The sequence below is a fragment of the Clostridium sp. ATCC 25772 genome (genome assembly GCF_001573875.1).
GTDB classification, from domain to species: Bacteria; Bacillota; Clostridia; order Clostridiales; family Clostridiaceae; genus Clostridium_J; species Clostridium_J senegalense.
Window position 1 is genome coordinate 1 of sequence record NZ_LFRG01000009.1, and the last position, 100,622, is coordinate 100,622.

90 protein-coding genes are annotated in these 100,622 nt (G+C 25.9%); 5 read left to right on the forward strand and 85 right to left on the reverse strand.

Features of this window, described 5'->3' with window-relative positions; all coding sequences use genetic code 11:
* Window positions 1-111: 111 nt before the first annotated feature.
* From proC to AZI32_RS04310, 18 genes are all read right to left on the reverse strand, one after another.
* The gene (gene proC / locus AZI32_RS04230; protein ID WP_061994654.1) at window positions 112-921 is read right to left on the reverse strand and encodes a pyrroline-5-carboxylate reductase; all 810 of its coding nucleotides are present in this window, start codon (window positions 919-921) and stop codon (window positions 112-114) included.
* 338 nt (window positions 922-1,259) lie between these two features.
* Window positions 1,260-1,826 carry a cupin domain-containing protein gene (locus tag AZI32_RS04235; RefSeq protein ID WP_061994655.1) on the reverse strand — a complete coding sequence of 189 codons (567 nt, stop codon included), beginning with the start codon at window positions 1,824-1,826 and terminating at the stop codon, window positions 1,260-1,262.
* 609 nt (window positions 1,827-2,435) lie between these two features.
* Complete coding sequence (locus AZI32_RS04240; RefSeq protein WP_061994656.1) at window positions 2,436-2,909, reverse strand: aromatic acid exporter family protein; 474 nt, start codon at window positions 2,907-2,909, stop codon at window positions 2,436-2,438.
* 251 nt (window positions 2,910-3,160) lie between these two features.
* On the reverse strand, window positions 3,161-3,313 hold the full coding sequence (locus AZI32_RS18290) for a hypothetical protein (protein ID WP_010293208.1): 153 nt from the start codon (window positions 3,311-3,313) through the stop codon (window positions 3,161-3,163).
* Between the two features lie 218 nt (window positions 3,314-3,531).
* Window positions 3,532-4,098, reverse strand: a complete 567-nt coding sequence (locus AZI32_RS04245; protein WP_061994657.1) for a TetR/AcrR family transcriptional regulator — start codon at window positions 4,096-4,098, stop codon at window positions 3,532-3,534.
* Window positions 4,099-4,845: 747 nt separating this feature from the next.
* Window positions 4,846-5,259: a MarR family transcriptional regulator gene (locus AZI32_RS04250; RefSeq protein WP_061994658.1), complete on the reverse strand. Its 414-nt coding sequence runs from the start codon at window positions 5,257-5,259 to the stop codon at window positions 4,846-4,848.
* Between the two features lie 470 nt (window positions 5,260-5,729).
* The gene (locus AZI32_RS04255; RefSeq protein ID WP_061994659.1) at window positions 5,730-6,470 is read right to left on the reverse strand and encodes a Bax inhibitor-1/YccA family protein; all 741 of its coding nucleotides are present in this window, start codon (window positions 6,468-6,470) and stop codon (window positions 5,730-5,732) included.
* A 213-nt stretch (window positions 6,471-6,683) separates the two neighbouring features.
* The gene (locus tag AZI32_RS04260; RefSeq protein WP_061994660.1) at window positions 6,684-8,060 is read right to left on the reverse strand and encodes a hypothetical protein; all 1,377 of its coding nucleotides are present in this window, start codon (window positions 8,058-8,060) and stop codon (window positions 6,684-6,686) included.
* 180 nt (window positions 8,061-8,240) lie between these two features.
* Window positions 8,241-9,458 (reverse strand): ABC transporter permease subunit, encoded by a 1,218-nt coding sequence (locus AZI32_RS04265; RefSeq protein ID WP_061994661.1) that lies wholly within the window; start codon window positions 9,456-9,458, stop codon window positions 8,241-8,243.
* A 13-nt stretch (window positions 9,459-9,471) separates the two neighbouring features.
* The gene (locus tag AZI32_RS04270; RefSeq protein ID WP_061994662.1) at window positions 9,472-10,665 is read right to left on the reverse strand and encodes an ABC transporter permease subunit; all 1,194 of its coding nucleotides are present in this window, start codon (window positions 10,663-10,665) and stop codon (window positions 9,472-9,474) included.
* A 1-nt stretch (window position 10,666) separates the two neighbouring features.
* Window positions 10,667-11,581 (reverse strand): ABC transporter ATP-binding protein, encoded by a 915-nt coding sequence (locus tag AZI32_RS04275; protein ID WP_061994663.1) that lies wholly within the window; start codon window positions 11,579-11,581, stop codon window positions 10,667-10,669.
* A 644-nt stretch (window positions 11,582-12,225) separates the two neighbouring features.
* The gene (locus AZI32_RS04280) at window positions 12,226-12,405 is read right to left on the reverse strand and encodes a hypothetical protein (protein ID WP_061994664.1); all 180 of its coding nucleotides are present in this window, start codon (window positions 12,403-12,405) and stop codon (window positions 12,226-12,228) included.
* Between the two features lie 65 nt (window positions 12,406-12,470).
* Entirely contained in the window at window positions 12,471-12,761 is a 291-nt protein-coding gene (locus tag AZI32_RS04285; RefSeq protein ID WP_061994665.1) for a CXXX repeat peptide modification system protein, read from the reverse strand.
* Entirely contained in the window at window positions 12,754-14,904 is a 2,151-nt protein-coding gene (locus AZI32_RS04290) for a radical SAM peptide maturase, CXXX-repeat target family (protein ID WP_061994666.1), read from the reverse strand. Before AZI32_RS04290 ends, AZI32_RS04285 begins: the two co-directional genes overlap by 8 nt.
* 50 nt (window positions 14,905-14,954) lie before the next feature.
* Entirely contained in the window at window positions 14,955-15,665 is a 711-nt protein-coding gene (locus tag AZI32_RS04295; protein ID WP_061994667.1) for a S8 family serine peptidase, read from the reverse strand.
* Window positions 15,666-15,676: 11 nt separating this feature from the next.
* Window positions 15,677-17,440 (reverse strand): ABC transporter ATP-binding protein, encoded by a 1,764-nt coding sequence (locus tag AZI32_RS04300; RefSeq protein ID WP_061994668.1) that lies wholly within the window; start codon window positions 17,438-17,440, stop codon window positions 15,677-15,679.
* A 185-nt stretch (window positions 17,441-17,625) separates the two neighbouring features.
* Entirely contained in the window at window positions 17,626-18,999 is a 1,374-nt protein-coding gene (locus AZI32_RS04305) for an MATE family efflux transporter (RefSeq protein ID WP_061994669.1), read from the reverse strand.
* 769 nt (window positions 19,000-19,768) lie between these two features.
* Entirely contained in the window at window positions 19,769-20,656 is an 888-nt protein-coding gene (locus AZI32_RS04310; protein WP_061994670.1) for a LysR family transcriptional regulator, read from the reverse strand.
* Between the two features lie 125 nt (window positions 20,657-20,781).
* Here AZI32_RS04310 and AZI32_RS04315 point away from each other — a divergent pair, with 125 nt between their 5' ends.
* Complete coding sequence (locus AZI32_RS04315; RefSeq protein ID WP_061994671.1) at window positions 20,782-21,972, forward strand: coenzyme F420-0:L-glutamate ligase; 1,191 nt, start codon at window positions 20,782-20,784, stop codon at window positions 21,970-21,972.
* A 25-nt stretch (window positions 21,973-21,997) separates the two neighbouring features.
* On the opposite strand, the gene AZI32_RS04320 is transcribed toward AZI32_RS04315, so the two are convergent.
* From AZI32_RS04320 to gcvT, 27 genes are all read right to left on the reverse strand, one after another.
* A complete protein-coding gene (locus AZI32_RS04320) occupies window positions 21,998-24,760 on the reverse strand; it encodes a FixH family protein (RefSeq protein WP_061994672.1) in 2,763 nt (920 codons plus the stop codon).
* A gap of 39 nt (window positions 24,761-24,799) precedes the next feature.
* Window positions 24,800-26,614, reverse strand: coding sequence for a BatA and WFA domain-containing protein (locus tag AZI32_RS04325; protein ID WP_061994673.1), 1,815 nt, complete (start codon window positions 26,612-26,614; stop codon window positions 24,800-24,802).
* Window positions 26,611-27,480, reverse strand: coding sequence for a DUF58 domain-containing protein (locus tag AZI32_RS04330; protein ID WP_061994674.1), 870 nt, complete (start codon window positions 27,478-27,480; stop codon window positions 26,611-26,613). Before AZI32_RS04330 ends, AZI32_RS04325 begins: the two co-directional genes overlap by 4 nt.
* Window positions 27,481-27,496: 16 nt before the next feature.
* Window positions 27,497-28,495 carry a MoxR family ATPase gene (locus AZI32_RS04335; protein ID WP_206406625.1) on the reverse strand — a complete coding sequence of 333 codons (999 nt, stop codon included), beginning with the start codon at window positions 28,493-28,495 and terminating at the stop codon, window positions 27,497-27,499.
* Between the two features lie 37 nt (window positions 28,496-28,532).
* Entirely contained in the window at window positions 28,533-28,655 is a 123-nt protein-coding gene (locus tag AZI32_RS19015; RefSeq protein ID WP_268869837.1) for a hypothetical protein, read from the reverse strand.
* 212 nt (window positions 28,656-28,867) lie between these two features.
* Window positions 28,868-29,002, reverse strand: a complete 135-nt coding sequence (locus AZI32_RS19020) for a hypothetical protein (RefSeq protein ID WP_275934972.1) — start codon at window positions 29,000-29,002, stop codon at window positions 28,868-28,870.
* Window positions 28,989-30,059 carry a hypothetical protein gene (locus tag AZI32_RS04340; RefSeq protein WP_061994675.1) on the reverse strand — a complete coding sequence of 357 codons (1,071 nt, stop codon included), beginning with the start codon at window positions 30,057-30,059 and terminating at the stop codon, window positions 28,989-28,991. The genes AZI32_RS19020 and AZI32_RS04340 overlap by 14 nt, the downstream gene beginning before the upstream one ends.
* A gap of 287 nt (window positions 30,060-30,346) precedes the next feature.
* Window positions 30,347-30,958 (reverse strand): VanZ family protein, encoded by a 612-nt coding sequence (locus tag AZI32_RS04345; RefSeq protein ID WP_061994676.1) that lies wholly within the window; start codon window positions 30,956-30,958, stop codon window positions 30,347-30,349.
* A gap of 108 nt (window positions 30,959-31,066) precedes the next feature.
* Window positions 31,067-31,954 (reverse strand): ABC transporter permease subunit, encoded by an 888-nt coding sequence (locus tag AZI32_RS04350; protein ID WP_061994677.1) that lies wholly within the window; start codon window positions 31,952-31,954, stop codon window positions 31,067-31,069.
* Window positions 31,944-32,879: an ABC transporter ATP-binding protein gene (locus AZI32_RS04355; RefSeq protein WP_061994678.1), complete on the reverse strand. Its 936-nt coding sequence runs from the start codon at window positions 32,877-32,879 to the stop codon at window positions 31,944-31,946. Before AZI32_RS04355 ends, AZI32_RS04350 begins: the two co-directional genes overlap by 11 nt.
* Entirely contained in the window at window positions 32,879-35,266 is a 2,388-nt protein-coding gene (locus AZI32_RS04360) for a hypothetical protein (RefSeq protein WP_061994679.1), read from the reverse strand. The genes AZI32_RS04355 and AZI32_RS04360 overlap by 1 nt, the downstream gene beginning before the upstream one ends.
* Before the next feature lie 139 nt (window positions 35,267-35,405).
* Window positions 35,406-35,762, reverse strand: a complete 357-nt coding sequence (locus AZI32_RS04365; protein ID WP_061994680.1) for a GntR family transcriptional regulator — start codon at window positions 35,760-35,762, stop codon at window positions 35,406-35,408.
* Window positions 35,763-35,876: 114 nt separating this feature from the next.
* Window positions 35,877-36,356 carry a 23S rRNA (pseudouridine(1915)-N(3))-methyltransferase RlmH gene (gene rlmH, locus AZI32_RS04370; RefSeq protein ID WP_061994681.1) on the reverse strand — a complete coding sequence of 160 codons (480 nt, stop codon included), beginning with the start codon at window positions 36,354-36,356 and terminating at the stop codon, window positions 35,877-35,879.
* Window positions 36,357-36,372: 16 nt separating this feature from the next.
* The gene (locus tag AZI32_RS04375; protein ID WP_061994682.1) at window positions 36,373-37,560 is read right to left on the reverse strand and encodes a hypothetical protein; all 1,188 of its coding nucleotides are present in this window, start codon (window positions 37,558-37,560) and stop codon (window positions 36,373-36,375) included.
* A 25-nt stretch (window positions 37,561-37,585) separates the two neighbouring features.
* Window positions 37,586-38,419, reverse strand: a complete 834-nt coding sequence (locus AZI32_RS04380) for an ABC transporter permease (protein ID WP_061994683.1) — start codon at window positions 38,417-38,419, stop codon at window positions 37,586-37,588.
* Window positions 38,403-39,104: an ABC transporter ATP-binding protein gene (locus AZI32_RS04385; protein ID WP_061994684.1), complete on the reverse strand. Its 702-nt coding sequence runs from the start codon at window positions 39,102-39,104 to the stop codon at window positions 38,403-38,405. Before AZI32_RS04385 ends, AZI32_RS04380 begins: the two co-directional genes overlap by 17 nt.
* Before the next feature lie 31 nt (window positions 39,105-39,135).
* Entirely contained in the window at window positions 39,136-39,702 is a 567-nt protein-coding gene (locus AZI32_RS04390; RefSeq protein WP_061994685.1) for a VanZ family protein, read from the reverse strand.
* 271 nt (window positions 39,703-39,973) lie between these two features.
* Window positions 39,974-40,825, reverse strand: a complete 852-nt coding sequence (locus AZI32_RS04395; protein ID WP_061994686.1) for a DegV family protein — start codon at window positions 40,823-40,825, stop codon at window positions 39,974-39,976.
* Window positions 40,826-41,120: 295 nt separating this feature from the next.
* The gene (locus AZI32_RS04400) at window positions 41,121-41,447 is read right to left on the reverse strand and encodes a DUF1904 family protein (protein WP_061994687.1); all 327 of its coding nucleotides are present in this window, start codon (window positions 41,445-41,447) and stop codon (window positions 41,121-41,123) included.
* 77 nt (window positions 41,448-41,524) lie between these two features.
* The gene (locus AZI32_RS04405) at window positions 41,525-41,941 is read right to left on the reverse strand and encodes a DUF3785 family protein (RefSeq protein WP_061994688.1); all 417 of its coding nucleotides are present in this window, start codon (window positions 41,939-41,941) and stop codon (window positions 41,525-41,527) included.
* Window positions 41,942-42,318: 377 nt separating this feature from the next.
* Window positions 42,319-42,822 (reverse strand): GNAT family N-acetyltransferase, encoded by a 504-nt coding sequence (locus AZI32_RS04410; RefSeq protein ID WP_061994689.1) that lies wholly within the window; start codon window positions 42,820-42,822, stop codon window positions 42,319-42,321.
* 346 nt (window positions 42,823-43,168) lie between these two features.
* A complete protein-coding gene (locus tag AZI32_RS04415; RefSeq protein ID WP_061994690.1) occupies window positions 43,169-44,146 on the reverse strand; it encodes a lipoate--protein ligase in 978 nt (325 codons plus the stop codon).
* A 36-nt stretch (window positions 44,147-44,182) separates the two neighbouring features.
* Entirely contained in the window at window positions 44,183-45,571 is a 1,389-nt protein-coding gene (gene lpdA / locus AZI32_RS04420) for a dihydrolipoyl dehydrogenase (protein ID WP_061994691.1), read from the reverse strand.
* A gap of 111 nt (window positions 45,572-45,682) precedes the next feature.
* The gene (gene gcvPB, locus AZI32_RS04425) at window positions 45,683-47,137 is read right to left on the reverse strand and encodes an aminomethyl-transferring glycine dehydrogenase subunit GcvPB (protein WP_061994692.1); all 1,455 of its coding nucleotides are present in this window, start codon (window positions 47,135-47,137) and stop codon (window positions 45,683-45,685) included.
* Window positions 47,137-48,477, reverse strand: coding sequence for an aminomethyl-transferring glycine dehydrogenase subunit GcvPA (gcvPA, locus tag AZI32_RS04430; RefSeq protein WP_061994693.1), 1,341 nt, complete (start codon window positions 48,475-48,477; stop codon window positions 47,137-47,139). Before gcvPA ends, gcvPB begins: the two co-directional genes overlap by 1 nt.
* 2 nt (window positions 48,478-48,479) lie before the next feature.
* Window positions 48,480-48,872, reverse strand: coding sequence for a glycine cleavage system protein GcvH (gene gcvH, locus AZI32_RS04435; protein ID WP_061994694.1), 393 nt, complete (start codon window positions 48,870-48,872; stop codon window positions 48,480-48,482).
* Between the two features lie 50 nt (window positions 48,873-48,922).
* Complete coding sequence (gcvT, locus tag AZI32_RS04440) at window positions 48,923-50,035, reverse strand: glycine cleavage system aminomethyltransferase GcvT (protein ID WP_061994695.1); 1,113 nt, start codon at window positions 50,033-50,035, stop codon at window positions 48,923-48,925.
* An 851-nt stretch (window positions 50,036-50,886) separates the two neighbouring features.
* On the opposite strand from gcvT, the gene AZI32_RS04445 reads away from it, so the two are divergent.
* Window positions 50,887-53,547, forward strand: a complete 2,661-nt coding sequence (locus AZI32_RS04445) for a cation-translocating P-type ATPase (RefSeq protein WP_061994696.1) — start codon at window positions 50,887-50,889, stop codon at window positions 53,545-53,547.
* Between the two features lie 32 nt (window positions 53,548-53,579).
* Here AZI32_RS04445 and AZI32_RS04450 read toward each other — a convergent pair whose 3' ends face one another.
* The 34 genes from AZI32_RS04450 to AZI32_RS04615 form a co-directional block, all read right to left on the reverse strand.
* A complete protein-coding gene (locus AZI32_RS04450) occupies window positions 53,580-53,924 on the reverse strand; it encodes a hypothetical protein (RefSeq protein WP_061994697.1) in 345 nt (114 codons plus the stop codon).
* Between the two features lie 157 nt (window positions 53,925-54,081).
* Window positions 54,082-54,408 carry a PqqD family protein gene (locus AZI32_RS04455; RefSeq protein WP_061994698.1) on the reverse strand — a complete coding sequence of 109 codons (327 nt, stop codon included), beginning with the start codon at window positions 54,406-54,408 and terminating at the stop codon, window positions 54,082-54,084.
* 151 nt (window positions 54,409-54,559) lie between these two features.
* Window positions 54,560-56,482: an oligopeptide transporter, OPT family gene (locus AZI32_RS04460; protein WP_061994699.1), complete on the reverse strand. Its 1,923-nt coding sequence runs from the start codon at window positions 56,480-56,482 to the stop codon at window positions 54,560-54,562.
* Between the two features lie 275 nt (window positions 56,483-56,757).
* Window positions 56,758-58,767 carry a hypothetical protein gene (locus AZI32_RS04465; RefSeq protein ID WP_157450839.1) on the reverse strand — a complete coding sequence of 670 codons (2,010 nt, stop codon included), beginning with the start codon at window positions 58,765-58,767 and terminating at the stop codon, window positions 56,758-56,760.
* A gap of 259 nt (window positions 58,768-59,026) precedes the next feature.
* Window positions 59,027-59,728: a purine-nucleoside phosphorylase gene (gene deoD, locus AZI32_RS04470; RefSeq protein ID WP_061994701.1), complete on the reverse strand. Its 702-nt coding sequence runs from the start codon at window positions 59,726-59,728 to the stop codon at window positions 59,027-59,029.
* A 210-nt stretch (window positions 59,729-59,938) separates the two neighbouring features.
* Window positions 59,939-60,634, reverse strand: a complete 696-nt coding sequence (locus tag AZI32_RS04475; RefSeq protein ID WP_061994702.1) for a hypothetical protein — start codon at window positions 60,632-60,634, stop codon at window positions 59,939-59,941.
* A 4-nt stretch (window positions 60,635-60,638) separates the two neighbouring features.
* Window positions 60,639-61,583: an ATP-binding cassette domain-containing protein gene (locus AZI32_RS04480; RefSeq protein ID WP_061994703.1), complete on the reverse strand. Its 945-nt coding sequence runs from the start codon at window positions 61,581-61,583 to the stop codon at window positions 60,639-60,641.
* A 210-nt stretch (window positions 61,584-61,793) separates the two neighbouring features.
* The gene (locus AZI32_RS04485; protein ID WP_061994704.1) at window positions 61,794-62,474 is read right to left on the reverse strand and encodes a TraX family protein; all 681 of its coding nucleotides are present in this window, start codon (window positions 62,472-62,474) and stop codon (window positions 61,794-61,796) included.
* 149 nt (window positions 62,475-62,623) lie between these two features.
* Window positions 62,624-64,471, reverse strand: coding sequence for an ABC transporter permease (locus AZI32_RS04490; RefSeq protein ID WP_061994705.1), 1,848 nt, complete (start codon window positions 64,469-64,471; stop codon window positions 62,624-62,626).
* Window positions 64,461-65,210, reverse strand: coding sequence for an ABC transporter ATP-binding protein (locus AZI32_RS04495; RefSeq protein ID WP_061994706.1), 750 nt, complete (start codon window positions 65,208-65,210; stop codon window positions 64,461-64,463). The genes AZI32_RS04490 and AZI32_RS04495 overlap by 11 nt, the downstream gene beginning before the upstream one ends.
* 17 nt (window positions 65,211-65,227) lie before the next feature.
* Window positions 65,228-66,205, reverse strand: a complete 978-nt coding sequence (locus AZI32_RS04500) for a sensor histidine kinase (protein ID WP_242865259.1) — start codon at window positions 66,203-66,205, stop codon at window positions 65,228-65,230.
* Window positions 66,183-66,905 carry a response regulator transcription factor gene (locus AZI32_RS04505; protein ID WP_061994707.1) on the reverse strand — a complete coding sequence of 241 codons (723 nt, stop codon included), beginning with the start codon at window positions 66,903-66,905 and terminating at the stop codon, window positions 66,183-66,185. Before AZI32_RS04505 ends, AZI32_RS04500 begins: the two co-directional genes overlap by 23 nt.
* Window positions 66,906-67,064: 159 nt before the next feature.
* Window positions 67,065-68,990: an FtsX-like permease family protein gene (locus AZI32_RS04510; RefSeq protein ID WP_061994708.1), complete on the reverse strand. Its 1,926-nt coding sequence runs from the start codon at window positions 68,988-68,990 to the stop codon at window positions 67,065-67,067.
* The gene (locus tag AZI32_RS04515) at window positions 68,980-69,744 is read right to left on the reverse strand and encodes an ABC transporter ATP-binding protein (protein ID WP_010293295.1); all 765 of its coding nucleotides are present in this window, start codon (window positions 69,742-69,744) and stop codon (window positions 68,980-68,982) included. Before AZI32_RS04515 ends, AZI32_RS04510 begins: the two co-directional genes overlap by 11 nt.
* 19 nt (window positions 69,745-69,763) lie before the next feature.
* Window positions 69,764-70,261, reverse strand: a complete 498-nt coding sequence (locus AZI32_RS04520; RefSeq protein ID WP_061994709.1) for a transglycosylase SLT domain-containing protein — start codon at window positions 70,259-70,261, stop codon at window positions 69,764-69,766.
* Between the two features lie 225 nt (window positions 70,262-70,486).
* Window positions 70,487-70,834 carry a hypothetical protein gene (locus AZI32_RS04525; protein WP_061994710.1) on the reverse strand — a complete coding sequence of 116 codons (348 nt, stop codon included), beginning with the start codon at window positions 70,832-70,834 and terminating at the stop codon, window positions 70,487-70,489.
* 104 nt (window positions 70,835-70,938) lie between these two features.
* Window positions 70,939-72,252, reverse strand: a complete 1,314-nt coding sequence (locus AZI32_RS04530; RefSeq protein ID WP_061994711.1) for a HAMP domain-containing sensor histidine kinase — start codon at window positions 72,250-72,252, stop codon at window positions 70,939-70,941.
* Window positions 72,233-72,907, reverse strand: coding sequence for a response regulator transcription factor (locus AZI32_RS04535; protein ID WP_061994712.1), 675 nt, complete (start codon window positions 72,905-72,907; stop codon window positions 72,233-72,235). Before AZI32_RS04535 ends, AZI32_RS04530 begins: the two co-directional genes overlap by 20 nt.
* A gap of 159 nt (window positions 72,908-73,066) precedes the next feature.
* Window positions 73,067-74,239: a MalY/PatB family protein gene (locus tag AZI32_RS04540; protein WP_061994713.1), complete on the reverse strand. Its 1,173-nt coding sequence runs from the start codon at window positions 74,237-74,239 to the stop codon at window positions 73,067-73,069.
* A 164-nt stretch (window positions 74,240-74,403) separates the two neighbouring features.
* On the reverse strand, window positions 74,404-75,429 hold the full coding sequence (locus tag AZI32_RS04545) for an ABC transporter substrate-binding protein (RefSeq protein WP_061994736.1): 1,026 nt from the start codon (window positions 75,427-75,429) through the stop codon (window positions 74,404-74,406).
* Between the two features lie 47 nt (window positions 75,430-75,476).
* Window positions 75,477-76,295 (reverse strand): ABC transporter permease, encoded by an 819-nt coding sequence (locus tag AZI32_RS04550; RefSeq protein ID WP_061994737.1) that lies wholly within the window; start codon window positions 76,293-76,295, stop codon window positions 75,477-75,479.
* On the reverse strand, window positions 76,285-77,034 hold the full coding sequence (locus tag AZI32_RS04555) for an ABC transporter ATP-binding protein (RefSeq protein ID WP_061994714.1): 750 nt from the start codon (window positions 77,032-77,034) through the stop codon (window positions 76,285-76,287). Before AZI32_RS04555 ends, AZI32_RS04550 begins: the two co-directional genes overlap by 11 nt.
* Before the next feature lie 148 nt (window positions 77,035-77,182).
* The gene (locus AZI32_RS04560; RefSeq protein ID WP_061994715.1) at window positions 77,183-77,812 is read right to left on the reverse strand and encodes a hypothetical protein; all 630 of its coding nucleotides are present in this window, start codon (window positions 77,810-77,812) and stop codon (window positions 77,183-77,185) included.
* Window positions 77,813-78,852: 1,040 nt separating this feature from the next.
* Window positions 78,853-80,142 (reverse strand): MFS transporter, encoded by a 1,290-nt coding sequence (locus AZI32_RS04565; RefSeq protein WP_061994716.1) that lies wholly within the window; start codon window positions 80,140-80,142, stop codon window positions 78,853-78,855.
* 52 nt (window positions 80,143-80,194) lie between these two features.
* On the reverse strand, window positions 80,195-81,487 hold the full coding sequence (locus AZI32_RS04570) for an MFS transporter (RefSeq protein WP_061994717.1): 1,293 nt from the start codon (window positions 81,485-81,487) through the stop codon (window positions 80,195-80,197).
* A 32-nt stretch (window positions 81,488-81,519) separates the two neighbouring features.
* Window positions 81,520-82,338, reverse strand: coding sequence for an ABC transporter permease (locus AZI32_RS04575; protein WP_061994718.1), 819 nt, complete (start codon window positions 82,336-82,338; stop codon window positions 81,520-81,522).
* A gap of 10 nt (window positions 82,339-82,348) precedes the next feature.
* On the reverse strand, window positions 82,349-83,173 hold the full coding sequence (locus tag AZI32_RS04580; RefSeq protein ID WP_061994719.1) for an ABC transporter permease: 825 nt from the start codon (window positions 83,171-83,173) through the stop codon (window positions 82,349-82,351).
* A gap of 10 nt (window positions 83,174-83,183) precedes the next feature.
* Entirely contained in the window at window positions 83,184-84,182 is a 999-nt protein-coding gene (locus tag AZI32_RS04585; RefSeq protein WP_061994720.1) for an ATP-binding cassette domain-containing protein, read from the reverse strand.
* A 93-nt stretch (window positions 84,183-84,275) separates the two neighbouring features.
* Window positions 84,276-84,557, reverse strand: a complete 282-nt coding sequence (locus AZI32_RS04590; protein ID WP_061994721.1) for a hypothetical protein — start codon at window positions 84,555-84,557, stop codon at window positions 84,276-84,278.
* Window positions 84,558-84,605: 48 nt separating this feature from the next.
* Window positions 84,606-85,067: a hypothetical protein gene (locus tag AZI32_RS04595; RefSeq protein ID WP_061994722.1), complete on the reverse strand. Its 462-nt coding sequence runs from the start codon at window positions 85,065-85,067 to the stop codon at window positions 84,606-84,608.
* A 73-nt stretch (window positions 85,068-85,140) separates the two neighbouring features.
* Window positions 85,141-85,509: a DUF2089 domain-containing protein gene (locus tag AZI32_RS04600; RefSeq protein ID WP_061994723.1), complete on the reverse strand. Its 369-nt coding sequence runs from the start codon at window positions 85,507-85,509 to the stop codon at window positions 85,141-85,143.
* A gap of 145 nt (window positions 85,510-85,654) precedes the next feature.
* The gene (locus tag AZI32_RS04605) at window positions 85,655-86,284 is read right to left on the reverse strand and encodes a DUF4004 family protein (RefSeq protein WP_061994724.1); all 630 of its coding nucleotides are present in this window, start codon (window positions 86,282-86,284) and stop codon (window positions 85,655-85,657) included.
* 260 nt (window positions 86,285-86,544) lie between these two features.
* Window positions 86,545-88,569 carry a methyl-accepting chemotaxis protein gene (locus AZI32_RS04610; RefSeq protein WP_061994725.1) on the reverse strand — a complete coding sequence of 675 codons (2,025 nt, stop codon included), beginning with the start codon at window positions 88,567-88,569 and terminating at the stop codon, window positions 86,545-86,547.
* Window positions 88,570-88,909: 340 nt separating this feature from the next.
* Complete coding sequence (locus AZI32_RS04615) at window positions 88,910-89,722, reverse strand: MerR family transcriptional regulator (RefSeq protein ID WP_061994726.1); 813 nt, start codon at window positions 89,720-89,722, stop codon at window positions 88,910-88,912.
* A 284-nt stretch (window positions 89,723-90,006) separates the two neighbouring features.
* On the opposite strand from AZI32_RS04615, the gene AZI32_RS04620 reads away from it, so the two are divergent.
* Window positions 90,007-91,383 carry an MATE family efflux transporter gene (locus tag AZI32_RS04620; RefSeq protein WP_061994727.1) on the forward strand — a complete coding sequence of 459 codons (1,377 nt, stop codon included), beginning with the start codon at window positions 90,007-90,009 and terminating at the stop codon, window positions 91,381-91,383.
* A 331-nt stretch (window positions 91,384-91,714) separates the two neighbouring features.
* On the opposite strand, the gene AZI32_RS04625 is transcribed toward AZI32_RS04620, so the two are convergent.
* The 6 genes from AZI32_RS04625 to AZI32_RS04650 all read right to left on the reverse strand — a co-directional run bounded on the left by AZI32_RS04625 (window position 91,715) and on the right by AZI32_RS04650 (window position 98,660).
* The gene (locus tag AZI32_RS04625; RefSeq protein WP_061994728.1) at window positions 91,715-92,440 is read right to left on the reverse strand and encodes a LytTR family DNA-binding domain-containing protein; all 726 of its coding nucleotides are present in this window, start codon (window positions 92,438-92,440) and stop codon (window positions 91,715-91,717) included.
* A 478-nt stretch (window positions 92,441-92,918) separates the two neighbouring features.
* The gene (locus tag AZI32_RS04630; protein ID WP_242865260.1) at window positions 92,919-93,248 is read right to left on the reverse strand and encodes a thioredoxin family protein; all 330 of its coding nucleotides are present in this window, start codon (window positions 93,246-93,248) and stop codon (window positions 92,919-92,921) included.
* 268 nt (window positions 93,249-93,516) lie between these two features.
* Window positions 93,517-94,443: an EamA family transporter gene (locus AZI32_RS04635; protein ID WP_061994738.1), complete on the reverse strand. Its 927-nt coding sequence runs from the start codon at window positions 94,441-94,443 to the stop codon at window positions 93,517-93,519.
* A 544-nt stretch (window positions 94,444-94,987) separates the two neighbouring features.
* Window positions 94,988-96,649, reverse strand: a complete 1,662-nt coding sequence (locus tag AZI32_RS04640) for a hypothetical protein (RefSeq protein ID WP_061994730.1) — start codon at window positions 96,647-96,649, stop codon at window positions 94,988-94,990.
* A gap of 2 nt (window positions 96,650-96,651) precedes the next feature.
* Window positions 96,652-97,455, reverse strand: coding sequence for an ABC transporter ATP-binding protein (locus AZI32_RS04645; protein WP_061994731.1), 804 nt, complete (start codon window positions 97,453-97,455; stop codon window positions 96,652-96,654).
* 383 nt (window positions 97,456-97,838) lie between these two features.
* Window positions 97,839-98,660, reverse strand: a complete 822-nt coding sequence (locus AZI32_RS04650) for a hypothetical protein (RefSeq protein WP_082761138.1) — start codon at window positions 98,658-98,660, stop codon at window positions 97,839-97,841.
* A gap of 408 nt (window positions 98,661-99,068) precedes the next feature.
* On the opposite strand from AZI32_RS04650, the gene AZI32_RS04655 reads away from it, so the two are divergent.
* Both AZI32_RS04655 and AZI32_RS04660 read left to right on the forward strand, forming a co-directional pair.
* On the forward strand, window positions 99,069-99,536 hold the full coding sequence (locus tag AZI32_RS04655) for a C-GCAxxG-C-C family (seleno)protein (protein ID WP_061994732.1): 468 nt from the start codon (window positions 99,069-99,071) through the stop codon (window positions 99,534-99,536).
* A 9-nt stretch (window positions 99,537-99,545) separates the two neighbouring features.
* Window positions 99,546-100,493 (forward strand): TDT family transporter, encoded by a 948-nt coding sequence (locus tag AZI32_RS04660; protein ID WP_061994733.1) that lies wholly within the window; start codon window positions 99,546-99,548, stop codon window positions 100,491-100,493.
* Window positions 100,494-100,622: the final 129 nt, after the last annotated feature.

Sequence of the window (100,622 nt, forward strand, 5' to 3'; positions counted from 1 at the left end):
AAAAATAGTGAGGAAATGCTTTTCGATTATGCACTTCCCCCTACTTTGGAATAAATTAGCTTAGCTTTACGCACATGCTTGGAACCCTATAATACAGTTTTAATTACATAATTATTTTTTAGTCATTTCTTCTGATTTTTTCATACAATCAACTACTGCTTCTATAACTGAAGCTCTAAAACCGCTTTTTTCTAAACTTCTAACAGCTTCAATAGTGGTTCCTCCTGGTGAACAAACCATATCCTTTAATGCTCCTGGGTGCATTCCTGTTTCTAATACCATTTTTGCAGAACCTAAAACCGCTTGCGCTGCAAACTTATATGCCTTATCCCTTGGCATTCCACCTATTACTGCACCATCTGCCAATGCTTCTATAAACATGAACACATAAGCTGGAGATGATCCACTAATCCCTATTACAGAATCTATTAAGTATTCAGAAACAACCTCAGCTTTTCCAAAACTTTCAAATATATCTTTTATATTATTTAATTCTTCTTCTGATACATTCTTATTCTTGCAAAGTGCTGACATTCCTTCATTTACTAACGCTGGAGTATTAGGCATTGTTCTTACTATTTTTGTATCTTCCCCTAATACATTTTCAATATCCTGTATAGTTTTTCCAGCTGCTATAGTTACTATAACTTTATCCTGAGATAAATCTTTTTTAATCTCTTTCATAACTATATCATAAACATTAGGTTTAATAGCTAAAAATAATATATCTGCTTTCTTTGCTACTTCATTAGAATTTGTTGTAGTAAGTACATCAAATTCTCTCTTTATCTCCTCTAACTTACTTTCATTTAAATCAGAAATAATAACTTGATTTGGTTTAACTAGATTAGATTTTATTATTCCACCAATCATAGCTTTGCCCATATTTCCTGAACCAATAAATCCAATTATTTTATTCATTTATCTTACCATCCTTTTATATTCCTATTTAAAGTTGTTGTTGTGTTTTTTCAATTATATCATCTTAAATAGTTTGGGTTTGATTTCTTTTAATTTTGTTAAATCTATTATACACAATTGATTCTAGTATTTTAAGTAAATTTAAATATAAAACTTCAAAATATTTTTTAGTTTTGTAAGCATACTTTATACAAATATCTACACACTTACCATACATTTTGAAATTTTCCAAATTTACTAAAAATTTTTTCTCTTCTCTCACTAAAAAATTGCTTGGACAACTTTTTTAATATCACATATAATATATTTTCCAAAATCATAAACATTTTTTCAAAATATTATTCTTTATCTTTAAAAGGATTTGGTGTAAGAACCTCTAAAATTTTAACTATTTTACTTGTGTGATTAGCAAAGTTATGCATTATTTGTGAACTATAATGAGCAGTGTCTCCAGGATATAACTCGTACTGTTCATTATCTACATATAATGTCAAAACACCCTCTAATACATATATAAATTCTTCACCTTCATGTTTATATTGAGTTAAATTTTCTTCTATGTTATTAGGTAATATTTCTATTAATCTTGGCAATAAAGCCTTATCATTAGGATTAGTAGTCAAGTTATAATTTATAAACATAGAACTATCTATTTTAGCCACTTCTTTTTCATAATTCTTTAAAACTACTCTATGCTTTCTCTTTGGATTAGTAAAAAAATAATTTAAATCCACATCTAAAGCTTCAGCTATTCTCATAAGTGAATCTGTAGCTATACTAGTAAGGCCTCTTTCTAACTGTGACAAAAAACCTATTGAAAGTCCTGTAGCTTCACTTAATTCTCTTAATGTCATTTTTTTATCTGACCTTAGTTCTTTTATTTTATTTCCAATATCTTTTTTCAAAATTTACACCTCTTCATCAACATAGAAATTATCTATTTTTTAACATTTTTCTTAATATTAATAATACTCGAAACTAGTATTATTGTCTATAATTTCCGTTAAATTTTAATTAAATATTTTCATTATAGTGAAAATTTGGTATATTTTCTAAACCCTTAAATAAAATATCAACTTTTCAGTTTATAGTAAAATAATTTTGCACCACACTATTGAGTTTCACATTAAATTTTAAACTTATTCATTTATTAAATGAGAAAATTTTAAATTAATATTTCATTCCTAGTTAACGCTTATTTTAGTTAAGAGTTAATAGTGAATAGTTGTGTTGATTATTACTCACTATTTAACTGACTATATTTTTTATCAATTGATAACAAAAATTTTTATATATAACCTTAAGTTTATATATGGTTCCAAGTTGACTTTTAAAATTATCCATTCCAAAACTTGGATACCCAAAATAGTGAGACATGCTCCGAATCACTTAGAATTCAACACTATATCTTGTGTAAAAATATTTTAAGATTGTTGAATAAATTTAAATTGGAGCTTGTTTCCCTATATCTCTATAAAAAATAAAGAACAAATCACATAATAATGATTTGTTCTTTATTTATCTCTCTTCTCTTTTTTACGCTTATAATACGGACAAATATATTTATTAACTAATACAGCAATAACTATTCCTAACGCTGTTTCTAAAAATCTATTTACCCCATATTCAAATGGAGACTTATCTTTTAAATTAGTCATAATAGCTACAAAAACTATACACGATATAGTTGTTGACTTGTTTTTATGAATTACATCACATAAATATATAAGCAAACTAATACCCAATGCTGTAAGAATTACACTATTAGGCATTATATAAGAAAATACTACTCCTAATATAGCACCAAAGGTGGTCCCTATAAGTCTGTTTTTTCCTACCTCAAAGGAAGTTTCTACAGTAGATTGCATACATATAACCGCTGCTATACAAGCATAAAAAGGTGAAGAAAATTTAAAAATTCTACTTATTACTATACAAATAAAAACAGATACTGCTGTTTTTATATTTCTCATGCCTACTTTCTTCATAAATGTACTCCTTTAAATGACCTATAAAATTTAAATAAAAATCAATATATATAATTTTTTATAGTATATATAATAACTTAATTATATATACTTTTCAAAATCCCTTTTTTATTTATAGCCTATTAAATATAATTTAATGCACTTGTTATTCCTTTACATTTAGTTTTTCTATAAATTTCTACGGAATTTAATACTCTAAATTTTGGCAAAATAAAAAACTGCCTTAATTAAAAAGCAGTTCTTCCTTTATATTATTTTCTCATTTTTTGTTGTTCTCTTTGAATATCTTGTTGTGATAATCCTGTAGCCTCCATTACTTCTGTAATCCCCATATCTTGTTCTAAAAGATTTCTAGCTTTCTTTAGCAGTTTTTGTTGTTCTCCTTTATGCATTTTTTTACCCATAAATTACAAACTCCCTTCTAAATATGTTTAATTGCCTATTATATATATAAATTTTAGACAAATCTAAAATCATTAAGAACTAATTTAGATTGTGAATCTAATAGCCTACCAATTAACACTATATTTTTATTATGTCCTATAGACATTAAACTTATTCATAAAAACAATATCTTCTATTTACAAAAAGAAGTTTGCAATTTAATTAAATTGCTATTCCATTATACTACTAATGATAATATTAAAGATTTTATAAATTTAAGATTTTCACATTTTTTTTCTGGATACATAGCCAGACATTTAGTAATTTGAAGTATTAATGTATACCCTAATCTTTCATTTACATCTTCAATTGCATTAAAACAAGATTTTTTGCTTAAGGGCTCAAATATTTGTTTAATATTGCAAACAATGACATCATTTAGATTAGTCATTTCTGTTGCTTTATTACTATTAAATATATATTTTTGTTGTATATAAAAACCTAACCCTTTTCTATTTTCAATATCATCATATAATATTTCAATTTGTACTTCTAATCTTTCTCTAACCGTTAAATTTTCCATTTTACTTTCTTCTATTTTCTTAAAAGTTTCTTTCCATGACTTATCTAATATATCCATAAACAATTCCATTTTACTACTATAATAATTATAAAATGTTCCTACTGCCATACCACATTCCTTTGCAATAAGTTTTATATCGACTCCATCATATCCTTTTTCTGAAAATAGTTTAAAAGTCTTTTTTCGTATAGTTTCATCTAAATTTTTAATAATTTTTGGCATAGTATCTCCTCTTTTACTTTAAAATACGCTTTTAAAAATAATATGTATTTGGACAACTAATTAAAACTTTAACAGTTGAATTTTAAACTTATTAATTTATCAAATGAGAAAATTCAAATTAATATTTTATTACTAGTTAACAGATTATTTTAGTTAAGAGTTAAGAGTTGTGGTGATTATCACTCACTATGTTCCTAATAATACTAAACGTATTTTTTATTTTAAGAAACTGATTTTCAGTTTCATCCATTACTTTTAACTAACCATAGTTGTACTTGTTTTTTCTCAGCCGATAATAAAAGTTTGATAAATTGATTTAAATTCAAGATTATTTCCCTATATAGGGTTCCAAGTTGACTCTTAAAGTTATCCATTCCAAAATTTAGATACCTAAAATAGTGAGACATTCTCCGAATCACTTAGAATTCAACACTGCATCTTGTATAAAAATATTTTAAGGTTATTGAATAAATTTAAATTGGAGCTTATTTCCCTATAGTTGTCCATAAGATTATATAGTAGCAAATGAATTTTGATTATTTAAATGAATATAACTTCACCATTTTCACTACAAGTATATTGCTTACATACATAATAGTCAACTTAAAAAAAACAATAATTATTGCCTTTAAAAGTTATATGTGAATATGTACTTAAAATATTGTTATATATTAAATATTTACTTAAATTTCAATAAAAAAATGCATCAAAATAAAACTAAATTTTATTCTAATACATTACAGATTACTAACTTAAGTTTTTAACTATTTTAAATAATACTGATTGAAATATTTCTTTTTCATCTTGTTTTATATTTGAAAAACATTGCTTATCGAATTCCTCAAATAAATTAAAAATTTCATTTTTTATAGAATGAGCTTTTTCCGTAAGAAATATTCTACTAACTCTTAAATCTTCACTATCTATTTTTTTAACTATAAAACCTGACTTTTCCATTCTATTTACCATTTTGGTCATTGTTGCTGGAGTAACTGAAAGCTTCTCACATAACTCTTTTTGTCTTACTCCTTCATTTTTATATAAAACCATTATAAGAGACGGTTGTCCTCTATATAAACCTAATTTAATTAATTCTTCATCTAATTTCTTAAAAGTTTTATTAGCAACTCTTAGATACTCCGATATCAAATTTTCTTCCATAATTTTATTCCTCCACTTTAATTAGTCAACTAAATTGTACTTTAGATAACTTATAAATTTAATACAACTTTCATATATTGAAACAGATTCTAATCTGGTTCCATTCTTTAGGAATTAAAATTTTTTGCCTATAAAATAAAAAAACAATTTTATATTCCTATATTATATGATATCTTTTAACAAACAAATATTCAAATATATTTTTTGTAAACTTTTTTTATTAATATTAAATTTAATTTAAATATTTTAAACTTTTTTTAATTTTTTCTTTACCATACTTTAATCTAATATAATTTTAACCAAAATATTTTTATTATCTTAATTTATAATTTAAAATATAATATAAAGTTTTAAATTGACTTTTAAAATTATTTACTCCAAACCTTAGATATTTTAAAAGTAATATATGCTCATAAATCTTTTAGAATTGTGTATAAATTTAAATTCAAACTTCCTTCTATCTGTGTATTTTAATCTCTAGAACCTTGAAGTAATTTTGCAATTAACTGAACTATTTCTACATATAACCATATAAGTGTTACAAGTAATCCAAAAGCAGAATACCATTCCATATACTTAGGTGCACCATATTGAACATTTTTTAATATAAAATCATAATCTAATATTAAACTAAAAGATGCCAGTGCCACTACTAGTACACTAAATCCTATTCCTATAGTTCCACCTCCATATATAGGTAAATAAATTCCAAATATAGATAATATAAATGACAGTATATATAATAAAAAAACTGATGTTATACCTATAGTTACCCCTTTTCTAATCTTTCCAGCTAATGTTGGTGTTCTCCTATATATAAGCAATGTAGCTATTGCCACTGCAAAAGTTAAGCAAGTAGCAGAAAATACTATCCCTGGATAACTGGATTCCATAACCATAGAAAAACTTGATAATAACACTCCTTCAAACATAGCATATAAAATTGATGTTACATTTGCAATTTTAGGTATAAAACTAGTTAATATAGATAATATAAACGCTGCTATAGATGATATAATAAGCAAACTGTTAAAATCTGAAGTGCCATCTTTTAATACAGACCAAGTAGTTCCAAAAGAAGTTACTGTTATACCTATTAAAATTAATGATTTAATTATAGTTGAATAAACACTCATAGTTTTATTGTTATACCCTGTTTTCGATTTTTCAAATCCACTAGTTATAAAAGGATTAGAGTTTACTCTTTTCATACAATCACTCCTTACTACGATTAATCAAATTGACTTGTGATAATCATTATATAACCATATCCACTTTTTTTATTTTTATTCTTTTAACTTTTAGATTTAAACCATATATTGTAAATTTTGTATTTGTTTTAAATCTTTAAATCTTTCAACAAATAACACCATAATAATTAATTACGATGTTATTTGCAAAATTTTCTTTATAATGAACTTATACTATTCATCAACTTCTAATAATATTTTATTTAATATCATTTGTTCATATACATCTTTTTCTTTTTCCCATTTTTCAAAACTAATTATATTTTTACATAGCATAAATACCATTTCTTCTATTACATTATTTATTTTACATATATTTTTTTCATATATAAAACTTATAGATGTAGCCTTGCCAAAAGCATTTGCTATTATATTTAACATCTCACATTTTATGTATTCACTTTCTTCTTTAGTAAAATTATCATTTAGTTGACAGAATCCTTCATTATTATAAAATCTATACTCCATATATTGTATAAATCTTTCAAAATCTTCTGCATTACTTCCTAACTCTATTTCAAAAAGAATTTTAAAAAATATATTCCAATGAAAATCAATATTTATAACATTTAATAACTTATTTCCGAATTTCTCACAAAACTTACTTTCAAAATTTATATCTCTATCAAATTCTAACTCTCTACCAAAATCAATATTATTCTTACTTATTTCATTTACTCTAGATAACATATTAATAAGGGTTTGATTATAATCCTGAAAATCTTTTGCATTGCTGCTTCTAAATATATAATTTACAATCACATCAGAAGATGTTTTAAAGTCAACTATAAATCCTATACTATTTTTCATCTGATTAGAGAAAGAATCATATATAATTTTAGATAACATAGTTTCTATTTGTTTTTTTCTTACATCTAAATCTGCAGTATTAGATTTAGCTGAATGATTATATACTACTGCTAATTGATTATCAATCATGCATAAATGTTTTTTTATAGATGTTAATATATTTTTTAGAAACTCATCACCTAACATATAATTTTTATTTTTATATATTACTTTATGTTCAATTTCACCCCAGAACATATTTACAAGAGATTTAATTTGAAGTTCAAATTTATATTTAGCTTTATCATTTTCATATATTCCATCTATTTTATATATTTCAAAACCATTTTTTTGTTTTTGAGGTTGCTCTCCAGCTAAATAAAGTCGTATATTTTTATTTAGTGAATTATAATAATATCCGTCTATATCTCTTTCATTAAATACCTCTCTTAGTTTTTCATATATTTTCACTTCATCTTCTATAAATCTACACTCTACCCGTATACCAATTAAATCTTGTAAATTATGTAGTAGATCCTCTGCACATTTATATTTTTTATAATAATTATTTCTTATTATTTTTTCCTCTAAACTAGATTTAGATTTTATTCTCGTTACTAAGTTTATATCTCCATCATTCATAGATTCTAAATGTTTTTTTAAATAATCCTCTATTTCTTCAGAAACATCATTAATCTCTGGTTTAGCTTCTTCTAAAAGCTTTATAGTCTCATCTATGAAATTAAATATTTTAAGCTCCACAACATTTCCTCCATCTTTTTCATAAAAACTTTGTATAAGCATATTTTTATTTTAAATAACTTTTATGTCTTTTGTGTTACTTTTTATTTTCATTTCTAAGACAATATTTTTAACTATAATAAAAATTAAAGGTTACCTCAAAATTAATTATATTTTAAGATAACCTTCCATAATTTAATATTAAATTATATCTTTTTTTACAAAATTAAAGTGAGAAATTAAGTAACACACTATAATCCATGCTGTTAATATAAATAAAGAAAATTTATATGTTATAAGTGGACATATTAATTCGCCTGCCCAATTACCTCTTATAACTGATGTAATATCAAAGTACGATGTAAATATAAATGGTAACACTCTATTTAATATATTAGGTAATCCTTGTTCTGATAAAAGTGTAATTTTAACAGTTATGCATAATAATATCAACATAGATATAAAGCTAACTCCTGTTGATACTGAACTATTTTTAATAAGTGTAGACATCAAAAAACAAAAGGAAACTGTAGCTGTAATTAAAAATATTTGTAATATTAATGCCTTTATAGTAAATTCCCAAGTAGTAACTAAATAACTACTTCCAATTACTGCTGAAATTGATTGTCCTGTATTTTCTACAAGCGCCATATCCATTTTATACTTTGTTCCTACAGCTATAGGTGCTGATGGATCTCCAAAACCCAATATTAATCCTAAAAAAATGAATGCCATAAATTCTAAAATTAAGACTATACCATTAGACATAAATACCACTGTTAAAAACTTTGAAATTAATACTTTACCTCTTGAAACTGGCTTTGTTAAAAGCATCTTTATAGTAGCAGGATCATTTTCTCCTGAAATAATATCTGATGCTAAAATTCCTATTATTACTATTATAAATAATCTATCTATAGTTTTTAAAAGACTTGGTAATGCAATAAATGCTGTACCATCACTATTATAATCATATTCTAAATCATTGTCTAAATAGTATTGCTTTTCAGAAATTTCATCATTTAACTTTTGAATTTCTGTATCTAAACTAGGTGTAGCCCCCTCCCCTTTTCTTTTATTCAAAAACTCTATCTCTTTTTTCAGCCTATCTTTACATGGAATACTATTATCTAATAATTCTTCCTTAATAGCTAACTCATTTTTATCTTCTTCTACCCAAATACCATATCTCTCAGCCTTCACAATCTGATTATTTTCCAATGCATATTTTTTCTTTTCTTCATAATAATTAATTGACTCTTTAAGCCTTTCAGCTCGTTTTTTAGGCAGTTCATAACCAATATTTTTATAAGCTCCAAATGTTGCAAGTGCAACTAAGCCAAAAGTCATTGATAAAACCACAATAAATCTTTTTTTGCTTATCATTTTTCTTATTTCATTTCTAATTAAACTCCACACCCTATCACCTTCTTTATATTAATACATCCCTCTTATTAAATATCTTTGATGAAATAAAGTAACAAACAATACTCCAAATTAACATAATAACTATTCCTAAAGGAATACTAAATATTGTACTATTCAAACTCATTACTAAATTTCCTTTAATAATATCCGTACCACAACTATATGTTGTAAACAATATAGGATATAGTTTATTTAAAAATTTTAAAGGCAATATATAAGTTATTAATGATATGAGCATTAATATCCCTAAATTAATAGTTAAAGAAGTAATGCTATTTGTAAAAATAGTTGAAATGAACATAACAAAACTTACACATGTTATTATAAATATAAATTGCATAAATAGATTTAGCAGTATTAATTTCCAAGCAGAAATAATATATGAACTTCCAATTACAGCAGAAATGTTATTTATATATAAATTATTATTAGAAGCCTTCACATATTTTGTCCCAACAATTATAGGATAAGATGGATTACCAAAATTAAAAATTAAACTTATAATAATAAATGTAATAAACTCCATAAGACATATAGTTATTGTAACAATACATATATTACTTAAAAATTTAGAACAAAATATTTTTCGGCGTGATACCGGCTTTGTTAAAAGTGCTTTAATCGTTGAAAATGTATATTCACTTGCTATAATATCACTGCAAAGAAAAGCAATTAAAATTGGTAGAATCATTTTATTTATAAAATCAAATATTCCTGTTATATCTTCAAACGCATATATTTTATACTCCTTATTTGGTTCAATATCATTATCTAAAAGATAATTGTAATATTGTAATTCAGCATTACACTTCTCAATTTCAACAGAGTCTAAATTTTCTGACAATTCTCCTTTTTCATTTTCCAAGTTCTCAATTTTATTTTTCATAGTATTTTTCCAATTTTCATCTGGATTTGCTATATTATCTTTTAACATTTTAATCTCTTCATCTAATCTTTTCATTTGTATGTCTATATCTTTCTTTTTTTCTTTTGACAATGATTCACTTTTTGCTTCAGCCTTTAATTCAATAAGTACACTCTCTTTTTTCTTTAATTGTTCACTTGGGGTTTTTCCAAAACTGCTACTATACATATAGATAAGTTTAAAAACTATTAATAGTACTAAAGCTAATAAAAAAATATATAGCTTTTTATTATGAATTAGCTTTATGATTTCATTCTTTATGCAATTTATCAAATTATTCCTCCCCCTCCATGATTTCCATAAACCTATTTTCTAGATTTTGATGTGCCTTGTTTATTTCTTCTATAGGAATATTTCTTTTAGCAAATGCCTCAATAAGCTTAGGGAATGTACCTTTTTCACAATAAAATAATAACTTTTCCCCTTCCTCCTCAACATGTTTTACAAAATAAAGATTGAAAAGTAACTCCTTTCCCTTCTCTTTTTCAGGAGTAATTAAACATATTCTTTCATCAGTACTATTTTTCACAAGGTTTTCAGTAAGTTCAATAGATTTTATTGTTCCATTATTTATAAATGCAACTCTATCACAAAGCAATTCTATTTCAGAAAGTATGTGTGAAGATATAAATACAGCAGTATTATTTTCTTTAACTAACTTCTTTATAATATTTCTAAACTCTACTATCCCTGATGGATCCAATCCATTTGTAGGTTCATCTAAAATTAATAGTTTAGGATTTCCTAATAAAGCTTGCCCTAGCCCTAATCTTTGTTTCATTCCTAAAGAATACTTTTTAACCTTATCATCTATTCTTTCATTTAAACCTATAAAATCAATTACTTCCTGTATTCTATCCTCTGTAATATCACCGTACATCCTTGCGAATAGCCTTAAATTTTGTCTTCCAGTTAAATCTAAATAAAGTTCAGGGTTTTCTACAATACATCCAACACTTCTAATAGCTTTTACAAAATCCTTTTGTATATCATATCCATTTATCTTTATAGTTCCTTTATTAGGTTTAATTAATCCAACTAACATTCTTATAGTAGTAGTTTTTCCTGCTCCATTTGAGCCTAAAAATCCAAAGACTTCTCCTTCTTTAACTTCAAAATTAATCCCTTTTATTATTGGTCGTTTAGATAGTTCCTTATATATTTCTTTAACCTCTAATATATTTTCCATAATATCCCTCTCCCTAACAGTAGATGTTCAGATTCAATAAATTTTAATAATTATTATTTATACTAATTATTAAGTATGACATTAAATAAGTCATAACTATCCATAAGTATAATAACCTGTTCATACTTTTTTACTTTGTTATGTATTTAACAACCGTTAATTTATTTAAATTTTATTCATATAATATCCTTATTCTCCAAAGTGTATATTTAAAAATTTATATTTTAGCATAGGACAACTATCAAATATTATTATTTTACTTTTTCCTTATAAAATATTGTACAAAATTTGAAATACTTTCTTTATGAACTAATATTCATATATGACTACAACCTTTTTTTAAATAAATATACTTTTATTATTTAATATTTTCTCTTAATCTATAATATATTATTTTTTCTACATTAATGGATAAACACATATTATACTTGGATATTACTTTGCATGTTCTAACATTTAAGTTATAGAGCATCATCTTTATTTTATTTAATCGTAGTTATATTATAAAGATGATGCTCTTTATTAAGCTTTTAATCATCCGAGTCATTTTAAAGTAATATCAGAAATAACTGAATAACAATTATAATTGTTATTTAATATATATCTAATTTAGTAAACAGTATTTCTTATTTAAAATAAAATTTCTAAAAAGCTACGTTTCTCTTACAAAGTCCTCCACAACTATTTCTACATTCACCTTGGCACTTGTATCCACAATCACCTTTGCATGTACTCTCACAATTTGAAGAACACTCACCTAAACAATCTTCATAATACCCTTTAACATCATTGTTATATTTTACTTTAGAAAATAAACTTTTCATTTTATCACCCCATCTAAAATATTTTTAATATGTTTACTAAAATTAAATCTATAATAATATTTTTTTTATTCTGTCAAACAAACATCATTTGTATCAAAATTTATAACCCAACTAGCACCATATTTCGATTTCCATTTATATTTTTGAGACATTCTGTTCCACCAGCTTTCAATCAATTCATTATTCTTAAAGAAATCTTTTTCTATCCTATTTAGTATTTCAGTTTTATCCAAATCTTTTATTTCTATATCTTCTAATGACATTTTTAGTTCATCTAAAGCTAACTTCTTCTCAAATAATAAATTTATTTCTTTTTTCTCCAACTCCAGAATTTTACCAACTATTTCTTTAGACATTAATATAGCCTCCTTGACTTCTCACTATTTTTTCCAATGGATCATTATAATCCAATTTTGTTATAATATTTTTATTTGATATTAGTCCTTTGTTAATTAACCTTTGTTGTAATTTTCTAGATACATCACGCTCATAATGACTTAATAAGCATTGTATCTTAGATGGTGTATTATATTCACCTGTAAGCTTTTTATTTAAATATATACATCTTTTACACTGATATGAATCACAGTTCATACAAATAGGAGCTTTATTTAAACTCATTAAACACTCTTCTTTATTTAAAATTCCATTATAAATATCTCCTATACAATTATCTGAATTATCAAAATAAAATGCTGGACATATATATATTTTTCCATTAGGCATTAATGTAAAAGTGCTTATACCCGCATCGCAATTACATTGTTTATTTAAATATAATCTATCTGTAATAATATTAATTTCTATTGGTTTTTTATTTACATATGTTCCCTCTACAAAATCTATAAGTCTATTAAGTTCTATCTTATACTTATCAATATGCTCTTGATTCCACTTCTCAAAGTTTCTGAGAACTAAATTTACTCTACCACTAAATTCATAAATATCTTTAATGAAATCAGTAATTTTTTCTATATTTATAGTATCTATTACTAATATACAATTTTCTGAATTTATTAAATTTTCAGTATTATTTTCGTATACCACTATATCATTATTGTCTATATCTTTGAATGTAGAATTAACAATAACTCCACAGCTTTCTAATCTTTCTACTTTATTGATATTTTTACTGCCTATAAAAATCACATTAAATTCATTTGCTTTTGCATATGCAATACCTTTCTTTATAACTTCATCTTGCATAATGTTTTTTCTATTTTCATTGTTACTATTGTAATTACAATAAGCTACATTACTATCATCTAAAACAATTTGTAAATACTTTTGCTGTTTATTTTTATAATTTCTCCTTGGTGATTTTTTACCTGTTACTATTTCATATTTTTCCCAAAATTTTTTATTTGCTCTTATAGTTGCTTTATACATATTACAATTATATGTAGCTCTACTATAAATAGTATTACTTTCTGCTGCATCATAATTAAATCCTGTACACCATGAGCATCCAGATGCTACTTCACAGTTTACACATTCTGTTTTACTTTGACTTTTTAATGTTAACCCTAAAAATGGCCTTAATTTATCGCTATCGATTCCATTAACTATATCTCCAATTTTTCTTCCCGTTTTATTATTTAATGAAAAATCTAAAAATCTTATGCAAGGATAAAAATTACCTTCACAATCAATCGCTAACATTTTTCCTGCTCCACAATAGTTTTTATCCTCTCCATGCTCATCCAAGGGATGACCTATTGCTGGATCAAAAAATCTTACTGAATACTTGTCCCATAGTTCATTTTCAATTATATAGTCTCCTAGTTCATTTAGCTGTTTTTCTAATACTATGTCATCCCCTTCACGCCATACATCTTCAAATACAACATTTGCTGAAACCGTTTTTATTCCTATATTCCATAAGCTTATAATACTATCTTTAAGATATGGTAAATCATCATGGGAAAATGTAGCTTTAGTTTCGCCATTTTCAAATTGTGAAAGCCATAGCGGTACATTCTTTACTACATCCTTATAAGAACCTTTACCATTAGGATATACTCTTTGTAAATTATGTTTTATTTCATTACCATCAACACTAAATCCAATTGATAGATGATATCTATTTTTCTTAATAAACTTTTGAACTTTTTCTGTATTATATAATATTCCATTAGTTGATAAACTAAATCTATATGCATTAAACCATGGATGATTTAAAATATACATCTGTAATTTTATATAATCACAGATTTTATCTAATAAATCAATTTCTAAAAAAGGTTCTCCACCTATGAAATCCCATACAACAGCACCCTCATTAAATATGTCTCTATTTGAAAGTATATAATCTACACATTTTTTTGCTACATCAAAACTCATTTTTTTCTTATTATTTTTCCCTACCATATAGCAATATTTACATACCAAATTACAGTCTTCTGTAAGGCAAAATGTTATATTTTTTACTCCCTTTCCTCGTTCATTTCCATCCCAAACTTCTCCAATCTTCCCCATTTTAACTTCATTTTTTTCCATTTTTTCCACCTACTTATTAATATTTTTTTTAAAAAGTTAGTTTTGTTATTTTATTTCTTATCAATCATAAAGTAATTTTCTTCACCAATGGCAATTATATTTTTTATAATCTTTTCTCTGTCTATTAAATAATTGTTTTTTAAAATATTACATATATGTCCAGTAATATATGCTGCTGAAATACTTGTTCCTTTGACATTTTTCATTTTTTCTGATGCTAAAAGTTCTGGTGATAAATCATAAGGAGCATAAAAAAAATTATCTTTATAATAAAACATTTTATAATTTTTTAAAGAATTTCCCCTTACCCCAAATACATTTTTTAAATAAGCAGGATAACATCTTTTACCTTCATTATTAGTTGCAGCTACAATTATAATATTATTCTTAATTAATTTATTAATTACTTTTCTTAATGGATACCAATACTTTAATTTCGTTGTTCCCAAGCTTAAATGAATAATATTAGGTTTGTATCTTAATGAATAATTTAGTGCTTCAATTAGTATTTTTCCATTACTTCCTAAGTTTTCATCTAATATGTTTACATCTATAAATTCAATATTTTCTGTTATATTTAAAATTGTTTTAGCTATTACTGTTCCATGCTTATTTTTTACAATACTACCCTTTCTTTTAATTACTTGTCCATATTGATTTAAATTTATTTCTATTTGTTCTTCTATACAATTTCTTAACTCGTCATCTTCTATGTCTAATCCACTGTCGATTATTACTACCCTTATATTTTTTTGATACATAAAAATCACCTCTAACTCACATCATCCTTTTCTTCCAATCCAGCATTATATAATTTAGTGTAATTTTTATTCTTTTTGATTAATGATTTATGTGTACCTTTTCCTACAATCATTCCTTGGTCTATAATAATAATCTGATCAGCATTAATAATGTTATGAAGCTTATGAGTAATTAAAATTACAGTACTTGTTTCCAACATCTTTTCTATAGCCTTTCTTATTATAAACTCTGATTCATTATCCAAAGATGAAGTTGGCTCATCCAAAATAACAACAGAAGCTTTTCTTAAAATACACCTTGCTAATGCTAGTCTTTGTTTTTGTCCACCTGAGAAATTAACACTATTTTCTTCAATTATAGTGTCATATTTTTCTGGTAAACTCATTATATAGTCGTGTATATTAACAGCTTTACATACTTCATATATTTCATCTAATGTTACTTCATCACATAATATTAATAAATTTTCTTTAATTGATAGATTATAAAAAAATACTTCTTGGAGCATTGGGCATATATTCTTTCTTATAGTATACTCATCTAATTTTTCTAATTTACAATCATCAATACTAATAGTGCCCTCATCTATATTATAAAATTTCAAAAGCAGATTAACTATAGTACTTTTTCCACTACCACTTTTACCCACTATTGCAGTTAATTTTTGCTTTGGTACTTCAAAAGTAATATTTTTTAGTATTTTTTCATTTTCAACATATGAGAAACTTACATTATTAAAAACTATATTACCATTAACTTTTTTTATCTTTTTTATACCAAACTTCTCACTTTTTGAAATTAAATTATCTGTTATACTAAATATACGATCTAGTGACACAAAGACTTGTTGTATCTTTGAATTTAATGTTGTTATATCCTTTAGTGAATTTAAAAACTGATTTGAATAAGACATAAATGCTATAAAACTTTGAATTGAAAGCTGATTAATATATATATAATAACTACCTAGTCCAATTAATAATAGACTATTTGTAAATTCTATAAAATCAGATAAACAATATGATAGTGAGTTTAATAAGTAAATTTGCACTGATTTATTTTTTATTTTATAAGCATTTTCTTGAAATTTAGAATAAGTATAATCTTTAAGCCCATAACCTTTAATATGTCTAATGCCTAATAAGGACTGTTGTACTATGCTAAAGTAATTATCATTATAAATTTTAATTTCCTTATTTTTCTCTCTTAATATTTTACCCAAAACTAAAACTACTATATAAGAGAAAGGAAATGCTATTATGACTATAAATCCTAAGGTGATATTGATACTAAAAACGACAATTCCCATAATTATAATTCTCAAAGTATCTATCATTGCACCTAAAAATTGTTCTACTACAATATCAGTTAAGGCATATACATCTCCGTGAATTCTTGACATAAAGTCACCATTTCTCGTTTGATCAAATACTTTCATTGGCAATTCTAATATCTTTTTGTATACATCACATTTTAAGTCATAAATCATATTATTAGTTAATTTAGATGAGTTATAGGACCTCCAAAATGTAGTTAAATTTTGAAATATATATAATGCCAATAAATATACTATATCTAACTTAACCTTGCTAAAGTTTTTTTCTACTAAACATTGAATTAAGTTTCCCCAAATTAATGGCTGTATTATACCATACATAATCATCAACATAGTATTAAAAAATAAAATAATATATCTTATTTTATAAGGCTTAACATAATAAAATGCTCTCTTAAGCAAGTTAATATCTTGTTTGTTTAAAATTTTCAAACGCATATTCATCTCCTAATATATTTCTTATATTGTAATTAATTACAATCAGTAGCATATTAACTGTACTATATTTTTTTTGATTAAACAAGATAATTATATACTTATTTAAATATTCTTAATATTTTCATCTTTTCATTATAAATCTAAAACTGCTACTAACACTAATTTAGTAGCAGCTTTCCTATATTTTAAGCTTTAACATTAATATCTTTAACCATATTATGAATCCATTTTCCTGATTTAAATCTTTTCATCATTATCACAACTTTAATAGCTTCCTCTACAAAAGTTAAAAGTACAACTAAATATACTGGTAAACAAATTATAAAAGCTCCTATATAAGCAAGTGGTATACCAATACACCATAGAGTTATCACCTGAACTAATGAACCAAAAGTAGAATCTCCACCACCTCTTAAAACACCTACTATCATTACAGCATTATACACTTTAACTATAAGTACTGCTGCATAAATATATAATATATATAAAGAGTCTAACTTTACAGTTTCTGAAACATTAAATATAGATAATATCCACTTTGAAGATAATGCTAATACTAATGATAAAATTATAGAAACCATTATAGCTAATTTAGAAATTCTTTGTGCATATATTTTGCCTACTTCTTCTCTGTTTGCACCTATTTCATTTCCAACTATAACTACTGCTGCATTAGCTAGTCCGAATGTAACTATCATAAATAAATTCATTACTGTTGAACATATTTGTATAGAAGCTGCTGCCCCTGTGCCTATCCTTCCGTATATAGCTACATATGTTACACTTCCAAGACCCCAACATGCTTCATTAAGAACTATTGGTATAGTAACTTTGTATAATCCATTTAATACATACTTTTCTATGTTTATGAATTCTTTTATTTTTGCATTTAGAATCTTATTTTTTGAATAAACAACTATAAGGATTATCAAGCATTCTACGATTCTTGCAGTAACTGTAGCTAACGCTGCTCCTTTTACTCCCATAGCTGGTAATCCTAATTTACCAAATATTAAAATATAATTTAATACCCCATTAGTTACAAGTCCTATAAAACTTGCTATCATTGGAAGAACAGTGTTTCCTATACTTCTTAAAGCAGCAGCATAACTAAATGTTATAGCTGTAAATAAATAACTTACAATAACAATAACTAAATATTTACTTCCTGTTTCTATAACCCTAGGGTCGGTATTAAATATACCCATTATTTGTTTTGAGAATAATAATCCAATTGTACTAAATAAAACTGCAGCTATAAGTCCAGATATAAGTCCAATTCCTAAAGTCTTTTTTATATTTTTTACATCCCTCTTTCCCCATAATTGAGCTATAAATACACCAGAACCTGAACTTATACCAAATACTATTAAACTAAAAAGAAAATAGTATTGATTGGCAATTCCTACTGAAGCTAATTCAATTTCTCCAACAACACCTATCATCATAGTATCAAGCATATTTAATGATGATGCTATTAAATTTTGTAAAACTATAGGTAACGTTATAATAAAAAGTCTTTTATAAAACTCTTTATCTTCTTTAAACCTTTTTAACATGCGTATTAAACCCCTCCCCTTAATTAAAACTTTTAAATCGATTATAGATATATGGTTTCAAATTTTTATATGTAAGTAAGATTTAAAGTTTAATTCCTTATATTTAATCTTATAAGTCTATATATCTATATTCCTTATCATCTTTATTTAATAGCATAAAAAAAACATCTACTTTTGAGTTTTTTTACAAAAGTGGATGTTTCAAACACTTCTTATTATTTTAAATACATAAAACTATAGGGAAACAAGCTCAAATTCAAATTTATTCAATAACTTTAAAATATTTTTATACAAAATGTAGTGTTGAATTCTAAGCGATTCAGAGCATGTCTCACTATTTTGGGTATCCAAGTTTTGGAATGGATAATTTTAAGAGTCAACTTGGAACCCTATATACCTAAAATTAATAACTTATTTACTATTAAATTTTCACCACTAGGTATGATATATTATTTTTTTGAAATTGTCAACAATTCACTTTTGAATAAATTTTCTTACAGTTCTATTTTATTGGCAATAGCTTAGGTCTATTGAGTATTTATATTTTTACTACATTTTATGTAAAAATATAAATAAAACCTAACGCAATCAAAGCTGTTCCTAAAAAAGCACGTTTAGTATTATTAGGAACATAGTAATTAATAATCACCACAACTATTACTTTTTAACTAAAATAATATGTTAGTTATTGATAAAATATTAATTTGAGTTTTCTTATTTGATAAATAAGTTTAAAATTTAATTTGGAACCCTATACCTATAATCAAATTTATTTTTCTTTACATAGTAGTTCTACAAATTTTTTTGATGCAGGGGATAATGACACGCTTTTTAAAAAACCAAAACCTATATTGCGTTTTGGTATTTGCTCAACAGTTTTAATTTCATACAAAATTTTATTTTCAAGATAGTTAGAAGAAAATTCTTTTACTACACAAGCAATTCCTAAATTAATTTTTGCAAACTCTAATAATAAATCATGTGATCCAAGTTCAATCTCAGCACTAATTTGAACCCCCTTAGAACTTATAAACTTTTCCACATATCTTCTAGAATTTGATTTAGGCTCAAGTAATATAAGTGGTAATTTAACAATATCTTCAAAATTTAATGGTGATGAAGTTAAATTTTTAAATTTTTCTCCACAAACAAAGATGTCATGTACTTCCATACATTCAATTATTTCTATTGATGAATCTTCTATAGGTAAATTACAGATAGCAATGTCTATATTCCCAGACTTTACTAACGAACATAATTCTAACGTAGTTCTGTTTATAATTTTTAATTTTACATTTGGATATCGGCTATGGAATTCTTCAAGATATGGTAGTAAAAAATATTTCGATGTAGTATCTCCAACACCTATTTTTAAGTCCCCTATCATAAGATTTTTTGAATCTAATAGTTTTTTTTCACCAGCATCAATCAAATTTATAGCTGATATTGCATGTTCATATAATATTTTACCTTCATTGGTAAGAATGACACCCTTAGGAGTTCTTGTAAAAAGTCTTGTATCTAACTCTCTTTCCAACTGCATTATAGATTGACTTACAGCTGGCTGAGTCATATACAATTCCTTAGCTGCTTTTGAAAAACTTTTATTTTTTCCTACCTGACAAAACACCTTATATAAATCTAATTTAGTTATCATATAAGCCTCCCTTATACCCACTATATATACTATTTATTTTACTTATACCATAAAAATATTGTATATTACAAGTATAAAGAATAAATTCAATTCAAAAATTTTTTTGAAATTAAGGAGAGGTTAAAGTGGAAAGAGTAGTTGGAACTGTTGTTAGAGGTCTTCGTTGCCCAATTATAAATCAAGGAGATTGTATAGAAGATATCGTTGTTGATAGCGTATTAAAAGCTTCAGAAATAGAAGGATTTAAAATAAATGATAAAGATGTTGTTACTGTAACTGAATCTGTAGTTGCTCGTGCACAAGGAAACTATGCGACAATAGATCAAATCGCAAAAGATGTAAATTCAAAATTTGGTGATGATACAGTTGGAGTAATTTTCCCTATATTAAGCCGTAATCGTTTTGCTATATGTCTTCGTGGTATAGCTAAAGGTGCTAAAAAAATTATTTTAATGTTAAGCTATCCATCTGACGAAGTAGGAAACCACCTTGTTGATATAGATATGCTTGATGAAAAAGGCATAAACCCTTGGAGTGACGTATTAACTGAAAAACAATTCCGTAATTGCTTTGGAGAGGTTAAACACACATTTACTGGAGTTGATTATGTTCAGTACTATAAATCTTTAGTTGAAGAGTATGGCGTTGAATGTGAAGTTATTTTCTCAAACAATCCAAAAACTATCCTAAATTATACAAAGAGTGTTCTTACTTGTGATATACATTCAAGATTTAGAACTAAAAAAATATTAAAAGCTAATGGCGGAGAAAAAATTTATAGCCTTGATAATATATTATCATCATCTGTTGATGGTGGCGGATTTAATGAAAATTATGGTCTTTTAGGATCAAATAAATCTACTGAAAACACAGTTAAGTTATTCCCACGTGACTGTCAACCTGTTGTAGATACTATACAAGCTAAAATCAAAGAGAAAACTGGAAAAACTATTGAAGTTATGGTTTATGGTGATGGTGCTTTCAAAGATCCTGTAGGTAAGATTTGGGAACTAGCTGACCCTGTAGTATCTCCTGCATACACAGCTGGACTTGAAGGAACGCCTAATGAAGTAAAATTAAAATATCTTGCTGATAATAATTTTGCTGATTTAAGAGGAGAAGAACTTAAAAAAGCTATATCTGAATATATTAAAAATAAAGAGGATAATCTTGTAGGTTCTATGGTATCTCAAGGAACTACACCTAGAAGACTTACAGACCTTATAGGATCACTTTCTGATTTAACTTCTGGAAGTGGAGATAAAGGAACTCCTATAGTTTATATACAAGGTTATTTTGATAATTATACAAAATAAAAAAACAGGAATGCATTTTGCATTCCTATTTTTTTATATTTTTTATTAAGGATTTTGTATCTAATACTTTTTCCTCTTTATTTAGTTTTTTCTCATTTTTCATCTTATTTTTTTTCATACTTTCTTGTGATTTTATAGAACTTACATCTGTTTCAGATTTCTTTATAATTGGTGCAATATTATGTGATGTTTTTTTACTCTTTATTTTCATGTGAAACTTAGGCATATACTTTTCAACATAAGTATGCAAGTCCAATCTCCTATAAGCTATATCTAAGATAAAAATAAACAATGCCACTATTATAAAAAATTCATCCAATTCTCTTTTAGATTTCTTTGTTATATTTTTATTTTCCTTATAAACATCTTTAATATCTGTAATTATAGTTCCATTTACTTCTTCAACTAATTGATCAGTTATATCTAAATTCTTATCCAAAGAAAATTCTGGTGAATAAGAATTAGCATATCCTCCCTTAGCTGTAGAAACAACTTTTCCATCCTCTTCTTCTGTGACTTGTATCATATAGTTACCAGTTTCTTTTACATCAATTACGCCAGTATATTCTTTAGATGATTTAGGTGTTAGTAAAATTTCTTTTTTCTCATTTGATGGAGTTATAATAGTTGCCTTAACTTTAGATTTTTCTACATTCGATTCATTTTCCTTTTTAAAGGAAATATTCAGACTTGTACCAACTTTATTTACTTCTATAAAATTTCCACCTTCTGAGAAATTATCCGTTACAAATCCTAATATATTACTCCAAAGATTTTGAAAGTTTTTCCACCCTACATAGTTTTTAGACCATTGACCTGTTACATCAGAGTTCCACGCAACAGTTTTACCAAGTCCATATTGCCAAGTTGTAAGTATTGGATCATCTTCATCTGATTTTAAACAAACATTTGAAGTTGATTTTGCTGACGCTCCAATATATCCATATAAACTTGGTAGTCCACCTTCTGAAACTCCACTTAATACAGAGCCATTAGAATTTATTATCGGAGTAAACTCTCTATTATTCAAATAATATTTTTGAGCTAGAAAAGTTTCTTTTGCAAAAATTTCTGGTATATCCGTTCCTTGACTTACCTCATAATATCTTCCATTACAACCTTTAGCTATTTCTTGAAGAAGGCCCCTATCTGCACCACCTCCAACTGCTACTGTTGAAATAGTTATATTATCTTTTTTACACTTTTCTATTAATTCATTATAACCTGTTTTCTCTGCTTCACCATCAGTTAATAATATAATATGTCTAACCTTTGCATCACTGCTTTTTATATTCTCATATCCCTTAGTTAAACCTGGAATAATACTCGTTCCTCCACCTAGTGTAATAGATGATATATCACTAATTATCTTTTCTTCATCAGTTATTACTTGTTTTTCTACAACTTCTGAATAAGCATCATCAAAGGTTATTACATTTATTTCATCTTTGTTATTTCTTAAAGATTTTAAGCTTCTCATAGCCCCTTCTTTTGCTAAATCCAAGTTGCTTACACCACCAACAGTATCTGACATACTTCCTGACCTATCTATTACTAATGATAAACTCATTTTAGGAATTTCTTTTTTTCCTTTCAATTCCATATTAACTGGAAGAACTTTTTCTAATGGTGTCTCCATATAGCCGCCAAGCGCATATGAATTATCTCCACCAAGTGCTATATATCCACCACCAAAATCTTTAACATAACTTTCAATAGAATCTACAAAGCCTTTAGACATATTGTCTACTGAAACATTGCAAGTTACTACAGCTTTAAATTCTGTCAGCTTATCTATAGTCTCTGGTGCTACTGATGCATCCATTTTCTTATAAGGTATTTGAAGAGAGTTCAAAATATTTATAAACTCATCACTTTCACCACTTCTGTCTTCTAGTACCAATATATTAGGCTTTCCAATAACTTCTGTATAGGCACTAGCTTCATTATTTCTAACTTCACCATCATCATCACATTCTATACTTGCTCTATAATTTTTGAATCCAGAACTTTCTGCCTTATCCTTAAAAACAAAATTATTATCTCCCTTGTTTACATTAACTTCTTGCTTTCCTACCACAGTATTTCCGCTATATAAAGTTATTGTTCCCTTTGTATTAACATTACTTTTTATTTTTAAATCTACGTCAAAATTTTGCCCTATACTTACTTTTTGTGAAACGGTAATTTTATCTATACTTGTATCATTTATCTCTTTTTTGTTTGCTTTATAAACTTTTAAATCTATCCCCTTTTCTTTTAAAGTAGGAATTAAATTTAATGCTTTTCCATCATTTTCTGACCCATCTGAAAGTAGAACAATTCTCTTTTTTGTATTATTGGGAAATAATGATATAGCATAATTAATAGCACTTTCTATATTTGTATATTCTTTGTTTAATTCTGAAGAAACCTTTGAAAACTTGCCGTCTCTTGAAATGAAAGTTTCCACTTTAGGCTTTTCACCAAAAGATACTACCCCTATTTTATCCTTCGATGGTTTAATCTCAATTGCTTTTGTTACAAACTCATTAAATTCCTTTTCACTACCATATACCGATTGTGAACTATCTATTAAAAATATAGTTGATGTATTTTTAGAAGTTAAATATAAACTAGTTCCTGTAAGTGCTAAAACAATACATACAATAGCTATACTTCTTGCCGCTATTATAATTATTTTCCTGTTTTTATCAATATATTCAAGGGTTTTATATCCATAATAAATAACGAAAGGAACAATAAGTAACAGTATTAAATATATTTTATTTTCAAAATCAAAATTCATTCTTTCACACCTTTCTATATAGTTACTAAAATTAAGCTTTTAATTTTTATTATTAGAATTTATTTTGATATACCCTATCCACTCTAAGATAATAAAAATTAATGAAGCAATTAATAATGGTGTCATCAAACTAATACCACTTATTGAATTTTCCTTATCTATAATATTAATATCTTTCTTATCTTTATTTTCTTTTAATACACTTTCTTCACGTGGAAAATTTACGGAAAATAAACTTTCTATTTCTTTATCCTTAGATTTTTGAATAACCTTGTATATACCTGGATTTACAGTTTTATTATAGATTACTTCTGCACTCTCATTTGAAAAATTTTCTTCCTTATTGTTGCTATCTATAATTTTAATATTATCTACATTGTTTAGTATTGAAACTTTAACAGATTCACCACAAGTTATGTCTTTATTTTCTAACATATTATTTCCTGATAAATAATTTATTATATTGTTCATTAATATAGGAAAATTATGTGTTAATGGCATATCACTATCATGAATATTAAACCCCATCATAACAACCTTGCGATTATTTAAAGTTCCTAAAACTCCTGCCACTTTATTATTTATTTCTATAAAACTTTGAAGGTTTCCACTTAATTTTATAGGTGAAAAAGTTGCTAACTGAAAGCGTTCTCCTTCTATATAATCTGTAATAGAAGATTTATTAAATGTAGCACTTCCCCCTTCTATTTGAGGTTCTAAACCTATAAAATTATTTTCATCTTTTAAATTAGTTATTAATATATTTCCATCAGTAGGTAAACTCTCTGGTAACATACCATCATAAATGTATATATCATATCCAGATTTTATTTCTTCTGGATTATTAGTTTTGAAAAGTTCAATATCATTTCTTATTGACATAGCTTTTTCGAAAAATATATTTTTTTCACTTATCATCAAAACTTTCTTTTTATTAGTTTGATTTACTATGTTATAAAAATAATTATCTTCTTTTAAACCGTCGTCTATATCTATTTCTGCTCTTAGTACTGATACACCCTTAGAAATTTTATCAAATTGAACATTATAATTTTCTGTACCTTTTATATTTACCTCTTTAATCTGAAGTAATTTATCATCTCCATATAATGCAATTTCTACATTTTTATTATCTTTTGATGTATTAGTAATTGTTGCAATAGCATCTACTCCTTCATCATCTGATGTTGTTGATAAATTTTGTAGTATTAAATTATCTAAAACCCCATTTAAACTAATTACATCCCCTTTTACTCCTTCAATTTCAATAACATCATCAGTAAAATAATAATAATAAGCTAATTTTTTTCCATTATTTGCTATAGATTTAATTAAAGAAATAACCTCCTCATTAGACGAAGTTGAGTTACTTTTTTCTATTGCCTTTATTAAATTTTTTACTTTTTTCTTATCCTTTGATGAAGATAATAATATTTCACTGTTTGGTGATGTAGTTATAAGGGTAACTTCTGCTTTATTTGGAAGAGAATCTACTAATTTTTCTGCTTCTAGCTTACTTTCTTCAAGTTTCGTAGAGTTCTTTGTTTTATAATTCATACTTCCACTATTATCAATAACTATAATATTTTTGCTGTATCCACTTAATTTGCTATATATAAAAGGATTCACAAGGGAAAGTATTAATGCCAATATTGTTAAAAGTTGAAGAAAAAATAATATATTCGTCCTTAATTTTTCCCAAGGTGTACTTGCCTGTAAATTATCTATAGCTTCATGCCAAAGCATATTGCTTGGAATAATAATCTCTTCATTTTTTCGTTTTAAAATATACATAGCTATAAAAGGAATTAGAAGGGTTAAAAACCATAAATTTATTGGGGACAATAACCTCATAGAACACCCTCCTTTGCAAGTTTTTCAAATATTACTTCTTCTAAAGAGCTATCACTAGATATCTGGATAAATGTACCACCATATTTCTTACTTACATCCATCAAGTTTTTTGTAAAGCTTTTTAGTGCTTTTTTATAGTTTTCTATAATTTTTGATGTAACTGTAACTTTAATTTTTTCATTACTTTCACTATCAACTAAGGTAACTTCTCCATTTACCTTAGGCTTTAATTCGTCTTCACTTAAAACATTTATAAGTAGTATTTCTTCATGATTATATTTTAAAAATCTAACACTTTCTTCTATACTTTCTTTATTCAGAAAATCTGAAATTATAATTGTAAGCCCTCTTTTATTAAATTTAAATTTTTTCAAACTTTCTTTTATATTTATAGAACCTTTAAACTCATATTTTTCCATAAAACCTGTCATTCTTTGAAAAGATGATATTGTTGAAAATCTTTCACTTTTCAAACCATCGTCCGTCATTAGATTTATATTTACTTTATCCTGATTGTTTAAAGCCAAGTATGCTAAAGCTGCTGAAATTTGCAAAGTTAATTTTTTCTTTTTTATATCACCAGAAGCCATTGAATTACTACAATCTATAAATATATTTATCATTGCTTCTTTTTCCTCAACAAACAACTTTACAAATAGCTTTTCAAATCTTCCATAGGCATTCCAATCAACTCGTCTTATATCATCTCCAACGTTATACTCTCTAAAATCTGAAAACTCAACAGATGTGCCCTTTGCTTTTGAACGTCTAACCCCTGAATCACCACTATTGGCTAAAGAAGCAATCTTAATAGACATATTTTCAAGTTTACTAAAAAACTCCTTATCAAATACTTTATCTACCATAAATAACTCCTTATCATTACACTGTTTCTAACTGACTTTTAAGTATTTTTTCTAATATATCTTCACTTTTTATTCCATCTGCCATAGCATCAAAATTCAAGAAAAATCTATGTCTTAATGCTGGATATGCAACATACTCTATATCCTCAAAAGCTACATTAAAACGTCCTTCCATTATAGCTCTTATTTTAGATGTAGTAATAAGAGCTTGTGCTGCCCTTGGACTTGCACCAAATCTTATATATTTTTTCGTTATCTCTGGTGCATTTTCATATTCTGGATGAGTTGCTAAAACAACTTTTAAAGCATACTCTTCTACAGAAGCTGACATTGGAACTTCTTTTAAAATCCTTCTTATCTTTAAGATTTCCTCACCTGTGATAACATTTGTAAGATTTATTTTATTATTTTTTACAGTTACATTCATAATTTCTTTTAATTCTTCAAGATTAGGAAATGGTACCATCAATTTAAATAGAAATCTATCTAATTGCGCTTCTGGAAGTGGGTATGTACCATCCATTTCAATTGGATTTTGTGTTGCAAGAACCATAAAAGGTTCTTGTAGGGTATATGTGTTAGTTCCAACAGTAACAGTGTGTTCTTGCATAGCTTCTAATAATGCAGATTGTGTTTTTGGTGTTGCTCTATTTATTTCATCTGCTAAAACTAAACTTGAAAATATAGGACCTTTTTGAAAAGAAAATGAACTATTCCCTTCTTTATCTTTCATAATAATATTAGTTCCAACTACATCTGCTGGCATTAAGTCAGGTGTAAACTGAATTCTTGAAAAAGGTAAATCCATAACCTTAGATAATGTTTTTACTAACTGAGTTTTTCCAAGCCCTGGAGACCCTTCTAAAAGAACATTACCTCCTGCTAAAATTGCTATAATAACCTGTCTTACAACATCCTTTTGACCTATTATAGCCTTTGAAATTTCTCCTTCTATAACATTTATTTTATCTATAATATCTTTAACTTTTTCCATATCATATAAATTATTATCCATCTTAATCATCTCCATCTATTATTTATACAAAATAAATTTATTCTTCTATTTTAGAAAAATACTCTTTTATTATATTTTTCATTGATTCTGGTATTTTATTATTTTCTATACTTTCCATTGCAGCATCTTTGTAACTTCCTAATGCTTTGTTATAATCCACATAATTTCCAGCAGAGGTGTTAGCTTTATTGGAATTTTGAGTTGTACTTTCACCATTTTCACTAACTTTTCCTTGTAGATTTTCATTTTTTCCTTTTCCATCTACTCTTTCACCAACAAAAACCTTATCCCAGTCAGTCTTCTCATCATTACTTTTTTTATTATTTCCTATGCCTCCATTAGAAGGTAGTTGACTTCCTTTAGTTGTATCTTTTACTGTTGTTCCGCTTCCAGCACCACTACCATTACCATTTCCGCTACCATTGCCATTTCCGCTACCATTTCCACTTGATGACGATTTACTTGCAGTTCCACTGCTACCTGATCCAGCAGTTCATGTACCACCACTACTATTGCATCCTTTAGCTACCTTGCCTTTTACAGATTCTATAGCATCGTCATTCATTTCTTCACTTAATTCACTGTTTAAGTCATTTAATGAAGATTCTAAATTCTCATCATTTCCCTCCATATTATTCATAACATTTTTTAATGCTTTACTTAGCTCTTCATTATCAGTATTTTCCATAGCTTCTTTTAACGACTCTGCTAATTTATTTTTTTCATCGTCTTTCATATTTTTAATTTTATTTTTCAAGTTTTTAAGTTCTTCTTCTGTTTTCTTTTTATCCTTATTTTTTAAAGCTTCTGCTAACTTTTCTGTGTTCTTATTTTTTTCTAAATTTTTAACAATATTGTTTAAATTTTTGTTTTTTACATTATCTAATTTCACGCTAGTTTTTTCTAGAGCCTTTGCTATTTCTTTTTCGCTTTTACTTTTTTTAATTTCCTTTTTAAGCTCTTTTAATTGATTTTCAATTTGAAATTTTTTTATCTCACTTACTTCTTTATCGCTTTTTAATTCTTTTTCTATTTTTTCTACTTTTTTAACTTCATTTTTTTGCTCTGTATTTAATGCTTTTAATTTAGATGCCTCTTCCTTTAAAGGATTTGGTATAAATATTGCTAAAAAAAAGGCCAAAAAAGTAATGCTGAAGATTTTGATATACTTTTTATTGGGCTTTATTTTTAGTTTCTTTATATCAAAATTTTTAAGTTGTAATTTTACATCTTCAAATAATAATTCATAATATGGACTATTATTATCTTCCATTTCTAAAAGAGTAGTAACTCTATTTTTTAAATTAATATAATCTACAACTTTTCCTGTTTCTTTATATGTAGGAAACTTAACCACACTATATATAATTGAAACTAATGATGTACATCCTATTAATATTAATGATTTTTTTATGTAATCATAAGTTGGAATAAAAAATGATATTCCTTTTAAAGCAATAACCATAAGGAATCCAACTATAAGCCCTATTAATAGGTTGTTTATTAGTTTTTTAATAAAAATTCGTATCTTACATTTAAATAGAGTATTTTTTATTTCTTTCACAACATCACCCTTTCTAATTTGATTAATTATAGAATTCTAAACATATTAGTAAAGCTACGACACTTTACTCCATGAAATTTCTTTCTTTTAATTTTTCATCATTACTTTTAACACTATAATTTTAGAGTTTTTAGGTTTAACTTTAAACCTATGAGGTTTTAAGATAAATCTCATAATTTATCTTAGAATCTCATAGGTTATAATCTGTTGAACCTTAATTTAACATAAATAATAATGAAAAACTTTGTTGGCGTGTATTCAGCTTATAAAATATTATAATTATACTTTTAATATAAGAATGAGCTTACAATTGCAATCACAATATACAGATAAGGTTCCAACTTAATAATTATGGCGTCATTAGAAACCGTTTGAATCACAGTTTTATTATTAAGTCCATGGAAAACCTTACTCATAATATTAAAAACAACCCACCCACAAATAGTTCCTATCGTATTCATTATTAAATCATTAATATCAGTTATACGATATAAAACAAACATTTGACTAATCTCAATAATAAGTGAAAATAATATTCCTTGATATAATGTTGGCAATAATTTTCTATACTTTCTCCATAAGGTTGGCAATAAAAATCCAAAAGGCATAAAAAATATTATATTAAGTATAGATGAAATCTCAAGTCCATCTTTAAAAGGTACTAAATTTATTTCAGGATTAAATATAGGTTTATTAAGCCTTGAAATTCTTTGCCATTCACTTAAAGAAGGAAATCCTACTTCTATTAACGCAATTATAAGATATACTATAAACATGTATCCAAAAAAGTAATGTTGCCATCTTATTTTATTTTCAAAGTTCTTATTGCTTTTGTTTAAAAAAATATTCAAAATTGTTATCATGAATATTGATATTATGAACCCTAATAACTCCCTCATATCTTCTCCTTTTTACTAGTATTAACTATACAATTGAAATTTTTTCTTTTAAAATACTACTTTTAAAAATTAATTTTTATTGTCCAACATATCATACAGGTTACATTTTTAATTCTTTTTATTTTTTAAATTAAATAAATGCTGTTTCTTTCTTGTTGGATCTATTTTTCTTGCTGCTAATAGTATTATTAGTATTGTTGCTATTATCATAAAAATTATTGTTATCATATATGATGTTATTCCAAGAAAATTAATTTCTAGAGTTTTTCCAAAAATTTCTGTAAGGGATATTCCAAGTTGTGAAAATATTAATGTCATAAATCCTACTGCTGGACTTATAAGCAAGTACCAATAAAATTGCTTAGCAGGATCAAATTGTATTCCATTATTATATTTATAAACTTGTAACATAGCGCACATTATTACTGGTCCTACATATATTAAAAATATTGTTATATATGAAAATACCGTTGCTACTATAGTTTTCTTAAAACGTGTAGAATAATAAATTCCAATTGCTCCAACAAAAGTAGCTGCTACTATGTTGATTATTAATATGCCAAATATGCCTAAAGTATTTATTCCTATATAAGATAACAAAAATACAAATATAGGTGTTGATGAAATTATAAGTAAAATTATTTTACTTAGTGACGCTCCAAGTTTTCCTGTAATTATAGATAAAAAGCTCATGTCGGTTGTAAGAAGTATATCCAATGTTTGCTTTTCTCTTTCAGAAGATATAGCACCTGATGCAATAGTTGGTGATATTATTGATATTAATGCAAATTGTACTATCATTAAAAATATAAAAGTACCAATAGCATCATTTTTTGTTATCATCCCTCTATAACTTGATTGAATATATAATCCTCCACACAATGTTAACATTAATACAGCTAAGTAACATATTACAAGCAAACTTCCTCTAACATTACGCATAGATGTTCTTAATTCTTTTTTTAATACTGGATTCATTTTTACATTATTTCTCATTATCATCACCTCCAATTACCTTCATAAATACTTCTTCTAAATTTCCGTCTATAGTATTAAAACTAACAACTTTTATATTTTCCTTTATTAATCCTTCTAAAATATTACACATAACCTCTTCACTACCTGAAAAAGATGCTGTTGCTACATTGCTTCCTATTTTTTTTATTTCTCCAATTTCTACATACTCTTTTAGTAACTTTATTGCACTTTCTACATCTTTTAAAACCTTTAATCTTATAAATTTTGTTTTATATGCTTTATCCATAACTTCTTCAACAGTACCACTTGTAACAGCTTTTCCATTTTGTATTATTACTAAATTAGTGCAAAGTTCTGCAAGCTCTGGAAGTATATGAGAACTTATTATTATTGTCTTTCCCATCTCTTTTAAAGTTCTAAGAATATTTTTCATTTCTATTCTTGCTTTAGGATCCATACCAGATGCTGGCTCATCTAAGATTAATAAGCTAGGGTTATGAACAAGACATCTAGCAAGACATAACCTTTGTTTCATTCCTCTAGATAAATCATCTACATATGCATCTTTTTTATGAGATAAATTAACTAGTTCTAATAAATCATTAATTAGTTCATCTTTTTCTTTTCCTTCTATTCCATATATTGATGCATAAAACTCTAAGTATTCATCCACTTTCAAATCATCATAGACACCAAAGAAATCTGGCATATATCCAATCTTTCTTTTTACTTCTCTTCTATTTTTTATAGCATCAACACCATCTATAAAAACTTCTCCATTCTCACAATCTAAAAGTCCACTGACAATTTTCATAGTAGTTGTTTTACCTGCTCCATTTGGACCAACAAATCCAAATATTTCACCTTTTTTTACATGTAAATTCAAATTATCTACTGCTTTGAAAGAACCATAATTTTTAACTAAATTCTTTATTACTAACATTATTTTGTCACCCCTTTACCACTTATTTGAGGTATTGTAGCACTTCCTTGTTCTGCTGTTTTTATTATAATTTTTATTTGTCCATTTTCATTTAAGTAATTGTTTATCTCATCTTTATTTATAGATTGCTTTGCATTGCCTTTTCCAATATCATAATATGTCTTAGTTTGTTTATTATAAATTTTATACTCAGCATTCATACCTTCAAAATTAATATCTAAGCTATTATAGATAAAACTATTTCCTAACTCATATAAAACTTCTACTTCTGAATTATCATAAATACTATTTGAATATGAATCATAATTAAAATTTCCCTCAAGTGGATTAACTGAATAACTTATAAATTCTTTTGGAATATTAATTTCAACATTAGATTCAACATTTATTTTTGTATTTAAATTAGTAACCAACATATTTTTTCCATATTGCTTTGATTCTTTGTTATTTATTTTTATAGGTTCTAATTTAAAATTATTTATAAGCCCACCTAAAATATAATTTTCTTTATTTTTTTCATAATAGTTTTGTAAAACCATTGTGTATATTTCAGCCTTTTGATTTTCACTTATTTGTTCTTTTTTTGATAATTTATTAAATGAACCTTGATTTATCTTAAAAAAGTTATTTATAACTTCCCACGGTCCATTTTTTAAGTTTCCAACTATAGATGATGTTATTAAACTAAATTCTTTTTCACTTTTTGGTTCTATAGTATCTAGCTTTATAACACTACCCTCCTTAACCACTACAAATGCATCTTCTATTTTATAATCTGTATTATTTTTTATTTTCCCCATTATATCTTTGTCTTTTAAAAATAATTCTAAGGACATGTCTCCAGAGCTTGTCCTTATGGCATTTCCTTTTATCTTATTACTATCAATTACATTTACACTATTCAATGTAAAACTATTATCATCTAAATTTATAGTTGATTTTATTTTATTTGGTACTGACTTTTCTTGGTCATAATTACTACTTTGATCCATAGAAATTCTTTGCAAATCATAGTTTGATTCTATCTTGTTATTACCTTTACTCAAATTATTAAATTGTATATAACTTTCTAATGTCTCACTATCTTTTGTAAGATTTATTATATTTAATGATGTTACATATTTATCATTAACCCCACATACTTTTATATATCCTATTATTACTATAGAAAATATAACAGCTAACACTGGTACCGCATACCACATTTTCTCTTTTTTATCTTTTCTCTTTAAAATAAAATAAGCTGATGGAAAAATAAATATTATATATATTGTGAATATTGAAAATAACATTTTCACACTTATTTTATTCGTTTCTGAAAAAGTAGATAATACGCTTTCAACATTCCAAAATAAATTATTATTATCATTTTCATTTAAAATATTATCTGTACCATATACTTTAATATTTTCTGTTATAAAATCACTAATTTTATTAGAATTTACAACTGCTGAATTTGTTAAGTCAAAAGTTGTTATAAGTATTGTTCCTCCTTGTTTTTTACTTTTAAGAAGAATACCCTTACCACTTTCTTCTAGTACAGTTTCACTATTATCCACAGTTAAATTAGCAATATTTACTTCTGTTCCATTTTCATCAAGTTTTGTACTTTTTATAACAGATGTTCCATCTACACTGCCCTTAATAAAATCATCTTTAAATATGCTAAGAGTTTTTTTATAATTCTCTCCTGTGCCTATTATTAAATTCCCACCTTTTTCTACCCACTTCTTTAAAGCATCATACTGATTCTCTGATAGCTTAGATGTATCAAAGTTACTTATTATTATTGTATTAAACGATGTTAATCCATTATATATTTGTGGAAAATCTTTTTCTGTAAAATTAACTACAACACTTTGAGCACTGTCACTAATAGCAATATTCTTAGTGTATGCCATATTAACATTATCTTCTGATAAAACGCCTATATAAGGAGTTCCTGAAAAACTTCCTCCAAGTGCTTTAAAATTTTTTTCAGCAACAACTTTATTATCTTTATAAACTTTAACTAAATTATCAACGTAATTATCAAGTTTTATATCCATAGTTATAATCTTTTCGCTTCCTGATTCCATACTTATTGATTTTGTGTATGCATCATATCCACCATAGCTATTACTACTCATAAAACCTATGGTCTTAGTTGGAATTAAAATTTTAATATCACCATTAAAATCTTTCCCATTGTTTTTTACTTTAATAGTGACTGGACATTCATAACCTATCTTAAATGTTTTATCATATCCATAGTCAATACTTTCTATAATCACATCATTATTAGCTTTTTTCTCCTCTGCTGCAAAGATGTTCATTGGAACAAAAATACTTACCATAAAAATCAATGTAGTCAGAAAAACACTTAACTTTTTTTCAAAATACTTCATCTTTTTCCCCCTTAAATTTAAAATTAATTGACAATCTAAAATGGACAATGGACACTTATAAAAACTTCTATTAAAACACAAATTACTTTTTGAAATTGAATTGTTGTTTCATTCTAAAATATCCACTATCCATTAATATTTAATATCTTTCTTCAATTATTTTTATAACTTCTTCTTTAGAAACATTTATTGCCTTCATGCTTTCTATAAAGTCAACTAAAGCATTATCTATTAATTCCCTCTTCATACCATTTATAATTTTCTCATCTGCAGTTATACTGCTTGGAAAATTTCTCACTGTATTTATAACTCTCATACTCTCCATCTCCTTATATGCCCTTTGTACTGTATTAGGATTTACCTTTAACATTTCTGCAAGTTCTCTTCTAGATGGAATTGTATCCCCAGGCATTAGATCTCCTTTAACTATAGATTGTTTTACGTGTCTGATAATTTGGAGATATATAGGTTCTTTATCATTAACCACAAAATTCATTCAACCATCTCCTTACTTGGTGCTCAAACTGATTTATTATATGATTTTCTGTATTATCATTAAGTAAGGCTTCCACTTAATTCTATACAAACTTATATTCCTTAGCTATATTAACTATTTATGATATGGCTCATTATTATTTATTCTATATGCTCTATAAATTTGTTCTAAAAGCATTACCCTAAAAAGTTGATGTGGAAATGTCATCTTAGAAAAACATAATTTATAATCAGCCCTTTTTATTACACTTTCACTAATTCCCAAAGAACCACCAATAACAAAAACTATATTACTATTCCCTCTTACCCCTAAATCTTTTATATATGAGGCTAATTTTTCTGAAGAAATCATCTCTCCTTTTAAATCTAATGCTATAACATAACTATTATCTTTTATATGCTTTAAAATATTTTGTCCTTCTTTTTCTTTTATGGCCAATTCTTCTTTTTTTGAAGCATTATCTGGAGTTTTTTCATCTGGTAGCTCTATAATATCTAATTTACAATATCTACTCAGTCTTTTACTATATTCATCTATAGCGAGCTTTAAATATTTCTCCTTTAACTTACCTACTGAAACTACTGTTAAATTCATTTTTTCTCCTTTGTTACTACTTATTTTTAATTAAATGATAATCTTCTCTCCATTGTGACTCTAATATATTACTATTCATTTTTCCTAAAAAAACGTCTTTATTAGTTGACATATCTATAACTTTTACGTATTTTTCTTTAGAGGGATTTCCACTTTCTAAATCTATATTATTATATAAAATTATCATATTGTTACCATCTACCATAAAATCAGATATAGATATTAAATTATCGCCATTATTTATTTTAACTTCTTTGTTCTCTTTAAATTTATTTTCATTTAAATCAAAGATAATAAACTTAGATTCATTAATATTTTCTATATCATTATTTATGTCTATAATCATAAATAAGTTTTCATCTTCTAAACAAACATTTCCATTTATTCTCAAATTGTAATCTTTATTTTCAAAAATTCCATAATCTATAGAATTAAATTCTAAAGTATTTATATCAATAGCACCCATAGTTAAATTAACAGTTTTATTATATTCAAGATTTCTATCTACCAATGGAATATATATTTTTTCATCCCTTTGAAAAATCCCAAAACTCTCCAAAATTCTCTTATCTTTTATTGCAATATTTTTAGATTCAACTACTGACTTATCATTTACATCTATTACTGCTAAACTTATAGATGTTTTATGATCCTTTTCTTGTAAATCAGTATGTTCAAATATTAAGTATACTTTCTCCTTATAAATGGTTGAATATATTAAATCAATATTTCCAGTACAATTTAATTCTGCATTGAATTTTTTTATAGAATTTGTGTCCTTATCTTTACAAGATATATTTAATGTATTTTTATAAGAAGACATATTAAATCTTTGTTCCTCTTTATTACCAATAACTACTTTAAATTTTTCATTTTCGCTAACAATCGAATTTCTCAATTCTATACTATCTCTAAATAAACTTTTATCTTGTAAAACCTCTTCTCCAACATCTCTATAATAATCATACTTTACTTTTTCTTTACTAACTTTCCCACTATTATCTAATATAAATTTGTTTGCATGAAACCTATCTGCTTGAGTTAGTGTCTTTATCTTTACATTACCTAACTCTGAAAATTTTCCGTTTATTTTTTCTATATTTATCACTTTGTTTTCAAAATTATTTATATTAATAGCAAACATATAAATTAAAGTTATGATGAAAGATATAGTAAGCACTGTTATATTAAACTTTTTTTTCATTTTTATCCTCCTTATTTATATGTTTTTATACTGAAACCTTATTTTCTAATAAATATTTTGCTACATAAAAATTAAGTATAATTGCTCCAGTGAAAACTATAATAAAATATGCTATAATTTCAGTTTGAAATAAATTTAAAAATTTAAATGGCACAATGGTATATATTGCTATAAATATACATCCATAAATTATACTTAAAATTAAACCTTTTATTTTTATATATCTTTCTATAAATACTGCTGTAAAAATAATTAATACAACAGAAATAAAAAACATAAAAAATAACACAATACTTATAAACCCAAATGCACCAACAAAAAAATCAATTTGCTTTAGATAAAAAATTAAACTTATTTTTTCAACTGCTTCTTTAGGTATTAGCATATAGAATAAATAATAATTTAAAGTTACAGCTATACTTTGAGTTGCAATTAAAACAAAAAGGTATCCAACTATTGATAACAATTTTGCTATTATTATTTTTCCTCTAGATATTGGTAACATCATAAGAGAATATATTGTTTTATTCATTCCAAACCATTCTCTGTACCATGAAAATGCCGAATATACAAGTAATATTACAAACCCTATAAAAAAACCTAAGATTCCATTTACAAAACTATTATAATTAAAGCCTAAAGGACTAAGTTTTACTCCTGGACCATATTTTGAATTTAAGTAAAAATCTAAATTCCCATCTTTTATTGCATCTATCACCTGTGATTTTAATCCTATAACTTGACTTCCATATAAAACTACTGTCAATACCATTAATAATAGAAAACTTATAAGTAAAATCTTTTTTCCTCTATCTATTTCATTGTTAAATAGGTATATAAATTTATTGTCTTTTCTCACCCCTGTAAACCTCCCTCATCTTGTCTACAATTGACATTCCTTCTTCAAATCTTACATCCTCTGCATTAAATTCTAGTACAACTTTTCCATTATCCATCAATATAACTTCATCTACAATATTTTCTACTTCTTTGATTTCATGAGTAGTTATTACTATAGCCATATCTTCATCCATGTAATTTATCATTGAACTTATGAAATCTTCTCGTGTAAATATATCAATTCCTGAGAAAGGTTCATCTAATAAAAGATACTTTGCCTTTTGTGAAAACCCTAAAATTATTTTAACTCTTGCCAAGTTTCCTTTAGATAATTTGTACATTTCTCTATCATCAGTTAGCTTAAACATTTTTAGCATGTTATAAGCCATCTCCATATCCCAATTGTTATAAAACACATCCATATAATCAAAAGCGTCTTTTATTGTCATATTTGGATATTGTATATGCACATCTGGAACCATAGCTATTTTATTATAAGTTTTATAAGTTCTTTTTTCATTATCAATTAAAATTTCACCATCATCTAAACTTATAAGCCCCATTATAGCTTTTAACATTGTGGATTTACCAACTCCATTAATACCTAACAAAGCAGTAATTTTCCCTTCTTTTATAGAAAAAGTAACTCCATCTATTGCCTTAATCTTTCCGAATTTTTTAAAAGCATTATTAACTTGAATCATTTAACTCACCTCTTTACTATATATAAAATAATTATCTATTCAAATTCAACTTCTCCATTTTAATCAAAATTAAATTGTAAACATTATAAGCTAATGTTGCACCTAAAACATTCAAAATTATATTGATAAAATCAAAACTTTGATTATTCCCTAAGTAATATAAACAATATTGAATGAATTCAATAATTATAGAAATTAAAATCACTATGGAAACCATTTTCTTTTTACTCTTAAATTTTTCATATAATAACGGTAAAAATACTCCTAAGGGCATAAACATTACAAAATTTATTAAAGCTTCTTTATTATAAATAAATTCTTTTAACAAATTGAAATCCATAGTATTATTCTTTAAATGTTGAAAGAATATTACCAAATCTACTGGACTACAAAGAATATCTTTTCTTACTTTTATTTGTAATGGGAAAAATGAAATAGCTATAATTAAAAGCACATAAATAACAAGCAATATCCATAAAAATTCCCTATTATAATCTATAAATTCGTTTTTATTTTTTCTTTTAATATCCCTTATAAAAACAAGTATCATAAGTATAGGTAATCCTAAAATAAAAACTAAAACTTCACTTAACTCCATTGCTTCCCCCTCCTTTAATAGTGTATTATTACATTAATACACTATAACGAAAAAAATATAATAAATATATTCGCATTACTATGCAAACTTATCATTTATATTTTAATCTTTAAGTGTATTATATAGTTAATACATCAAAGATGCAATACATTTTTGCAAATAATTATAGTATATATTTTTAAAATAGTAGTATTCATAATATATTTTATGAATACTACTATTTTTTTAACTATGTTAGCCATCTAAATAAGTAGCGTTTAATTTTTAAAATTTATTTTTCAGTGTAGTATGCTACCCCTATACTTTTAGGTCCTACATGTAATCCTATTATTGGTCCTATAGATTGTATAGCTATCTCTATATTTAACTTTTCTTTTAATCTATTTGCAAGCTCTTTTCCCTCTTCTTCGCAGTTTATATGATGGACTATCATTTTCCCAATGCCTTTATTAGTTACATCATTTATTACTGTTTCTACAATTTTATCTACTGCTTTTTTCTTAGTTCTAACTTTATTTAAAACTGTTGTTACTCCATTTTCCACTGTTAATATGGGTCTTATTTGAAGTATTGCACCAAATAGTGCAGCAGCACCACCAATTCTTCCACCTTTTTTTAAGTAATCTAATGTATCCGGAACAAATAAAAATCTACTAGTATTAATTACACTATTTATATTTTCTACAACAGAAGAAATATCTTTTCCTTCTTTTGCGGTCCTAGCTCCTTCTATTGCTGCGAACCCCATTTGCATGCAATTAGATCTTGAATCTATAATTTCTACCTTTCTGTCAGGATAATTTTCTAAAATCATATTTTTAACTAGATTGGCAGTTGAATAAGTACCACTCATTTCAGAAGAAATGAAAAGGCCTACTATATCATCATCATTTTTAACGATATTTTCAAATATATTATAAAACTCTTCTACACTAGGTTGAGATGAAGTTGGAATACTTGAACATTTATCCATCTCTTTATAAAAAAAGTTATTTTCCAAATCTACTTCCCTATAGCTTTTGCCATTTAAAACTACATTTAAAGATACTATTGATATATCATATTTTTCTATATATTCCTTTGGTATATAACTAGTACTATCAGTGATTATTTTTACGCTCACCTAAATTACCTCCACATATATTATTTTTAAAATTTATTGCACAAATTTAAAATTATTTCTTAATTTACTTTTACTTAACTATAGTTGTACTTGTTTTTCTCAACAAATAACAAAAATTTAACTTGGAGTTTATTTCTTTATCTCTTGTATAAATGCCTTAAAATAAAATATTTCTTAAAATAGTTATTTAGTATTATATCATATAATAGGAAAAATAAACTCTTTTTAAAAAAATAGCAGGATAATCACTTTAGATTTCCTACCATCTTCATACTAAAACATTTTATTTTTACTTTTAAAAATGTTCTCCATTTTCATAATATCTTTCTTCATTTAAATTATGAAAAATTATATCTAAGCAAGGCATTGCTTCTGTTTTAAAATGTTTTGTTATAGACTTTGCAACTTTATCCTGTATATCTTGACCTCTATCAAACCAAGATACTTCTATGATATTAGGTGCTTTAACTTTTTCACCGTCCATTATATATGTAGACTTTACCAACTCAATAGAAAAATAATCTCTTGGGCATTTTATTATTTTTTCTAACTCATTAATAAGTTCAGTGCTAACTTCTAGAATCTTTTCTTCTTCTATTCCTCTAATTTTTAGCATTGGCATTTAAACCACCATCCTTTGTTTTATGTATTAGAAACATATCTTTAATTTACCACTTTTAGATTTATGTAAAAAGATAATTACATATCACATTGTTCTATTTCTATTGAATATTTTTTACAATATGGACATAATATAACATTAACAATATAGCTATTGTCAACTTTTTTTGCTTTTTCAAGCTTATTATATGATGTATTCTCATATTCTTTTGAAATATTACTCATAACATATTTACTATCTTTAGTAAATACATAGAAATGGTACTCTAAAAATTTAAATACCTTTTCATTTTCTTCTTTACCTTTAAAACAAAACTGACAAGCCCTTCTATAATATTCAACATCCCAATAAGCATCATCTTTATTGTTTAAAAGTTCAATTGTTTTCTCCATAGAAAAATCTAAAACTTCATTTTCTTCATCATTTAGAAAATCTTCACAATTATTTTCACTTAAAACATATTCTTCATTGTCATATTTGAATTTATACTCCAAGATTTCACCGCCTTTAAAATTTTATTTAAATCTACAAATAATTATACATAAATAACATTACTTTGAATACTAAAATTTAGTGTAATACAAAATTTTAAGATATATTATTCATATGTGTTACTATACACTTTTCACCTTTGCACTGTATTACTGATTTATGTTGATAAGAAAATTATGATAATAAGTTAAGCTTAGAGTTTATATACCTATAATCTAAAATTAAGGATATTAGAACCCATCTGAGAATTTTAACTGATATATTGAAAATTTATAATTTTCAATTATGAAATGAATAACTTTAAGCTTTATCTTCCCTATATAGGGTTCTAAAATTAAATATTAATCTCTATATGAATTAATATTTTAGTTTACTTTATTTATATAAGCTTTTCATAACAATAAAATTTCTTATCTTTTATTTCTTTAAAATAAATTTCCCCTTTAAACTCATAACCATTTTTTATTAATAATTTTTGAGCTCTTTTATTTAATGAATATACCTCTGTTCTTATGGCCTTAGCTAAGTTTTCTTGTGCAAATTCTTCTGCAAATTTTATAAGATCTGTTGCCACACCACATCTTAAAATTTTTATATCTATAGCAAGTGTATTTATAACCATAAACTCATCTTCCTTAATAGACCATCCTATTTCTTTATATTCATCTGATACTCTGTTATTCATACATATAAAACCTGCTATTTTACTTCCTTCTATTTCATAGACAAATAATCTTTTACTTTTTATAATTTTTTCAGCTTCATGTTCATTAGGGTATATATATTCCCAATTTCCCTTTTCTTCTGAGTTTATATATTTTATTGTTTCATCTACTATAGAAATTATACTTTTTATATCTTTTTTGGTTGCTAATCTTATCATCTGTGTTTTCCTTTCTTTATTTTATATCCTTAATATACCACAGCAAAAACACCCTATATTTATTAGGGCGTCTTATGCTTACACTAAACTTTAATCTAAGATTCCAATCTAGAATTTTAACTTATACCCTCATTAATTGAGAAATTCTTATATAAATTTAAAATCATAGTATTGGATAATTTTCACAACATGTTTCTATCCACATTTTAAATCATAACTTATTCATTTATCAAATAATAAAATTTTAAATTAATATTTCATTGATAGTTAACAGCTTATTTTTTTCTTAACTGATAACAAAAGTTTGATGAATAAATTTAAATCGAAGATTGTTTCCCTATATCTACTAGAATAAATGTAAAAATTCTTCCATAGTTATTTTCGAAAAATATTCACTAATGTTTATAGTTTTTAGAATTTTCTTTACGTTGTCTTTTTTATGCTCACAGTCTTTCAATATTACTTCTAAATCACTTATATCTTTCACACCAAAAAAATCACCAAATATTTTTATATCTTTTATTATTCCTTTTTCTACCTTTAAGTTTAACTCTACAGTTCCCCCCTGAAATTTGCCCTCATTATAAAAGTCATATTTAGGAGAATCTCCAAAATTCCACTGCCAAGTTTCATACTTTTCTTTTCTAATTTTTTCAATATCATCTATTTCCTCTGGCGTTAATGGAGTAATTCTTGAATTTTCTTCATTTTTTAATATATATTCAAAAATTCTATTTTTAAAAGCTAACACATCTAAATCATAATTTAAATGTTCTGAAATATTAGTTATTCTACTTACTACAGATTTAACTGCTTTATCCTGAAATTTTATTTTTTTAGGTTTTAACGCACCACTTAAATTAGTTATATCTGAAGAAAATAATAATGTACCATGATGCATAACTCTATTTTTATATTTACATTGTGCCGTTCCTGAAAATTTTTTTTCATCTATTAACAAATCATTTCTACCTGAAAACTCCGCTTTAATACCTAATGTTTCTAACACGCCTATTATAGGCTTACAAAACCTTTCAAAATCATTAAAGCTTTTTCCATCATCATTAACTATAAAAGTATAATTTAAATTTCCCAGATCATGAAATACAGCTCCTCCACCAGTCTGTCTTCTTACAACTTTAACTTTGTTATTTTCTATATAATCCATATCTATTTCAGATAATGTATTTTGATTTTTTCCAACTACCACACAAGGTTCATCACGCCATAAAATAAAATACTCATCATTTTTATATCTTAAAAAATATTCTTCTGCTGCTAAATTAAAATATGGATTAATATTTAAATTGTCAATGTACCTCATACTATTTCCTCCAAATTTTTATAAGAAGCGTTCAAATTATTTTTTATTTATGCTGTGTATTGCTTCTTTATTCAATCCCATTATAGCTTCATCAAAGGCTTCTCCTAGTGTTGGATGAGCATGTACTACTTCTTTAAAATCATCTACTGTCATAGATTTTTCAATAGCTAATACACCTTCATGTATTAAATCTGACGCATGTGGTCCCATTATATGAATGCCTAAAAGTTTCTTACTTTCCTTTTCACATATAACTTTTACAAAGCCTTCACCTTCACCTAATGCTAATGCCTTGCCATTTGCACCAAATAAGAACTTGTTTTTAATGTAATCTATTCCTTTAGATTTAATTTCCTCCTCTGTCATACCGACAGTTGCTATCTCTGGGAATGTAAATATGCAATTAGGAATTACTGACTTATGACACGCTTTGTCTTCCATTATATGTTCAACTGCCTCTATACCTTGATGTGATGCTGCATGAGCAAGAAGACAAATCCCATTAATATCCCCAATTGCATATATTCCATCTATATTAGTTTTATAATTTTCATCTACTATTATTTTCTTTTTATCATGATCAATGCCTAATTCATCTAAGTTCACTCCTGTAAAGTTTCCTCTTCTGCCTTTTGCCATTAAAACCATGTCTGAATTTAATTCAAACTCCCCTTTTTTTCCTTCGCACTTAATAGTTACATTGTTTTCATCACCATTAAATTCTAGTATTTTAGTTGATGTTAAGATATTTATTCCTGATTTTTTAGCCATAGCTGTATATCTCTTACTTATCTCTCTATCTATATCATATAGTATTGAATCTCTAGCCACTATTACAGTTACTTCACTTCCCATAGCTTTAAAAATGCTAGCAAATTCCATTCCAACAACACCGCCACCTGATACAACTAGGTGCTTTGGAATACGATTAAACTCTAAAATATCATCACTTATTATAATATTTTTATTTTCTATACCTTTTATGTTTGGCATTTCAGCTTCTGAACCAGTAGCTATTATTATATTTTTACTTTTCAATGTAACTTGTCCATCTTGTGTTTCTACTAACACAGTATTCTTATCTTTTAAGAAAGCTTTTCCTCTTAATATCTCAACACCATTTCCTTTTAATAATTGTTCTACCCCACCTACTAAAGTTTTTATTACATTATTTTTTCTTTCTTGAACCTTTTCCACATTTACGTTGTAATTTTCAGTTTCTATTCCAAAATCATCTATATGTTTTAATATATTCATTATTTCTGCTGTTCTATATAATGTTTTAGTTGGAATACATCCTCTATTAAGACATGTTCCCCCAAAGCTATCCATCTCAACTACTGCAACATCTGCACCCAAATGAGCAGCTCTAATAGCAGCCACATATCCACCAGGACCTCCACCTATAACTATAATATCCTTCATAAAATCACTACCCCCTTTTAATAAATATTTAATTTATATAAAATTTAAGAGTTAAGATGCAAGAAATTAATCTTAAATCCTAACTCTTTAAATAATTCCTACATTTTCAAACTACTTTTCCCATTTTAATATAGGAGTTCTTGCTGCTTTTACTTGGTCTAATCTTCTTACTGGTGCTTTTACTGGTGCTTCATGTAAAAGCTCTGGATTCTCTTTAGCTTCTATAGCTATTTTTTTCATGATATCTATAAACTCATCAATAGTTTCTTTACTTTCACTTTCAGTAGGTTCAATCATAAGTGCTTCTTCAACTATTAATGGGAAGTAAACTGTAGGTGGATGTACTCCATAATCTATCAGCCTTTTAGCTATATCAACTGTAGCTATATGATGTGGATTATCCTTAAGAGTACTTAATATAACTTCATGTTTACATATATCATCTTTTCCCAGATTATAATACTCTTTTAAAGCTTCTTTTATATAATTAGCATTTAAAACTGCATTTTCTGAAGCAGATTTTAATCCTTCTTTTCCCATGGTTAAAATGTAAGTGTATGCTTTAACCATAACCCCAAAGTTTCCATAAAATCCTCTAATTTTCCCTAGTGAATCCGGTCTATTATAGTCTAAAATAAACTTATTATCTTCTTTTTCTACTGTTGGCATAGGAAGGAATTTAGCTAAATGCTTTTTAACTCCAACAGGACCTGAACCTGGTCCTCCACCACCGTGTGGAGTTGAAAATGTTTTATGAAGATTTAGATGACAAACATCAAATCCCATATCACCAGGTCTTGCAACTCCCATAATAGCATTTAAATTTGCTCCATCATAATATAGTAATCCACCTGCATCATGGACTAATTCACTAATAGTTTTTATATCTTTTTCAAACAATCCTAATGTACTTGGATTAGTAAGCATTAGTCCTGCAATTTCATCATTTAAAACCCTTTTAAGTTCATCAATAGAAACTCTGCCATCTGGATTAGACTTTATTTCTACAATATCAAATCCTGCAACTGATGCACTGGCTGGATTTGTACCATGTGCTGAATCTGGAACTATAATTTTTGTTCTTTTTTTATCTCCTCTTTTCTCATGGTAAGATTTTATAATTAAAAGTCCAGTATATTCACCATGTGCGCCTGCTGCTGGCTGAAGAGTAAAATCATCCATTCCAGTAATTTCACATAATCTAACCTTTAAATCATGCATTAGTTCTAATGAACCTTGTGATATATTTTCATCTTGAAGTGGGTGTACCTTTGAAAATCCGCTAAGCATAGCCATATCTTCATTTATTTTAGGATTATATTTCATAGTGCATGAGCCTAATGGATAAAATCCTTTATCAACACTATAGTTTTTATTTGAAAGAGCTGTATAATGTCTCACAACATCAACTTCACTTACTTCTGGAAGTGCTAATTCATCTTCTCTTAATAAGTTTTTAGGTAGTAATTCTGATAGCTCTACTTCTGGCACATCTAAATTAGGAAGTCTATAGCCTTTTCTACCTTCTGATGACAGCTCAAATATAATTTTATTATAATCTTTCATTATATCTCCTCCATCACTTTCACTAAATTATCTATATCTTCCCTTGTTCTTTTTTCTGTAACACAAAGCATCATAGAATTTTTATATTCTGGATAAACCTTACCTAAATTATATCCACCTAAAATATTATTTTCTAATAATTTATTATTAATTTCACAAGGTGAAGTTTCTGTTTTTACTACAAACTCCTTAAAGAATGGCTTATTAAATGCAGGCTTATATTTTCCTGACTTAATTAATTCATTATATGCATAATGTGATTTAACTAAGCATTGCTTTGCTACTTCTTTTATGCCTTCTTTTCCTAGAGTTGCCATATAAACTGCTGCACCTATAGCTACTGCAGTTTGATCTGAACAAATATTAGAAGTTGCTTTTTCTCTTCTTATGTGTTGTTCTCTAGCTTGAAGTGTTAAAACAAAACCTCTTTTTCCATCAACATCTTCTGTCTGACCAACTATTCTGCCTGGCATTTTCCTCATAAGCTTTTTAGTAGTATTCATAAATCCAAGACCAGGACCACCATAACTTATATTAGCACCTAAACATTGTCCATCTCCTACAACTATATCTGCACCTAATTCACCAGGACTTTTTAATACTCCTAATGATATAGGATCTACATTCATTATTAAAAGAGATTTATTTTTATGAATAGCTTCTACCATATTTTCAACATCTTCTATTAATCCAAAGAAGTTTGGACTTTGAATAACTACTGCTGCTACAGTTTTATCTAAACTACTGATAACTTTTTCTACATCTGTAGTTCCATCTTCTAAGTCAACTTCTACCATTTCATAATTTCTAAATTTTAAATAAGTTTGAAGAACTTTTCTAGTGTCTGGACTTACTGACTTTGAAACTACTATAGTGTTTCTTTTTGTACTAGCTATTGCAAGTATAGCTGCCTCGGCTGTAGCCGTTGCACCATCATACATAGAAGAGTTTGAAACTTCCATGCCTGTTAAACTACAAATCATACTTTGATATTCAAAAATAGCTTGTAGTGTTCCTTGGCTTACTTCTGGTTGATATGGAGTATATGCTGTATAAAACTCTGATCTTCCAGTTATATGCTTAACTAATGCTGGTATATAATGATCATAATTGCCAGCACCTAAAAAGCATGTCAATTCATCCATAGATTTATTTTTTGCAGCTAAACTTTTCAACCTTTTTTCTACTTCTAATTCAGATAAACAACTTTCTAAATTTAATTCTCTATTTAATTTTACATCTCTTGGTACATCCTTAAATAAATCATCTACAGATTTTATTGAAAGAAAATCTAAAATTTCTTTTGTTTCTTTTTCTGTATTTGGAATATAAGGAAACATAATTATGCCTCCTTACTTAACTCTTCACAAATTTTCTCATAATCCTCTGGTTTAATTAATCCTTCTAATTCACCTTTATCTGATATTTCTATTAATGCAACCCAATTTTCATATGGATCTTCATTTAAAGCTGCTGGATTATCTTCTAACTCTTCATTAACTTCTAAAACTTTTCCGCCTAATGGCATATAACTATCTGATGCTGCCTTAACAGATTCTATAGTTGCAAATGTTTCGCCCTTTTCTAATTCATCATCTACAGATGGTAATTCAATAAAAACTATATCTCCTAACATATGTTGTGCACAATCACTTATTCCTATATATGCTTTATCCCCTTCAACCTTTACCCATTCATGATCATTAGTATAAAGTAAATTATTTAAAACTTTCATTTAAATAGCCCCCCATTTTTTAATAATTATAATTATAAATCTATATTATTTTATTTGCTTTTTGTTTTTTTAGTATAGAATCTCTTATCTATAGCTATAGCTTTTAACTCTTTATTTCTAACTTTTATATTAAATTCAGTTCCTATTTTAGCATATTGTTCCTCTACTAAAGCTAATCCAATTGGTTTATTTAATGTTGGTGATTTATAACCAGTTGTTACATGTCCAATTACTTTTCCATCTTTAACAACTTCATATCCATGTCTTGGAACACCCTTATCTAAAAGTTCAAAGCCAACTAACTTTCTTGTTATTCCTTCTGCTTTTTGTTTTTTCAAAGCATCTTTTCCTATAAAATCTTCTTCTACTTTTAATTTTACAAAGAAACCAAATCCCATTTCTAGCGGAGTTATACTCTCATCCATTTCGTTACCATATAACGGAAGACATGCTTCAAATCTTAATGTATCTCTAGCACCTAATCCTATTGGTTCTGCTCCCTCTTTTTCACCTGCTTTTAATATAGCATTCCATAATTCTTTAGCATCTTGTGGATCACAGTAAATTTCAAAACCATCTTCTCCTGTATATCCTGTTCTAGACACTAAACATTTTTTTCCATTAACTAATACATTTCTTCTAAGCTGAAAGAAATTTATTTCTTGTAAATTTATATCTACTATTTTTTGAAGAATTTCTTCTGCCATTGGTCCTTGAAATGCAAGTTGTGCAATATTTTGTGATACATCTATAATTTCAATATCAAAATCACCTTTATGATCCATTATCCATTTGACATCTTTATCTTTGTTACTTGCATTAATAACTAAAAAGAAATCATCTTCATCAAACTTATAAACCAATAAATCGTCTACTACTCCACCATCTTCTTTACACATAAATGTGTATAAAACACAATTATTATTAAGAGTGTTAATATCATTAGTTACTAAATACTGAACAAATTTTTTAGCATCTTTTCCTTTTACTGTAACTTCGCCCATATGGGAAACATCAAATAGTCCAGCTCTTTCTCTTACAGTATGGTGCTCATGTAAAAAGCCTTTAAATTGCGTTGGTAATTCATATCCTGCAAATTCAACAACTTTTCCACCATATTGTTCATACACCTCTCTTAAAGGAGTCCTTTTTAGTTCTTCCATTTTAAATACCCCCCAGCAAATAAATTTTATATTTAACTAGCAATACCAAGTTGAATACTAAAAATTACTGAAATTTAATAATTTATTAAATTTTCAAATTATTTAGTTATCTTTAATTATAATTCCCAATAGTGTTTTTGTAAACCATTTCTAATTTTTACTCTACTAATTTCTATATAAAAAAACATAAATTCATCTTATACAAAACATTTATATTATCTGTTAGAAAATTTATGTCTAATTTTTCATTTAAATATTAATTTTTAAATTCATTATATATTTTATTATATTTTTTTTCGATTCATTTTACCATATATATCTATGAATTAAATAATTTGTTAACATATTATTTATAATCAACATATATATAGTTGCATAGTATGTAATAGATATAATTATTTAATTAAAGGGGAGTAGTTTTAAATCATATCGTCAACACTTCGACAATATAGAAAAAAAGGTAAAAACCTTCTTATTGTCTGGCGCTATGTACCAATTTTATTGGTTACAAGACCTTTAATATAACTTTTAAAATAAATTTCTAAAAGTTATATTAAAGGTCTTTTTATATTTTTTTATAATAAAAAAATATAATTGTTGACAACTTGTCCTATTTGTTATATATTTAATACAGAATTTTTTTTAAACAAATATAAAATTTAATATTTCCTTATATTAAAGGGGAGTAGTTGCAAATATATCTTCAACATGTCGGTAATTTATTGCCTGGAGATATATACCAAGTATTAATTTGGTTACAAGACCTTTGATATAGTTCTCAATAATTTTGAGAACTATATCAAAGGTCTTTTTTGTTAAATAATATCTAATTTTGAAAGGAGCATTTATAAATGAATAATTATTTTTCAAGATCTAAAGAGGAGGTTCTAACTGAATTCAATTCTTCTGTTAATGGATTAACTGATAATCAAGTTAAATCATATACAGAGAAATATGGTTTAAATGAACTTAAAGAAAAGGAAAAGAAAAGCACTTTTATTGTTTTTTTAGAACAGTTTAAAGATTTGCTAGTTCTTATACTTATTATAGCTGGAGCAGTTTCAATGGCTATAGGAAATATAGAAAGTACTTTAGTCATTTTTGTAGTTATTATCCTTAATGCTATACTTGGAACTGTTCAACATGTAAAAGCTGAACAATCTTTAAATAGTTTAAAGGCACTGTCAGCTCCAAATTCTAAAGTTATAAGAAATGGTAACAAAATTGAAATACCATCTAATCAAGTTGTTCCTGGTGATATACTAATTCTAGAAGCAGGTGACTTAGTTGCTGCCGATGGTAGAATTCTTGAAAACTACTCACTACAAGTTAATGAAAGTTCATTAACTGGTGAATCCGAAAGTGTTAATAAATTTTCTGAAATAATAACTGAAGAAGAAATTGCACTTGGGGATCAAAAAAACATGGTGTTCTCAGGTAGTCTTGTTACTTATGGTAGAGCTAATGTATTAATTACTAAAACAGGAATGGATACTGAAATTGGTAAAATTGCTTCTCTTCTTGAAAATACGCAAGAAAAGAAAACTCCACTACAAGCTAGTCTAGATGATTTCAGCAAAAAACTTGCTATCATAATTTTAATCATCTCAGCTATCATATTTGGAATAGATGTATTTAGAGGTACACCTATACTTGATTCATTAATGTTTGCTGTTGCACTTGCTGTAGCTGCTATTCCTGAAGCCTTAAGTTCTATAGTTACTATAGTTCTTGCTCTTGGAACTCAAAAAATGGCTAGTGAAAATGCCATTGTTAAATATCTTAAAGCAGTAGAAGGTCTTGGTTGTGTTTCTGTTATATGTTCTGACAAAACAGGAACCCTTACTCAAAATAAAATGACTGTAAAAAAATCCTTTGTTAACGGTAAAATTATCGAAGATAAGGAATATAACTTAAATGATGAAACTGAAAAATTACTTCTTCAAACATCAATTTTATGTAATGATTCATCTGCTGAAGGTGGCAAAGAGATTGGTGATCCAACAGAAGTTGCATTAGTTAACTTAGGAAAAATTTATTCTATAAATGAATTAGAATTAAGAAATAAATATGAGAGAATTTCTGAAATTCCATTTGATTCTGATAGAAAATTAATGAGTACTTCTCATAAAATAAATGAAAAAAATCTAATGCTTACTAAAGGTGCACTGGACGTACTTCTTAACAGAGTTAAATATATTAAAACTTCTAATGGTGTAAGAGAAATTACAAAAGAGGATATAATCACAATAGAAAAAACTAATAGAGAGTTCTCTGAAAATGGTTTAAGAGTTTTGGCTTTCGCTTATAAAGAAATTGAAGAAAATCAAAGTTTAACTTTAGATGATGAGAACAATTATACTTTCATAGGATTAATCTCTATGATTGATCCTCCAAGAGAAGAATCTAAAAAGGCTGTTCATGATTGTATAACTGCTGGAATTAAACCAGTTATGATAACTGGAGACCATAAGATAACTGCTTGTGCTATTGCTAAAGAAATAGGAATATTTAAAGATGGTGATTTAGCTCTTGAAGGTTTAGAACTTGAAAAAATGTCAGATGAAGAACTTAAAGAAAAAGTTGATAAAATATCTGTCTATGCTAGAGTTTCTCCTGAGCATAAAATTAGAATAGTTAGAGCTTGGCAGGAAAAGGATATGATTGTTGCTATGACTGGTGACGGTGTTAATGATGCCCCAGCTTTAAAACAAGCTAATATTGGTATTGCTATGGGAATAACAGGTACAGAAGTTTCAAAAGATGCTGCTTCTATGATTTTAACAGATGATAACTTTGCTACAATTGTTAAGTCAGTAGCTAATGGAAGAAATGTTTATAAAAATATTAAAAATTCTATTAGATTTTTATTATCAGGTAACACTGCTGGTATATTAGCAATATTATATGCTTCATTGCTAGCTTTACCAATGCCATTTGCTCCAGTTCATTTACTATTCATAAACTTACTTACTGATAGTTTACCTGCAATAGCAATTGGACTAGAGATGGGAAATGATGATTTATTAACTGAAAAACCTAGAAACTCTAAAGACTCTATATTAACAAAAGACTTTGTTAAATCTATTTCTGTTGAAGGTTTATTGATTGCTGTATTTACCATGATTGCATTTCATATAGGACTAAATTTTGGTGATGCTGCTCTTGCAAGCACAATGTCATTTTCTACATTATGTTTAGCTAGATTATTCCATGGATTTAACTGTAGAGGAAAACAATCAATATTTAAACTTGGATTTAAATCAAATAAATATAGCATATGGGCATTTTTAGCTGGATTTGTATTACTTACAGCAGTACTTGTAGTACCTGTATTACAAAACTTATTTGAAGTATCACCTCTTAATTTAGGACAAATAGGTTTAATATATATCTTAGCAATAATCCCTACTGTATTAATACAAGCTTATAAGCTTTTAATTAATGACAATTCAAATACTGATAAAAAAAACTTATCTAACTCAAATAAAGATAAATCTATAGCAGCTTAAAAAAGTGGTGCATATTGCACCACTTTTTCTATTTAATTATATTTTAAACTATAAACTCTTTTTTTATCATCTACAAGCTGTATTTTATCAAGCTTTATTAATCCCTCAATTACGTGATTAGTAAATTGTATCTTATTAGTTACTCCTATCTTTTTTTTGCTCCATAATACACCAGTTTGCTCGTTAGATATTAACTCCCTTATTTCCTTTGCACTAATCAATGTATCTTTTTTTAAATATTTTAATACTTTATTACAACATTTAGTATATAACTTGTCCAATAAAAGTGTGTTTAAGTTTCTTTCTTTTATAATACCTATATAAATTAATAGCATTGTTAAAAGTGCTATTGCTATAACATATACAATATATTTCATGACCTTCTCCTTTTACAATTAAGTATAACTATAGGGTTTCAAATTAACATTTTATCAATAACTAACAGATTATTTTAGTTAAGAGTTATATAGTGAACAGTCAATAGTTGTGGTGATTATTACCGATTTTGATTACTTTAGGTTTTAGATTATTTATCTATATTTTTATATATCCATTGTTATTAAGTATAGTTAAGTACTTTAACAATCTTGGAATTGCAGGTTCTATTTTTTCCCCGTATTCCTCTTTTATTTTTTCGGATATTTCATATATGTTCCTATTTCCATCACATAAGTTCCAAACCTTAGATCCTATACTTTCCAATTCAATCCTTACAACTTTAGGTTTTCTAAAAATTTTATGCAATACTCTTTCAATAGGAGAATTTCTAAAGACTATTATTGTTACATTTTCATCAACACATTTCCAACTTAATTTTTCATTTCTTTTCGGAATTCTTTCCATAATATTTTTACTTTTCATGTTATCAAATACATCCTCCAATTTCCAGTTTAAAATTAGATTTTTCAAACAGTATACAGTGAGAATTTAAACTCTTTTTTAAATTCCCACTGCTATACTATTTATTTTTTAATAAATTTCTATCTTTATTAATTAAATCAATTTACTATCCTTATGCCTTATCAGTTTCTGCATCTTTCATAGCCACTTTTAACATATAAACTAAAGATAAGGCTAACAATATAAATATCACAAGTGAGCCAAACTGTCCTACTATAGGATTTGCTAGTGCAAAATCTTTTCCTCCAACTGCAAATCCAGCTAAAATAACACCCATTATACCTTCACCAGCAATAAGACCTGATCCGTATAATATTCCTGCTTCATTTGCAGCAGTTCTTTTATTTTCATTTTTGACAAACTTATCTATTATACCTTTTATAAGACCACCAACCATTATAGGAGTTGATAAATGTATTGGTAGATAAAGTCCTATAGCTACTGGTAATGATGATACTCCTAACAATTCAAAGATTATCGAGGATACTGCACCCATAAATACTAAATTCCAAGGTAAGTTTCCATCCATAATACCTTCAATTATAAGTTTCATTAATCCAGCTTGTGGTGCTGCTAATTCTTTACTGCCAAAAGTATATGCTTTATTTAAAAGAATCATTATAAATCCTACTGCTATAGCTGCTGCTAATACACCTACAAGTTCTCCAACCTGTTGTTTCCATGGAGTTGCACCAACTAAATATCCAGTTTTTAAATCTTGAGAAGTATCTCCAGCTATTGCAGAAGCTGTACATACAACTGCACCTATACACAATGCTGAAATCATTCCCTCTTTACCAGACATTCCTGTGACTTTTAATAATATTGTTGTTAAAAGTATTGCTGCTATAGTCATTCCAGAGATTGGGTTTGATGAACTTCCAACTAAACCAACAACCCTTGAAGATACTGTAACAAAGAAAAATCCAAATATAACTATTAACAAAGCACCAAACCAACCTACTGGTATTTGTGGTAATATAGCTATTAATATTATAGATGCTATTATCATACCTATTATAAATTTAGGTCCTAAATCTCTGTCTGTTCTTTCTACTTCTACCACTTCGCCCTTTTGTTTCAATCCTTTTAAAGCATCTTTAAAAGATGAAATTATTACTGGTAATGATTTTCCTAAACTTACAATACCACCTGTAGCAACGGCACCTGCTCCTATATATTTTAAATAATTAGACCAAATTTCCCATGGTCCTAAGTTTTTAATAACATCTGTCGCTGGAAATATAACTTCACTTGAACCCATTCCAAAGAATGTTATCATAGGTATAAAACAAAGCCATCCAAGTATAGCGCCAATTAACATATAAGATGATATTCTAGGTCCTACTATATATCCAACACCTAAAAGTGCAGGTAATGTATCCATACCTACTGTTGCATTAGAATAACCTTCTATTGTTTTTTCTATTTCTGTTGGAAACATTTTAAACCCATCACCTATTAATTTATAGATTGCACCAACGGCACCTCCTATAAATACCATTTTAGCACTGTTTCCACCTTCTTCGCCTGCAACTAGAACTTCTGCACAAGCAACTCCTTCTGGATATGGAAGTACTCCATGTTCTTTAACTATTAAATACTTTCTTATAGGGATCATGAATACTACACCTAGTACTCCACCTACTAATGTAATAACTGTCATTGTTAATGCAGTTGGAGCCTCCCCCCATAAAAATAACGCCGGAATAGTAAAGATAGCTCCTGCAACTAATGACTCTCCTGCCGATGCTATAGTTTGCACCATATTGTTTTCTAATATAGATTTTCTTTTTAATAGCACTCTAACTATAGCCATAGAAACAACACCTGCTGGTATTGACGCAGAAACTGTCATACCAACTTTTAGCCCTAAATAAGCATTTGCTGCACCAAATATTATGCATAGTATTATACCAATCACTATTGATAATGCAGTAAACTCTGGCATAACTTTGTCTGTCGGGATGTACGGAATATACTTTTTCTGACCATCTTTAAGACCATAAGCACCTTCCGGTAAGCCTTTTTTCATTGATACTCCTCCTTTTTAATAAATTTTGATTTTAAAGAGATTTTAAATAGAATCTAATATTTAATGTAAAACAAACTATGATTACTTAATGATAATGTTTTTCAAAATATAATTTAAGATATATCTCTTTACACCAAAACTTTATTTAGTCTTATAATTAAAGTATACTTTTCTACAATTTGTTATATTACTAAATAATTTGTAAACATTTTTCTTATTTGTTTTTTATATAAAAGGTAAAAAGATTAGCAAATTGTTGCTAATCTTCTTACCTTTTATCTATCTTGTTTACCATCAGTAATATTTGAATCAGTACCAACTATTATTTCTTTTTTTATCCATGCCTCATTATCATTTTCATCTATTATTAAAAAATGTATATACCCGTTCTTCTTTATGCCTTTATACCAAGCAGTCTTATCATCATCAACTAAATGAGTTTTTTTAGAATCCACATCAAATTTATTTATTTCTCCATCTTTAAAAACAACTTCTCCACCAATAACATATACAGGTTTACTATAGTTAGTTAAAATAGCATCTACCGTTCCATCTCCATAATACTTTAAAATTATTTCTGCATTAGGTAAATATTTATCTATTTCTTTTAAATAAACATAATATTTTTCTGTACTATTGGATAAATTGATTTTTCCTACTAGCCGATTATATCCCTTAATATCTACTATAATTTTATATTCACCTTTATCTAAATCTTCTATATTAAAATTATTTCCATAACGATTTAAATTGATATTTTTCCCATCTTTACTTAAAGAAATTTGCCCATCTAATATCTGTTCTTTACATGATTGTTCGTTTTTGAAGATGCCCTCTTTACAATTTTTATCACACTTAAAAATTTCTATATTTAAATCACTTTTTTCATTTTCAACATTATCTCTTATATTATCAAATAAAATCTCTATATTTTCATTTAATTTTTCATTACTATCTAAATATATATAATCAATTATTTTGTTCTTTTTATAAATTGCTTCTACTTTTACAAATCCTGATTGTATATTTTCTGCACCAAACATCATATTGTCATTTTTTAATTTAGTAGCTTTAATATTATTAAATCTAACTTCTAAATCATCCTTATCTAATCTAAGTTTCCATGCTATACTACTTATATTTTTATTATCTATCATGTTTATCAAATTATTGCTATAATAAACCCCTTTAGGTATATTACTACCATTAATCTTTTCTTTTTTTTTCTCCCATCCATTTCCTTTTATATTTAATAATTTTTCATTTTTAAGCTTATTTTGCATAAAAACTAACACATCTTTTATTTTTGTATCTTTTTCTAATGTAACATATCCTTTAACTGATTCTAATTCACCATAAACTACCTCAATCTCTAATTTTTCTTCATTGGTGTACATTTGAAATTGTCCTGTAGTTTTGTCTATTTTATATTTAAACTCTCTATTATCTAATGATTTTATGCTATAATCTGTTTTAATTTTTTCTTTATTTATACTTATAAACTCATTTTTTGATATATTATTATTTTTAAATATACTTAAAAATTTATTTTCGTCGTAAAGTCCTGGTCTATATATAATATTATCTTTTATTGGAAGCTCAAATACTTTACCAGTAATTTTGTATTTATAACTTGTTTCATCTATATCATCATTTAATTTATTTAACTTAAATTGACACTGCATTTTGTTTAAATTTATATTTTTTAAATTTTTCACCATATTTTCTTCAATTTTTAGTGCAGAGTTTCTTTGCATACCATCTACAATATAATAATTTCCATCCTTAGTTTTAATACCTACTTCAGGATTTTTTCCCGTTCCAAATCCAAAGGTATGTTCTTTTTCATAGTTTTCTTTTAAAATCAAATCCAAGTTTCCACCTATATTTTCACTTGTTAACTTTCTTCCTGTTGCTTCATTGTAGATTTCATATAAATATTCTGTTTTATATTTATCCCACTCATTATTTCCCTCTGGTCCAGTGTTTTTTATATATTTTAAAATCCATCTATAATTTTTAGAATCTGTATAACTATCAGCCTTTAAAATCCCCTCTTTATTATTATCATCATATAAAAAAACTTCTTTTAAATGTTCATTTACTGAATTTATAGTATAAACCCCTTCTTCTATCTTTTCTAAAGGCATCATTTGTTGAAATGATATTTCACTACAAGTATTTTGTAATTTATTTTCATCAGCGTAAACCAATAAACTTGCTGAAAATACAAGGATAGCCATAATAGCAACTATTATAATACTAAAGTTTTTATTTTTACCCATTATCTCACTTCCCTCATAACTCATAACCAATAAAATTTTATCTCCTATTATAATCATTTATTTCTTTGCTACAAATATAGTAAAATAACATTTTATTTAGTTTTTAATTTAAAGTTTTTACTCTTATACATATTATTCTTTTATCAACTAAATATTTCCTTTACCCGTTAATTTAAATTTATTACTTAAATTAGAAAAAGGTTATATAAAGATATTTTTTCATCTTTATATAACCTTTTTCTTAGTAAATGCTTTTAAATTATAATTCTAATGCTATTTCCATCATATCAGTAAATGTTTCTTGTCTTTCTTTAGGATTTGTTTCATCACCTGTTAATACGTGATCTGATACTGTAAGTATAGATAATGCTTTAACTTTATTTTTAGCTGCTAAAGTATATAACTCTGCTGTTTCCATTTCTATAGCTAAAGTCCCATAATCTATCCATTTTTGTATTCCCATTCCTGTATCATCATAGAATAAATCACTGGATAATACATTACCAACTTTTATATTTAACCCTTTGCTTATCCCAAGCTCATAAGCCTTCTTCAAAAGTTCAAAATTAGCTGTAGGTGCATAATCCATTCCTTGAAATCTTCTTCTATTAATTCCTGAATTAGTAGACGCACTCATAGCTAAAACTATATCTCTTATTTTAACATCCTCATTTATTGCTCCACAGCTTCCAACTCTAATTAGTTTTTTAACTCCATAAGAATTTATAAGCTCATTAGCATATATAGATAGTGACGGAAGTCCCATTCCAGTTCCCTGTACTGATACTCTTTTTCCCTTATACATACCTGTATATCCATACATACCTCGTACATCATTATAACATTTTGCATCTTCTAAATAAGTATCTGCTATAAATTTTGCTCTTAATGGGTCCCCTGGTAATAGCACTATCTCTGCTATTTCCCCTTCATTAGCCATTATATGTAGATGTTTAGCCATATTAAACCCTCCCTAAAAAATATAATCTATTAATTATATATTGTTACTATTTATAAATTATAACATTATTGTATTTTTTTAAAAAGTTATTACATAACTTTAAACATCTTTATCTATCAGATAAAAGAGTTTTTCAATTAAAATAATTTGTCAACTATTAGTATAATATTAATTTGAGTTTTCTCATTTGATAAATGAATAAGTTTAAAATTAAAATTCACCTTTTGAACTTTCCGTTAAAAGTGATAAAATTAACATTATTATAGCTATAGGTAATATCCCTACTAATATTAATTTTATATTTAAAGCTTTAAATCCAAATATAATTGGACTACCTAATGTATACACCCCAATTATAGATGATATTATTAATATGTTTATATTAAACCTTATTCCTTTTAATATTACTTTTAAAATATTATTTTTATTTTCTAATATATTTATCCTAATAAAAATCTCATTTTTACTCATTGCCATTGCTGTAGCTGTATTAATCATTTCAACACTAGTTTTTTCTTTCAATTTAACTATACTATTACTGAAATAAATTATATTGTAAATTGTCAATAAAATAATTACTGTCTTTCTTCCACTACCTAATATAATAACTAAAATAGCTAAAACAGCTATATATGGTATAAAACTTATAAGTTCTATAAATAATTTATATACTTTATAAAATTTACTTCCAATTCTACTGTTAAAAATTATAAAAGCTATTATTGAAAAAACTATAGCTACTATAATAGCTATAAATACCATACTTATAGTGTTTAAAAACAAATATTTCATACTATGTGGCATTGACCAAACTTCTTTTCTTACGACAACCATATCTATAAGACTAATAATTAAACCTAAAATTACAGATAAAAATAATATTATTCCATACCTTTTCTTAACCATCTCTCTACCCCTTTAAATAAGTTAAAGCCTTTATTATATCCTTTACATTAAGCGCTCCAACTATCTTTCCATTTTCTCCCAATACATCTAAATCATATACAGTCTTTTGAAGCATAAATGTTAATGCATCTTTTAATGTTTTATTTTGAGAAATTCTTTCCCTTACGTCTTTTCCTAGTTTTGGTATCATGTAATCCTCAATTATCATATTAGATAGCATGTTAATATATAAATCAGCAGAACTTCCATCATTTAAAATATCTACTTTGAAATTAGACATTAATTTATCCGCCTTGTCAAAACTTTTAAGTTTTCCCTCTTCTATAACAGCTACTCTATCTCCAATTTTTATAGCTTCTTCTAAATTATTTGTAGCAAATATTATTGTTTTACCTAGTTTCTTATGTAATTTTAAAAGACATTCTGAAAGCATAAGCCTAGATTCTGATTGTAAATTTTTAAAAGGCTCGTCCATGATAATAATATCGCCATCATTTAAAAAAGCCCTTATAAGACCTATTTTGTGAATTTCTTCTATATTTAATTGATATACTTTTTTACTTTTATATTCATAATAATTTAAATCTAAAATAGAAAAATATTCATTTAATGTAGTATCAATTTTTTCATTATCCCAATTTAATTTTTTAGGAACTATGCTTAAATTTTTTCTTATATCCATATTAGAAAATAATCCAACCTCTTTATTTATGTATCCTATACTCAATCTAAGAGTTTTTATATCAAAGTCACTTATATTAACATCATTTATGAATATTTCTCCCAAATCTTCAATTACTATCCTATTTAACATATTTAAAATCGTAGTTTTTCCACTTTTACTTTGCCCTAAAATTACAGTTACTTCTCCATCTATAACATCCAAATTTAAATTTTCAACAACAATTTCTTTGTCATATATCTTTGTAACTTGCTCAAATGAAATCATTTTAACCTCCTCAATTCTATTAAACACACTTTTTTTTCCATAGCTATTTACTCTATAATATTATATATATTTTTTCTCTTATTATATACCTTTCTTTCAATATATCGACATTTATTCATATATTATAATACTTTTTTAATTATAATCATAAAAAAACATAAAAAGTATGTAACTTTTTATGTTTTTTCAAATTTAATCATATTTAAAATTTTATATAAACATTGCTATAATTTTTATTATAACTAAATGCAACGGATAAAATATATAAAATAAATATTTACTAAATTTATTGTTTATTCCTCTTTTACCATTATATAAAAGTATAAAAATTATTGAAAATACCATCATCCATTGTGGATCATTCATAATTAACTGTTCATAAGCATTTCCACTACCTATAGCTGAAAAAACACCACATATTAATAATGAAAATATGCCGTAAGTTAAAGACATAATAATTTTGTTATCCCTTAAAAAATAGAATATTAAAGTCATTCCAACTCCAAATATTGAAGCTTCTGTAAAAAATGATGCAACAATAACTGCTAATGAACATACTATCCCTAAAATATATTTTTTGCTATTTTTAGTATAGTCTATTACATACATTAATAATACAGCTAATGCTAAGGATAAGAATATATTGTTGTGGATATGAAATACTACTCCTATTATTTGCATAATTAATGCAGACCCAAATAACCTCCCCATATATTTAATTTTACTTTTGGTATGAAAAAACCCTTCTACTATAAAATAAAAAAATATAGGTGAAACCACTCTCCCTATAAAATTAAACCACATAGGCATCCCTGAAAAATTACTTCCTACATGATCAAATACCATTAATATCATTGCTATAATTTTAATTGCAAATGCATCCATGAATATCCTCCTAAAAATTTATTTTTCTCTAAAAATATTCTATTGCATTTATTAATTAACTCAAATTTAAACTGCTTTCATTTAAATTACAATGTTGTAATAAACTAAATTTTAACTTTTCAATTACAGGATTTATATAAAAATAAAGTATCATTTTATGATACTTTATTTTTTAATTCCTCAATACTTTTAAATCTCCAAAATAAAAAATACACTATATTTATTATAAATATTCCAGTAAATATTATTACAATTTGATTTAATATACTTATAGAATACATCATACTTGCAAATTTCATAAACATAAATGCATTTAAAAATGCTAATATATACGGTACAAAGAATATAAATGCCATTTCTCTTGATATTATTTCTTCTATTTCTTTATCTGTTGCACCAATACTCTTTAAATTTCTAAAATTAATTTTATTATATATAACTTCATTATAAAATCTAATATAAACTAAACTTAACGCCATAAAATAAATTAGTGTACAAATTAAGGTAGAGAAATATATGGATATTTTATTTGTAGATATAGAATCATAATATCTACTTACTCTTGATATCATATAAAATGTATCTTCTTTATCATATTTATAATATTCTTCTCTTATATTATCAATTATTTTAGTAGCTTCTGTCCATTTAGGCAAATCATATGCTATACAACTAAGATAGTTTAATTTTCCATTTAATTCATTAAACATATTTTCTGAAATAACATATAAATCATTAGCACTAATTGCATATGTTATATTAGGTATAGCCTTCTTATTTATACTTAACTTCTTACCATTAACCGGTACATAATCTTCTGTAATTTCCTCTTTAAATAAGGGAACACTATAAACCTCATCATCATTAACACTGATTTCAGACTTTCCATATTGCAGCGCTAATTTATTATAATCTTCATTACTTATAAATGAAATATGCTCATTTAAATTCAGTATCTTATATTTAGTTTTATAGTAACTAAAATCATTTTTTTCTAATATATTATCTAAATCTTTTTCAAAGGGAATTGTTTCACTTTTATTATTTATGAAAATGCAATATGTATAAGGAATTTCAACTTCTAAATTTTTTGCTACTACCATAGCATCCGTATATAGCATAGATATTATAGCAAAGGTTACAGTTAAAAGAATTGTTGCTAAAATTACTATATTAGACATATTAATGAAACGTTCTTTAATTGATGATAGTAGTATTATATTTTTACCTTTTATTTTTATAAAATATATTTTAGATAATAAATGTAAAAAATAAGGAATTAAATATTTTAATAATATAAAATTTATAATAGCTATGGTAAAAGATTCAATAAAAATGTAAATAGGGCTTATTTCAATATGTGAATTAAATTTATGTAATAATATCATAAGTATTAATATTATTATAGAAGTATAAACTTTCCATTTATTTAAAGCTTCAGTTTTTTTATTATCAATTAAAAGCTCATCACATCCTTTTCTTAAAATTTTGTTACAATTAATAGTGTAAGCTAAAATAAATATTATGGTATAAGATAAAACAGTTTCTATTATTGCATAAGTTGGAAAATAAAAATTCATACTTTCTATTTTGGTAATAGCACTAAAAATTATAAGAAAAAACTTTAAAAATACAACCCCTAATATAACACCAATAATTATTGCACTTCCACCAACTATTAAATTCTCTATCATAAAAAACTTATAGAAATCTTTATAGTCTACACCTAGTGCCATTAATACTCCAAATTCTCTTTTTCTCATATTTATAAATGTATTTAATGAATACATTATAAAAAATATAGATACTAAAATAACTTCAAATTTTATATAGCTAATATTAAACCGTAAATCACCCTGTACACTTTCTATTAATACAGGATGATTTATTATAGCTGAAGTTATAATGAATATAAAAACAGCTGCACAACTGCTAATTAAATAGTATAAATATAATTTCAAATTTCTTATAGTACTTTTAAATAAGATTTTTTCAAAATTCATAGTCATTCCCTCCTAGAAAGGAAAGTACATCTAATATTTCTCTATAAAATTGCTTATTATTCTCTCCTTTATATATTTCATTATAAATTTCTCCATCCCTTAAAAATATAACTCTATTTGAAAAACTTGCAATATAAGGATCATGAGTAACCATGAATATAGTTGTATTCATTTGGGTTTGTATCTTCTTCATTAACTTCATTACATCATCACTGCTTTTAAAATCTAAACTTCCTGTTGGTTCATCTGCAAATAAAACTTTAGGCTCTGTAATTAAAGCTCTAGCTATAGCTACTTTTTGTTTTTCTCCTCCTGAAATTTCAAATATGTTTTTATGCAATATGTCTTTTATATTTAAAAATTCACTTAAAAATTTCAATTTAGATTTCATTTCACCATTCTTTTTATTTAAAAATGTTAATGGTAAAATTATATTGTCTTTTACATTTAAATAATCCAATAATCTAAAATCTTGAAATATACAACCTAAGTTATTCCTCCTAAATATTGTTATTTCTTCTTCTGAGAAATTACTAATATTTTTATTATATATTTTTACTTTTCCTGCAGAAGGTTTTGTCATACCATAGCAAATATTTAAAAAAGTACTTTTACCACTGCCTGAAGGTCCCATAACAGCTATAAACTCATTATTTTCTAAATTAAAGTTTAAATTTTTAATAGCAAATTCACCTTTTTTATAAATTTTATAAACCCCTTCTAATTCTATTAAATTCAAGTTACCACCTCAAAACGTTATATTATAATAATAACTTTAGTTCCAATTCCTTGCTGTGACTCTATATATATTTGGTGATCTAATTTATTGCACACTTCTTTTACTAAATGCAATCCCATTCCTGTTGATTCACCATAAGTTCTTCCATTTTCACCTGTATAGAAAGCCTCAAAAACTCTTTTTATATCACTTTTAGATATCCCTATACCTTCATCTATGACTTGAATTTTCACTCTATCATTTTCCTTCTCAGCTATAACTTCTACAGATTTCCCTTTACCTTGTGAATATTTTATGCTATTTATTAATATTTGTTCTAATATAAATTCTATCCATTTTTTATCGCTATTTATAATTAACCCCTCTTCAATTCTAGTTTTAGGGAAAATTTTATTCTTTATAAAATAACTTTTTAAAGTATTTATAGCATTTTTTATAGGAATTTCTGCCGGAAATTGTTTTATTGAAAAATCATTTTTAAAATCTTCTATTCTAGCATTGTATAAAGCTAATTTTAATCCTCTTTCTAATTTATCAACTTCACTTTTTATATCTAATATAAATTCTTCTCTTTCATATTCTTGCATATATAGTTTTATTACTGAAATCGGCGTTTTCATATGATGAACCCATTGATTCATAAAATCTAATTGTTCTTTTTGCCTTTTTATTTGATTATAAACTTCACCTTGATAAAATCCGTACATTTCATTACTGATTCTATTTAATTCTTGTCCTAAATAAGAATCTCCAAACTCCGATACTAGTTCTTCAAAATTTACATAACTTTTAGACAATCCTTTATAAAATTTTTTATTTTTAAAATATCTACAAACCATATAAATTAAAACTATAAACATATTTAGAATAACAAAATACATTTTGTTATTTACAGTATTAAGTCCATCAAAAATTAAGTCACAACCAAATATTAATACAAAGCTAAATAAATATACCAAAACAAACCCTAAATTATCTTTTATAAACAGTTTCATCTAATTGCCTCCAACTTATATTAATCCTATATCCTGCCCCCCTAACAGTTTCTATAACATTTTCTATATTAAGCTCTAACAATCGTTTTCTTAATCTTGTTATATTTACATTTAGTGTATTATCATCTACAAAGGATTGATCATCCCAAAGTTTTTCTAATAATACATCTCTAGATACAATTTTAGGATAACTGCTCATAAGACAATCTATAAGTTCGCACTCCTTTTTACTTAATATAACCTTATTCTCCTTATATTCCAGTTCTAATCTTTCTGGGTATAGCATTAGTCCTTCTAAATTTACAATTCTTTCATTTGATGTTGATGCGTATTCTCCATATACTCTTCTTAAATTGCTTTTTATCTTAGCTCTTACAATTTCATAATTAAATGGTTTAACTATGTAATCATCTGCACCACTTTCTATAGCCATTATCTGATTCATATCACTGTCTCTAGCAGATATAAATATTATAGGACATAGTGATTTTTGTCTTATTTTACTACACCAATAATACCCATCAAATTTGGGTAAATTTACATCCATAAGAACTAAATTAGGATTTTCTCTATTAAAAATTTCCATAACTTCATCAAATTTTTCAACTTTAAAAACACTATATCCGTACCTTTCAATATATTCACTTAACAATGTTGCAATTTTTAAATCGTCCTCTACTACCATTATTTTATAAGACATACCATTATCTCCATTTCATAAATTTTATTTATAATAATATAAAAATACAATATTATTATAAATAAGGTATGTCTATTTTAAACATACCTTATTTATATTATCTATTATTTTCGTAAAATTATTTCAATAGTTTTTAATTTACTATTTTAAACCTTACCTCTATTCAGTTTCACTTATTATTTTATAATAATTATTTGAAGTTATTATATAATATATCATGTATATCACAATGTATGGAATTAATACTTGAAATTCAATTAAAGCTGTATTTTGATTAAAAGCTTTTGCTATATATGAAATTGCTACAGCACTATGCAATATTCCTACAATTAAAGGCATTATAAATACATATGCAACTTCTTTGTATATTGTAGATTTTATACTTTTTTCACTAACTCCTATCTTTCTTAAAGATTTGTATCTACCACTTTCTTCTGTTGCTTCTGAAATTTGTTTGAAAAATATTATGCTTCCCATTGCAACTAAGAATACTCCCCCTACAAATATTCCTATAAATAACATTCCAGAAATAGATGTGGATTGTTCCTTAAAGTTTTTATAGTAAGATGAATATATAAATATATCACTTCTATCGTCTTTATTTTTTAATACTTCTTCGTTTATTGCATCATCAATTTTTTTATCTAACATTTCTATATTTTTATTATCAGAAAGTTGGTATATATTTAATTTTTGTAACTCCCCAATTTTCTTTACTTTATTATAATCTGTATCATTTAGTATAATGGTTTCAAATGACATATGCTCATTTATTAAATTATTTTTATAATATTTCTTTATAGTATAATTTTCAAAATTAGTATTATCATTTGTTATATTTATTTCTTTAGGCTCTTCTTTATTAGATGCACTGTCTCCAAATTCATAAAAATATAAACATTCACCTGGTTTTAAATCAATGTTTTCATATTTTTTCTCTCTTAAATTATTTATCTTATCGAAATCACTTTCAGATATCACATTGAAATTTGACTGTTGTAAATCTACTTCACCTTCAACTTCAACATATTCAGCCTTTGTACTTCCTAAAAATTTAGTATTATTTTCTTCTTGTATAAATTTTGTAATATCACGGTCTAATGACTTACTATCTATAGATGTCATATATGAATATGGATACATATCATTAAACTTTCCGATAAACTTATCATAATAACTTATACTTACACCCATAGCTGTTATAGTTGTTGCACTTAAAATCGCTATTAATGCTAAAGCTCTAGAATTTCCTTTTATTCTAAACAATAACTTAGATGTTACTATCATATTTAATCCTTTAAAATACGATATTTTATTCCTTTTTCTAGCCTTTATTAAAAGTACTAATAAAGATGAAAATAACATAAACGTTCCAGTAGTTATTGATACCAATATTAATATCAGTGATAATTCTTCATTTGAAGAGTTTATTAGATTTAAATAGTTAAAATATCCAAACAAAATAAGTATTATTGATAATACTGCTTTTATCATTGAGGCTTTTGGCTCAACTTCTCTTTTACTTTCTGCTTTAAATAAATCTATAAGTTCAAATTTATAAATAGTCCTTCCACTAATAATAGAAACTAAAATAAAGATTATAATAAATGCTATAATTGTGTTTATTATTCCTTTACTTGTTATTACCTTTCCAATAGGTATACTAAGTCCAATCATCTTTATTAGAATAACAGTTGCAAATTTTGCAAATATAGCTCCTAATAAAATTCCTATTATTAATGCTATAATACCTATAAAGAAAGTCTCTAAAAACAACATTTTACCTATACTCTCATTTTCAATTCCCAAAAGAGAATATAATCCAATTTCCTTTTTTCTTTTCTTTAGAAAAAAGTTATTAGAATACCATATAAACATTGCAGAAAAAAATAATATTATGTAAGATGACATTTTAAAACCTGTGCTAAGTTTAACACTTCCTTCTAACATACTATTTATTACTTCATTGAATTCTAAAGATTTAAATATAAAAAATATTGATACTGATACTATTATAGAAACAAGATAAACAATATAATTTTTCAAATTCATTTTAACATTATTTTTTGCTATATTAAATATCATCTGTAGAATCACCACCAATTAAAGCCATAGTATCGATTATTTCCTGAAAAAATACTTTTCTTGTTGAGGATTTATGAATTTCTTTATAAAGCTTACCATCTTTTATAAAAATTACCCTTTTGCAATAACTTGCAGCACCTGGATCATGTGTTACCATCATTATCGTAGCTTTTCTTTCTTCATTTAAACTTTCTAAGGAATTTAAAAGTTCTTTTGATGACTTAGAATCTAATGCTCCAGTAGGTTCATCTGCTAGTATAATAGATGGTTGTGATATTATTGCTCTAGCTGCTGCTGTTCTTTGTTTTTGTCCTCCTGAAAGTTCAGTTGGGTATTTATTTAATAGTTCTTCTATTCCCAATCTTTTACATGTTTCCATAACCTTTAACTCTATTTCTTTAACACTTACCTTACTTATAGCTAAAGGTAATGCTATATTTTCTTTAACAGTTAATGTATCTAACAAATTAAAATCTTGAAATATAAATCCTAAGTTTTCTCTTCTAAACTTAGCTAATTCTTTATTATTTAAATCAGTAATATTTTTTTCCTCAATTTTAATTTCGCCATGAGATGGTTTATCTATAGTCGATACTATATTTAATAATGTACTTTTCCCTGCCCCTGATGGTCCCATTACACCTACAAACTCTCCTTCTAGGATTTGCAAATCTATATTTTCTAATGCTTTATAACTAGTCCCTTTAGTTTTATATACTTTTGAAACATTTTTAATTTCTAATACGCTTTTCATTTAACCATTCTCCTTATAGTTATTTTAATGATGGATATAAAAATTTATATATTTTTTCTCTTTTTTCAATTTTATCTCCATAGTATTTTTTTGCATATGACCTATCTTGTTCTTCAACTTCACCATTTCTACTTATCCAATTTGCCATCATTTCCTTAAGATCTTTACCATTAAAATTTTCTGATATATAAAATGAACCTAATCTTATATTATTCTCTGCCTTAGCTACATCTGCTTTGTTTTCAATTTTTATTCCTGCCTTTTTTGCTATTTCCATACCTGACTCATCTGTTATATTCATAAGTCCAGACGGTCTTCCTTTTTTATAAGGTGTTTCTTTGAAATTTGTTTCAAAATGAATAACAGCCGCTATAACAGCTGGATCTACTTTGTAATTTTCTCCACATTCCTTTATAACATCTATATTTGTTATAGGAAATAGCATTTCTCTTACAAATAGCCCAGAGCTTATTACTATTACAGCTAATGATAATAAAACTATTGTTACTTTCTTCATATTTTTTATTCCTCCAAACTATACTGAAATTTTATTTAATAACTTAAATTTAACTTTTTAATTTATTACAAGTTTATTTTAATATGGATTTATAATTTTAAATATTGATTTAGATTTCATAAATATTACAGCCTTGTAATATTAATAAAAATAACCTTGCTAAAATTTAGCAAGGTTATTTTTATTACATATTATTTTATAATCTATATCATTCTTATTTTAATTTTATGCTCCCTGTTCTACATTTCCATTTCCATTTCTAATTTTAGCACCATCTCCATTGCAATTACCTTTATTTTGTTTGCAGTTTCCTCTACTTTGCTCACAATTTTCTCTATTTTGAGGACAATTTTCCTTATCTCCTCCATAATAACATTGATCATTCGTGTTTTCTTCCACTGTTGGAGTTTCAGCCCCATCACTTATCTTCACTGGTGCAATTTCACTTTTTACTTCAGATTGCATATTTTGACTCTTAGTTTCAACATTATTTGATGTCCCTGCAAAAACCATTCCTGTAGCACCTAAAGTCATAGTTGTTGCCATAACTAATGATAATATTATTTTTTTCATTTTAAATTCCTCCTATAAGTTAAATTCATATTCTCTAATATAATAATACTTATAAGTTTTAATACTTTTTTGTTTAATTTGTGATGAATTTGTGAAAATTGTAATTAAAGCACTTTATCTTTAGGGATTATGAAATAAAATTCTACTCCAGATTCTTTTAAGTTTCTAGCACCATATGAAAATTCATGTTTTAATAATATTTCTTTGGAAATAGATAACCCAATTCCCATTCCTCCACTACTCTTATTTTTTAAATATCTATCCCAAACTTCACCTATAAATTCTTCATCTATTCCTTTCCCATTATCTCTTATGCTTATTTTTACATTATCGCTTACATTTTTTAATATTATTTTTATAGAATCTCCACAGCTATGTTTTATACTGTTATCTATTAAATTATAAATTACTCTATATAAGTAAATTTCATCACCTTTTATAAAAATATCATTATTTAAGTTATTTATAACAGCTATTTCAAAATTATCATTACTCATAAAACTAATCTTTTTTACACATTCCTTTATAATATGAGTAATACTAATTCTTTCGAAATTCATATTAACTTTGCCCTCTTTTATTTTTGAAAGTTGTAATATTTCAGATACTAACCTGTTTAACCTATCAACTTCTTCAATTATGATTTCACTATATTCTTTTACCTCTTCTCCTTTTACTAATTCATCACCTATTGCCTCACTATAATTTTTAATAATACTTAGGGGCGTTTTAAAATCATGACTGACATTAGCTATAAATTCCCTTTGCAAATTATATTTATAGCTTATTTCCTTAGACATTTTTTTAATACTTTGTGCCAACTCCTCTATTTCATCTCCTGTTTTGACATTTATATGTACATCAAAATTTTCTTTTGCTATTTCATCTGAAGCCTGTTTTAAATCTATTATAGGCTTTGTAAATCTTCTTCCAAGATAAATAGCTAATGGATTTGATATTATAATAGAAACCATAAATATAATAGCTAAAATTAAATATATTAAATTTATATATTCTTTTGTATCATAATAACTTTTCATTACAACTATGTATCCAGAATCTGTAGGTTTTTTATATGTTAAATATTTTTCTCTTTTATTAGTAACTAAAGTGTCCTTTTCTTTCAACTTTTCTACATCTACTTTATTTAACCACATCATTTTCCCAGGTCCAAAACAATGTGAATTACCACCTTCACTAATTATTCCTAATACTAACGAACTACTATATGTTCCATACATTTTATATTCTGATTCTATTTGACCACTTATCTTTTCTAACTCATTATATTGTTGCTTTATGTATACTTTTCCTAAAAGAACTGTTGAAAAAATATATCCTAGTCCCATAACAAGAACTGTGGATAATAAAAAGTATTTTAAAATTCTCTTAGTTATTTTATTCGTTCCTGTCTTCAAGTTTATAACCTACCCCCCACACTGTCTTTAAATTCTCATTAAAATATTTTATTTTTTCTCTTAAATTTTTAACATGAGTATCTATCGTTCTAGAATCTCCTATAAAATCATATCCCCATACCTTTTCTAAAAGTTGTTCTCTATTAAACACTATATTCATATTTCTAATCAAAAAAGTCATTAAATCAAACTCTTTAGGTGTCAAAGTTATAATACTACCAAACTCCTTTACTAGATGTTTTTCTACATCAACTATCAGATTATCAATCTTAAAATTTTCACATTTATTTTCCTTAATTGTATTAATTCTAAGCTTAACTCTTAATACAAGTTCCCTCATACTTATAGGTTTTACCATATAATCATCTGCACCTAACTCTAATCCAAATATTCTATCTTCCTCATCCCCTCTAGCAGTTATCATGATTACAGGGACTTTAGAATTTAATGATTTTGATTTTCTTAACAAAGACCATCCATCTTTTTTAGGTATCATAACATCTAAAATTATAAGATCAAAAGTTTCATTTTCTATAAGCTCATTTCCTTCAAAACCATCTTTTGCACATATAATTTCATAACCCTCTTTATTTAAATATAGTTTCATAACATCTCTAAGTTTTTTTTCATCTTCAACTATTAATATTTTACTCATAATGACACCTCACCCTTACTTACTATATAGTTTATAAGTAATTATACATATTTTTAATAGAAATTTACTTATTCTATTATACTTTTAACATTAAATTTATAATAGAAAATAGCTGTTTAAAACAACATCTTACTATTATTTTAAACAGCTACAATTAAATTATAAACTATTTATTGCATTTTCTATTCTGTTTAATGCTTCTTCTATAATTTTTCTACTAGTTCCTATATTCATTCTTTGGAATTGTTCTCCTGCGTGTCCAAACATCTTTCCATTATTTAATCCTACTTTGCATTTATTTATAAAAAATTTATTTAATTCATCATTACTCATATTTAATTGGGAGCAATCTAACCATAATAAGTATGTGCCTTGTGGTCTTTGAACTTTTATCTTAGGAATTTTATTTTCAAAATAATTTAGTACAAATTCTACATTTTTATTTAGGTAATCCATTAATTGATTATACCACTGTTCACCATTAACATAAGCAGCTTCTAAAGCTACTGCCCCCATTATATTAGGACCATGTATACAATGCTTATCTAATTGAATTTCAAATTGTTTTCTTAATTTTTCATTTTGTATGATTATATTAGCTGTTTCTAGACCAGCAATATTAAATGTTTTATTTGGTGCTGTACAAATAATTGAATTGTTTGCAAATTCATCATTTATTTGTGCAAATACAGTATGCTTATTTGGTTTATATACTATATCACCATGAATCTCATCGGAAACAACTAGTATATTATTTTCTATACATATTTCACCTAACTCTTTTAATTCCTTCATTGTCCATACCCTACCTCCTGGATTATGTGGACTACAAAGAATTATCATTTTTGTCTTGTCTGTAATTATTTTTTTTAAATTTTCTAAATCCATTTTATAATTACTACCATCATAAACTAACGGGTTTTCTAAAACTTCACAATCATTATTTTTTATTAATCTATAAAACGGATGATAAACTGGAGTCTGTAAAATAACTTGGTCACCAGGTTTTGTAAATGCTGCAATAATACTATTAACTCCTGGTACCACTCCTGGCGTAAATTTTATCCAGTCTTTTTCTATTTTCCATTGAAACCTTTTTTGCATCCAATTAATTACTGACTTATAGTAAGAATCTGGTGAATATGTATAACCAAACACTTCATGTTTTAATCTTTCTTCCATAGCTTTAACTATAGCTGGTTCTACCCCAAAATCCATATCTGCAATCCACATAGGAATTACATCATCTCTTCCAAATATAGCTCTGCGATTATCCCATTTAGCACAATTAGTACCTATTCTATTAGGAATTTCATCAAAATTATATTTCATACTAATCCCTCCAAAATTTAACCTTATTTTTATTTACTTTGATTATATGTCTATTTTTACATTATGTCTAATAAGTAAGTCTAGTTTTCTATTTTAAAATAGAAAAAACTGATTAATTCAAATTTGTAATAAACTTTAAACTAATCAGTTTGTCTAAATATATACTATTTAACTTTTTCTATAGATTCTTCAGCAAAAGTTTTTGTTACTATTTTTTCATATGGAGCTCTTTTATCTAATTCTTTTGCCATGTCCATTACATCCATCAATCTATTAAGACTTTCTTCTTCAAGTATTGGATTTTGGCACCAAGCATCTATTGATTTATATCTATTCACAACAGTTACTATATCCTCCATCTTCATATCATTGAAAAATGGTGCTATTGATTTTGCAATTTCTTCTGCACTATGATTTTGTACGTATATTTGACCTTTGTATATTGCATTTGTAAAACTTTGTATTGTTTGTTTATTTTCTTTTATATATTTATTTGTTGCTGAATAAGCTGTATACGGTATTTCTCCTGACTCTTCTCCAATTGATGCAACAATATATCCTTGTCCTTGCTTTTCAAGGGATGTTGCTGATGGTTCAAATAATGTTACATAATCTCCTTCTCCTGCTGTAAACGAACCTGCCATAACATTAAATTGAATATCTGTTCTAACATTAACTTCCCCATTTTCTTTATTGGTTCCGATTTTAAAATTATTATTTTTGATTGTATACTCCAATGTCATTTCAGGCACTCCACCTTTTCTGCCACCAAGTACTTCTTTTCCCTTTAAATTCTCAAATTTAAAGTTATCTTCCTTATCTCTTCCAACTAAAAAGCTACCATCTCTTTTAGTAAGTTGAGCAAAATTTATTGCATAGTCATTACTTCCTTGATTATAAACATATATAGATGCTTCTGGCCCCATCAGCCCAATTTGAACTTCATCTGATATTAATGCTGCCATAGTCTTATCAGCACCTTGTGCTGCTATAAGTTCAACATCTAATCCTTCTTCTTTAAAATAACCTTCATTTATAGCTACATATTGCGGTGCATAAAAAATAGAGTGTGTTACTTCTGCAACCTTTATTTTAGTAAACTCTTCATTCTTCTTTCCACAACCACTAAAAAACATTGAACATATAAAAGCGCTGGTTAAAACAGCTATTAACTTTTTATATCTTTTCAATTTTTTCACCTCATAACCTCTTTAATCTAATTAAGTCAAAAGAATCACTAATTATTATCCACATTTTGTTTTGACTTATAAATTTTTTCTATTACATTTACAACTTCGTACATTATAAGCGCACATACAGCTAGTACTACAACACCCATCATAACTAAATCTAACCTAAATACTTGCCCTCCATATACTATCAAATACCCAATTCCGTATCTTGATACTAAAAATTCACCTACTATTACTCCTACCCAAGACATTCCTATATTTATTTTTATTATATTTATTATATTTCCTATATTAGATGGTAGAATTAATTTTGTGAGAATTTGACTTTTGGTAGCTCCAAAACTTCTAAGCATTTTTATTTTTTCTTCATCTGCATTAATAAAATAATTATATGCTGACAATATAGTTGTAACCACAGATATAGTTACAGCTATAACTACAATTCCTTTTATTCCAGCACCAGCCCAAACTATAAGAATAGGTGCTAATGCGGTTTTAGGAAGTGCATTTAGAACTACCATAAAAGGATCTAATATTTTCGCTACTGTTTTAGACCACCATAACATTATAGCAATTATAATTCCTAAAACTGTACCAATAGTAAAACCTAAAACTGTTTCCCATACAGATATGCCAACGTGTTTAAACAATTCACCATTAGAAACATATTCTTTAAATAAAACATATATATCTGATGGCTTACTAAATAGAAATGTATCTATAATTTTTACTCTAGCAAAAACTTCCCAAATTACTAACAACATAACTAGTAAAAACATCTGCCAAAATAATATTTTATATTTATTCTTTTTTCTTTCCTTTAAAAACTTTTCATATTCTGAAAGAGATGAATTATTTTTCATGAACATCCAACTCCCTCCAAAGATTATCAAAATAATCCTTAAATTCTGGTGCTTTCCTTGCTAAAAGCGGTGTTTTTTCATTAGATACTGTTAAATCTATATCATATATATTTTTAATATTTGCCGGCCTTTTAGATAAAACAGCAACTTGATCTGCCATTGATATTGCCTCAGATATATCATGTGTTACTAATATTGTTGTTTTATTTTCATTTTTAATTATTTTATATATATCGTCACTTACCATAAGCCTTGTTTGATAATCCAAAGCAGAAAAAGGTTCATCTAAAAGTAAAATATCTGGATCAACAGAAAGTGTTCTTATTAAAGCCACTCTTTGCCTCATTCCTCCAGATAACTCTCTAGGATATCTATTTCTAAATTCCCATAACCCATAATTTTTCAATAATTTATTTATCTTTTCCATAGCATCATCATTTAATTTTTTTTGTATTTCAAGTCCAATAGTTATATTATCAATTATGGTTCTCCATTCTAATAGATGATCTCTTTGAAACATATAACCAATTTTTCCTTTTATATTTATATCTCCTGCTGTTGGTTTTAACAAATTACTTAATATATTTAAAAGTGTTGACTTTCCACTGCCTGATGGACCTAAAATGGCTAAAATTTTACCTTCTTCTAAAGAAAAACTTAAATTTTCTAAAACCTTAAGTTCTCCATCTACAGTATAGAAATTCATTCCTATATTTTTCACATCAACAATAGAGGACACTTTCTCACCTCCAAACTATAAGCTTAGAAAATAACTATTTTATTTTTCATAACTCTATAATCTATATATTAATATGTTATTTACAAAATAGTTGTTTTGTGATAGTTTTATTACTTTTTTGCAATAAAAAAGAAGTAGTTTGTATAAACTACTTCTGTATTAACTGTTTTTTATTTTTAATATTTAATTTTTTATTTTTAAAAGGATTTTTACCTTTTCCTATTAGTTGAAAAAAATATATTATTTTAGAAACTGAAAATAATATGTCATTGCTTTTAGATATAGCTACTTTTTTACCCATAGCTTTACCGCCGACAGTCATAGCTGCAATTACAGCACTTATTGTAGCTGCAATTAATATTTGATTAAGATTAGGTTTTGCCTGCAATATTTTAGAAACTATTACTACACCAACAGAACCACTGATAATCCCTGCAACGTCACCTATAACGTCATTACAAAAGTTAGAAACTTTACTTGCATTTCTAATTAATTTTACAACTATTTTTGCCTCTGGAACACGCTTTGATGCCATAGAATGGAATGGAGTTTCGTCACCAGCTGTAACTGCTGTACCTACAATATCAAATACTACACCTAAAAGAATTATCCCAAATAATATTGCTAAAGCTACTAATACATTCACCTTAGATAATGTGGATTCTGATATTAAAGATACTGTTCCACTTATAACAAAAGTTGTTATAACGATTGTTATAAGCCATCTTCGCTCACCATTTTCCTGTTTTGAATTTTTATTTTTATTACTCGTGCCCAATTATATCCTCCTAATTTTTTATATACTTAATTATAATTTTCAATATACATAATTAAAGGATTAAAAAGTTAACTTTTAAATCTATTTATATAATACTCAAAATTACAATTACTTATTCTTATAAATTATTAATATTTTCAATTAAACAAGTGGTGACACATTAAGTTAATTTTACGGCTTAGGTCTAGCAGGATTTCCCATAAGATAACTAAAATGTCGCCATTTTAGCAGTTTCCTTTGAATATCTTATCTATGCTAATGCATAGGGCCAGATTACCACTTAGTCCGCACCACAATCCCTAATATGTCTCTTTTAGAACAGTCTAGGAGATTTCCTCAACAGTTGGGTATCTTTTTATCCTCTTTTGCAACATAGGTTTCAGTAAGCAATTAATAACACTTCTTGGCCTAGAATTGTTATCTCAACCTAACCTCCCCCTATATCACTCAAGGCAAGCTACACTGCACATAGCTAAACTCACCACATTACAGGTTTAATCCATTGCCGTACTTTAGACATCTCTTCTAAAGCACATACAATGGTCTCCACGGAAGTAGGAGCAATGACCACATGCCTTTGCGTCTGTCCCACAACCTTAACTCCCAGCACCAGCCCAAAACTGGGCGTCTCAAGCCAGCACCAGGAACTTCATCGATATGCTCTTCAACGGATTTTTAGCCCCGTCTTCAAAGATACTTACCCGACTAGAATACTGCACCACTTATTATATTGTAATATATACTATAAAGTGTTTTTAACTAATTGTAAATGGCTTTTAACTTCGTATTTTAATTAAAATTGACCTTGTAATTTAACTAAACAATCAAATCTCCTTCAATCACACGATAGAATGTCCAAGCTTTCATTTTTAAGTTAATTATATTGTATTTACTAACTTTAAAATTTGTTATTAATTTTTTCTGAATTTTAGAACAATTTTTGTAAGTACTTAGTTTACTAGCATACCACTATTTCTCCAAATTTCTAACACTTAATTTTTTCATCTTTAAGATATAATTCCCATTTAAATAGCCACAAATTACATATCATATAATTTGTTTGTATTATTAATTAAATCGTCTAAAGAAAAGTCTTGTCCTTCATATTCAACTAATGTTTTACTACCTTTAACCAGTATACAAGTTATTATTGATAAAATTCCTACAGTAAATAATAACATCATTACATATTTAACTGAAATAAATTCACTTAAAATTCCTGCTACTAACGTCCCTAATGGTGCTAATCCCATAGAGAAAGTACGTAAAATAGATAGAACTTGCCCTCTTTTATTAGCTGGAATCGCCAACATCTTAGTACTATCTAATATTACATTAAATATTCTATTAAAAAAGGCCATAGTAAACATTATGATCATCATTAAAACATAATTCTTCATTAATGGCAAAAAAAATATAGTTATAGAAAAAATAATTAAACTGCATACATATGCTTTAAATTTCAACTTTCTTTCTAATTTAATCATAGTTAATAAAGTACTTGATATAATTGCTCCAATTGAAAACACTGTCATTAAATATCCATATCCCTTAACGCCTAAAAAACTTATTTCAGTACAATAAACCTTTAACAACATCATTCCGCCTGAAAAGCAAAAGTTTAATATACTATTACATAAAAATATATTTCTTAAAGTTTTAAACTTCCATACAAATCTAAACCCTTCTTTAAATTCTTCTTTAAAATCTACTTTGAAATTCTTATTAACTGTAGATTCTACACTTATAAATATTTCTGTAAATGCTGAAAATAAATATGATAATCCATTAAACAAAAACAAATATGATGCTCCAAGTGTTATATATAAAACTCCTCCAATCCCATTCCCTATCATATTCATTCCTGATTGAGCTAAGCTAGTTGCTGAATTCGCTTGAACAAGTCTTGATTTCGGTACTATATCTGGTTTTATTGCCATAACTGCTGGATTAAAAAATGCAGCACATATACCGCTTATGACTGCTACCACAAAAGCCATCCATACCTCTATTACTCCAATAATTGCACTTATACCTACCACTGTAATTAATATACCTCTTATAAAATCTGTTATAACTATAACTTTTTTCTTATTATATCTATCTACAAGCACTCCAATAAAAGGGCCTAAAACTATCCTTGGTAGCATAGTTAGTGTAGTTAAAAGTCCCATAATTGTAGTTGAACCTGTAACATCCAGTATCCAAAATTCTAATGCAAATATGTATAACATATCCCCTAAAGCAGATACCAATTGCCCCTGCCATAATAATAAAAAATTTTTATTCCAAAGTTTTTCTTTTTTTACTTCTAAATAAGTGTTCCCCAAAATTACTCCACCCTTTATTCAATACTCTATTTTAAATTTAAATTATCTTAAATTACATATCATATAAATTATTTGTATTATTAATTAAATTTTTAATATCATTTTCCTTACCTTCAAATTCTATTATATCTTTACTTCCTTTTACTGACACACACATTATTGATACTACTAATCCCATTACATATAGTACTAAAAGTGCATATTTTATCTTCATTATTTCACCTAAAAATCCTCCAACTAAACTTCCTAAAGGCATTAATCCCATGCTTAGTGTAGATGCTATGGCTGAAACCTTTCCCCTTTTATCTTTCGGTATAACAAGAATCATTGTACTATTAAATATGTTGTTGAATACGGCTATACAAAGCGCTGCTGTAAACATTATAAAAACAATTATATTATAATTTTTAATTAAAGGAAAAAGCACAATTTCTACTGCCCATAGTGTTAAAGAATACTTGTATATATAAAATTTATGCTTTTTCTTTAACTTAAATACTGATAATAAAATACTTCCTAAAACCATGCCCATAGCCATTATAGTCATCGTATATCCATATCTTTCTATACCTAAAAATTTATTTTCTTTAAAATAAGGTATAAATAGTATCATTCCTGCATTAAAAAAGAAGTTTATACAACATACACATAAAAAAACATCCCTTAAGGTTTTAAAATTCCATATAAATTTAAATCCTTCTTTAAAATCCTCTTTAAATGAAATTTTATTTTTTTTATTTATTAACTTAGGAACATCTATAAACAACTCTGTAAAAGAAGAAAATATATATGAAATTCCATTAAATAAAAACATATATGGCGCTCCTATTGCAACGTATATTATCCCTCCAACTGCATTTCCAACCATGTCCATACCTGACTGTGCTAAACTAGTTGCTGAATTTGCTTGAACAAGCTTTGACTCATGTACTATATCTGGTTTAACAGCCATAACTGTTGGATTAAAAAATGCAGAACATAATCCATTTACAATCCCTACAATAAATACCATCCACACTTTTATAAATCCCATAAGGGCTGCAATACCGACAAATGTAACAAAAACACCTCTAATAAAATCTGTTATAACTATAATCCTTTTTCTATCCCATCTATCAACAAACACCCCAGCAAAAGGTCCTAAAATTAACCTTGGCAACATTGTTAGTGCACTTAAAAGCCCCATAATAGCAGTTGAACCAGTAACGTCTAAAATCCAAAAGTCTAATGCTATAGTGTATATAACATCACCTAAAACAGATACTAGCTGTCCTTGCCAAAGTAAGAAAAAATTCTTATTCCATAGTTTAATTTTTTCATTTTCAACTGGTTTAATTTCTCCCATGTATTCATCCCCTATACTATAATTTTTTATATCTAGTATCCAGATAGGCCCTCTTGTCTACATTTCTTTTCTACTTTGTTAAAAGTTAAAACTCCAAGAAATAGAAATACAAACATTGATATAACTAATATTAAAAATTCATATTTTAAATCCATAAACGGAGTTTCTCCTATAAGCAGTACCCTTGCACTATTATTCATATATGTTAATGGAATAATAAAACTTATAGGAAGTAAAAATCTTGGTAATACTTCTATAGGAAATGTTGATCCTGAAAATCCTTGAATTATTCCATCTGATACATCTATTACTGTATTTTCATTTTTTATTATAAGAACTAAACTTGCTACAATTAAACCTAATCCCATAAGTGAAAATAGAAATGGTATCAAAAATATTATGCATTTTAATAATTCTTTACTAAAGACATTGAAATTAAAAGCTAATCTACAAATAACACCAACAAGTAGTACTTGAAATGTAGCAGTTATAAATTCAAATATAGCATTAGCTAAAACTAATACTATTCTATTTACCGGTGTTGTCCAATTTGACTCTAAAACTCCATCCCACATTTCTTCCTTCAAACTATATCCTATAGACCACATAGTATTTGAAGAATAAACTGCTATCATAAAACCTATAACCATAAACCCTACATAATCATCACTTCCGGTAAATTCTTTAAAGCCAGCAGTTCCTCCAAATCCTTTAGCCATTAATATTTGAGGTGTCAACCATATTAATGGCATTACAAAAATCATCAATACATTTAATTGGTATCTAAAATATATTTTTGCCCTTATTATAATTTTTTGTTTTATAACCCTTAATACATGCTTAAAACTCATAAAAATCCCCCTAAAATCGTGATAGTGAACCTTCTTCTCTTACCTTTCTTTCTAATATCACAAATATTAACCTTCCAATAATAAAATATATTACTCCTAGTACTAGACATAACATTAATGGTTCTATTGTCTCAATTAGACTACTACCATTTAACATGACAGCCCTTGCAGCCTCAATTCCAAATGTAAATGATAATGATTTAGAAATTATTTGCATAAAATTTGGCATAACAATTATAGGAAAGGATATACCTGCAAACACCATAACTATTCCTCTTACTATATGAACAGCTACATTAGCTTCTTTAACCCATAAGACTAAACTTGCCAATATGCTTCCAATCCCAATAACTCCTATTAGAATTACAACAAAAATTACTATCCATTGAAGTAAATTTCCTTTTAACTGTAATCCATATAAAATTTTATATTCTAAAATAGATATAAATACATATATAAATGATCTTATTACCGTTACAACTGAACCACCTATTATAATGTCAAATTTATTTATTGGACATATCCATAAAGACTCTAAAGTCCCTTTTTTCTGTTCACTTCTTAAAAATGATCCAAAACTCCATAATGTCATGTTTACCCACATATACACTAGTGAACCAATAAGAATATACCCTTTAAAATCTGAATAACCTGTAATTTTCACAAAATTACCAGCAAGACTTCCATCTTTACCAGACAATACTCTAGCATTTAATATATAAACCAAAGGAAACACTGCCGGCCAAATAATTAATCCTATTATCCAATCTCTATATCTTACGAGTTCTATTAATCCCTTTTTCCCCATTGCCATTATTACCTTAAGCCTTTTCATATTTACTCACCTACTCTCTTAAAGCCTTGCCTGTTAATTTTATAAAAACATCCTCCAAAGAAGGCTTTAAAACATTGATATTGCTAATGCTTGTATTAAATTTATTTAATATATTTAAAATAGGCTGTATTATATCTGTGTCATCATTATGGTGGATTAATATTTCATAGGTTCCTTTATTGGATAAATATGTGGAATTAACATTTTCTATTAAATTGATTAACTGTAATTCTTTTAACATTTCTTCTTTTACATTATCAACCTCAATTTTTAAACTGCTAATATCTGAGATGCTTTCTTTTAAATTATCTGGTGTATCAAGAGCAATAATTTCTCCATTATCAATTATTGCAATTCTATCACATAAAAAATCTGCTTCTTCCATATAATGTGTAGTTAATAAAATTGTTTTACCTTCATTTTTCAATGACAATATTATGTCTCTTAAGTTTAATGCAGATTGTGGATCTAATCCTAAAGTAGGTTCATCTAGTAAAATTATTGGTGCATCAGGTATAAGTGCCTTTCCCAATGCAACCTTTTGCTTCATACCTGTAGAAAATTTTTCCACCGTCATATCTGCTTTATCAATTATACCTAATTTTGTCAACATTTTTTCAGTTCTTTCTTTCCCCTCTTTTGAACTAAATCCATACAAACTTGCAAAATATTCTAAATTTTCTCTCGCCGTCAACTTCCAATATACACTTCTGTCCCCTGCTAAAATACTTCCTATCTGTGATAAGGCTTTTATTTGCTCTTTTTCACTATCTATTCCATTAACCATTATTGTTCCATCTGTTGGTCTTAAAAGTCCCATTATCATTTTTATAACAGTTGTTTTTCCTGCTCCATTAGGCCCTAAAAGTCCAAAAATCTCCCCTTTTTTAATATTAAAACTTACATCTTTTACAGCTTTAAATTCTGTTTTTTCAATAGTTTTAAAAAATTTTTTCTTCTTTACTATAAAAGTTTTCTTAACATTTTTTATTTGTACAATTTCTCCCATAAAATCCCCCTAAAATATACCTTTTTATAAAATTAAATATTAGAATTTCATTTTAAAATTCTAATATTTAATTCTTTAAGCTAAAATTTTAATTTATATTATAATTTTTACATAGCTTCCGTCATGTTCTTCTATATCAACTATAACCATACCCTTACAACTTTTTTTCAAATCTTTAAATGCTTTTTTTAATATTCTTTTATCAATGTTTTTTAATATCTCTAATGATTCTTCATTTATTTTAGAGTGTGAATTTTTATTTTTCCTTCCATACTTTCCAGCTAATGATATGCAGTTTATAGCTATGGATATACAAAACATAGGAATTGGTATAATGAATTTTCTCCCCATATTTTCCTTTATAATTATTTTCATAGTTCTACCTACTTTATTACTTTTTAATTAACATTTTTCAAAATAAATTTATTTTATTTCAACTATTACAATATCGCCTTCTGCACTTTCAACTTCTACAATTCTTCCTGTAATTCCTTGATCTATAGCATTTCTTATTAAGTCCATATCCACCTTATCCTCAACTTTTGACATAGATGGAATTTTATTAGTTGCTGCTAACATTAACTTTATAAATTTTATAGGTATTTTTATTTTAACTTTGTCTCCATCATTAGAAATTACAAAAACATACAACATAATTTCACTGTTTTTAGGAGTTTCAGCTATAAATTTCTCCCCTTCTTCTTTTAACAGTTGTATTTGAGTTTCATCTAATTTTTTTGATATATTCTTATTATCATATTCATCTTTAATTTCTAAATTTTCCTCTTCACTATTTTTTAATGATGCTATAAGGCTTGCTCCAGTTTCTGCATCAATTTTTCCTTCTTCTATCATTTTTAAAACTCTTAAAATTTCTGTTTGCATATTTTCCTCTCCTTTTTTGAATTTTCTGTATATTATCTCAATAGGTTCTTATATACTTTTAAGAACCCTTTAATTATTTTAATAAATTCATTGCTTCTTCTGCTGTTATTTTCCCATTTTCAAGCATATCTAAAATTTCATTATTACTCGATGTTTTAACAAATTCATCTTCTTTAGGTACATTTAAATTAAGTGACTCAACAACATCATCCAATTTTCCTCTAACCGTTGGATAAGAAACACCTAGTTCCTTTTCAACATCTTTTATACTTCCTCTACATTTTAAAAAAACCTCTATAAAATTTAGCTGATCTTTTGAAAGAGATTCAAACTTAGAGAACATAAATTCATTTTCTATAACGGTATTACATTTATTACACTTTAATTTAATAATTTTCAAACTATGATTACATACAGGACACTTACTAAGAACTTTATACATATTATAAATTCCTCCTTATATTAACAATTATATGCTAACCATTCTCTTTAGTAAACACTTTTATTGAATATTTTTATATTTAAATTGATATTTTAAATTTTATTCATAATTTTAATTAAATAAATTAATTTATATATTAATTTATTTAATCTTCTAACCAGATTTCTTTTAATGAATTTATTATATTTTTCAAGTTTATAACCTCAACTACTTTTACCCCACCAATCTCTAATACTTTATCATTAGCAAAAATTATAAACAATTCTTCTGAATTATTCTTTTTTAATATTACCAAATTATAATCTTCACATTGAATATCATCAAATCTTTCTTTTATATCCTCTATTATACTAACTACATCATTAATAGAAATCCCTTTTATTTTAAGTAATTTATCAAATAAACTCAATGCAACACTTTCTGAAAAATTAAATTCCAAACAATTACCAAAATTATATTTATATAATGTAAGTGTTGCTACAGAAACTAGTTTTCTTTCTAATAACAATTTTTCATTTATTTTAAAATTTTCTGGTTTAGATGAAAACATATTGGCCATATCATCTAAAGATACTTCATCTTTTAATGTTATTATTTTATTTATCCTCTCCAAAACCTCTTCTCGTGGAAAAAAAGTTTCTTGACCTGTAAAAGTTGCTATTTTCATAAACCATTCTTCTGGTATTACTTTTTTTCTTTTCCATCTATAAAGTTGTCCATAAGAAATTCCTGTTAATTCTAAAAGTTCTTTTTTTGAAATTAAATCTTGTTCCATATTAAAAACCTCCTTTTTATAGATGTTTATTTATTATATATACAGTATAGCAAAACATTGTTATACTGTATATGAATTTAAAATCTTACTAGATAGCAATATTCATCTATATCTTTAATTCTCTTATAAGATAATTCACAATATAAACACATAACTTTTATTAAAAATCATATTAAAATTTATAATTAATTTATTCTCCATGTTAAAATCCTCACAAAAAGCCATCAGGATAATATTATTCTAATGGCTTAAAAATATTATTAATTTTCTAACTTAAAATATGATATGGTTTCTTTTATTGTTTCTGATAGTATTAATAATTCATCTGTACTTCGAGTTATCATTTCAAGTGATCCTGTTTGATCTGTTGTAGATTTATTAACTTCTTCTGCTAGTGCTGCAACTTCTTCCGCTACTGCTGCAACCTGATTTATAGAGTCCACAACATCTTTTTTAGTTAAATTAATTGTTCCAATTTCATTATTCATAATAGTCATAGCATCAAACATATTTTTTAAACACTTATTCATATTTAAAAAAGATTGCCTCATCATATTGAATGACTCTACTTGTTCTTTGCTTAAATCATTAGAAGTTTCAAAAGCCTTTTCTGTAGATTTTATTACTTTATTTATACCTGAAATTATGGATTGTATATTTTCAGTCGCATCTTCCGTTTCATGAGATAATACTCTAATTTCTTCTGCTACCACAGCAAAACCTTTACCCATTTCACCTGCTTTAGCTGCTTCAATAGATGCATTTAATGACAATAAATTAGTTTGCTGAGATATTTTATTTATCGTAACCACAATAGTTGAAATATCACTCATTTGTTCTATTAATGTTAATACTGAATTTTTAACTGTTTCAAAGCTATCTATAGAATTTTTATTAGCTTCTGCTAAAAACTTAATTTTTGATGTGCTATCATTTAATGAATCCATGACCTCTTTACCTTGTTCTTCCATTTGTAAATTTTTATTTGCTAACAATTCTATTTTTTCTTCTAAGGCTTGAGTTTTTAAACTTACTTTTTCAGCATCATTTGCTTGAACAACTATTCCTTGAGTTATTTCATCTATAGATGCCTTTATTTCAGCATTGGATTCTCTAAAATTTTCATTAATATTTTTTAATTCTGTTGATGATTTTTCTAATTGCTCTACAGATGAAAAAGAACTTCCTATTAGATTTTTTAAGCTTTCTATCATCTTATTTACATCATTAGCTAGTATTTCAATTTCATCATCACTATTAATCTCATTAACCTTTATAGATAAATCACCATCTGCTACTTTTTTTACTTTGCCGCTTAATAATTTTATAGGTTTGGTGATTTTTTTTCCAAACACATACATAACAAATATACCTATAAATATAACAACTATAAATACAATTAGTATTTTAACCACCATATTCATAACTGGAGCTAACATATCTTTTTTAGATCCACTTGAAAACATAATCCAGTCTGTTCCATCTATTTTAGAATATGCAGAAACTTTTTTTTCACCATTGTATTTATATTCAAATAAACCATTATCTTTTATATCTCCATTGTTTAATAATTCATTTAGTGCATCAAGATTTATACTCTTACCGATTAAACTCCTATCTTCATGGAATAAAACATTATGATTTTTATCAACTAAATAATTGTAAAATCCATCATTCTTAAATTTTTCCACTATTTCAGTAAAACTTTCCACTTTTATTTCTTTACATATAGTTCCATTAAATTTATTATTTTTATCTACTATGGGCTTAGATGCCACACATACTAAATTATCACTTATTAAAGATTTTTTTACTGAAGAAATATTTTTTTCATCATTATCCATAGTTTTTATAAAAAATTCTTCATTACTAATGCTTTCGCCTATAATACTTGGGTTAGTAGCAAGTAATATTTTCCCTTCTTTATTAGTTATAAATATTTCTTCTATAAAATTATTATTTTTTTTCTCATTATTAAATGTTTCTAATATCTCTTTATTTAAAGTTATTATCTTTTCATCAGTAGCTTGTCCGTTACTATCTATAACTAATTGAATATAGCCTTCTTGATAGCTATCTAATTGTCCTACTTCCTTGTCCATAAGCTGATGAATAGACTCACTAGCTCCTTTTACATTTGTAGTAAATATTTCTGTAACTTTATCTGAAAAGAAATTACTACTTAATCCTATAATTATAAAGCTAAATAGAAGTACAATTAGAATTATAATTATACTCATAATAAACATTAATTTACCTTGTATAGATTTTAATTTGTTTTTCATACTACTCCTCCTTAGCTAAGCTAATAAGTAGTTTTTATACAACCTATTAACAAATTAAAATTTTCATAGAACTATAGCCTTTTTAAATTATTCATTTAAAAACTTGAATATCTAAAATAGTAAAACATACTGGAAAATACTTAAAATTATATAGTTCTACATAATATAATATATACTTATTAAATAAAAAGTGGCACTATATAGAGAAAGTAAAATTTATGCTTAATGGTTTCCAAAAGACATAGTTTTTTAAAATCATCTAGAAAAAATTCAATTAAAATAAATAGAAAACTTAAAATTAAATAAAACCGTAATTTTTAAACTACGGCTTTACCTATTACTAATATTTTTCAACTGGAAATTGAATTTCAGTAATATATTCATTATCTAATGATGTCTCGTGAACATCTATTTTATATATTTCAATTGGCTCGCTTTTAATTTTATAATTATTTTCTTTTATAAATTCTAAAATCTTAGGTAAGTGTTCTTTATTTGTACAATATGATCCTCTATATGAATAAGTAACATAATATCCTTTTTCAAGTAAAAGATTATATGATTTTTCCTTGTCCTCTAACAAACAAAATACTGATTTATACTGATTGTATATGTTTTCTTTTAACTGATTTAAATCATATATAGCACCTATATTTTTGTTCCCTAAAACATAAAATTTTTCTTCAAATTTTTTCTGTAATTTTTTAACTAAAAAGTCTACATCTTCATCTCTAGATATATCTCCATTAAGCTTAAGAGCTTTTCTTTCATTCATATAGACAACTTTTATAGTATAAAGTTCACAACCATTTACTACATTATCTATATTGTTTAATCTATTAATTATATTTTCCTTTTGTTTACTTAAATCTTTTATTTGTTTGTCAATTATATGTATTTCCTCTTTTAAAACTTCCTTAGTAATTTCTATGTTTCTATTATCTATATAATCCTTTATTTTTTTCATAGAAAAATTTAATGTTCTTAATTCTTTAATTAAATTTAGTTTCCATATATCACTTATGCTATAAAGTCTATATCCATTAGTATCTCTTATAGGTTTTAAAATACCTAACTCTTCATAATACATAAGCGAATCTCTTCCAATTCCATATATTTTAGAGATTTCTCCAATTTTATAATAATCTTTCAAAATAACACCTCTTAACTATATCTCCTGTACTTGCTTGTACAATGTTTAGTTTTATATTTACTATATAAATTACTTTAATCTATACTTTAACTATTTTTTAATAACCACTCCACTTCTATTGTTATACACTTAAATATTATTATATTTAGGTAATCCTTGACCTTGGTATTATACCAAGGTTTATAATTTTATTATAGTATTATTTTATAATATTTTATTAAATTATAAATAAATTTAATAAAAAAATATTATTATAAAATTTAATAATTTTAAGGAGTGTTTTTATGTCTAATTCTGTTGATGCCGTCGCCACTAAGTCGGCACTAAGAAAAAAATTTTTGCATTACTTATTCCCCTCAGTAATAGCTATGTGGGTTTACTCAATCTATACTATGGTTGATGGTATGTTTGTTGGTAGAGTGGTTGGACCTATCGCTTTAGCTGCTGTAAATATTGCTATGCCTTATGTGAATTTTGTTTTTGCATCTTCTATGTTCTTTTCAACCGGTGCATCTACAATAATTTCAATTTCCCTTGGAAAAAATAATAATAAAGATGCTAATGAAATTTTCACCCTCAACCTTGTGGCTATGATTGTATTCTCACTAACTATTAGCATACTAAGCTATATTAACATTGACAAACTTGCATTATTTTTAGGTGCTACTGAAAACACCTTACCATTTGTAATTTCATATCTTAAAATTATAATTGTTTTCAACACATTTTTTATAGTTTCTTATTGTTTAGAAGTTCTTACGAAAACTGATGGCTATCCTTACTTGGCAATAATAGGAGTTGTTCTTTCTGCAATAACTAATATAGTTCTTGACTACCTATTCGTCATAAAACTAAACAGAGGAGTTGAGGGCGCTGCAGTTGCAACAGGTATTTCACAAGTAATATCAACAATATTTTTCTTTAGTCATTTTTGTAGAAAAGTTTCTAAACTAAAACTAACTAAATTTAAATTTAAATTTAACACTATAAAAAGAATAATACTTATAGGATTCCCTGATGCTATAACAGAACTTACATCTGGAGTTGTTATATTATTATTTAATCAAAGCATTTTAAAATATATAGGCGAAAATGGAATAGTAAGTTATAGCGTTATATGTTACGTTAGTACCTTAGTTCTAATGACAATGATTGGTATAACACAAGGAATGCAACCACTATCTAGCTTTTATTTTGGAAAAGAAGATAACACCAGTATTAAACAACTTTTAAAAATGTCCTTTAAAGCAATAACCTTTGCATCAATTTTAATATTTACTATATCTATAATATTTGCTAATGAAATAGTAAACATTTTTATAAGTAAAGAAAACTTAGAGCTATTTTCTTACTCGGTAAAATCATTTAGAATATATTCTTTTTCCTTTTTAATTTTAGGTTATAATATATTAATTTCTGGATTTTCTTCTTCCATTGAAAAACCTATATATGCTACTATAATTTCATTATCAAGGGGACTTATATTGGTTTCTATGGTTCTTTTAGTAATGATTAATATGTTTGGTGGTTCTGGAATATGGTTTACAACTATAATTTCTGAAGGTTTATGTCTTGTAATTTCATTCTTTGTTATAAAAAAATCTTTAATTTATATAAATTCAAATGAACCTGATGATTCTCTAGAAATTGATTGTTCTTAACTTTCCTCAAAAAAACTATGAAGTTAGATATAATATCTAACTTCATAGTTTTTTATATTTCATATAGGGTTCCAGGTTAACTCTTAAATTTATTCATTTCAAAACTTGGATACCCAAAATAGTGAGACATACTCCGAATCACTTAAAATTCAACACTGCATCTTGTATAAAAATATTTTAAAGTTATTAAATAAATTTAATTTGGAGCTTGTTTCCTTACATAGGGTTCCAAGTTGACTTTTAAAATTATCCATTCCAAAACTTGGATACCTAAAATAGTGAGACATGCTCCGAATCATTTAAAATTGTAATATCTTTTTAATTAAATATATTATTTACACCAATCATTTAAATAATCTACAAATTTAAATTTTATAATTTCTAAATAAGTTTTACTTATAGGTATAATTTTACCAGATTCTAATGTTATTTCCCCTTTATTTATTTCTTTTATTTTCTTTATATTAACTATGTATCCTTTGTGACATCTTGCAAACTGATTATGTGGTAAAAATTCTTCAACTTCAGATATCTTACCATAGAAAGTATTACTAGTTGTATCTGTACATACAAACATCACCCTCCTAATACTTTCAAAATATTCTATCTCATCTAAAGGAACTTTTGTTATTACCCCTTTATACTTGCAACAAAAGTAGTCTTCCTCTTTTTTAGTTATTGAACAGATAGCTCTTTCAAAAACTAACTTTAACTTTTCCTTATTAACTGGCTTTAATAAATAATTTAATGCTCCAGTATCATATCCATCAAAAACATATTCCTTAGAAGAAGTTATAAAAACTAATATAAGTCTTTCATTATAACCCTTTATTAACTTTCCAATATCTATACCATTGGTGCTATTCATTATAATATCTAGAAATACTATATCATATTTATATGGATTATCTTTTATTTTTATTGCTAAGTCATCACCATTTTCAAATTCATCTATATTAATTTCTATTATAGACTTATTGCAAATTTCTTTTAATATATCTATAATTTCTTTCCTATGAAGCTTAATATCATCACATATTGCAATATTGTAACTCATAATTCCTCCTAAACCATTTGCTTTTATAACCTATTTACATACCTATTATACTATAACTTTTAATACTCAAGTAAAGCAAATTATTAATGATTCTATAGCGCGTAACTACATAATATCCCCTAAATTTATACCATAAATTTATTATATTTATTTTTAACTTTTTTCCAATTGTGACCTTTGAATATACTCTATTATACCTTTTTTTATTTCTAAAAAACATTTCACAAATGTAAATTATTATTAATTTATACTATAGACTTTTATCAAGTTGTTAACTATTTTCACATAAAAAAAAAGATATTCAAGATGAATCCTCTTTATTTTTTAAAACAACAAATTTAACGACAATTGTACTACAAAAATAACTAATTTTACATTTATTCTACAATAATTAATTATAACATATATTAAAATAGTTATATATATAAATTAACTTTTTATATATATATTTCCTATTTCTTATATCTAAATGAATTTTTTATCTATTACATAAATTATAGTATATATTAATTTTTTTATCTAATTCACTTAAATTTATATATCTTCTTTCCCTTAAAACTTCTTTTCCATCTATATAAAATACCACTGTAGGTATATCAAATATATCATATCTAGAAATAACTTCTTTACAATCATTTATTTCTATTTTAAAGCTTTTTAACTTTTCATAAGAATTAACTATTTTATCTACTTTGCTTTTTAACACATTACAAACTTCACAACTTTCATTTGAAAAATATAATATTACAAAATTATTTTCTTTTATACATCTTTCTATATCTAATATATTTTTTAATATTTCCATCATATAACGCTCCGTTCCTTATTTTATAAAATTTAATTAAGTCTATGTATTTTATTTTTTATGTTTTCTAAGACCAAATTTATGAATTTTACTTTTATTGATTTATTGCAAATATAACGTATTTTATCTTATATATAGGGATATAAACTTAAATTTATACATCAAATTTTTGTTATAAGTTAAGAGAAAATAAGTACAACTATACTTAAAATCTAATTAATAAAAGAAGTATAACACAATATTATACTTCTTTTATTATAAATGAAGTTAATTATATAGAACTTTTAATCTGCTTATTTTTTTTAAATCTAGAAAAATCATACTCTAAAAAAATAGCAGACATCAATATTATTATTGATCCAATTATTTGAATGCCATTTAACATTTCACCAAATATAAAAAATGCAAATACACTACCTAAAACTGGCTCTAAAGCAACTAATATACTAGTTAAACTTGTATCTATGTACTCAGTAGCTTTCACATAAAATGTATTTGATATAAATGTACTTAGAAAGCCGATTGATAAAATATTTAATATAACCACTATTGGATTATTATTAGTTATAACAGCTACTTTTATATCCTTAAAATTAGTAAACATGGCTAAAAACAATGTAGCTGCTAAAAATCCATATATCAACATTGTATCTTTTTTATATTTTTCTATATAAAATCTAGGAATAACAATCTGAAGTGCAAATAACATTCCAGTAGCTACCCCCGCAACAGCTCCTATGATATCTAACTTTACTTTTTCCCCACCTAAAATATTAGCTATACATAAGCACCCAATCATTGCAAAAATGATTACAAATACTTTTTTTACTGTTATTTTTTCTTTAAAAAATATTGCATTAAATATAGTTACCCATATAGAATTTGTAAACATTAGTACAGTAGCTATTGATATTGGAATTTTGGACACAGACAAGTTAAATGCAATAAAACACAATGCAAATGTACCAATTCCATAAAAAGAACATATTACTAATCCCTTTATATCAATTTTAAAAGCTTGCCTATTATTTTTTAATAGCCATAGTAAAAAGCATACTGTTGCTATAGACGCTCTAAAAAATGATATGCTTTTTTCATCTAACCCTGCAATACATAAATTTCTGCTTGTAATACCCATCATGCTCCAAAATAAAGTAGCTATTAATACTAAAGCAATACCCTTGTTTTTATTATTCATTTTAATCCTAGTTACCAAATCTTAAACCCTATGTTTTATTTTGGTAACCTCCTCCCCCCTAGTTTCTTATATTTTTTCTTTTAAATTATTTACATTTTTTATTTTAGAGCATAGTAAAATTTTGAACAATATATAATTGAAATTTTAAATAAAAATATACGTTATTTTTTATTTAGATTTAAAGCTATAGGGAAACAAGTGCAAATATATTTAGTTATGAATTTAGGATGAAAGTGGCAACCACTTTCTGAAAATGATTTTAAAAAATCTATCAATATAATTTGCTTTACAAATTTATAAAAAGGTACGTTGAAAATTACTAGGAACGAAGTGAGTAGTAATAACCACAACTATTCACTCTTAACTTTTAACTAAAATAATCTGTTAGTTATTAAAAAAATATTAATTTAAGTTTTCTCATTTGATAAATGAATAACTTTAAGAGTCAACTTGAAACCCTATAAGATTATACTTGATAATAAATAAAGCTAGCCTCTGATATCTTATTTATGACGTAGATACCAATGACTAGCTAATTTCTTAATTATGAAATTATGTCTTTTGAATTGTTTTTATTTTTAAATGTTAAATGCCAACTTATTATTGTTGCAATAAATATTATTATTAAATATCCGTAAATTCCATAGGAAATAGTGGTTGCAATATAGTGTCCTCCCCATATTGCCCCAGTTATAATAAACGACAACATATACGCTCCTAGGGATTTTTTATTTTCACTTGGACTGTACTTCATAGAAAATGGTAATCCTATACCTATACATTTTAAATCTATTAATATCATTAATAACATAACGAAAATCATTATAATTAAATGTATAATAAATTTCCATTTGAAAATTATTAAGTATATTATCCCGTCTAGAATAACTACAGGCATAATAAATTTATAAATACAGGCTTTTATTGAACCCTTATAAATCAAGTTATAATTTTCTATAGGTAATGCCTTATAAATCCATCCACCTTTATACTCCTTGGAAAATTGGATCATTGTTATCATTGGTGATACAAACATTATTAAAGCATAAAATGTAAAATAAGATTTACCTTGTGATATGCTTTGAATACTGCTTGCTATATTGTTTATATTTCCAATGTTTATAAGTAAAAATATCAAAGGAAATATAGCACCCATAGCTAATGATGGATAAACCTTAAGTTTAAAATCTCTTTCTTTACTTAACATTTCACAGGAAAAATTAAAGAACGCTCTCTCTGTTTTATTTTTACATATAAATTTACTTAACTTTAAAGTAAATTTCCCTTTTTCTTTATTAGATGTTTGCGAATTTTCATTTAATTTTATCAAATACTCTTCAAAGCTTTTTGCTGTTTTAAAATATAAAATTATACTTAATATTGGTACAATTACTGCTAATATTGCTAATATACTTATGCCTATATCTAATTGTTTATTTTTTGCAATTGATAATGGTGCTGAAAACCAAAGTGGTGGTAAAAAATAATGAGCTATTTTAGCAGTATACGCCCCACTAATGTTTTCAAAATCAAACAATCTTCCAATAAATTGATATCCTATCGTAATTATTACAGTTAAAAGTATTTGTATAAAATTTATTATATCCTTAAGTTTTTCACCATCAAAGTACTTTAGTACTAAATAATATACTAATGCTGTTATTGTTACAAGAAATAAATCTATAAAAATTACTTCTATAAAAAATACTATAAAAAATAAAATACCATATCTTAAAGATGCTATAAGAGAAAATCCACAAAGAGCAAGTGTAATTTCACAAATATATATAATTATATGTGTAAATTTTGCAGCATTTATAGTCCTTAAATCTACGCCTTTAGTTCCAATTAAAGTTTTATCTCTAACATCTAAGATAACAGTTGAAAAATCAGATATGAAAATAGATAAAATAAAAAACATAATCATTGAAAAGTACATACTCATTTTAGCCATTACATTTATATCTGGAATAATAACAAACATAAAAACTATACCTAAAAATAAATAATACTTCAATGCACTTTTAAACTGATTTTTTTCTTCTTTCTTATCATCATTAGTATTACTTAAAACCGTTGGAGTCTTTCTACTGTCTGTAGTAAGTTTCATTTTTAATATTAGACTCATCATATCATAATCTACACCTAATTTTTCGTAGACCCATTTAAATTTATCTATTAGTTTTAGAATTTTAAACTCCCACACAACTATACCTCTCCTTCAACTATAGATATAATTTTTTTTGCTGTCTCTTTATGCATACTAAATCCAGTTAATTCATTAAATATATTTTCTAATGAACCTTCATTTATTTGCAATTTTAATTCCTCAAATGTTCCATCTGCAATAACTGTACCTTCATTTATAAGAATTATTCTATCACTTATTTTTTCTACAACATCCATAATATGTGATGAATAAAATATAGTTTTTCCTTTAGATGCCAATTCTTCTAAAAGTTCTTTAACTATCATTATTATATTCGCATCTAACCCACTTAATGGTTCATCCCAAAATAATATATCTGGATTATGCAAAATACTAGCTATTATCATTACCTTTTGTTTCATACCCTTTGAAAAATTAGATAACCTAGAATTATAGGACTCCCCTACATTAAAAACCTCCATTAATTCTTTTGCTTTTTTATCTATATCATCATATTCCATACCATATAATTGACCTATAAATGTTAAGTATTCTTTTGCTGTTAAACTCTCATAAACATCTGCTACTTCTGGAACATAGCCTATTCTTTTTTTATAGCTTCCATCACTATTTTTTATGTTTTCTCCTAAAACTTTTATTTCTCCATCATAATCTTCTAATAATCCTAATATTAACTTAACAGTAGTGCTCTTACCGGCACCATTAGGACCTATATATCCTATGATTTCACCTCTATAAACTTCTATATTTACACCATTTAAAACATTTTTGCTTCCAAAACTTTTTCTTAAATCTTTTATTTCTAAAGCACTTTTCGTTTCCACAATTATCCCCCTTTTCATAAAACTACATACTTACATTCTATTATATACATTTTTTGTTTACCTTTATATATAATCAACTTAAAATGCATTATTTCATACTTATCCTTAGTGTTTTTATAAAATTAAATAAAGAAAGAAATTAGAAATATTATACTAATTTCTCTTTTCTTATGTTTTTAATATTAAGCTATTATAAAATTTTTAAACATCCACAATCTTATCTTTAAATCCTATCTAGGATTATAAAATTATTAATCATTTTTTTACCAAAATAAGTTATTAACTACTAATATTATATCAATCTCAAACTTTATCATTTAATAAATAACTTTCAGTTCATCTTAAAACCTTATAATATGTAAAAATACTTGTATCTACGATATTCTTTATTAAAATACATTCTATAATAAAAGAGTTATTATTAGCGAAAGTAAAAAGTTTGTTGTTGCTGGTGGGTCAATATGTGAATCAGCATGACTATTTAAAGTCTTACCTACTATATCACCTACTATCGCTGCAACAATACCAAAAGCAGCGCCAATATAAATATTACCACTAGTAACGCCAGCTAGTCCTGCCATTAAAGTTATATGATGTGTTACTGGTACTGCAAATCCCATCTGCGCAAAAATTAACGTAGCCGCACTAATAAAAAAACCTAATACTGCAATTCCTGTTGTTACTGCATAATATGAACTTACTAAACCAGCACCTAAACCTAATACTATTAAATAAATTATTTCTTTACCATTAGGACAATATTTTCTTTCTTTAATTTTTATATCTCCTAATATACCACTTTTACCAAATACTAATCTTGCAATAATCCCGGACACTAAAACTGTCAATGCGCCTGTATCTGCTGGAACATGTACGATTTCTAGAAATAAATAATTTAACACACATCCAATTACTCCAAATACACCACCTACTAATAAAATTAATGGATTTGAAAACTTATTAAGTGGTGTTAAAAGATCAGCTCCTGACTCAAGTTCACCAATTTTATGCGCAAAAGCTGCAGCTCCAACTCCAGCAGCAAAAGAAATATGTGGGCCTAGAAAAGCACCAAAAGCAACACCATCGACCATATTAATTGGACCTGTTGATACGGTGAGTCCCGTAAGTCCAACTATTCCTACAAGTATAAATGCTGGCAAAGCTCCTATTGCTGCTGCAAAAGCACCTCCACCAAATGCTGCTAAAATCATAAAAATGTCCATGTATACTTCCCCCTAAAATTGAAATTTAAACTAAAATTATACTAATAATTTTTGCTTTAAACCTTTTCATTTCTGATTTTTATTTATTCCTATTATACTAAATCATAGAATTAAAAAGTTAAAATTTAATAATATTTAATATAATTTCAACTTTTTTGCTTATAATTTTCTATTCTTAATATGTATTTTATAAATTATTTTAATTTTAATATTTTTCAAATTTCAATTCAATAATTCTCGCATATTTTAAATACCTATAGATATTTTTTTTCTATTTGTTTTTTCTATTTCTAAACTGGTATGTTTTTTGTTAGATTTTAATATATAGAAATCTATATTATTAATTTAATGAGTATATTAAAATTTTATATTCTTGCACTACTTTATATACAATTAGGAGGATTTAATATGAAAACTGAAGTAAGTATCAAAAAAATCAAATCAGATGCAGAAGAACTTTTTAGAAAAGGTGATTTCTTTTGTTCTGAAGCTATAGTTTATTCTATAAAAAATAACTTTGAATTAGACATGCCTGATGAAATGGTTGCTATGGCATCTGGATTTCCTGTAGGTATAGGACGTTCAAAATGTGTATGTGGAGCAGTTTCTGGTGGTATTCTTTGTCTTGGTTATTTCTTTGGTAGAACTAAAGGCGGAGACAAAAAAGTAGAAAATACTTTAAAACTTGCAAATGAACTTCAAGAAAGTTTTAGACAAAATCATGGTTGCTTATGTTGTAAAGTACATACTCAAGGTATGGATATGGGTTCTGGTGAACACAAGGCTCAATGTATATCATTTACTGGTGAAGTTGCAGAAAAGGCTGCTAGCATAATAGTTAGAGAACTTAATTTAAAAAATATTGATAAAGAGTAGGTATTAAATATGAAAAAATTTTTTAACTTAATACCACTCCCTATTGCTGGATTAATGCTAGCCTTAGCATCTACGGGAAATTTAGTTGCAAACTATAGTCCTATATATAAAAATATATTTGGAGCTATTTCTGCAATAATTTTTATATGTCTTGTGTTAAAATTTTTTATTAATCCAAAATCTGTTATAGATGATTTAAAAAACCCAGTAATAGCTAGTGTAACCCCTACATTTTCTATGGGAGTAATTATTTTATCAACATATATAAAACCTTATTCTTACAAATGTGCTTTTATGTTTTGGATTTTAGGCATCATTATACATTTTGTATTAATGCTCTACTTTACTATAAAGTTTATTTTTAAATTTGATATAAAAAAAGTATTCCCAAGTTATTTCATAGTTTATGTAGGTATTGTAGTGGTAAGCTTAACTGCTCCAAATTTTAATGCTTTAACTTTTGGTAAGACTGTATTTTGGTTTGGGTTTATATGTTATTTAATTTTATTACCTATAGTTCTTTATAGAGTTTTAGTTATAAAGCAACTTCCTAAGCCTACATTACCGCTTATAACTATTTTTGCAGCACCAGCTAGTCTTTGTCTTGCTGGATATATAAATTCATTTGAAGCAAAAAATTCTATTATAATTGGAATATTATTAGCTTTATCATTAATAACATTAATAACAGTAATTATTCTTTTACCTAAATTTCTTAAAATAGAGTTTTATCCAAGCTACTCAGCATTTACATTTCCATTAGTAATAAGTGCTATAGCTTTAAAAGCTTCAAATAAATTTTTAGGTTCAATAAATATGAAATCTAGCTTATTAAATTACATAAGCAAGGCTTCTGAATATATTGCAATAATTATAGTTTTATACGTTCTTATAAGATATGTACATTTTATATATGCAAAATTAAAAACTAAAACTAATTTAACTATAAATTCTTAAAAGGGGCTGTCGCATTAGCGGGTTTAAATCCGTTAGCGATAGCTCCTTTTATTCATCTTTAAAATCTTTTATTCGGTTTACTATATCTTAACTATAAAATATTTAAAAATAGGCGCACTTTAATAAGTT

Excerpts from the sequence above, each read along its gene's own strand:
- AZI32_RS04630 (WP_242865260.1), bottom strand. The coding sequence starts at position 93,248 with ATGATGGAAATATTAAAAAATATATTAGATATAGAAAGATGTATAAAA.
- AZI32_RS04655 (WP_061994732.1), top strand. The coding sequence starts at position 99,069 with ATGAAAACTGAAGTAAGTATCAAAAAAATCAAATCAGATGCAGAAGAA.
- AZI32_RS04595 (WP_061994722.1), bottom strand. The coding sequence starts at position 85,067 with ATGCAAACAGAAATTTTAAGAGTTTTAAAAATGATAGAAGAAGGAAAA.
- AZI32_RS04245 (WP_061994657.1), bottom strand. The coding sequence starts at position 4,098 with ATGCCAAAAATTATTAAAAATTTAGATGAAACTATACGAAAAAAGACT.
- gcvPB (WP_061994692.1), bottom strand. The coding sequence starts at position 47,137 with ATGAAAGATTATAATAAAATTATATTTGAGCTGTCATCAGAAGGTAGA.
- AZI32_RS04280 (WP_061994664.1), bottom strand. The coding sequence starts at position 12,405 with ATGAAAAGTTTATTTTCTAAAGTAAAATATAACAATGATGTTAAAGGG.
- AZI32_RS04450 (WP_061994697.1), bottom strand. The coding sequence starts at position 53,924 with ATGAAATATATTGTATATGTTATAGCAATAGCACTTTTAACAATGCTA.
- AZI32_RS04475 (WP_061994702.1), bottom strand. The coding sequence starts at position 60,634 with ATGGTTAAGAAAAGGTATGGAATAATATTATTTTTATCTGTAATTTTA.
- AZI32_RS04460 (WP_061994699.1), bottom strand. The coding sequence starts at position 56,482 with ATGAAAAAAGGCTTACCGGAAGGTGCTTATGGTCTTAAAGATGGTCAG.
- AZI32_RS04240 (WP_061994656.1), bottom strand. The coding sequence starts at position 2,909 with ATGAAGAAAGTAGGCATGAGAAATATAAAAACAGCAGTATCTGTTTTT.
- AZI32_RS04500 (WP_242865259.1), bottom strand. The coding sequence starts at position 66,205 with ATGAAACTGTTTATAAAAGATAATTTAGGGTTTGTTTTGGTATATTTA.
- AZI32_RS04455 (WP_061994698.1), bottom strand. The coding sequence starts at position 54,408 with ATGAAAAGTAAAAATATTATGGAAAGAATTCCGAAAAGAAATGAAAAA.
- AZI32_RS04355 (WP_061994678.1), bottom strand. The coding sequence starts at position 32,879 with ATGTTAGTAATAAAGAATTTAGTTAAAAATTATGGTTCTTTCAAAGCA.
- deoD (WP_061994701.1), bottom strand. The coding sequence starts at position 59,728 with ATGGCTAAACATCTACATATAATGGCTAATGAAGGGGAAATAGCAGAG.
- AZI32_RS04465 (WP_157450839.1), bottom strand. The coding sequence starts at position 58,767 with ATGGGTAAAAATAAAAACTTTAGTATTATAATAGTTGCTATTATGGCT.
- AZI32_RS04350 (WP_061994677.1), bottom strand. The coding sequence starts at position 31,954 with ATGAGAAATAATGTAAAAATGAATCCAGTATTAAAAAAAGAATTAAGA.
- AZI32_RS04290 (WP_061994666.1), bottom strand. The coding sequence starts at position 14,904 with ATGGAAAAAAATGAAGTTAAAATGGGGAAGATTGGAGAAGTTTGGGAT.
- AZI32_RS04660 (WP_061994733.1), top strand. The coding sequence starts at position 99,546 with ATGAAAAAATTTTTTAACTTAATACCACTCCCTATTGCTGGATTAATG.
- AZI32_RS04365 (WP_061994680.1), bottom strand. The coding sequence starts at position 35,762 with ATGAATTTTGTGGTTAATGATAAAGAACCTATATATCTCCAAATTATC.
- lpdA (WP_061994691.1), bottom strand. The coding sequence starts at position 45,571 with ATGAAGGATATTATAGTTATAGGTGGAGGTCCTGGTGGATATGTGGCT.
- AZI32_RS04250 (WP_061994658.1), bottom strand. The coding sequence starts at position 5,259 with ATGGAAGAAAATTTGATATCGGAGTATCTAAGAGTTGCTAATAAAACT.
- AZI32_RS04360 (WP_061994679.1), bottom strand. The coding sequence starts at position 35,266 with ATGAAGTATTTTGAAAAAAAGTTAAGTGTTTTTCTGACTACATTGATT.
- AZI32_RS04540 (WP_061994713.1), bottom strand. The coding sequence starts at position 74,239 with ATGAAATATAATTTTGATGAAATTCCTAATAGAATAGGTACTAATTGT.
- AZI32_RS04550 (WP_061994737.1), bottom strand. The coding sequence starts at position 76,295 with ATGAAAAATAATTCATCTCTTTCAGAATATGAAAAGTTTTTAAAGGAA.
- AZI32_RS04520 (WP_061994709.1), bottom strand. The coding sequence starts at position 70,261 with ATGAAGAAAGTAACAATAGTTTTATTATCATTAGCTGTAATAGTAATA.
- proC (WP_061994654.1), bottom strand. The coding sequence starts at position 921 with ATGAATAAAATAATTGGATTTATTGGTTCAGGAAATATGGGCAAAGCT.
- AZI32_RS04600 (WP_061994723.1), bottom strand. The coding sequence starts at position 85,509 with ATGTATAAAGTTCTTAGTAAGTGTCCTGTATGTAATCATAGTTTGAAA.
- AZI32_RS04605 (WP_061994724.1), bottom strand. The coding sequence starts at position 86,284 with ATGGAACAAGATTTAATTTCAAAAAAAGAACTTTTAGAATTAACAGGA.
- AZI32_RS04275 (WP_061994663.1), bottom strand. The coding sequence starts at position 11,581 with ATGGAAAATATATTAGAGGTTAAAGAAATATATAAGGAACTATCTAAA.
- AZI32_RS04505 (WP_061994707.1), bottom strand. The coding sequence starts at position 66,905 with ATGTCTTATAAAATAATGGTAGTAGAGGACGATTTAAAAATTGCAACA.
- AZI32_RS04385 (WP_061994684.1), bottom strand. The coding sequence starts at position 39,104 with ATGATTCAAGTTAATAATGCTTTTAAAAAATTCGGAAAGATTAAGGCA.
- AZI32_RS04325 (WP_061994673.1), bottom strand. The coding sequence starts at position 26,614 with ATGAGGTTATTGTCCCCAATAAATTTATGGTTTTTAACCCTTCTAATT.
- AZI32_RS04285 (WP_061994665.1), bottom strand. The coding sequence starts at position 12,761 with ATGTCTAAAGAAATAGTTGGTAAAATTCTGGAGTTGGAGAAAAAAGAA.
- AZI32_RS04410 (WP_061994689.1), bottom strand. The coding sequence starts at position 42,822 with ATGATAAGATTAGCAACCAAAAAAGATATAAAAAGTATAATTTCTATA.
- AZI32_RS04610 (WP_061994725.1), bottom strand. The coding sequence starts at position 88,569 with ATGAAAAACAAATTAAAATCTATACAAGGTAAATTAATGTTTATTATG.
- AZI32_RS04590 (WP_061994721.1), bottom strand. The coding sequence starts at position 84,557 with ATGAAAATAATTATAAAGGAAAATATGGGGAGAAAATTCATTATACCA.
- AZI32_RS04525 (WP_061994710.1), bottom strand. The coding sequence starts at position 70,834 with ATGAAAAAAATAATATTATCATTAGTTATGGCAACAACTATGACTTTA.
- rlmH (WP_061994681.1), bottom strand. The coding sequence starts at position 36,356 with ATGAATTTAACAGTAGTTTCAGTAGGTAAGTTAAAGGAGAAATATTTA.
- AZI32_RS04625 (WP_061994728.1), bottom strand. The coding sequence starts at position 92,440 with ATGAGTTACAATATTGCAATATGTGATGATATTAAGCTTCATAGGAAA.
- gcvT (WP_061994695.1), bottom strand. The coding sequence starts at position 50,035 with ATGGAAGAACTAAAAAGGACTCCTTTAAGAGAGGTGTATGAACAATAT.
- AZI32_RS04300 (WP_061994668.1), bottom strand. The coding sequence starts at position 17,440 with ATGCGTTTGAAAATTTTAAACAAACAAGATATTAACTTGCTTAAGAGA.
- gcvH (WP_061994694.1), bottom strand. The coding sequence starts at position 48,872 with ATGAAAGTTTTAAATAATTTACTTTATACTAATGATCATGAATGGGTA.
- AZI32_RS04585 (WP_061994720.1), bottom strand. The coding sequence starts at position 84,182 with ATGGGAGAAATTGTACAAATAAAAAATGTTAAGAAAACTTTTATAGTA.
- AZI32_RS04320 (WP_061994672.1), bottom strand. The coding sequence starts at position 24,760 with ATGAATTTTGATTTTGAAAATAAAATATATTTAATACTGTTACTTATT.
- AZI32_RS04415 (WP_061994690.1), bottom strand. The coding sequence starts at position 44,146 with ATGAGGTACATTGACAATTTAAATATTAATCCATATTTTAATTTAGCA.
- AZI32_RS04635 (WP_061994738.1), bottom strand. The coding sequence starts at position 94,443 with ATGAATAATAAAAACAAGGGTATTGCTTTAGTATTAATAGCTACTTTA.
- AZI32_RS04305 (WP_061994669.1), bottom strand. The coding sequence starts at position 18,999 with ATGTTAAAAAGGTTTAAAGAAGATAAAGAGTTTTATAAAAGACTTTTT.
- AZI32_RS04480 (WP_061994703.1), bottom strand. The coding sequence starts at position 61,583 with ATGATTTCATTTGAGCAAGTTACAAAGATATATGACAAAGAAATTGTT.
- AZI32_RS04295 (WP_061994667.1), bottom strand. The coding sequence starts at position 15,665 with ATGTATCAAAAAAATATAAGGGTAGTAATAATCGACAGTGGATTAGAC.
- AZI32_RS04445 (WP_061994696.1), top strand. The coding sequence starts at position 50,887 with ATGAATAATTATTTTTCAAGATCTAAAGAGGAGGTTCTAACTGAATTC.
- AZI32_RS04535 (WP_061994712.1), bottom strand. The coding sequence starts at position 72,907 with ATGAGTAAAATATTAATAGTTGAAGATGAAAAAAAACTTAGAGATGTT.
- AZI32_RS04645 (WP_061994731.1), bottom strand. The coding sequence starts at position 97,455 with ATGAAAAGGGGGATAATTGTGGAAACGAAAAGTGCTTTAGAAATAAAA.
- gcvPA (WP_061994693.1), bottom strand. The coding sequence starts at position 48,477 with ATGTTTCCTTATATTCCAAATACAGAAAAAGAAACAAAAGAAATTTTA.
- AZI32_RS04345 (WP_061994676.1), bottom strand. The coding sequence starts at position 30,958 with ATGAGGGAGTTATTAGGGTTCATAATATCAATATTCATGATAACAATT.
- AZI32_RS04620 (WP_061994727.1), top strand. The coding sequence starts at position 90,007 with ATGTCTAATTCTGTTGATGCCGTCGCCACTAAGTCGGCACTAAGAAAA.
- AZI32_RS04575 (WP_061994718.1), bottom strand. The coding sequence starts at position 82,338 with ATGAGTTTTAAGCATGTATTAAGGGTTATAAAACAAAAAATTATAATA.
- AZI32_RS04335 (WP_206406625.1), bottom strand. The coding sequence starts at position 28,495 with ATGGATAATAATTTATATGATATGGAAAAAGTTAAAGATATTATAGAT.
- AZI32_RS04390 (WP_061994685.1), bottom strand. The coding sequence starts at position 39,702 with ATGGAGTTAAGTGAAGTTTTAGTTTTTATTTTAGGATTACCTATACTT.
- AZI32_RS04490 (WP_061994705.1), bottom strand. The coding sequence starts at position 64,471 with ATGAATTTTGAAAAAATCTTATTTAAAAGTACTATAAGAAATTTGAAA.
- AZI32_RS04515 (WP_010293295.1), bottom strand. The coding sequence starts at position 69,744 with ATGAAAAGCGTATTAGAAATTAAAAATGTTTCAAAAGTATATAAAACT.
- AZI32_RS04400 (WP_061994687.1), bottom strand. The coding sequence starts at position 41,447 with ATGCCAATGCTAAAAATTAGAGGAATAGAAGAAGAAAAGATTCTAGAA.
- AZI32_RS04510 (WP_061994708.1), bottom strand. The coding sequence starts at position 68,990 with ATGATATTTAATATAGCAAAAAATAATGTTAAAATGAATTTGAAAAAT.
- AZI32_RS04330 (WP_061994674.1), bottom strand. The coding sequence starts at position 27,480 with ATGGTAGATAAAGTATTTGATAAGGAGTTTTTTAGTAAACTTGAAAAT.
- AZI32_RS04310 (WP_061994670.1), bottom strand. The coding sequence starts at position 20,656 with ATGATAACTAAATTAGATTTATATAAGGTGTTTTGTCAGGTAGGAAAA.
- AZI32_RS04375 (WP_061994682.1), bottom strand. The coding sequence starts at position 37,560 with ATGAAAAAAAAGTTTAATATAACAGTGCTTACTATATCTTTCATCATA.
- AZI32_RS18290 (WP_010293208.1), bottom strand. The coding sequence starts at position 3,313 with ATGGGTAAAAAAATGCATAAAGGAGAACAACAAAAACTGCTAAAGAAA.
- AZI32_RS04255 (WP_061994659.1), bottom strand. The coding sequence starts at position 6,470 with ATGAAAAGAGTAAACTCTAATCCTTTTATAACTAGTGGATTTGAAAAA.
- AZI32_RS04580 (WP_061994719.1), bottom strand. The coding sequence starts at position 83,173 with ATGAAAAGGCTTAAGGTAATAATGGCAATGGGGAAAAAGGGATTAATA.
- AZI32_RS04650 (WP_082761138.1), bottom strand. The coding sequence starts at position 98,660 with ATGGACATTTTTATGATTTTAGCAGCATTTGGTGGAGGTGCTTTTGCA.
- AZI32_RS04570 (WP_061994717.1), bottom strand. The coding sequence starts at position 81,487 with ATGGGAGAAATTAAACCAGTTGAAAATGAAAAAATTAAACTATGGAAT.